At 70.3% G+C, this 115,343-nt stretch carries 102 protein-coding genes, 3 tRNA genes and 1 riboswitch (1 of these 106 running past the window's edge); of the genes, 63 read left to right on the top strand and 42 right to left on the bottom strand.

Annotated features, from left to right (window positions below; all coding sequences use genetic code 11):
- Both cydB and ACH499_RS24160 read right to left on the bottom strand, forming a co-directional pair.
- On the bottom strand, positions 1-985 hold the 5' portion of the coding sequence (gene cydB, locus ACH499_RS24165; RefSeq protein ID WP_399018267.1) for a cytochrome d ubiquinol oxidase subunit II. It extends 20 nt beyond the left edge of the window; only the first 985 of its 1,005 coding nucleotides appear in the window; it begins with the start codon at positions 983-985; its stop codon lies off the left edge, out of view.
- Positions 986-1,005: 20 nt separating this feature from the next.
- Positions 1,006-2,511 carry a cytochrome ubiquinol oxidase subunit I gene (locus ACH499_RS24160; protein ID WP_356199018.1) on the bottom strand — a complete coding sequence of 502 codons (1,506 nt, stop codon included), beginning with the start codon at positions 2,509-2,511 and terminating at the stop codon, positions 1,006-1,008.
- A 196-nt stretch (positions 2,512-2,707) separates the two neighbouring features.
- On the opposite strand from ACH499_RS24160, the gene ACH499_RS24155 reads away from it, so the two are divergent.
- Positions 2,708-3,127, top strand: a complete 420-nt coding sequence (locus ACH499_RS24155) for a cyclophilin-like fold protein (protein WP_356199016.1) — start codon at positions 2,708-2,710, stop codon at positions 3,125-3,127.
- A gap of 14 nt (positions 3,128-3,141) precedes the next feature.
- Here the strand turns inward: ACH499_RS24155 and hisC are convergent, their stop codons facing one another.
- The gene (hisC, locus tag ACH499_RS24150; protein WP_356199015.1) at positions 3,142-4,221 is read right to left on the bottom strand and encodes a histidinol-phosphate transaminase; all 1,080 of its coding nucleotides are present in this window, start codon (positions 4,219-4,221) and stop codon (positions 3,142-3,144) included.
- 401 nt (positions 4,222-4,622) lie between these two features.
- On the opposite strand from hisC, the gene ACH499_RS24145 reads away from it, so the two are divergent.
- From ACH499_RS24145 to ACH499_RS24135, 3 genes are all read left to right on the top strand, one after another.
- Positions 4,623-5,735: a LacI family DNA-binding transcriptional regulator gene (locus ACH499_RS24145; protein WP_356199014.1), complete on the top strand. Its 1,113-nt coding sequence runs from the start codon at positions 4,623-4,625 to the stop codon at positions 5,733-5,735.
- A gap of 223 nt (positions 5,736-5,958) precedes the next feature.
- Positions 5,959-7,065, top strand: a complete 1,107-nt coding sequence (gene sppA / locus ACH499_RS24140) for a Ser/Thr/Tyr protein phosphatase SppA (RefSeq protein ID WP_356199012.1) — start codon at positions 5,959-5,961, stop codon at positions 7,063-7,065.
- Positions 7,066-7,246: 181 nt separating this feature from the next.
- The gene (locus tag ACH499_RS24135) at positions 7,247-8,116 is read left to right on the top strand and encodes a hypothetical protein (protein WP_356199010.1); all 870 of its coding nucleotides are present in this window, start codon (positions 7,247-7,249) and stop codon (positions 8,114-8,116) included.
- Positions 8,117-8,137: 21 nt separating this feature from the next.
- On the opposite strand, the gene ACH499_RS24130 is transcribed toward ACH499_RS24135, so the two are convergent.
- Positions 8,138-9,568, bottom strand: a complete 1,431-nt coding sequence (locus tag ACH499_RS24130) for a VWA domain-containing protein (RefSeq protein WP_399018262.1) — start codon at positions 9,566-9,568, stop codon at positions 8,138-8,140.
- Complete coding sequence (locus ACH499_RS24125; protein WP_356199007.1) at positions 9,565-10,068, bottom strand: helix-turn-helix domain-containing protein; 504 nt, start codon at positions 10,066-10,068, stop codon at positions 9,565-9,567. Before ACH499_RS24125 ends, ACH499_RS24130 begins: the two co-directional genes overlap by 4 nt.
- Here ACH499_RS24125 and ACH499_RS24120 point away from each other — a divergent pair.
- Positions 10,060-10,482 (top strand): nuclear transport factor 2 family protein, encoded by a 423-nt coding sequence (locus ACH499_RS24120; RefSeq protein WP_356199005.1) that lies wholly within the window; start codon positions 10,060-10,062, stop codon positions 10,480-10,482. The genes ACH499_RS24125 and ACH499_RS24120 overlap by 9 nt on opposite strands.
- A 43-nt stretch (positions 10,483-10,525) precedes the next feature.
- Here ACH499_RS24120 and thiC read toward each other — a convergent pair whose 3' ends face one another.
- Positions 10,526-12,337, bottom strand: coding sequence for a phosphomethylpyrimidine synthase ThiC (thiC, locus tag ACH499_RS24115; RefSeq protein ID WP_399018260.1), 1,812 nt, complete (start codon positions 12,335-12,337; stop codon positions 10,526-10,528).
- A riboswitch (TPP riboswitch) is annotated at positions 12,330-12,519 on the bottom strand. (Overlaps the previous gene by 8 nt.)
- 71 nt (positions 12,520-12,590) lie before the next feature.
- Here thiC and ACH499_RS24110 point away from each other — a divergent pair.
- Complete coding sequence (locus ACH499_RS24110) at positions 12,591-14,132, top strand: YibE/F family protein (protein ID WP_399018258.1); 1,542 nt, start codon at positions 12,591-12,593, stop codon at positions 14,130-14,132.
- A gap of 116 nt (positions 14,133-14,248) precedes the next feature.
- Here ACH499_RS24110 and ACH499_RS24105 read toward each other — a convergent pair whose 3' ends face one another.
- The 4 genes from ACH499_RS24105 to ACH499_RS24090 form a co-directional block, all read right to left on the bottom strand.
- On the bottom strand, positions 14,249-14,686 hold the full coding sequence (locus ACH499_RS24105; RefSeq protein WP_356199000.1) for an SsgA family sporulation/cell division regulator: 438 nt from the start codon (positions 14,684-14,686) through the stop codon (positions 14,249-14,251).
- Positions 14,687-14,786: 100 nt separating this feature from the next.
- Positions 14,787-15,512 carry a helix-turn-helix domain-containing protein gene (locus ACH499_RS24100; protein ID WP_356199193.1) on the bottom strand — a complete coding sequence of 242 codons (726 nt, stop codon included), beginning with the start codon at positions 15,510-15,512 and terminating at the stop codon, positions 14,787-14,789.
- 328 nt (positions 15,513-15,840) lie between these two features.
- On the bottom strand, positions 15,841-16,053 hold the full coding sequence (locus ACH499_RS24095; RefSeq protein ID WP_356198999.1) for a DUF5326 family protein: 213 nt from the start codon (positions 16,051-16,053) through the stop codon (positions 15,841-15,843).
- 175 nt (positions 16,054-16,228) lie between these two features.
- Positions 16,229-16,546 carry a cupin domain-containing protein gene (locus ACH499_RS24090; protein ID WP_356198997.1) on the bottom strand — a complete coding sequence of 106 codons (318 nt, stop codon included), beginning with the start codon at positions 16,544-16,546 and terminating at the stop codon, positions 16,229-16,231.
- A 59-nt stretch (positions 16,547-16,605) separates the two neighbouring features.
- On the opposite strand from ACH499_RS24090, the gene ACH499_RS24085 reads away from it, so the two are divergent.
- The 8 genes from ACH499_RS24085 to ACH499_RS24050 all read left to right on the top strand — a co-directional run bounded on the left by ACH499_RS24085 (position 16,606) and on the right by ACH499_RS24050 (position 22,492).
- Complete coding sequence (locus ACH499_RS24085) at positions 16,606-16,983, top strand: phage holin family protein (protein ID WP_356198995.1); 378 nt, start codon at positions 16,606-16,608, stop codon at positions 16,981-16,983.
- Positions 16,984-16,988: 5 nt separating this feature from the next.
- Entirely contained in the window at positions 16,989-17,483 is a 495-nt protein-coding gene (locus tag ACH499_RS24080) for a low molecular weight protein-tyrosine-phosphatase (RefSeq protein WP_399018254.1), read from the top strand.
- Complete coding sequence (locus tag ACH499_RS24075; protein ID WP_356198993.1) at positions 17,480-18,658, top strand: cystathionine gamma-lyase; 1,179 nt, start codon at positions 17,480-17,482, stop codon at positions 18,656-18,658. Before ACH499_RS24080 ends, ACH499_RS24075 begins: the two co-directional genes overlap by 4 nt.
- A 221-nt stretch (positions 18,659-18,879) precedes the next feature.
- Positions 18,880-19,794 carry a LysR family transcriptional regulator gene (locus tag ACH499_RS24070; protein WP_399018252.1) on the top strand — a complete coding sequence of 305 codons (915 nt, stop codon included), beginning with the start codon at positions 18,880-18,882 and terminating at the stop codon, positions 19,792-19,794.
- A gap of 54 nt (positions 19,795-19,848) precedes the next feature.
- Positions 19,849-20,331 (top strand): NUDIX hydrolase, encoded by a 483-nt coding sequence (locus tag ACH499_RS24065; protein ID WP_356198990.1) that lies wholly within the window; start codon positions 19,849-19,851, stop codon positions 20,329-20,331.
- A gap of 141 nt (positions 20,332-20,472) precedes the next feature.
- The gene (locus ACH499_RS24060) at positions 20,473-21,339 is read left to right on the top strand and encodes a GNAT family N-acetyltransferase (RefSeq protein ID WP_399018249.1); all 867 of its coding nucleotides are present in this window, start codon (positions 20,473-20,475) and stop codon (positions 21,337-21,339) included.
- A gap of 181 nt (positions 21,340-21,520) precedes the next feature.
- Complete coding sequence (locus ACH499_RS24055; protein WP_399018247.1) at positions 21,521-21,985, top strand: MarR family winged helix-turn-helix transcriptional regulator; 465 nt, start codon at positions 21,521-21,523, stop codon at positions 21,983-21,985.
- Positions 21,986-22,039: 54 nt separating this feature from the next.
- Positions 22,040-22,492: a GNAT family N-acetyltransferase gene (locus ACH499_RS24050; RefSeq protein WP_356198987.1), complete on the top strand. Its 453-nt coding sequence runs from the start codon at positions 22,040-22,042 to the stop codon at positions 22,490-22,492.
- Positions 22,493-22,560: 68 nt separating this feature from the next.
- On the opposite strand, the gene ACH499_RS24045 is transcribed toward ACH499_RS24050, so the two are convergent.
- Entirely contained in the window at positions 22,561-23,946 is a 1,386-nt protein-coding gene (locus ACH499_RS24045) for a serine hydrolase domain-containing protein (RefSeq protein WP_399018245.1), read from the bottom strand.
- A 61-nt stretch (positions 23,947-24,007) separates the two neighbouring features.
- Positions 24,008-25,489, bottom strand: a complete 1,482-nt coding sequence (gene dnaB, locus ACH499_RS24040; RefSeq protein WP_365601924.1) for a replicative DNA helicase — start codon at positions 25,487-25,489, stop codon at positions 24,008-24,010.
- A gap of 459 nt (positions 25,490-25,948) precedes the next feature.
- On the opposite strand from dnaB, the gene ACH499_RS24035 reads away from it, so the two are divergent.
- A complete protein-coding gene (locus tag ACH499_RS24035; protein ID WP_399018243.1) occupies positions 25,949-27,286 on the top strand; it encodes an MATE family efflux transporter in 1,338 nt (445 codons plus the stop codon).
- Between the two features lie 149 nt (positions 27,287-27,435).
- Here ACH499_RS24035 and rplI read toward each other — a convergent pair whose 3' ends face one another.
- From rplI to rpsF, 4 genes are all read right to left on the bottom strand, one after another.
- On the bottom strand, positions 27,436-27,882 hold the full coding sequence (gene rplI, locus ACH499_RS24030; protein ID WP_356198979.1) for a 50S ribosomal protein L9: 447 nt from the start codon (positions 27,880-27,882) through the stop codon (positions 27,436-27,438).
- An 18-nt stretch (positions 27,883-27,900) separates the two neighbouring features.
- Positions 27,901-28,137, bottom strand: coding sequence for a 30S ribosomal protein S18 (gene rpsR, locus ACH499_RS24025; protein ID WP_003949403.1), 237 nt, complete (start codon positions 28,135-28,137; stop codon positions 27,901-27,903).
- Positions 28,138-28,220: 83 nt separating this feature from the next.
- The gene (locus ACH499_RS24020; protein WP_356198977.1) at positions 28,221-28,796 is read right to left on the bottom strand and encodes a single-stranded DNA-binding protein; all 576 of its coding nucleotides are present in this window, start codon (positions 28,794-28,796) and stop codon (positions 28,221-28,223) included.
- 75 nt (positions 28,797-28,871) lie between these two features.
- Positions 28,872-29,162 (bottom strand): 30S ribosomal protein S6, encoded by a 291-nt coding sequence (rpsF, locus tag ACH499_RS24015; RefSeq protein WP_077798159.1) that lies wholly within the window; start codon positions 29,160-29,162, stop codon positions 28,872-28,874.
- A 276-nt stretch (positions 29,163-29,438) separates the two neighbouring features.
- Here rpsF and ACH499_RS24010 point away from each other — a divergent pair, with 276 nt between their 5' ends.
- From ACH499_RS24010 to ACH499_RS24000, 3 genes are all read left to right on the top strand, one after another.
- The gene (locus ACH499_RS24010; RefSeq protein ID WP_356198976.1) at positions 29,439-29,768 is read left to right on the top strand and encodes a hypothetical protein; all 330 of its coding nucleotides are present in this window, start codon (positions 29,439-29,441) and stop codon (positions 29,766-29,768) included.
- Between the two features lie 138 nt (positions 29,769-29,906).
- A complete protein-coding gene (femX, locus tag ACH499_RS24005; RefSeq protein WP_356198974.1) occupies positions 29,907-31,028 on the top strand; it encodes a peptidoglycan bridge formation glycyltransferase FemX in 1,122 nt (373 codons plus the stop codon).
- Positions 31,029-31,129: 101 nt separating this feature from the next.
- Positions 31,130-32,161 (top strand): alanine racemase, encoded by a 1,032-nt coding sequence (locus tag ACH499_RS24000; RefSeq protein ID WP_356198973.1) that lies wholly within the window; start codon positions 31,130-31,132, stop codon positions 32,159-32,161.
- Between the two features lie 128 nt (positions 32,162-32,289).
- On the opposite strand, the gene ACH499_RS23995 is transcribed toward ACH499_RS24000, so the two are convergent.
- Both ACH499_RS23995 and ACH499_RS23990 read right to left on the bottom strand, forming a co-directional pair.
- Positions 32,290-33,798, bottom strand: coding sequence for a glycosyltransferase family 87 protein (locus ACH499_RS23995; protein ID WP_399018239.1), 1,509 nt, complete (start codon positions 33,796-33,798; stop codon positions 32,290-32,292).
- 121 nt (positions 33,799-33,919) lie between these two features.
- The gene (locus ACH499_RS23990) at positions 33,920-36,610 is read right to left on the bottom strand and encodes a transglycosylase domain-containing protein (protein WP_399018237.1); all 2,691 of its coding nucleotides are present in this window, start codon (positions 36,608-36,610) and stop codon (positions 33,920-33,922) included.
- A 352-nt stretch (positions 36,611-36,962) separates the two neighbouring features.
- On the opposite strand from ACH499_RS23990, the gene ACH499_RS23985 reads away from it, so the two are divergent.
- The 4 genes from ACH499_RS23985 to ACH499_RS23970 all read left to right on the top strand — a co-directional run bounded on the left by ACH499_RS23985 (position 36,963) and on the right by ACH499_RS23970 (position 40,753).
- Positions 36,963-37,640 (top strand): helix-turn-helix transcriptional regulator, encoded by a 678-nt coding sequence (locus ACH499_RS23985; RefSeq protein ID WP_356198970.1) that lies wholly within the window; start codon positions 36,963-36,965, stop codon positions 37,638-37,640.
- Positions 37,641-37,684: 44 nt separating this feature from the next.
- Entirely contained in the window at positions 37,685-38,767 is a 1,083-nt protein-coding gene (locus tag ACH499_RS23980) for an inositol-3-phosphate synthase (protein WP_356198968.1), read from the top strand.
- 77 nt (positions 38,768-38,844) lie between these two features.
- Positions 38,845-40,107 (top strand): MFS transporter, encoded by a 1,263-nt coding sequence (locus ACH499_RS23975; RefSeq protein ID WP_399018234.1) that lies wholly within the window; start codon positions 38,845-38,847, stop codon positions 40,105-40,107.
- Positions 40,108-40,228: 121 nt separating this feature from the next.
- Positions 40,229-40,753 carry a hypothetical protein gene (locus tag ACH499_RS23970; RefSeq protein WP_356198965.1) on the top strand — a complete coding sequence of 175 codons (525 nt, stop codon included), beginning with the start codon at positions 40,229-40,231 and terminating at the stop codon, positions 40,751-40,753.
- A gap of 106 nt (positions 40,754-40,859) precedes the next feature.
- Here ACH499_RS23970 and ACH499_RS23965 read toward each other — a convergent pair whose 3' ends face one another.
- Positions 40,860-42,305, bottom strand: a complete 1,446-nt coding sequence (locus ACH499_RS23965) for a CCA tRNA nucleotidyltransferase (RefSeq protein ID WP_399018232.1) — start codon at positions 42,303-42,305, stop codon at positions 40,860-40,862.
- A 239-nt stretch (positions 42,306-42,544) separates the two neighbouring features.
- On the opposite strand from ACH499_RS23965, the gene ACH499_RS23960 reads away from it, so the two are divergent.
- From ACH499_RS23960 to trxA, 7 genes are all read left to right on the top strand, one after another.
- The gene (locus ACH499_RS23960; RefSeq protein WP_356198962.1) at positions 42,545-44,935 is read left to right on the top strand and encodes a DUF6049 family protein; all 2,391 of its coding nucleotides are present in this window, start codon (positions 42,545-42,547) and stop codon (positions 44,933-44,935) included.
- Positions 44,936-44,979: 44 nt separating this feature from the next.
- Positions 44,980-47,361, top strand: coding sequence for a murein biosynthesis integral membrane protein MurJ (gene murJ, locus ACH499_RS23955; protein ID WP_399018229.1), 2,382 nt, complete (start codon positions 44,980-44,982; stop codon positions 47,359-47,361).
- A gap of 140 nt (positions 47,362-47,501) precedes the next feature.
- Positions 47,502-49,217: a protein kinase family protein gene (locus ACH499_RS23950; protein ID WP_399018227.1), complete on the top strand. Its 1,716-nt coding sequence runs from the start codon at positions 47,502-47,504 to the stop codon at positions 49,215-49,217.
- Between the two features lie 25 nt (positions 49,218-49,242).
- A complete protein-coding gene (gene sigM, locus ACH499_RS23945; RefSeq protein WP_399018224.1) occupies positions 49,243-49,959 on the top strand; it encodes an RNA polymerase sigma factor SigM in 717 nt (238 codons plus the stop codon).
- On the top strand, positions 49,956-50,849 hold the full coding sequence (locus ACH499_RS23940; RefSeq protein WP_399018223.1) for a hypothetical protein: 894 nt from the start codon (positions 49,956-49,958) through the stop codon (positions 50,847-50,849). Before sigM ends, ACH499_RS23940 begins: the two co-directional genes overlap by 4 nt.
- 138 nt (positions 50,850-50,987) lie before the next feature.
- Positions 50,988-51,956 (top strand): thioredoxin-disulfide reductase, encoded by a 969-nt coding sequence (gene trxB, locus ACH499_RS23935; protein ID WP_399018221.1) that lies wholly within the window; start codon positions 50,988-50,990, stop codon positions 51,954-51,956.
- Positions 51,957-51,997: 41 nt separating this feature from the next.
- Positions 51,998-52,330, top strand: coding sequence for a thioredoxin (gene trxA, locus ACH499_RS23930; protein WP_356198954.1), 333 nt, complete (start codon positions 51,998-52,000; stop codon positions 52,328-52,330).
- A 75-nt stretch (positions 52,331-52,405) separates the two neighbouring features.
- On the opposite strand, the gene ACH499_RS23925 is transcribed toward trxA, so the two are convergent.
- From ACH499_RS23925 to rpmH, 9 genes are all read right to left on the bottom strand, one after another.
- The gene (locus ACH499_RS23925) at positions 52,406-53,023 is read right to left on the bottom strand and encodes a GNAT family N-acetyltransferase (RefSeq protein WP_356198952.1); all 618 of its coding nucleotides are present in this window, start codon (positions 53,021-53,023) and stop codon (positions 52,406-52,408) included.
- A gap of 325 nt (positions 53,024-53,348) precedes the next feature.
- Positions 53,349-54,437 (bottom strand): ParB/RepB/Spo0J family partition protein, encoded by a 1,089-nt coding sequence (locus ACH499_RS23920; protein WP_399018218.1) that lies wholly within the window; start codon positions 54,435-54,437, stop codon positions 53,349-53,351.
- Positions 54,434-55,507, bottom strand: a complete 1,074-nt coding sequence (locus tag ACH499_RS23915) for a ParA family protein (RefSeq protein WP_399018217.1) — start codon at positions 55,505-55,507, stop codon at positions 54,434-54,436. The genes ACH499_RS23920 and ACH499_RS23915 overlap by 4 nt, the downstream gene beginning before the upstream one ends.
- Positions 55,508-55,824: 317 nt before the next feature.
- Positions 55,825-56,544 carry a 16S rRNA (guanine(527)-N(7))-methyltransferase RsmG gene (gene rsmG, locus ACH499_RS23910; protein WP_356198947.1) on the bottom strand — a complete coding sequence of 240 codons (720 nt, stop codon included), beginning with the start codon at positions 56,542-56,544 and terminating at the stop codon, positions 55,825-55,827.
- A 125-nt stretch (positions 56,545-56,669) separates the two neighbouring features.
- Positions 56,670-57,182 (bottom strand): R3H domain-containing nucleic acid-binding protein, encoded by a 513-nt coding sequence (locus ACH499_RS23905; RefSeq protein WP_356198945.1) that lies wholly within the window; start codon positions 57,180-57,182, stop codon positions 56,670-56,672.
- A 15-nt stretch (positions 57,183-57,197) separates the two neighbouring features.
- Positions 57,198-58,478 carry a membrane protein insertase YidC gene (gene yidC / locus ACH499_RS23900; RefSeq protein WP_399018214.1) on the bottom strand — a complete coding sequence of 427 codons (1,281 nt, stop codon included), beginning with the start codon at positions 58,476-58,478 and terminating at the stop codon, positions 57,198-57,200.
- Between the two features lie 3 nt (positions 58,479-58,481).
- Positions 58,482-58,856, bottom strand: a complete 375-nt coding sequence (gene yidD / locus ACH499_RS23895) for a membrane protein insertion efficiency factor YidD (RefSeq protein ID WP_356198942.1) — start codon at positions 58,854-58,856, stop codon at positions 58,482-58,484.
- Entirely contained in the window at positions 58,853-59,224 is a 372-nt protein-coding gene (gene rnpA, locus ACH499_RS23890; RefSeq protein WP_356198940.1) for a ribonuclease P protein component, read from the bottom strand. Before rnpA ends, yidD begins: the two co-directional genes overlap by 4 nt.
- 21 nt (positions 59,225-59,245) lie before the next feature.
- Entirely contained in the window at positions 59,246-59,383 is a 138-nt protein-coding gene (gene rpmH, locus ACH499_RS23885; RefSeq protein ID WP_003956500.1) for a 50S ribosomal protein L34, read from the bottom strand.
- 376 nt (positions 59,384-59,759) lie between these two features.
- On the opposite strand from rpmH, the gene dnaA reads away from it, so the two are divergent.
- The 9 genes from dnaA to ACH499_RS23840 all read left to right on the top strand — a co-directional run bounded on the left by dnaA (position 59,760) and on the right by ACH499_RS23840 (position 72,667).
- Positions 59,760-61,697, top strand: a complete 1,938-nt coding sequence (gene dnaA / locus ACH499_RS23880) for a chromosomal replication initiator protein DnaA (RefSeq protein ID WP_399018211.1) — start codon at positions 59,760-59,762, stop codon at positions 61,695-61,697.
- A 1,007-nt stretch (positions 61,698-62,704) separates the two neighbouring features.
- A complete protein-coding gene (gene dnaN / locus ACH499_RS23875) occupies positions 62,705-63,835 on the top strand; it encodes a DNA polymerase III subunit beta (RefSeq protein ID WP_356198936.1) in 1,131 nt (376 codons plus the stop codon).
- Between the two features lie 188 nt (positions 63,836-64,023).
- Positions 64,024-64,899 carry a phosphogluconate dehydrogenase (NAD(+)-dependent, decarboxylating) gene (gene gnd / locus ACH499_RS23870; protein ID WP_399018210.1) on the top strand — a complete coding sequence of 292 codons (876 nt, stop codon included), beginning with the start codon at positions 64,024-64,026 and terminating at the stop codon, positions 64,897-64,899.
- A 36-nt stretch (positions 64,900-64,935) separates the two neighbouring features.
- Entirely contained in the window at positions 64,936-66,057 is a 1,122-nt protein-coding gene (gene recF / locus ACH499_RS23865) for a DNA replication/repair protein RecF (RefSeq protein ID WP_399018209.1), read from the top strand.
- On the top strand, positions 66,054-66,623 hold the full coding sequence (locus tag ACH499_RS23860) for a DUF721 domain-containing protein (protein ID WP_356198930.1): 570 nt from the start codon (positions 66,054-66,056) through the stop codon (positions 66,621-66,623). Before recF ends, ACH499_RS23860 begins: the two co-directional genes overlap by 4 nt.
- A 438-nt stretch (positions 66,624-67,061) precedes the next feature.
- Complete coding sequence (gyrB, locus tag ACH499_RS23855; RefSeq protein WP_356199192.1) at positions 67,062-69,122, top strand: DNA topoisomerase (ATP-hydrolyzing) subunit B; 2,061 nt, start codon at positions 67,062-67,064, stop codon at positions 69,120-69,122.
- Between the two features lie 42 nt (positions 69,123-69,164).
- Positions 69,165-71,756 (top strand): DNA gyrase subunit A, encoded by a 2,592-nt coding sequence (gyrA, locus tag ACH499_RS23850; RefSeq protein WP_399018207.1) that lies wholly within the window; start codon positions 69,165-69,167, stop codon positions 71,754-71,756.
- A gap of 18 nt (positions 71,757-71,774) precedes the next feature.
- The gene (locus ACH499_RS23845; protein ID WP_399018205.1) at positions 71,775-72,491 is read left to right on the top strand and encodes a DUF3566 domain-containing protein; all 717 of its coding nucleotides are present in this window, start codon (positions 71,775-71,777) and stop codon (positions 72,489-72,491) included.
- A 99-nt stretch (positions 72,492-72,590) separates the two neighbouring features.
- Positions 72,591-72,667, top strand: a tRNA-Ile gene (locus ACH499_RS23840).
- A 488-nt stretch (positions 72,668-73,155) separates the two neighbouring features.
- On the opposite strand, the gene ACH499_RS23835 is transcribed toward ACH499_RS23840, so the two are convergent.
- Positions 73,156-73,530, bottom strand: coding sequence for a DUF6344 domain-containing protein (locus tag ACH499_RS23835; protein WP_399018203.1), 375 nt, complete (start codon positions 73,528-73,530; stop codon positions 73,156-73,158).
- Between the two features lie 338 nt (positions 73,531-73,868).
- On the opposite strand from ACH499_RS23835, the gene ACH499_RS23830 reads away from it, so the two are divergent.
- Positions 73,869-73,997, top strand: coding sequence for a DLW-39 family protein (locus tag ACH499_RS23830; RefSeq protein WP_003999697.1), 129 nt, complete (start codon positions 73,869-73,871; stop codon positions 73,995-73,997).
- 145 nt (positions 73,998-74,142) lie between these two features.
- Positions 74,143-75,468: a hypothetical protein gene (locus ACH499_RS23825; RefSeq protein ID WP_399018397.1), complete on the top strand. Its 1,326-nt coding sequence runs from the start codon at positions 74,143-74,145 to the stop codon at positions 75,466-75,468.
- Positions 75,469-75,492: 24 nt separating this feature from the next.
- Here ACH499_RS23825 and ACH499_RS23820 read toward each other — a convergent pair whose 3' ends face one another.
- Entirely contained in the window at positions 75,493-77,112 is a 1,620-nt protein-coding gene (locus tag ACH499_RS23820) for a protein kinase (protein WP_399018201.1), read from the bottom strand.
- A 79-nt stretch (positions 77,113-77,191) separates the two neighbouring features.
- Positions 77,192-77,740: a DNA-binding protein gene (locus ACH499_RS23815; protein WP_356198923.1), complete on the bottom strand. Its 549-nt coding sequence runs from the start codon at positions 77,738-77,740 to the stop codon at positions 77,192-77,194.
- A gap of 179 nt (positions 77,741-77,919) precedes the next feature.
- Between ACH499_RS23815 and ACH499_RS23810 the strand changes: the two genes are divergently transcribed.
- Positions 77,920-77,992 (top strand) — tRNA-Ala (locus ACH499_RS23810).
- A 405-nt stretch (positions 77,993-78,397) separates the two neighbouring features.
- The gene (locus ACH499_RS23805; RefSeq protein ID WP_356198921.1) at positions 78,398-79,174 is read left to right on the top strand and encodes an isoprenyl transferase; all 777 of its coding nucleotides are present in this window, start codon (positions 78,398-78,400) and stop codon (positions 79,172-79,174) included.
- 82 nt (positions 79,175-79,256) lie between these two features.
- On the opposite strand, the gene ACH499_RS23800 is transcribed toward ACH499_RS23805, so the two are convergent.
- On the bottom strand, positions 79,257-79,961 hold the full coding sequence (locus ACH499_RS23800) for a DUF5324 family protein (protein WP_356198920.1): 705 nt from the start codon (positions 79,959-79,961) through the stop codon (positions 79,257-79,259).
- A 366-nt stretch (positions 79,962-80,327) separates the two neighbouring features.
- Here ACH499_RS23800 and ACH499_RS23795 point away from each other — a divergent pair, with 366 nt between their 5' ends.
- Positions 80,328-80,861, top strand: coding sequence for a peptidylprolyl isomerase (locus ACH499_RS23795; RefSeq protein WP_365602008.1), 534 nt, complete (start codon positions 80,328-80,330; stop codon positions 80,859-80,861).
- Between the two features lie 105 nt (positions 80,862-80,966).
- On the top strand, positions 80,967-81,875 hold the full coding sequence (locus ACH499_RS23790) for a rhomboid family intramembrane serine protease (protein WP_399018198.1): 909 nt from the start codon (positions 80,967-80,969) through the stop codon (positions 81,873-81,875).
- A 239-nt stretch (positions 81,876-82,114) separates the two neighbouring features.
- Here ACH499_RS23790 and crgA read toward each other — a convergent pair whose 3' ends face one another.
- Entirely contained in the window at positions 82,115-82,369 is a 255-nt protein-coding gene (crgA, locus tag ACH499_RS23785) for a cell division protein CrgA (protein ID WP_356198915.1), read from the bottom strand.
- 141 nt (positions 82,370-82,510) lie between these two features.
- Here crgA and ACH499_RS23780 point away from each other — a divergent pair, with 141 nt between their 5' ends.
- Genes ACH499_RS23780 through ACH499_RS23760 form a run of 5 tightly spaced genes read left to right on the top strand, consistent with a single transcriptional unit; the run spans position 82,511 to position 86,058 of the window.
- A complete protein-coding gene (locus ACH499_RS23780) occupies positions 82,511-83,290 on the top strand; it encodes a DUF881 domain-containing protein (RefSeq protein WP_399018196.1) in 780 nt (259 codons plus the stop codon).
- Between the two features lie 45 nt (positions 83,291-83,335).
- Positions 83,336-83,533: a hypothetical protein gene (locus ACH499_RS23775; RefSeq protein WP_356199201.1), complete on the top strand. Its 198-nt coding sequence runs from the start codon at positions 83,336-83,338 to the stop codon at positions 83,531-83,533.
- On the top strand, positions 83,530-84,168 hold the full coding sequence (locus ACH499_RS23770; protein WP_399018193.1) for an aminodeoxychorismate/anthranilate synthase component II: 639 nt from the start codon (positions 83,530-83,532) through the stop codon (positions 84,166-84,168). Before ACH499_RS23775 ends, ACH499_RS23770 begins: the two co-directional genes overlap by 4 nt.
- A complete protein-coding gene (locus ACH499_RS23765) occupies positions 84,165-85,274 on the top strand; it encodes a class E sortase (RefSeq protein ID WP_399018191.1) in 1,110 nt (369 codons plus the stop codon). The genes ACH499_RS23770 and ACH499_RS23765 overlap by 4 nt, the downstream gene beginning before the upstream one ends.
- Positions 85,275-85,287: 13 nt before the next feature.
- Entirely contained in the window at positions 85,288-86,058 is a 771-nt protein-coding gene (locus ACH499_RS23760; protein WP_356198908.1) for a class E sortase, read from the top strand.
- Positions 86,059-86,139: 81 nt separating this feature from the next.
- On the opposite strand, the gene pknB is transcribed toward ACH499_RS23760, so the two are convergent.
- The 6 genes from pknB to ACH499_RS23730 form a co-directional block, all read right to left on the bottom strand.
- Positions 86,140-88,149: a Stk1 family PASTA domain-containing Ser/Thr kinase gene (gene pknB, locus ACH499_RS23755; protein ID WP_399018189.1), complete on the bottom strand. Its 2,010-nt coding sequence runs from the start codon at positions 88,147-88,149 to the stop codon at positions 86,140-86,142.
- Between the two features lie 191 nt (positions 88,150-88,340).
- Entirely contained in the window at positions 88,341-89,813 is a 1,473-nt protein-coding gene (locus tag ACH499_RS23750) for a penicillin-binding protein 2 (RefSeq protein WP_356198904.1), read from the bottom strand.
- A complete protein-coding gene (locus tag ACH499_RS23745; RefSeq protein ID WP_356198902.1) occupies positions 89,810-91,246 on the bottom strand; it encodes an FtsW/RodA/SpoVE family cell cycle protein in 1,437 nt (478 codons plus the stop codon). The genes ACH499_RS23750 and ACH499_RS23745 overlap by 4 nt, the downstream gene beginning before the upstream one ends.
- A 27-nt stretch (positions 91,247-91,273) precedes the next feature.
- Positions 91,274-92,806 (bottom strand): Stp1/IreP family PP2C-type Ser/Thr phosphatase, encoded by a 1,533-nt coding sequence (locus ACH499_RS23740; protein WP_356198900.1) that lies wholly within the window; start codon positions 92,804-92,806, stop codon positions 91,274-91,276.
- 141 nt (positions 92,807-92,947) lie between these two features.
- Positions 92,948-93,463, bottom strand: a complete 516-nt coding sequence (fhaB, locus tag ACH499_RS23735) for an antibiotic biosynthesis regulator FhaB (RefSeq protein WP_356198898.1) — start codon at positions 93,461-93,463, stop codon at positions 92,948-92,950.
- 10 nt (positions 93,464-93,473) lie between these two features.
- Entirely contained in the window at positions 93,474-94,337 is an 864-nt protein-coding gene (locus ACH499_RS23730) for a DUF3662 and FHA domain-containing protein (RefSeq protein WP_356198896.1), read from the bottom strand.
- Between the two features lie 508 nt (positions 94,338-94,845).
- Between ACH499_RS23730 and ACH499_RS23725 the strand changes: the two genes are divergently transcribed.
- From ACH499_RS23725 to ACH499_RS23700, 6 genes are all read left to right on the top strand, one after another.
- Positions 94,846-94,932, top strand: a tRNA-Leu gene (locus tag ACH499_RS23725).
- Positions 94,933-95,422: 490 nt separating this feature from the next.
- Complete coding sequence (locus tag ACH499_RS23720; protein WP_399018186.1) at positions 95,423-97,132, top strand: hypothetical protein; 1,710 nt, start codon at positions 95,423-95,425, stop codon at positions 97,130-97,132.
- 140 nt (positions 97,133-97,272) lie between these two features.
- Positions 97,273-100,263 carry an AfsR/SARP family transcriptional regulator gene (locus tag ACH499_RS23715; protein WP_399018184.1) on the top strand — a complete coding sequence of 997 codons (2,991 nt, stop codon included), beginning with the start codon at positions 97,273-97,275 and terminating at the stop codon, positions 100,261-100,263.
- Between the two features lie 315 nt (positions 100,264-100,578).
- Positions 100,579-101,172 (top strand): LmbU family transcriptional regulator, encoded by a 594-nt coding sequence (locus ACH499_RS23710; RefSeq protein ID WP_356198891.1) that lies wholly within the window; start codon positions 100,579-100,581, stop codon positions 101,170-101,172.
- Between the two features lie 64 nt (positions 101,173-101,236).
- Positions 101,237-102,286, top strand: a complete 1,050-nt coding sequence (locus ACH499_RS23705; protein WP_356198890.1) for a class I SAM-dependent methyltransferase — start codon at positions 101,237-101,239, stop codon at positions 102,284-102,286.
- Positions 102,283-103,185 carry an LLM class flavin-dependent oxidoreductase gene (locus ACH499_RS23700; protein ID WP_356199189.1) on the top strand — a complete coding sequence of 301 codons (903 nt, stop codon included), beginning with the start codon at positions 102,283-102,285 and terminating at the stop codon, positions 103,183-103,185. Before ACH499_RS23705 ends, ACH499_RS23700 begins: the two co-directional genes overlap by 4 nt.
- Positions 103,186-103,262: 77 nt before the next feature.
- On the opposite strand, the gene ACH499_RS23695 is transcribed toward ACH499_RS23700, so the two are convergent.
- Genes ACH499_RS23695 through ACH499_RS23685 form a run of 3 tightly spaced genes read right to left on the bottom strand, consistent with a single transcriptional unit; the run spans position 103,263 to position 106,548 of the window.
- Entirely contained in the window at positions 103,263-104,249 is a 987-nt protein-coding gene (locus tag ACH499_RS23695; protein ID WP_399018181.1) for an L-tyrosine 3-hydroxylase, read from the bottom strand.
- Positions 104,227-104,781 (bottom strand): VOC family protein, encoded by a 555-nt coding sequence (locus tag ACH499_RS23690; protein ID WP_356198887.1) that lies wholly within the window; start codon positions 104,779-104,781, stop codon positions 104,227-104,229. The genes ACH499_RS23695 and ACH499_RS23690 overlap by 23 nt, the downstream gene beginning before the upstream one ends.
- Positions 104,782-104,826: 45 nt before the next feature.
- Positions 104,827-106,548, bottom strand: a complete 1,722-nt coding sequence (locus ACH499_RS23685; RefSeq protein WP_399018179.1) for a gamma-glutamyltransferase family protein — start codon at positions 106,546-106,548, stop codon at positions 104,827-104,829.
- 348 nt (positions 106,549-106,896) lie between these two features.
- Here ACH499_RS23685 and ACH499_RS23680 point away from each other — a divergent pair, with 348 nt between their 5' ends.
- The 8 genes from ACH499_RS23680 to ACH499_RS23645 all read left to right on the top strand — a co-directional run.
- A complete protein-coding gene (locus ACH499_RS23680) occupies positions 106,897-107,295 on the top strand; it encodes a RidA family protein (protein ID WP_356198883.1) in 399 nt (132 codons plus the stop codon).
- A 47-nt stretch (positions 107,296-107,342) separates the two neighbouring features.
- Positions 107,343-108,395: an iron-containing redox enzyme family protein gene (locus ACH499_RS23675; protein ID WP_399018176.1), complete on the top strand. Its 1,053-nt coding sequence runs from the start codon at positions 107,343-107,345 to the stop codon at positions 108,393-108,395.
- A 14-nt stretch (positions 108,396-108,409) separates the two neighbouring features.
- On the top strand, positions 108,410-109,093 hold the full coding sequence (locus ACH499_RS23670; RefSeq protein ID WP_399018173.1) for a 2OG-Fe dioxygenase family protein: 684 nt from the start codon (positions 108,410-108,412) through the stop codon (positions 109,091-109,093).
- A 12-nt stretch (positions 109,094-109,105) separates the two neighbouring features.
- Positions 109,106-110,692 carry an amino acid adenylation domain-containing protein gene (locus ACH499_RS23665; RefSeq protein ID WP_399018171.1) on the top strand — a complete coding sequence of 529 codons (1,587 nt, stop codon included), beginning with the start codon at positions 109,106-109,108 and terminating at the stop codon, positions 110,690-110,692.
- On the top strand, positions 110,689-110,964 hold the full coding sequence (locus ACH499_RS23660) for an acyl carrier protein (RefSeq protein ID WP_356198878.1): 276 nt from the start codon (positions 110,689-110,691) through the stop codon (positions 110,962-110,964). The genes ACH499_RS23665 and ACH499_RS23660 overlap by 4 nt, the downstream gene beginning before the upstream one ends.
- A gap of 37 nt (positions 110,965-111,001) precedes the next feature.
- Positions 111,002-112,168, top strand: a complete 1,167-nt coding sequence (locus tag ACH499_RS23655; RefSeq protein ID WP_399018169.1) for an acyl-CoA dehydrogenase family protein — start codon at positions 111,002-111,004, stop codon at positions 112,166-112,168.
- Between the two features lie 24 nt (positions 112,169-112,192).
- Positions 112,193-113,362: an acyl-CoA dehydrogenase family protein gene (locus ACH499_RS23650; RefSeq protein WP_356198875.1), complete on the top strand. Its 1,170-nt coding sequence runs from the start codon at positions 112,193-112,195 to the stop codon at positions 113,360-113,362.
- 104 nt (positions 113,363-113,466) lie between these two features.
- Positions 113,467-115,343 (top strand): condensation domain-containing protein (locus tag ACH499_RS23645; RefSeq protein WP_399018167.1); only part of this gene is annotated, 1,877 nt, incomplete at its 3' end.

The following is a 115,343-nucleotide window of genomic DNA, read 5'->3' as shown; positions in this document are numbered from 1 at the left end:
TGTGCTGCGTGCCGATCCGCTTGCGGAACACCCAGTACGTCCATCCCTGGTAGAGCAGGACCAGCGGCGTGGCGACCGCGGCAAGCCAGGTCATGATCTTCAGGGTGTACGGGCTGGACGAGGCGTTGGTGACGGTGAGGCTCCAGTCCGCGTCCAGCGTGGACGGCATGACGTTCGGGAACAGCGTCAGGAAGAGCATCGCCACGGCGGCCACGATGGTGACCCCGGAGAACGTGAACGCCCATCCCTCTCGTCCCGCCTGGTTGGCCACCAGGGCGGCGACCAGGGCGGCGACCGCCGCCACCAGGGCGACCAGGCTGGTGCCGTCCCCTCTGTCGGCCTGCGTCCACAGCAGGAAGACCAGGGCGAGCGCCGCGGTGACGACTCCGACGCGCCGGGCCAGCCTCCGCGACCGTTCGCGGATCTCGCCCACCGTCTTGAGCGCGGTGAACACCGCTCCGTGGAAGGTGAACAGCGTCAGCGTGACCAGGCCGCCGAGGAGGGCGTACGGGTTGAGCAGGTCCCAGACGCTGCCGACGTACTCCAGATCCTGGTCGATCTTGACGCCGCGGACGATGTTGCCGAAGGCGACGCCCCACAGGAACGCCGGGATCAGCGAGGTCCAGAAGATCGCCGTCTCCCAGTTCCGCTGCCAGGACTCCTCCGGCCGCTTCGCCCGGTACTCGAAGGCGACGCCGCGGATGATCAGGCAGATCAGGATGACCAGCAAGGGAAGGTAGAAGCCGGAGAAGAGCGTGGCGTACCACTCGGGGAAGGCGGCGAAGGTCGCTCCGCCGGCCGTCAGCAGCCACACCTCGTTGCCGTCCCACACCGGGCCGATGGTGTTGATCAGCACCCGCTTCTCGGCCCGGTCCCGGGCGAGCAGCTTGGTGAGGACGCCGACCCCGAAGTCGAAGCCCTCCAGGAAGAAGTAGCCGATCCACAGGACGGCGATCAGGACGAACCAGACGTCGTGCAGTTCCATGACTGTGCAGCTCCCTCGGCCTAGTAGGAGAAGGCCATCGGCTTGTCGGCGTCACGGGAGTCGCCGCCGATCTTCGTGGGCGGGTTGAGGTCGGCCTCGGTGAGCTCGGGCGGGCCCGCCTTGACGTACTTGGCGAGCAGCTTGACCTCGATGACGGCCAGGACGGCGTACAGCGCGGTGAAGACGGACATCGAGATGATGACCTCGGCCTGGGACACGCCGGGGGAGACGGCGTCGCGGGTCTGCATCACGCCGTAGACGACCCAGGGCTGCCGGCCCATCTCGGTGAAGATCCAGCCCCAGGAGTTGGCGATCAGCGGGAAGCCCATCGTCCACAGGGCGAGCAGCCAGTACAGCCGGCTGAGCCTCGACCCGAGGGGCTTCTTCAGCAGCACCAGGTGCGGCACCTCGTCCTCCCCGGTCCGCAGGGCCGACGGCAGCAGGAACCTCTTGCGCGTCAGCCACAGGCCCAGCAGGCCGAGGGAGAAGGACGCCATGCCGAAGCCGATCATCCAGCGGAAGCCCCAGTAGGCGACGGGGACGATGGGCTTGTAGTCACCGGGGCCGAACTGCTCCTGGAGGGCCTTGTTGGTGTCGTTGATGCCGGGCACGTACGAGTCGAAGTCGCTGTGCGCGAGGAAGGACAGCAGTCCGGGAATCTCCAGGGCGACCTCGTTGTGCCCCTTGTCGACGTCCCCGTAGGCGAAGACGGAGAAGGGCGCCGGTTCCTCGCCGTCCCACAGCGCCTCGGCGGCGGCCATCTTCATCGGCTGCTGCTCGTACATGACCTTGCCGAGGGTGTCGCCGCTGACCGCGGTGAGCAGGCCGCCGACCGCGAGGGTGACGAGGCCGAGCCGCAGCGAGGTCCGCATGACGGGGATGTGCTTCTTGCGCATCAGGTGGAAGGCGGCGATGCCGACCATGAAGGCGCCGCCCGTCAGGAAGGCCGCGGAGAAGCTGTGGAAGACCTGGTTGAGGGTGGTGTTCTGGGTCAGGACCTGCCAGAAGTCGGTGAGCTCGGCGCGGCCCTTCTCCTCGTTGATGCGGTAGCCGACCGGGTGCTGCATCCAGGAGTTCGCGGCGAGGATGAAGTACGCCGACAGCAGGGTGCCGATCGAGACCATCCAGATGCAGGCCAGGTGGATCTTCTTGGGCAGCTTGTCCCAGCCGAAGATCCACAGGCCGATGAAGGTCGACTCGAAGAAGAACGCGATCAGTGCCTCGAAGGCGAGGGGCGCCCCGAAGATGTCACCGACGAAACGGGAGTAGTCGGACCAGTTCATACCGAACTGGAACTCCTGCACGATGCCGGTGACGACACCCATGGCGATGTTGATCAGGAACAGCTTGCCCCAGAACTTGGTCGCCCTGAGGTACTTCTCCTTCTCGGTGCGCACCCAGGCGGTCTGCAGTCCGGCCGTCAGGGCGGCCAGTGAGATCGTCAGCGGCACGAAGAGGAAGTGGTAGACGGTCGTGATGCCGAACTGCCATCGCGCCAGTGTCTCGGGCGCCAAAGCCATGTCCACGTCGTCGGCCTCCTTGCATCGCCGCGGTTCCGGCTGTTCGTGCGTGTGCGCGTCACCTGTCTGCGGACCGAACAGAGCTTGTGAACGCGTTCACATTCACAAGCAATTATGACTTACCGCTTTTCGACACCGGAAGGGGGGTCCCTGTGACGTCAATCCCTTGGCAAGAACTTCAACATCTTGTTGAATCCGCGCCATGGACATCGCGAACACACAGGAGCAGCAGCACACACGGATACGCATCTCATGGCCCGCGGGTCACCTCACCGCGACCCTTGAGGACAGCCCCACCACACAGGCACTGCTCAAGGTGCTGCCGCTCACCGCCTCCGCCAGCACATGGGGCGAGGAGGTGTACTTCGACACAGGTGTGTCGGTTTCACGTGAAACGGACGCCCGGCAGGTCGTCGAGCCGGGCACCGTCGCCTTCTGGCCCGACGGCGACGCCCTGGCCCTCCCGTACGGGCCCACACCGATCTCGCGAGGCGACGAGTGCCGCCTCGCGAGCCCGTGCAACGTTCTCGGCCGCCTCGACGGAGACCCCCGCCTGCTGGCGACGGTGCGCGACGGCGACCCGGTACGCGTGGACAAGGTGGACGCCGGCCGACCCGCCTGACGCCCACCGCCCGATCAGATCTCCTTGCGGAACGCTTCCGACACCTTCAGGAAGATGTCGTTCGCCTCGCTCTCCCCGACCGTGACCCGCACACCCTCGCCCGGGAACGGTCGGACCACCACGCCGGCCCGCTCACACGCGTCCGCGAATGCGGCCGTGCGCTCCCCCAGCCGCAGCCACACGAAGTTGGCCTGGGTCTCCGGCACCGTCCAGCCCTGTGCGCGCAGGCCGTCGACCACACGGATGCGCTCACAGACCAGCGAGCCGACACGTCCGATCAGCTCGTCCTCCGCCCGCAGCGAGGCGATCGCCGCCTCCTGCGCGATGTGGCTCACGCCGAAGGGCACCGCCGTCTTGCGCAGCGCGGCCGCCACCGGCTCATGGGCGATCGCGAAGCCGACCCGCAGACCGGCAAGACCGTACGCCTTGGAGAAGGTCCGCAGGACACAGACGTTGGGCCGGTTCCGGTAGATCTCGACACCGTCGGGGACCTCGGGGTCGCGGATGAACTCGCGGTAGGCCTCGTCGAGGACCACGAGCACGTCGCTCGGGACCCGGTCGAGGAAACGCTCCAGCTCGGCCCGCCGCACCACCGTGCCCGTCGGGTTGTTGGGGTTGCAGACGAAGATCAGCCGGGTGCGGTCGGTGATCGCGGCGGCCATGGCGTCCAGGTCGTGCACCTCGCCCGGCGTCAGCGGCACCTTCACGGACGTCGCACCGCTGATCTGCGTGATGATCGGGTACGCCTCGAAGGAGCGCCAGGCGTAGATCACCTCGTCACCGGGTCCGGACGTCGCCTGGAGCAGTTGCTGGGCGACGCCCACCGACCCGGTGCCGGTGGCCAGGTGGGAGAGCGGAACACCGAATCGTTCCGACAACTCGCTCATCAGCGCCGTACAGGCCATGTCCGGGTAGCGGTTGAACGACGACGCCGCGGCCGCCACCGTCTCCATCACACCCGGCAGCGGCGGGTACGGGTTCTCGTTGGAGGACAGCTTGTAGGCCACCGGCCCGTCGGCCGACGCGGGCTTGCCCGGCTTGTAGGTGGGAATACCCTCCAGCTCGGCGCGCAGCTTGGGGCTCGTCTCGCTCACCGCAGTCCTCCTCATGACCACCACCGGCATCGAATACTTCTCACCTTATGAGGATTCGGCGCCGCTGCGTATAGGTGCGGACAGACCTCCTCCGTCACACAGGCATCAGGGGCATCAGCGCACCAAGACGCATGATTCGGGGGGCGCGCCGCACATATATCTACGCGCCGGTGGCTCACGCCGTGGCGCGCATCCCTCGTGCAGGTGAGTTGAGACCTCTTCGCAACATCGGCCAGTTAACAGGCCTCTGCTCGCCAGCACGTCAGTTAACAGGCCAACGGCGCTCAAGTTCCTTGCTTTGCAAGGTGCTTAGCGCCTCGTGATCATGCAGAAACGTGCCTGTCAACGCGTGCATATGCGTCCGCCCTACCCCACCGCATGAGCCCTACTATCGGCTCGCCATGACAGCAGCAGGGAAGCACCAGGTGAGCCGCGCGGAAACCTCACGTCGAGGCAACCGGCCGGGTCGGGCGGGCATCAGGGACGTGGCCGCCGCCGCCGGAGTATCCATCACGACCGTCTCCGACGCCCTCAACGGCAAGGGCCGACTCCCGGATGCCACCCGGCGCCATGTCCGCGAGGTCGCCGACCGGCTGGGATACCGGCCGTCGGCCGCCGCACGTACGCTGCGCACCGGCAAGTCGGGACTCATCGGCCTGACCGTGACGACGTACGGGGATGAACCTTTCACCTTCACCGAGTTCGCGTACTTCGCCGAGATGGCGCGCGCCGCCACCTCCGCCGCGCTGGCCCGCGGCTACGCCCTCGTCATCCTCCCGGCGACCTCCCGCCACGACGTCTGGTCCAACGTCGCGCTGGACGGAACGGTCGTCATCGACCCCTCCGACCAGGACCCGGTCGTCAGCGAACTGGTCCGCCAGGGCTTACCGGTCGTCTCCGACGGCCGCCCGGTCGGCGCGCTCCCCGTGACCGCCTGGGTCGACAACGACCACGAGGCCGCCGTGCTCGGCATCCTCGATCACCTGGCCGCCGCCGGCGCACGCCGGATCGGGCTGCTGACCGGCACCACGACCGACACGTACACCCACCTGTCGACCACCGCCTACCTGCGCTGGTGCGAGCGCGTCGGCCAGGACCCCGTCTACGAGGCCTACCCGGCGCACGATCCGTGCGCGGGCGCGGTGGCCGCCGACCGGCTGCTCGCCCGGCCCGACCGGCCCGACGCCGTCTACGGACTGTTCGACCCGAACGGCACCGACCTGCTCGCCGCCGCCCGCCGCTACGGGCTGCGTGTCCCGGAGGACCTGCTGCTGGTCTGCTGCAGCGAGTCCACGGTGTACGCGAGCACCGAGCCGCCCATCACCACCCTGTCGCTGAAACCGCGCCGCATCGGCACCGCGGTGATCCAGTTGCTCATCGACGCCATCGAGGGACTCGACACGGAGCAGACCGTCGAGCAGGTGATACCCACGGAGCTGATCGTGCGGACGTCCTCGCAGCGCCGTCCGCCCCGCACGACGGTCAGCCCGCCGCGGTCACCGGAGGGCGACTAGCGCCTCCGGGCGCCACGGATCGCGGACCCGCGGGAGGAGATCACGCCACCGTCACGGCAGGGCGAAGCCCGGCCCAATCGGGGCGAAAGCCGCGGTGAACCGGAGTCCCGCTCTGATTCACCACCCCTGGGTCATCACACAGCGCGATCCGCATTCCTATGATGGGCCCACACACCGCGGGCCGCTGCGACCAGGCAGTCCGAAGCGGTGCAGATGCGGCGCGATGGTGGAGGGGTCGATGACTCAGGGGGCCGGTCAGGGACCCGAAGTGGAGCGGACGGCGACGGTGCGCGACTTCCGGGTGCCCGCGTACGTCCACGAGACCGCTCCGTACGCCACCTCCGGCACGCACCCGGGCGAGTCCGCCCCGCCCTCCCAGGAAGGCTACGAAGAGGCCTATCCGGAGGGGTACACACCCACTCAGCGCGATCTGCCCGTCATCCGTCGGGGTGACACGGTCCAGGTCACCGTGAACCCCGAACCGGCCCCGCCGGCGCAGCCCGCCACCGGCCAGGGACCGCTGTTCGTCGTCGGCGACGTGCACGGCTACCTCGACGAGCTCGTGGCCGCCCTCCAGGAGAAGGGCCTCGTGGACGCCGCCGGGCAGTGGTGCGCGGGCACCTCCCGCCTGTGGTTCCTCGGCGACTTCACCGACCGCGGCCCCGACGGCATCGGCGTCATCGATCTCGTGATGCGGCTGTCCGCCGAGGCGGCCGCGGCCGGCGGCTACTGCAAGGCGCTGATGGGCAACCACGAGCTGCTGCTGCTCGGCGCCAAGCGGTTCGGCGACACGCCCGTCAACTCCGGCGCGGGCACCGCCACCTTCCAGGCGGCCTGGCTGCTGAACGGCGGCCAGAAGACCGACATGGACCGCCTCCAGGACCACCACCTGCAGTGGATGGCGCGCCTCGACGCCCTCGAAGAGGTGGACGGGCACCTCCTCGTCCACTCCGACACCACGACCTACCTCGACTACGGCCGCTCCATCGAGGAGGTCAACGACACCGTCCGCGAGACGCTCACGCGCAACGACGCGGAAGAGGTGTGGGACCTGTTCCGCAAGTTCACCAAGCGCTTCTCCTTCCGCGACGAGGGCGGCGCCGACGCCGTGCGCTCCCTGCTGGACACGTACGGCGGCACCCGGATCGTGCACGGCCACAGCCCCATCCCGTACCTGCTGGGCGAGGTCGGCTCCGAGGACGGCGAGGACGACACCCGTACGGTGGTCGAGGGACCCCACGTCTACGCCGACGGACTGGCCATCGCCATGGACGGTGGCGTGACCATGGCCGGAAAGCTGCTGGTCCAGCAACTGCCGCTCGACGCCTGACACTTCCCCCGGCGGGTCCGCGCCGCCCAGGTCCCCGCGGCACGGCACCCAATTTCCGGAAACCCCCTGTCACCGTACGCCGTCACCGCTCTACCATCGGCTTATCCGTAGCAGGCTCCCCTCCGTTTCTGCCCGACGGCTCGTTGGCATGCGAGCCCCAAGCCCTACGGAGCATCGGGGGATGCACATGAACAGCGTTCCGCAGCACTTGTCGCACGAGGACCACCAGGAGTACGAGCGGCTCCTCGACGAGGCGCTGCGCTCCGCACCACACCGACCGGAACTGGCGGCGGTCGGACAGCGGCTCAACGCCGAACAACTGCGCACCATGGCACTCAGCGCCACCGCTCTGATCACGGCGGCGGCCACCACGGAGTACCAGCACTACGTCAAGGTGCGCGAGGAACTGCGTCACCCGGGGCAGGCCCCCTCGTCGTCGTCGGCACGCGCGTCCGGCACCGGTGAGCCGGCCACAGGCGGGGCGGGGCTGACGGCCACCGTGGGAGAGGCCGCCGAGGCGGTCGGCGCGGGCGCGGGCGCCGTCGTCGCCGTCCTGGCACCCGTGCTGGCCGGCACCGCCGCGGCGATCTTCCTGCTCGTCGGCTACCTCCTGAAGGCGATCGACCCGGGGCAGGCCTTCGCGCAGACCATGCTCACCACGGGATGGGTGTTCGGCGGTCTGACCGCGGTGGCCATCCTCGTCGCCGCGGTGGGGCTGCTGGTCACCGCGCTGGGCAACAGCCCCTCCGCCGAGTCCGGCCGCTACGGCGAACTCGACGGGGAGGTGGCCCGGGCCAGGGAGGCCTGGCACGAGGCCCTGCTCGAGCGCGGCATCCTGCCGTTCCTTCGGGACGCGCTGGCCGACCCGGACGCGGTGGTCGCACTGCACCGCACGGGACCGTCGGCGCCGGCCGGCCGGATGCCCCACCTGGGATACGGCCGCCCGGGGTTCAGCAGCCCCGGGGACGGCCGGGAGGGCCCGCGTCCCAGCTACTCCAGCCCGGACTACAGCAGCCCGGACTTCGGGGGCCCGGAACACCGGCCCGAGTAGCCTCCGGCCCGGGCGGGCACGTCAGAGAATGCCCGCCCGGCCGGCGGCGGTGATCCAGGACGGGAACTCGGACAGCAGGCGGTCGTACAGCTCCGGGTCGGGGACGGTGGCGATGTCGTCCACGGCGAAGAAGCCGACGTTGTCGACGCGGCGGCCGGGCAGGGTGTCGAACCGCTCCAGCACTCCGTAGTTGGACCGGCCGAGCCCCACGAACTGCCAGAAGACCGGTTCCTCCACGGCGGCCCGCAGCTCCCGCTCGATCTCGTTGTTGCGGTAGACACCGCCGTCGGAGAAGAACAGCACCAGGGTGGGCACCGGAGCGGGGTTGTCCCGGACGAAGGCGCGGACCTCGGCGATCACCTTCTGTTCCTCGTTCTGGATGCCGACGTCCCGCATGTCGACCTGCTCCGGCTGGAGCCCCTTCTTCCTGCCCCGGCGGAAGAGCCCCACCTCCCCCACCCGCACGTGCAGCCGCAGCCACTCGGGCAGCTCGCCCAGTCGCAGGTCGGGCAGCCGGGCGGGGTTCGAGGCGAAGGTCCAGGCCTGCATCTCGCCGTCGTCGTCCAGTTGCGCGGCGACGGCCGCCATGCGCTCCACCACGTCGGTGACCACGCCCCTGGAGTAGAGGAAGGACATGGAACCGGAGGCGTCGAGGACCAGGACGACACGCGCGGTGACACCGGCCGCGCCGTGCTTGCGCAGGCTGACCGCGACCTGCTCCTTGCGCAGGGACAGCCGCTTGCGCATGTCCACCGGCAGGCGCTCCTCGCCCTTGGTGAGCCGGGGGCCGGTGGCCGCCGTCGTCGGGGGCACCGCCGCGGACGGGACCGAAGGACCCGGCGCCGGCGGGGGAGCCTGCGGCGGGGGCGGTGCCTGCGGCGCGGGAGGCGTCGCCGCCGAGGGGGCCGCGGCGGGCGGGGCGTCGTCGACCGTGATGCCGAAGTCGGTGGCCAGCCCCGCGAGTCCGCTCGCGTAACCCTGTCCGACCGCCCGGAACTTCCACTTCCCCTGGCGCAGGTACAGCTCGCCGCCGACGAGCGCGGTCTCGGTGCCGGCCTCGATGTCGAAGCGGGCCAGCTCGGTGCCCGTCGCCGTGTCCAGCAGCCGCAGCGACAGCCCGGGCACCTGGCCGAACGTCCCGCCGTCGGCCGAGGCGCACAGGACGACGCGCTCGATGCCGGGCTCCAGCGAGCGCAGGTCCACCTCGACGGCGTCGGTCGTGGATCCGGAGCCGTTCTCCTTCCCCAGGTGCCGCACCGCTCCGGAGGTGTGGCGGGGCTGGTTGTAGAAGACGAAGTCGCCGTCGTCGCGCACGCGTCCGGCCGAGGTGAGCAACAGAGCCGAGGCGTCGACCTCGGGCACACCCGGTGCGGCGGTCCAGACGAGCGCGACGCGCACCGTGGGCGGGTCGACGGCGATGTTGGCGCCCTTGCTCAGGGATGTGGCTGTCATGCGCCCAGTCTGCCGAGGCGGGCCGCCGCGGGGGAGGGGGCGGGCCCCGCGCTCCGCGCCTCCTCCCCCTCCTGCCGGCCCCCGGGGCGGGTCAGACCCTGCAGCTCCGCACCGGTCGCGTACAGGGCGACGAGCAGCGGCCGCAGGGCCCGGCCTGCCTCCGTCAGGGCGTAGCGGCTGCGTACGGGGAAGCCCCGCAGGCGTTCGGCTGTCACCAGGCCCCTGTCCTGCAGCGTCCGGAGGCGTTCGGTGAGCACCTTCGCCGAGAGTTCCGGCAGCAGCTCCCGCAGTTCGGTGAAGCCCCGGGGGCCGCCCATCAGCTCGCGGAGCACCAGCGTGGTCCATCGGCCGGAGACGGCGGCCAGGGCGGTCTCCACGGGGCAGTCGGCTTCGGGACGTCGGGTGCGGCCCCGTTCGTCGGGCACCAACTCCCCGTCCCAGCGGTGGGTTTCCGTTTGGTTACCCGCGTCCGCGGGCTGTTCGCTTGCCACATGACGCATTCCCCCAGTGTGCCGCTGGCCACGCGCGCGGCCGAGCATCCGTACGTCTTCGCACGGGCCTTCAACACCTTCGACCCGCACGTCCTGGACCAGGTCTACGAACCTGGGGCCGGCTTCGTGCCCGAGCCGGGCCGGCTGGTGTCCGGGCCGGACCGGCTGCGCGCCAACGGGGACTTCCTGGCGCTGCGCGTGCCGATCCGAATCTCGCCCCGGCACACCTACGCGGTGGGTGATCTGGCCCTGCTGATCGTGGACTTCGTCATCGACGGCGTCGCCGCGCACGGGGACCACGTGCGTATCGAGGGCACCGCGACGGACGTGGCCCGTCGCGGGCCGGACGGCTTCTGGCGCTACGCGATCGACAACCCGTTCGGTGTGGCGGGCCCGCCCGCGACCACCCCGGTGACCGGCTGACGCCGGGCGGTCCCGGCGGTGCGGGACCGCCCCCTGTGCGGGCTCAGTCGGCCAGCGGGAGATACACCCGGTTCCCGCCGGCGGCGAACTCCTTCGACTTCTGGAGCATGCCCTCGGCGATCTCGTCCGCCGACGCCCCCTCGGAGACCGTGCCGCCGAACCGCTCGTTGATGCTCTGGCTGATCTTCATCGAGCAGAACTTCGGCCCGCACATCGAGCAGAAGTGAGCCGTCTTGGCGGGCTCGGCCGGCAGTGTCTCGTCGTGGAACTCCCGTGCCGTGTCCGGGTCGAGGGCCAGATTGAACTGGTCCTCCCACCGGAACTCGAACCGGGCGTCCGACAGCGCGTCGTCCCACTCCTGCGCACCCGGATGCCCCTTGGCGAGGTCGGCGGCATGGGCGGCGATCTTGTAGGTGATGACGCCGGTCTTGACGTCGTCACGGTTGGGCAGGCCCAGGTGCTCCTTGGGCGTGACGTAGCAGAGCATGGCCGTGCCCCACCAGGCGATCATCGCGGCACCGATGCCGGAGGTGATGTGGTCGTACGCCGGCGCGACGTCCGTCGTCAGCGGGCCGAGCGTATAGAACGGAGCTTCATCGCAGATCTCCTGCTGAAGGTCGATGTTCTCCTTGATCTTGTGCATCGGGACGTGGCCCGGGCCCTCGATCATGGTCTGTACATCGAAACGCCTGGCGATCCGGTTGAGTTCCCCGAGCGTACGCAGCTCCGCGAACTGCGCCTCGTCGTTGGCGTCAGCGATCGACCCGGGCCGCAGACCGTCCCCGAGGGAGTACGTGACGTCGTAGGCCGCGAGGATCTCGCAGAGCTCCTCGAAGTTCTCGTACAGGAACGACTCCTTGTGGTGCGCCAGGCACCAGGCCGCCATGATCGAGCCGCCGCGCGAGACGATGCCGGTCTTCCGGTTCGCGGTGAGCGGTACGTAGGACAGGCGCACGCCCGCGTGGACGGTCATGTAGTCCACGCCCTGCTCGGCCTGCTCGATGACCGTGTCCTTGTAGATCTCCCAGGTCAGCTCCTCCGCCCTGCCGTCGACCTTCTCCAGTGCCTGGTAGAGCGGCACGGTGCCGATGGGGACGGGCGAGTTGCGCAGCACCCATTCGCGGGTGGTGTGGATGTTGCGGCCGGTGGAGAGGTCCATGACCGTGTCGGCGCCCCAGCGGGTCGCCCAGGTCATCTTCTCGACCTCCTCCTCGATGGAGGACGTCACCGCGGAGTTGCCGATGTTGGCGTTCACCTTCACCAGGAACCGCTTGCCGATGATCATCGGCTCGATCTCCGGGTGGTTGACATTGGCCGGCAGCACGGCCCGTCCGGCGGCGATCTCCTCGCGGACCACCTCCGGCGAGACGTTCTCCCGGAGGGCCACGTACTCCATCTCGGGCGTGATCTGGCCCCGGCGCGCGTACGCGAGCTGCGTCACCGCCGCGCCGTCCCGGCCCCGGCGCGGCTGGCGCGGACGACCGGGGAACACCGCGTCGAGATTGCGCAGTCCGCCGCGTGGCGAGGTGTGCTTGATGCCGTCGTCCTCGGGGCGGACGGGACGACCGGCGTACTCCTCCGTGTCGCCGCGGGCGATCACCCAGTTCTCCCGCAGCGGCGGCAGTCCCCTGCGGACGTCGGTGTCGACGAGGGGGTCGGTGTACGGCCCCGATGTGTCGTAGAGGGTGACCGACTTCCCATTGGTGAGGTGCACCTGACGGACCGGCACCCGCAGGTCGGGGCGCGAGCCCTCGACGTACGCCTTGTGCCAGCCGATGGACTTCCCGGCCTCCGCTGACGTCTCCTCGGCGGAGTTCTGCGTGGAGGCAGGCGTGCGTGCGTCCTTGATGGTCATGAGACCTACTCCCTACGCCGGCATTACCCGGTAACAGGTTCGGCGGTCGGCGCAGCCGTTTCCGTCTCCCGACGCTTCGTGGGGAACATCACTCGGCTTCGGTGACGTTTCCCGTGAAACATCGCAGGGACGGAGGTCAGCGCCCTCTCAGCCCGGTGCTCCGAGCTCCCGCGTGTACAAAGGTGCCCCCACGCTAGCGTCAATTCGGGCGCGGTGAACAGAGGGCCCCCCTCGTTCTTGCGATGATCGGTCGGTGACCACGACCCAGCACCCTCCCTACCCGCCGCACGAACCCCGGCGCGGCCCCGGCGCCGCGCCGGGTGACGGTCGTACGCACGGCCACTCCGCCGACGACGCGTACGGTGCGGGTGCGAGACAGGAGACGGTTCACGCGTACCCCGCTCCCGGCGGCCACGGTCCGGGCGGCCCCGAGCCGCACGGCGCCGGTGACGGGCAGGGGGGCGGGCACGGGCACTCGCACGGGCACAGTCACAGCCACGGGCCCGCGGCGCCCGTCTCCCGCCATCTGCGGAAGGTCATCGCGGCGGTCCTCATCCCGTTCGCCGCCGTGGTGGTGGTCGGCCTCGCCGTGCTCTGGCCGGGCGGTGCCCCGCCGCACGAGCGCACCGGCGTCGGCTTCGACCGGCAGACGCAGCAGGCCACGGTCACCGAGGTGGAGAGGCTGAGCTGCAAGTCCGTCAACGCGTCGGGCGGCGTCCCGACCGGGGACACCTCCACCGCTGAGGGTTCCTCGGCGGTCCAGCAGGCGAACGGCGACTGCAAGCGGGCGACGATCCGCGTCGACACCGGCGAGGACAAGGGCCGTACGTTCCAGGAGATCGTGCAGCCTGACCAGACGCGGCAGTTGCACGAGGGCCAGCAGGTGGTGGTCGCCTACGAGCCCTCCGCGCCGAAGGATCTGCAGTACTCGGTGACCGACATCAACCGCCGGTTCCCGATGGCCCTGCTCGCCGGCATCTTCGCGCTGGCCGTCGTGGCCGTCGGGCGGCTGCGGGGGCTCATGGCGCTGGTCTCGCTGGCCATCAGCTTCCTGCTGCTGAACTTCTTCATCCTGCCCGCCATCCTCCAGGGATCGAACCCCCTGCTGGTGGCGGTGATCGGGGCCAGCGCCATCATGCTGATCGCGTTGTACATGTGCCACGGCCTGTCCGCGAGAACGTCCGTGGCGGTGCTCGGCACCCTGGTCTCGCTCTTGCTGATCGGTGTCCTCGGTTCACTGTTCATCGGCTGGGCCGCGCTCACCGGCAACACCGACGACAACACGGGCCTGATCCACGGCCTGTACCCGTCGATCGACATGAGCGGTCTGCTGCTCGCCGGGGTCATCATCGGCTCGCTCGGTGTCCTCGACGACGTCACGGTCACCCAGACGTCGGCGGTCTGGGAACTGCACGAAGCCAATCCGACGATGGGCTGGCGCGGTCTGTACCGCGCGGGCATCCGCATCGGCCGCGATCACATCGCCTCGGTCGTCAACACGCTCGTCCTCGCCTACGCGGGCGCCGCGCTGCCGCTGCTGCTGCTGTTCTCGATCGCGCAGAGCAGCGTGGGCGCGGTCGCCAACAGCGAGCTGGTCGCCGAGGAGATCGTGCGCACGCTGGTGGGCTCGATCGGACTGGTGGCGTCCGTCCCGGTCACCACCGCCCTCGCGGCCCTGGTCGTCTCGGCCGACCGCCGCCCGTCCGAACGGCGCCCGGCGCAGGATGCCGGGACGACGGCGGTGTCCGGGCCCGCTGCCGCGCGCGGTGGCCGGGGACGTCGGCGCAAGCGCTGACCGCCCCGGCCGGGGCCCTGGCGTCGCCGCGGGGTGCCCGGCCACCTGAAGAAGCGTTCCTGCACGGCGGGCAGACCGCCGAAACATCACGCCACCGTCCAGGGGCGCCGTAACGTTCAGCCCGCGCTCTGTTCCTCGGCCAGGATGCGGTCCAGCGCCTCGTCGAGGTGCGCGTCGAAGTCGGCGAGGGCACCCTCCTGTCCCAGCGGCACCAGCTTGTCGGTGCGGTCCAGGAACGCCACCAGTGGCGCCGCGGAGGAGCGGAACAGCGCCTGGTCGCTGCCGACCTGGAGACGGATCAGCACCTCGGCCAGCGGCTCGGGATCGACGGGCGCGATGCGCACATCACCGTCACCGCACGGCATGGCCACCCCGTCGACCAGCAGCTCCCGGCCGAAGGCCCAGGTCACCGGGGCATCGCCAGGCAGATGAAAGGTCAGCCGCACCGCATAGGGATCACACGTCTGATAACGCAGCTCCACCGGAATGCGGAAAGAGAGCTCCTCGGAAACGAGGAAGCTCATCATGACCTCTGCCTGTACGGACTCGCCCATCGCCTACCCCGTCATTCGCCGTCGACTGTCCGGGAATCAAACCTCTAATCACTGGTGGCATCTTGCTCAACGTACACACCAGATCACAAGGAGTGAGTTTTCAGATACTGATAGAGAGCGCGAGGGACCCCAGAAGCCGGCCCATCTCGTCCTGCAGCCGCCGGGCCGCGCACGGCAGCCGGTCGGCCTGACGGGCGGGAAGGGAGATGGCCACCGTGGCGGCCGTCGTGCCGAGGGTGACGGGGATCGCCGCGCACACCGTCCCCAGGGCGTACTCCTGTCGCTCCGTCACCGGGGACATGGGCCGCATCCGTTCCAGCCGCTGCGTCAGGCAGCTCGCGTCCCGCACCGTGTACGGCGTCACCGGCCGCACCGGATAGCGGTCGAGGTGGTCGCGCCGCCCGTCCTCGTCCAACTGGGACAGCAGGCACTGCCCGACGGCGTGCGCGTGCCCGGTCTCCCGGAAGTCCGCCCACTCCTCCACCGCGGGATTGCCCGGGGTGTCGGAGACGCACACGACCTCGATCTCCCCGTCGCGGTACATGGCGTAGTAGACGGGTGCGCCGATCGCGTCCCGCCAGCGCGCCAGGATGTCCACGACCGTGCTGCGACGTTTCTGCGCGGCTCCGCTGCCGCCCAGCCGCTCAGCCGCCTCCCCGAGGAAGAAGAGGCCCTTCTCGCGGCGCAGATATCCCTCGTGCACGAGGGTGCGCAACAGGTGGTAGGCCGTGGGCAGCGCCAGTCTCGTCTCCCGGGCCAGTTGCTTGGCGGGTGCTCCGTACTCGTGCTCCGCGACGCATTCCAGCAGACGCATCGCGCGCTGCACCGAGCCGATGAGGGTCGCTGCGGGCGGATCCGCGCGCGGCGGTGCGGCGGGCGCCGTGGGCGCGGCCGAGGCCGGGTGAGGCTGCGCGGGCAGTGCGCGCGGCGGAACGAAGGCGGTGTCAGCCGTGGCCAAGAATCACTCCCGGAGCGCGAGGGGGGCGGCCCGTGCGGGGAGACACGGGTGGGGTGTACGCCGCTCGCGGGGTCGCCCCCGCGTGGAGTTCCGGACTCTAACCGCCGGTCACCGCACGCCGACGGCCCGTCCGGAAAACTTCCCTCGCGCGAGGGAACCGGTGGTTCCTGTTACCGCCACCGGTGCCCCGACGCTCTCACCAGTCGCCGCGCGATGACGAACTCGCCATGAACTTGCGTACGACGTAGATCAGTCCGCCCACGAGCGCCACGAAGAGCAGCACCTTGAAGAGCACGGCCACCACGAAGGTGAGCACACTGGCGATCAGCCCGCCGAACACGACCAGGGCGATGACCGGCACCGCGATCCACTTCACCCACCACGGCAGTCCCGTGAAGATCTCTCGCATCGCCCTCGCCCTTGCCTTTCCACCCGTTCGAGTGCCGGGGCCCTCGGTGGCCCGGAATCCCACAGGGAGTCTCTGATGTCCTGCACCCGATGCTAGAGCGGCGAGGGGTCCGGCAGGGGCGTCGTACCCCTTGTCTCCCCCTGAGCGATCCCCTAGGGAACCCCGGGGAGCCGGCTCAGCTCTCCGGCGGAGAGAACACCACCAGCACCCTGAGGTCCTCGCTGATGTGGTGGAACTTGTGGGCGACCCCGGCCGGCACGTAGACCACGCTGCCGCGGGCGACCTCGGTGGTCTCCATGCCCACGGTGATCGAGGCACGGCCGCTCACCACGAAGTACACCTCGTCCTGCTCGTGCGGCTTCTGCGGGTCCGCGGTGCCCGCGTCCAGCGCGTACAGACCGACCGACATGTTCCGCTCGCGCAGGAACTGCAGGTAGGCACCGTCGTTGGCGGCGCGCTCCGCCTCCAGTTCGTCCAGCCGGAATGCCTTCATCGCCTTGTCCGCCCCTGCCTCTCCGTTCGATTCCGATCGTGTCTGCCACGATCAGACACATGAAGAATTTCCTAGTCAAGACGATCGCCAACGCGGGTGCCCTGGCCGTCGCCGTATGGCTCCTGGACAAGATCACCCTGACCGGCGGCAGCACCGGTGAGAAGGCCGTCGCACTGATCGTGGTCGCCCTGGTGTTCGGCCTGGTGAACATGCTGGTGAAGCCGATCGTGCAGGTGCTGACGTTCCCGCTGTTCATACTCACCCTGGGCCTGTTCACACTGGTGGTCAACGCGCTGATGCTGTTGCTCACCTCGTGGCTGGCCGACAAGCTCGATCTGAGCTTCCATGTCGAGGGCTTCTGGACGGCTGTGCTGGGCGGCCTGATCGTCTCGGTCGTCTCCTGGGCGCTCAACGCGTTCCTGCCCGACAAGGACTGACACCCATGACCTACCGCGTCTGTTTCGTGTGCACGGGCAACATCTGCCGCTCCCCGATGGCCGAAGCCGTCTTCCACGCGCGCGTGGCCGAGGCCGGCCTGGAGGGCGTGGTGGAGACGGACAGCGCCGGCACCGGCGGCTGGCACGAGGGCGAGGGCGCCGACCCGCGCACCGTGGCCGTCCTGGAGGAGCACGGTTACGGCCTCGACCACACCGCCCGCCAGTTCCAGCCGTCCTGGTTCGCCGACCTCGACCTCGTCGTCGCACTCGACGCGGGGCACCTGAGGGCCCTGCGGCGTCTCGCGCCCACGGAGCAGGACGCGGCGAAGGTACGGCTGCTGCGCTCGTTCGATCCCGCCGCCGACAGCGGTGACCTCGACGTGCCGGATCCCTACTACGGGGGCCTGGACGGCTTCGGGGAATGCCTTGGCATGGTGGAGGCGGCGAGCACCGGACTGCTCGCCGCCGTACGGGAGCAGATGAAGGGACGGGTGGCATGAGTGATTTCGCTGTCGGTGAGGGCGACGGCCGGGACGCGCACGCGTCCCCCGCGGACGCGGGTGACGGCACGCGGGCCGTGCGCGCCGGACTGCCCGAACCGGTCAAGCACGAGCCGACCCTGCCCGGCCCCGTGTTCGCCGCGCACTTCCACCTCCCCGGCGACCCCACCGGCCCCTATACGTACGGCCGCGACGAGAACCCGACCTGGACCCACCTGGAGCGCGCCATCGGCGAGCTGGAGGCTCCCGGGCGGGACGACGCGGAGACGCTCGTCTTCGCCTCGGGCATGGCCGCGATCTCCTCGGTGCTCTTGTCGCAGTTGCGGACCGGGGACGTGGCCGTCCTGCCCGACGACGGCTACCAGGCGCTGCCACTGGTCCGCGCCCAGCTCGAGACGTACGGCATCGAGGTGCGCACCGCGCCGACCGCGGGGGACGCCCAGCTCGACGTCCTGGCCGGGGCGAAGCTGCTGTGGATCGAGACGCCGTCGAATCCGGGTCTCGACGTGTGCGACGTCCGGCGGCTCGTCGCGGCGGCGCACGCGCAGGGCACCCTGGTCGCCGTCGACAACACGCTTGCCACCCCGCTCGGTCAGCGTCCCCTGGAGCTCGGCGCCGACTTCTCCGTGGCCAGCGGAACCAAGCAGCTCACCGGTCACGGCGACATCCTGCTGGGGTACGTCGCCGGCCGCGACGCCGGGACCATGGCGGCCGTACGTCGCTGGCGCAAGATCGTCGGCGCCGTCCCCGGCCCCATGGAGGCCTGGCTCGCGCACCGCTCGATCGCGACCCTCCAGATGCGGGTCGACCGGCAGAACGCCACCGCGCTGAGGGTCGCCGAGGTGCTGCTGAAGCGGCCCGAGGTGAGCGGGCTGCGGTATCCGGGGCTGCCCGGCGACCCCTCGCACCCCATCGCCTCGCGGCAGATGCGGCGCTACGGGTGTGTCGTCTCCTTCACGCTGCCCACGCGCGCGCGTGCCGACCGCTTCCTCGACGCCCTGCGGCTCGTGGACGACGCGACGAGCTTCGGCGGGGTGCGGTCCACGGCGGAGCGGCGCGGGCGCTGGGGCGGCGACGCGGTCCCGGAGGGCTTCATCCGCCTCTCGGTCGGCGCGGAGGACCCCGATGACCTCGTGGCCGACCTCCTGCGCGCGCTGGAGCAGTCGGCGGACTGAACCGCACGCCCGGCGCCCACCCAAAGGCGACGGACGGTCCGAGCCTCCCCCCTCGTGGCTCGGACCGCCCCTTCGGTTCCACGCGTGAAGAACCGTGCGAGCAAGGCTAGTTGACTCTGTGTCAGTGTCCAATCACGGTAGCGACAGCGACCTATCGACAAATTTATCGTTGTGCGCGCGGCCGGGGGCATGGGGCAAAGCGGAGAAGGAGGAGGTCTTCCGTGGATCTGGCCTTGCTGCGCACCTTCGTCACCGTGCACCGGGCCGGTTCCTTCACCCGCGCCGCCGCCCTGCTCGGCCTCTCCCAGCCCGCCGTGACCTCGCAGATCCGGACGCTGGAACGGCAACTCGGGCGTCCCCTTTTCCTGCGGCAGGCTCGCGGGGTGACGCCGACGGCCATCGGCGACGAGCTCGCCCACAAGGCCGCCCCGCACCTCGACGCCCTGGTGGAGATCGCCGAGACCGGCATCGACGAGGACTCCTCGGTACGCACCCTGCACCTGGCCGGACCTCCCGAGTTCACCGCCGAGCGGGCGCTGCCGGCGCTCTCGGCGCTCACCGGCGGGGACGGGCAGGGCCTCGCCCTTCGCGCCACCTTCGGGAACGCCGAGGAGACCCTGGAAGGTCTGGCCGCCGGGCACCATGATCTGGCCATCGGAACCGCCCGTCCGCGCGGCGCTCTGCTCACGGCGACTCCGCTCTGCGACGAGGAGCACGTCCTGGTGGCCGCACCCCGCTGGGCCGGAGGAAGCGGCGAGGGGACACTCCGCGGAAGGCCGGGCGCCTCGGCGCCGGACCTGGCGCACGTGCCCGTGGTCGAGGTGCACGAGTCCCTGCCCTTCGTCGCCCGGTACTGGGCCTCCGTCTTCGGCGCGGTCCCGGCCGCCCCGGCCACCGTGGTGGTCCCCGATCTGCGCGCGGTGCTCGCCTGCGTGATCGCGGGCGCCGGGCTCGCCGTGCTGCCCCACTATCTGTGCGCCGATGCCCTGCGACGCGGCCACCTGGTCACCCTGCACGATCCGGCGGTGCCGCCGCTGCGGACCTACTTCCTGGTGGTGCGCACCGGCACGCTGGCGATGCCGCACATCGCACGGGCCCACGAGTGGCTGCTGCGCGCGGCGAGGGACTGGAGCTGAAACGGGCACGCACTGCGATGTTTCACGTGGAACCAGCCGGGCCACATTTCTCCCATGACCGTCCGACCCGTGGTCAAGCGCACCGCCCGCGCCGTCCTCCTCGACGGCGACGACCTGATCCTGATCAAGCGCACCAAACCCGGTGTCGATCCTTACTGGGTCACTCCCGGAGGCGGGGTCGAGCCGGGCGACACGACAGTCGTCGACGCCCTGCACCGTGAGGTGTACGAGGAGCTGGGCGCCAAGATCACCGACGTCGTTCCCTGCTTCGTGGACACCGTGGAGCACATCGGCGACGACGGTGGCGCGACCGGCGTGAAGGTGCAGCACTTCTTCGTCTGCCGTCTGGAATCCATGGACCCGGCGCTGCGGCACGGTCCCGAGGTCGACGAACCCGCCGGACAGTACGAGATCGTGCGGGTGCCGTTCACCCGTGTCGGCATCGCCTCCGTCCACCTCGTTCCGCTGTCGTTGCGGCACTATCTGGACGGCAACATCGAGGGCGTCCGCGCGATGCACGCCCCCGATCTCGGCTGACGTCCACGCCTCTTTCGTCCGGGCGGGAGAGGCCGTCCGGACACCGACGGCCGCACGCACTGCCCCGGCATGGCCAAAAGATCACACGTCCCGCCGCAAAGAGGTGGACGCGGGAGGCCCCTGTCGGCCAGCCTGACCTGCGTGGCGACTCCTTCCCTCTCCTCTCTCCCGATCCGCCGTCTGACGCTCCGCGATCTCCACGCCTGCGCCGACCTGTCCGAGGACCGGGGGTGGCCACGCGAGGAACACAAGTGGGGGTTCCTCCTCACCGCCGGAACGGGCTACGGCATCGATGACCCCGACGGCGGTCTCGTCGGTGCCTGCACCGTCACCGAGTACGGCCCCTTCGGACAGCCGTCCCTCGCGGCCATCGGCATGGTGCTGGTCGCCGAGCGCCACGCCCGCCAGGGCGTCGGACGCCGGCTGATGCGCCACGTCCTCTCGGACCGGGGCACCATCCCCCTGACCCTGCACGCCACCCCCAGCGGCCGGCCGCTCTACGAAGAGCTCGGCTTCAAGGTCACGGGGCGGGCGGAGATGGTCCGCGGGCGGTTCACCCCTGGCGGACCCGGGCCCCGGGTCGGGACGCGGGCGGCCACCGCCGAGGACCTTCCCGCGATCCTCCGGTACGACGAGGAGGTGTTCGGCGCCGACCGCACCCCCATCATCACGCGGCTGCCTGCCTTCGCGGACCAGTTGCGCGTGGCCGAGGAGGACGGGCGGCTCATCGGGTACGCCGCCGCATGGCCGAACATGGACACCCACGTCGTGGGCCCGTTGATCGCCCGCGACACCGAGACGGCCAAGGCCCTCCTCGCCTCGCTCGCCGCCCACACCGACCGGCCGCTGCGCACCGACATCGACGTCCGGCACGAAGAACTGCTGACGTGGGTGAAGGAACGCGGCCTCGCCCCGATCGCCGACAACGCGGTCATGACGTGCGGGATCACGGAGCTTCCGGGGGACTGGACGCGGCGGTTCGCTCCGCTGACCGTGGCGGCGGGCTGACCCGGGGCGGTCGGGCGACGTCGCCTCTTAACGGCTTCTTCTCCGAGGAAACAGCGCCGCGGTCGACGGGCGGGACCGCCTCAGCGGTAGTAATGCCTGCATACGTGGCATATCGACCCACACGGGCAAACGTGACGCTGATCTACCCTGACTTCAGCCGCTCCGGGACGAAGGAACCACCATGACAGCGACGGACCCCGCGCTCACCGCCCTCGCCCAGGGCTGGTGCGCTCTCTCCCTGCTGCACGGGAGGATCGAGGCGCACATCGAACGCGCCCTCCAGTCCGGGCACGACCTGAGCGTGCGCGAATACTCCCTGCTCGACGTGCTCAGCCGGCAGCACGACGGCGACGGTGGGCATCTCCAGATGAAGCAGGTCGCCGACGCCGTCGTCCTCAGCCAGAGCGCCACCACCCGCCTGGTCACGCGTCTCGAGGACCGCGGGCTCCTCGAGCGCTACCTGTGCCCCACCGACCGGCGCGGCATCTACACCAACGTCACGGCAGCGGGCCTGGAGCTGCTGGGGGAAGCGCGCCCCACCAACGCCGCAGCCCTGCGCGAGGCCCTCGACGAGGCGGCCGAGAATCCCGAACTGGCCCCGCTGGTCCGGGCCGTGGAGACGCTCAAGGCGCCGCTTCCCGCATGACCGAGGCCGGCGCGGAGGATGTCCGCGCCGGTCCTGTCTGCATAGGGTGCGGCCATGGGAGATCTTGATATACGCGCCGCCGCCGAGGACGACATCCCCGCGATCGTCGCCATGCTGGCCGACGATCCGCTGGGCGCCCAGCGCGAGTCCCCGGACGACATGAGCCCCTACCTGGTCGCCTACGAACGGCTCCGGGACGACCCGAACCAGCATCTGGTCGTCGCCGTCCGCGAAGGACGTGTCGTCGGCACGCTCCAGTTGACGATCATCCCGGGACTCTCCCGGCGCGGTGCGACGCGCTCGATCGTCGAAGGGGTGCGCATCCACGCCGACGAGCGCGGCAGCGGACTGGGCACCCGGCTCATCGAGTGGGCCGTCGCCGAATCACGCCGCCAGGGATGCCACCTGGTGCAGCTCACCTCCGACAAGACCCGTACCGACGCCCACCGCTTCTACGAGCGGCTCGGCTTCTCGGCCTCGCACACCGGCTTCAAGCTCCAGCTCTGACCTGGGTGCCCCAGGCGTGCGCCGTCGTTTCACGTGAAACAGCGGCGCACCCCGGCCGTCCGTGACACCTAGCCGATGCCCCGCCAGCCCTCCGGGTCCACCCCTCCCGGCACCGGGGCGTTCTCGTCGTAGGGCTGCCGGGTGAAGACGAACGAACCGAGGTCGAGATGGCTCACGGTCCCGTCCGGGCGCCGTACGGCCTGCAGCCGTTCACCGGCGTAATAGCCCTCCAGGCCCGTCCAGGTACCGTCGCCGTTCGCCCGGAAGCGCGAGCGACGGCCACGGCCCGACAGCGGCTCCAGCGAGACTCCCCCGGCGGGCGTCAGCCGCAGAACAAAGGCCTGTGTGCCCCAGTACCACTGTCCCGACAGCTCCAGGACAGAGGAATCGACGTCCGGGAGCGGCCGCCACGGCTCGGGAATCCGCGGTTCGGCCTCGGCGACGATCCGTACGAGGTCGGCGCCCACCCCGGCCAGCAGCGGCCCGGACGTGCAGTTGGCCAGCCCGACCGCTGCCACGTCGTCCTCGACGCTGATGGTGAGGTTGGCCAGGAACCCCGGCAGGGATCCGGAGTGGCCCACGAGCAGTCGCCCGTCCCGGTACTGGATCTGCAGGCCGAGCCCGTACGTCACGCCGTCCGCGACATCCGCGGCCTCGGCCGGCGCCGCGGGGGCCCGCATCTCCCGCGCGGTCTCGGCGGCCAGTACCTTGTCGTCCCCGTTCACCAGGAAGGCGGCGAACCGGGCCAAGTCCCCTGTGGTGGACCAGAGCTGTCCGGCCGGGGCCATCCGTCCGAGGTCCTCGGCGGGTTCGGCCAGCAGCACGTCGGCCCATGGGTGCACCGCCCAGCCGCCGGCATGGGGCGCCGTCGGCCGCACGGTCGTACGGTCCAGGCCCAGCGGCTCCAGCACCTCGCGTCGCAGCACGTCCTCCCACGGGGCGCCACGAAGCTGCTCCACGAGCGCCCCGAGCAGGGTGTACCCGGGGTTGGAATAGTGGTGCCGCCGGCCCATCGGGTGCAGTAGCGGCCGCTCGCCCAGCACATCGGCCAGTTCGGGGCGGAGGGAGCCGGGGGTCCGTTCCCACCAGGGCGCGGGGGACTCCGCCGCCAGGCCTCCCGTGTGCGCGAGCAGTTCGGCGATCGTGGCGTCCCCCGCCCCCGTGCCCGGCAGGTGCTTCTCCAGCCGGTCCCCCAGGTCGATCAGGCCCTCGTCACGCAGCCGCAGGACGAGAACCGCGGTGAAGGTCTTGGTGATGGAGCCGATCCGGTACTGCACGTTCTCGTCGGGTCCGTGGCCGTCCACCGACGTCCGCGCACCGTGCCACACGGTCCGTCCGTCCCGGACCACCGCCGCGACGAGCGACGGCGCGCGGCCCTCGCTCTGGGCGACGGCGATCCGGTGCAGCAGCGCTCGGCGCGTGGCGGGGAGCAGCTCTTCCTGAGATGTCGTCATGCCCCCAGTCCACCGGCCCGCGCACCCCGCGTCGAGCCGATTTCACCGGCTGCCGAGCGGGTCAGGTCTGTGCCATGTCCACGAAGCGCGAGTAGTGGCCCTGGAAGGCCACGGTGATCGTCGCCGTCGGGCCGTTTCGGTGCTTGGCGACGATCAGGTCCGCCTCGCCCGCGCGCGGCGACTCCTTCTCGTAGGCGTCCTCGCGGTGCAGCAGGATCACCATGTCGGCGTCCTGCTCGATCGAACCCGACTCACGCAGGTCGGAGACCATCGGCTTCTTGTCGGTGCGCTGCTCGGGACCACGGTTGAGCTGGGAGAGCGCGATGACCGGGATCTCCAGTTCCTTGGCCAGGAGCTTGAGGTTCCGGGACATGTCCGAGACCTCCTGCTGGCGGCTCTCGGCACGCTTGGAGCCGCCGGACTGCATGAGCTGGAGGTAGTCGATGACGACGAGCTTGAGGTCGTTGCGCTGCTTGAGGCGGCGGCACTTGGCGCGGATCTCCATCATCGACAGGTTCGGCGAGTCGTCGATGTAGAGGGGGGCGGCCGACACATCCGGCATACGGCGGGCCAGACGCGTCCAGTCGTCGTCCGTCATCGTGCCCGAGCGCATGTGGTGCAGCGCGACACGGGCCTCGGCGGACAGCAGACGCATGGCGATCTCGTTGCGTCCCATTTCGAGCGAGAAGATGACGCTCGGCAGATTGTTCTTGATCGAAGCCGCGCGCGCGAAGTCCAGGGCAAGCGTCGACTTTCCCATGGCGGGACGCGCGGCGATGACGATCATCTGGCCCGGGTGCAGACCGTTGGTGAGCGAGTCGAAGTCGGTGAATCCCGTGGGGACACCGGTCATCTCACCGCTGCGCGAGCCGATCGCCTCGATCTCGTCGAGCGCGCCCTCCATGATGTCGCCGAGCGGCAGGTAGTCCTCGCTCGTGCGCTGCTCGGTGACGGCGTAGATCTCCGCCTGGGCACGGTTGACGATCTCGTCGACGTCGTCGTCGGCCGCGTATCCCATCTGCGTGATCCGGGTGCCGGCCTCGACCAGGCGGCGCAGGACCGCACGCTCGTGCACGATTTCCGCGTAGTAGGCCGCGTTCGCGGCCGTCGGCACGGTCTGGACGAGGGTGTGCAGATACGAGGCGCCGCCGACCTTGTTGATCTCGCCGCGCTTCGTGAGCTCGGCGGCGATCGTGATGGGGTCGGCCGGCTCGCCCTTGGCGTAGACGTCGAGGATCGCCTGGTAGATCGTCTCGTGGGCCGGCTTGTAGAAGTCGTGGCCCTTGAGGATCTCGACGACGTCGGCGATGGCGTCCTTGGACAGGAGCATGCCGCCGAGAACGGACTGCTCGGCGTCCAGGTCCTGCGGCGGCACCCGCTCGAAGGCTGACGGGCCCGGCCCGTCCCAGGCTCCGTTCTCCCGGCCGCGCTCGTGCTGGTCGTCACGTACCCGGACGCTGTCGCCGCGACGGCGGGAAGCGGGGAGACGATCACTGGGACCGCTGTCGGCCCACGGGTCGTCCAAGGGCTCGGAAATGCTCACCGAGCCACCTCCTCCCGTCCGCCGCGCGGACCTCGCCGTGCTCCTCATTTCTACGGCACGGCACTGACAAATAAGACGCCCAACTCCGGTTCTGACGCGTCGGATTTGTGAGGATTCACAAGGCAGCGGACGGAGCAGGCGCCGGACCACCGTAGGCCCGCGGACAGCGTCAGCCAATCTGGTTATCCACAGGCCATGTGGACGACCGGTCAGATGCTGTGGACAACTCCTCGAAAGCTGTGCACGACCCGGTGGACAGCCCTGTGAACAAGGACTCGCCACCCTCCACGGAAACCCTCTGACCTGGTGGTTCACCATCCACGGGCTGTGCAGAAGAAAAACTTTCCCGCTCTGACCAAGATCACTTCAAACCGCACACAAGAGCGCACTCGACGAGACGGCATGTAAGGGACACTATTGCTTTGCATCTCTTACCTGTGGACGATTAGATTGGTGCTCATGACACAGGCACCCGCGCGCTCCCGCGCCGCCCGGAGCCGGCACGACCGAGAGATCGTCGCGCTGGCCGTCCCGGCCTTCGGCGCGCTCGTCGCCGAGCCCCTCTTCGTCATGGCCGACAGCGCGATCGTCGGCCATCTCGGCACCGCACAACTCGCCGGGCTCGGCATCGCCTCGGCCTTGCTGACCACCGCGGTCAGCGTGTTCGTCTTCCTCGCCTACGCCACCACCGCGGCCGTCGCCCGGCGCGTCGGCGCAGGCGATCCGGCCTCCGCCATCCGGCAGGGCATGGACGGCATCTGGCTGGCACTGCTCCTCGGTGCCGCTGTCATCGCCGTCGTCCTGCCCACGGCCCCGTCCCTGGTGGACCTCTTCGGCGCCTCCGACACCGCGGCCCCGTACGCCGTCACGTATCTGAGGATCTCCTCGCTCGGCATCCCGGCCATGCTCGTCGTGCTCGCCTCGACCGGCGTTCTGCGGGGCCTGCAGGACACCCGGACCCCGCTCTACGTGGCGGTCGCGGGCTTCGTCGCCAACGCCCTGCTCAATGTCGCACTCGTCTACGGCGCCGGGCTCGGCATCGCGGGCTCCGCCTGGGGCACGGTCATCGCCCAGTTCGGCATGGCCGCGGTGTACCTCGGGGTGGTCGTCCGCGGGGCACGCAGACACGGTGCGTCCCTGCGCCCCGACGCGGCCGGCATCCGGGCCTCGGCACAGGCCGGGGTGCCGCTGCTGGTCCGTACCCTCTCGTTGCGGGCGATCCTCATGATCGCCACGGCCGTGGCGGCCCGCCTCGGGGACGCCGACATCGCGGCGCATCAGATCATCCTGTCCTTGTGGAGTCTGCTCGCCTTCGCCCTGGATGCCATCGCCATCGCCGGGCAGGCCATCATCGGGCGCTACCTCGGGGCCGGTGACAGCCAGGGGGCACGGGAAGCCTGCCGAAGGATGGTCGAGTGGGGCACAGCGGTGGGAGTGGTGCTGGGCCTGCTCGTGGTGCTGACCCGGCCGGCGTTCCTGCCCCTGTTCACCGGTGACTCCTCCGTCAAGGACGCCGCTCTGCCCGCTCTGGTGATCGTGGCTGTCTCCCAGCCGATCTGCGGCGTGGTCTTCGTCCTCGACGGCGTTCTGATGGGTGCGGGCGACGGCCCCTACCTTGCCTGGGCGATGCTCCTCACCCTGGCGGTCTTCACTCCGGCCGCGCTGCTCGTCCCGGCGGTCGGCGGTGGGCTCACCGCCCTGTGGGCAGCCATGACGCTGATGATGACGATGCGCATGGTGACGCTGTGGTGGCGCACTCGCTCGGGCCGCTGGCTCGTCACCGGCGCGACGCGCTGACCGTTTCACGTGAAACGGCCGGTGCCCTGGAGCGTGGCGGGCACGTGGAACGTCCGCCCGTCAGCCGCATAACCCATCGGCCATGACAATGGGGCCGCACTCCCGACCGGGAGTGCGGCCCCATCTCATCGCTTCAGCGAGAGCAAGGCTCAGGCGGAAACAACCTCGATGTTGACCTTGGCGGCAACCTCGGGGTGCAGACGCACGGACGTCTCGTGGGCGCCCAGGGTCTTGATCGGCGCGCCCAGCTCGATGCGGCGCTTGTCGACCTCGGGGCCACCGGCAGCCTTGATCGCCGAGGCGACGTCGGCCGGGGTGACGGAACCGAAGAGACGACCGGCGTCGCCGGAGCGGACGGCCAGACGGACCTTCACACCCTCGAGCTGGGCCTTCACCTGGTTGGCCTGCTCGATGGTCTGGATCTCGTGGATCTTGCGAGCACGACGGATCTGCTCGACGTCCTTCTCGCCACCCTTGGTCCAGCGGATAGCGAACTTCCGCGGGATCAGGTAGTTGCGAGCGTAACCGTCCTTGACGTCCACGACGTCGCCCGCGGCACCGAGGCCGGAGACCTCGTGGGTGAGGATGATCTTCATGAGTCGGTCACCCTTCCCTTATCGCGCGGTGGAGGTGTAGGGCAGCAGCGCCATCTCACGGCTGTTCTTGACGGCCGTGGCGACGTCACGCTGGTGCTGCGTGCAGTTGCCGGTCACGCGGCGGGCACGGATCTTGCCGCGGTCGGAAATGAACTTCCGCAGCATGTTCGTGTCCTTGTAGTCCACGTACGTGACCTTGTCCTTGCAGAAAGCGCAGACCTTCTTCTTCGGCTTGCGCACAGGCGGCTTCGCCATGGTGATTCTCCTGTGTGATCAAGAAGTGTGGGGTACGACCCCGCCCCTCGGCCCGGCCGGGCCTCACGGCCCGGCCCACGGCACTAGAAGGGGGGCTCGTCCGAGTAGCCGCCGCCGCTGCCGGAGCCGCCGCCCCAGCCACCGCCGCCGCCCTGCTGGCCACCGGCGGGAGCGCCCGAGGCCCAGGGGTCGTCGGCGGGAGCGCCGCCGCCCTGCTGACCGCCGCCGGGGCCGCCGCCCCAGCCGCCGCCACCCTGGCCGCCACCGCCGCCGTAACCGCCCTGGCCACCGCGGCCCGAGGTCTTGGTGACCTTGGCCGTGGCGTTGCGCAGGCTGGCGCCGACCTCGTCGACGTCCAGTTCGTAGACCGTGCGCTTGACGCCCTCACGGTCCTCGTAGGACCGCTGCTTCAGCCGGCCCTGCACGATGACGCGCATGCCTCGCTGGAGCGACTCGGCGACGTTCTCCGCCGCCTGGCGCCAGACCGAGCAGGTCAGGAAGAGGCTCTCGCCGTCCTTCCACTCGTTCGTCTGGCGGTCGAAGGTGCGGGGGGTCGACGCGACACGGAACTTCGCGACGGCCGCACCGGACGGGGTGAAGCGCAGCTCGGGGTCGTCGACAAGATTGCCGACGACCGTGATGACGGTCTCGCCTGCCATGGGGGAACCTCTCGGCGGGTTTGCTGCTGGCTGCTTGTGCTGCTACTCGAATCCCGGATGGAGCTGAGCGGAAGCTCAGTGCATCTCGGGACGGAGGACCTTGGTCCGGAGGACCGACTCGTTCAGGTTCATCTGGCGGTCGAGCTCCTTGACGACCGCAGGCTCGGCCTGCAGGTCGATGACCGAGTAGATGCCCTCGGGCTTCTTCTTGATCTCGTACGAGAGACGACGACGGCCCCAGGTGTCGACCTTCTCGACCTTTCCGCCGCCGTCACGGACGACAGAGAGGAAGTTCTCGATCAGCGGGGAGACAGCGCGCTCCTCGAGATCGGGGTCGAGGATGACCATCACCTCGTAGTGACGCATGTGGAACCCACCTCCTTTGGACTCAGCGGCCACGGTCGTTCCGTGGCAGGAGGGTTGCGATGCGTGGCACCGACATCTGCGAGTCAACCAGGACCCACTGACAATGGGCCCCCTCCGAAGAGGCGGCCCGCAGTGGGACGGCAGCAGACACCAGTGCAGAAGGTACAGAGTACCCGGCCACCGCCTTGCGGTTGAAATCCGGCCGCCAGGGGACGCAATCTGTACAGAACGGACGTGCAGGGCGAAGACAGAAACGCCTTCGGCTGGAGGTTCCCCATGGCACAGATCACGCGACCCGCCAAACCCAGGACGGGCCTGCTGGCCACCGACGGCAAGCCGCACCCTCTCCAGGACACGCTGATGGCCGTGGCCCTGGTGCTCGGAGTGCTGTCGCTGGTGACCGCGGGCTTCCCGGGCCTGCATCTGCTGACCTCCTGGGCCGGGCTCGCCGGCGTGCTGACCGGCGGATACGGGCAGTTCGTCTCCGTGACGACGCGTGAGCGCTTCGGTCTGGTGCTGGGTATCGGAGCCTCCGCGATCGGCCTCTACTTCGGCATGGCCCACGGCGGGCTGTTCGGCTCCTTCGGCGGGTTCGTCGGCGGCTGATCACAGGACCGCGCCGGCCCACGGGGCGGCGCGGTCCCGCCGTACGCCGAACGGGGCGCTCACAGGGCGCAGTAGGCTTCGCGCGAGAGCCGGAGCCCCTGAACCCATGGGGACACACCAGCCCGAGGAGCGCCCCGAATGAGCCTGACCCTGAGGACCATCAGCCGCGAGCAGCATCTGGCCTACATCCAGAGTCTGCCGGCGGCGAGTCACATGCAGGTCCCGGCCTGGGCAGACGTGAAGGCGGAATGGCGCTCGGAGAACCTCGGCTGGTTCGACGACCGGACCGGCGAGCTGGTCGGCGTGGGCCTCGTGCTCTATCGGCAGCTTCCCAAGATCAAGCGCTACCTCGCGTACCTGCCCGAGGGCCCGGTCATCAACTGGTTCGCGCCGAATCTCCAGGACTGGCTGGAGCCCATGCTGGCCCACCTCAAGCAGCAGGGCGCCTTCTCGGTGAAGATGGGCCCGCCCGTGATCATCCGGCGCTGGGACGCCGCGTCGATCAAGAAGGGCATCCAGGACCCCGACGTCAAGCGACTGCGTGACATAGAGGCCGACCACATCGAGCCGCGTGCCTTCGAGGTGTCCGACAAGCTGCGCCGCATGGGCTGGCAGCAGGGCGAGGACGGCGGCGCCGGCTTCGGTGACGTGCAGCCCCGCTACGTCTTCCAGGTGCCGCTGGCCAACCGCTCCCTGGAAGAGGTCCACAAGAACTTCAACCAGCTCTGGCGCCGCAACATCAAGAAGGCCGAGAAGGCCGGCGTCGAGGTCGTCCAGGGCGGCTACCACGACCTCGAGGAGTGGCAGCGCCTGTACGAGATCACGGCCGTGCGCGACCGTTTCCGGCCGCGTCCGCTGTCGTACTTCCAGCGCATGTGGGCAGCCCTCAACAACGAGGACCCCAACCGCATGCGCCTGTACTTCGCCCGCCACAACGGCGTGAACCTGTCGGCGGCGACGATGCTCGTCGTCGGCGGGCACGTCTGGTACTCCTACGGCGCCTCCGACAACATCGGCCGCGAGGTCCGGCCCTCCAACGCCATGCAGTGGGCGATGCTGCGCGACGCCTACGCCCTCGGAGCCACCGTCTACGACCTGCGCGGCATCTCCGACTCCCTGGACGAGAGCGACCACCTCTTCGGTCTGATCCAGTTCAAGGTCGGCACGGGCGGGCAGGCGGCCGAGTACCTCGGCGAATGGGACTTCCCCCTGAACAAGCTGCTCCACAAGGCGCTCGACATCTACATGTCGCGCCGCTGAGCCCCTCGCGGCTCAAGTAGCGTCGGCAGCGGCATCCCCGCCCCGACGAGCTTCCCACCTCTGACACAACCGCAGCCACGAGAAAGGTTCCAGGTCCGGCCATGGCGCTCACGCTCTACGTCGACACCGCGCGCTGGCGGGCGCACCACAAGCACGTGCAGGAGCAGTTCCCCGGGCTGGTCCCGGTCTGCAAGGGCAACGGCTACGGCTTCGGGCACGAGCGGCTGGCGGAGGAGGCCACGCGGCTGGGCTCCGATGTCCTCGCCGTGGGCACGACGTACGAGGCAGCCCGGATCAAGGACTTCTTCGGCGGCGACCTGCTGGTGCTGACGCCCTACCGGCGCGGCGAGGAGCCGGTGCCGCTGCCGGACCGGGTCGTGCGCTCCGTGTCCTCCATCGACGGCGTGTACGGCCTGGTGGGCGCGCGGGTGGTCATCGAGGTGATGTCCTCGATGAAGCGGCACGGCATCAGCGAGCAGGACCTGCCGCAGTTGCACGCCGCCATAGAGAACGTCCGGCTGGAGGGCTTCGCCATCCACCTGCCGCTGGACCGCACCGACGGCTCGGACGCCGTCGAGGAGGTCATCGGCTGGATGGACCGGCTGCGCGCGGCCCGGCTGCCGCTGCACACGATGTTCGTCAGCCATCTGAAGGCCGACGAGCTCGCGCGGCTCCAGCAGCAGTTCCCGCAGACCCGTTTCCGCGCCCGCATCGGTACGCGGCTGTGGCTGGGGGACCACGAGGCCACCGAGTACCGCGGCGCCGTCCTGGACGTCACGCGGGTCGCCAAGGGCGACCGATTCGGCTATCGGCAGCAGAAGGCGGCCTCCGACGGCTTCCTGGTGGTCGTGGCGGGCGGTACGTCCCACGGAGTCGGCTTGGAGGCGCCGAAGGCGCTGCACGGCGTCATGCCGCGTGCGAAGGGCGTCGCCCGGGCGGGTCTGGCCACGGTGAACCGGAACCTGTCACCGTTCGTCTGGGGCGGCAAGCAGCGCTGGTTCGCGGAGCCTCCGCACATGCAGGTGTCGATCCTGTTCGTGCCGTCGGACGCTCCGGAGCCGAAGGTCGGCGACGAGCTGGTGGCCCATCTGCGGCACACCACCACGCAGTTCGACCGGCTCGTCGACCGCTGACGAGCACGCGGGAAGCACCCCGCTACGAGCACAGCGACAAGGGCCGTACACGGCGATCGTGTACGGCCCTTGTCATGGTCCGGTGGCCGCGGGACCCGGGATCCGCCGGCCCGCGGCCACCGGTTCACTCAGAGCGAACCACCCGGCTGCCGTCCGGCGCCCCACTTCACCCGGGGGCCTTCGAACATCGCCGTGTGCTGGGCGGGACGCGTCGCGGGACCGAGGACGAAGACGTCCGGGGCGCCGTCGAGCACACCGCCCGAGGGGTCGTCGTCGCCGGTCCGCCGCACCGGGTCCCGGTCGGGCATCAGGATGTCGCGGACGACCATGACGCACAGGTACAGCGTCCCCAGCAGGTGGAGCCCGATGGCCCAGTGATAGCCGTCGGTCGGCAGGCCCTTGTGGGCGTCTCCGCTGGTGGTGTAGGCGAGGTACATCCAGATGCCCAGGAAGTAGACCACCTCGCACGCCTGCCAGATGAGGAAGTCCCGCCACTTCGGCCGGGCCAGCGCGGCCAGCGGCACCAGCCACAGCACGTACTGGGGCGAGTACACCTTGTTGGTGAGGATGAACGCCGCCACGATGAGGAAGGCGAGCTGGATGAACCGCGGACGCCGCGGGGCGGCCAGCGTGAGCGCCGCGACGCCGCCGCAGCACAGCAGCATCAGGAGCAGGGCGAGCGTGTTGACGGTCTCGGTGCTGGGCGGGTTGTCCGAGTTCTGGACGATGATCAGCCAGAAGGACCCGAAGTCGACGCCGCGTTCCTGGCTGAACGTGTAGAACTTCGACCAGCCGTCGAAGGCGAAGAGCATGACCGGAAGATTCACCACGAGCCAGGCTCCGGCCGCGCCTCCCACAGCCTTCCCGAACGCCCGCCAGGTCCCCGCGCGCCAGCACAGCACCAGCAGCGGGCCGAGGATCAGGAAGGGGTACAGCTTGGCGGCCGTGGCGAGCCCGAGCAGCACGCCGAAGGCCAGCGCACGTCCCCGTGACCACATCAGGATCGCCACGCTGGTCAGGGCGACCGCCAGCAGGTCCCAGTTGACGGTCGCGGTCAGCGCGAGGGCCGGGGCCAGGGCGACCAGCAGACCGTCCCAGGGACGCCGGGGGTGCAGACGGGTGACGCAGACGGCGATGACGGCCGCGCACACCATGAGCATCCCGGCATTGACCATCCAGTACCACTGCTCCTGGTCCTGGACCGTGCCGCTGCCCGGGGTGAGCCAGGCCGCCACTTCCATGAATAGGCCGGTCAGCACCGGGTACTCGAGGTACTCCATGTCGCCGGGGAGCTTGTCGAAATAGGGCACGAGCCCGTCGACGAACCCGCGGCCCTGGTAGAGGTGCGGGATGTCCGAGTAGCAGGCGTGGGTGTACTGGGAGCTGGCACCGAAGAACCACGCACCGTTGTAGCAGGGCGCCTTCTGGACCAGGCCGAGGGCGAACATGCCGATCGCCACGAGCACGATCACCCGTACCGGTGTCCACCAGGAGCTTCCGAGCAGGGCACGCCGGCCCAGGGGCCCGCCGATCAGCTCGCTGCCGGCCTCGGCGACGGCGTCCTCGCCGGCCGGTCGCACCGGATCCGGCTCGTGGACGTCTGCTGGCGTCGATTCTGCACTGGGCATGGGGCACATCCTGCCGCACGTGCCCGGGAAAGCGGCGGGGCCGCCGCACCCTGGTGGGTGCGGCGGCCCCTGTTTCACGTGAAACTTGCGGGTGTTCCACGTGAAACACGCACGCCGGGCATACCGATACTTATCCGCTCGAGCCCCAGATCGTGTTGCCTCCTGGGCCGTTCCCGTTACCCGGCCCGCTGGTGTCACCCTCCGTGGCCGTGTCCGTAGGCGTCGGCGACTGATCACCGCCCCCAGCGCCGCCGTCGGCGCCGCCGTTCTGGTTGCCGCTGCTGTCCCCGTTGCCGCACCCCAAGTCAAAGACACCGCAGGTCTCGGTCGGCGTGGGCGAGGCATCGGTCGGGGTGTCGCTGGGCGTCGGGGTCGGCGACGGGCTCGACTCCTTGGTCTTGGTGGGAGTCGGGGTCGGGCTCGGCGGCGGGTCGTCGTTGATGATCTCGCCGATGGGCTCGGGAGCCGGGAACTTCTTCGCCGGCTCGCCCTTCAGGGCCTTCTCCATGTAGTCGTGCCAGATCTCGGACGGGAAGGACGCACCGTGGATCGTCTCCTGGTCACCCGTTCCGTACATCTCCAGGAAGGTGCGGTTCTTGATGGTCTCGTCGTCGGGGTAGCGGAACATGCTGATCGCGGTCGACAGCTGCGGGGTGTACCCGACGAACCAAGCGGACTTGTTGCCGTCGGTGGTACCGGTCTTGCCCGCCACCTCACGGCCCTCGAGCTGGGCGTTGGTGCCCGTACCCTTCTCGACCACGGTCTTCAGGACGTCCGTGACGTTGTCCGCGACCTTCGCGGTGAAGGCCTGCTTGGTCTCCACCTTGTACGTGAAGATCGTCTTGCCCTCGCGCTCCACCTTCGTGACCGAGTAGGGCGCACGCTGCTTCCCACTGGCCGCGAAGGTGGCATAGGAGCCCGCCATGCGGATCGCGCTGGGGTCCGAGACGCCGATGGAGAAGGACGGGTAGTTCATGCCCGCCAGGCTGTCCTCCAGGAGACCCGAGTCGACGGCGGCCTCCTTGACCTTGTCCAGGCCGACGTCCATACCGAGCTGCACGAAGGCGGAGTTCACCGACTCCCGCATGGCCTCGCGCAGATCGATCTTGTAGTCCGGCGGATCACCGAGCGACTGCTTGCCGTCATTCTCCTGCCGCCACTGCTCGCCCTTCTCGTTCATCCAGATCGACCCGTCGTAATTCTTGATCTTGAGGTCGTTCTGGCCGCTGTAGAGGCTCTTCGGGGAGACGAGGGTCCGCTCGCTGAGCGGCTGGTCCTCAGCGCCCTCGGGATCGCGCACACCCCACTTCATCGCCGCCGCGAGCACGAACGGCTTGAACGTCGAACCGACCTGGGCACCGGTCACATCGGCGTTGTTGGTGAAGTGCTTCGTCGCGTCGGCGCCGCCGTAGATGGCCTCGATGGCACCCGACTCGGGATTCACGGACGCCCCGCCGAACTGGACGTGGGTGTCGGTGTCGGGGCGCTTCTTGGGATCGATGTTGGCCTTGTAGACCTTCGTGACCGCCGTTTCCAGCGCCTCGACCTTCTCCTTGTCGAAGGTCGTGTGGATCGCGTATCCGCCTTGGTCGAGCTGGTCCCGCGTCGCGATGCCGTTCTTGATCAGGGACGCCTTGGCGAGGTCGACGAGGTAGCCGGTCTGACCGCCGAGCTGGGTGTTCGACCGCGGGTTCTCCACCTTGGGGAGCCCGGGGTACTTGTCCCGCTCCGCCTTGTCCAGACGTCCGTACTCGACCATCTTGTCGAGGGTGTCCTGCATCTGCCTGAGCGCGCGCCTCTTGTTGGCCTCCTCGGTGGCGGCCGGGTCGATGGACGTGGCACCCGCGGGGTCGTAGTAGGTGGCGCCCTTGAGCACGGCCGAGAGGAGCGCGCACTCGCCCGGGTTGAGATCGACGGCGTCCTTGTTGAAGTACGCCCGCGCGGCGGCCTGGATCCCGTAGGCGCCGCGGCCGTAGTAGGCGGAGTTCAGATAGCCCTCGAGGATCTCGTCCTTGTCGACCTCGGCGCCGACCTTGACCGAGACGAGGATCTCCTTGAACTTCCGGGAGAGCGTCTGCGACTGGTCCTCCAGCATCGCGTTCTTGACGTACTGCTGGGTGATGGTCGAACCACCCTGCGTCTCGCCGCCGCGGGCCATGTTGAACACGGCGCGGGCGATGCCCTTGGGGTCGATGCCGCTGTCGGAGTAGAAGGTCTTGTTCTCCTGGGAGATGACGGCGTTCTGCATCGCCTTCGGGATCTTCGCCAGGTCGATCAGCTGGCGGTTGCGCTCGCCGCCGGTCGCGACCATGACATCGCCGTTGGCCCAGTAGTAGACGTTGTTCTGGGCGGTGGCCGTCTTGGCGACATCCGGGATGCCGACCATGGCGTACGCGATGCCGGCGACGGCCACCAGGCCGCCGAAGAAGGCGACGCAGAGACCCGAGACGAGCTTCCAGGACGGCATCCAGCGCCGCCACCCGTCCCGGTCACAGCGCGGATAGTCGATCAGCCGCTTCTTTCCCGACGCGGCGGCACGTCCCCGCCCGGGGCCGCTCGCTCCGCCGGCCCGCCGGCCGGCGCGGCCCGGTTCGGCCGCTCTGCGGCGGCCTCCTCCTCCGCCCCGCTGGGCCGCACGCCGTGCCTCGGCGCGGCCCCCATAGGGACGTTCCTCGTCCCCCGGGCCGTACGAGCCGGACGGAGACCCTGTGGCGCCTCGCGGTGCCGCACGGCGGCCGGAGGACGAGCCGGACTGGCCGCGTCGGGCCGCGGCACGTCCGCCTCCCTGCGGCTGCGGCGGTTTGCGACGGTGCTCGCTCATCGAACGACTACTCCTCGGGCAGGCGCACCTTTGCGCGCCTGGAAAAGGCGGCTGGTTTCCGGTCCCCCCGAAGTACGGATGCGGCCCCACCCGCATTCACCCGTACTGCACCAGGGACGGGGACGCTCCCACGCGTCACTCGGTTCCCGGCAGTCTGCATGGCGCACAGACTACGCACCGCCAAAACCCCTGAGCCCCGAAGTTCACCTCAAATCAGGCAACTTGCTCACGAGGAAACCTCGATGTGATCCCGTTCACCAGTGCGCCCCTTGTCGCACGCCGGAGGTCGTTCTATCGTCGTGATGTATCGAGCCGATACATCAACGCGGCATAAGGACGAGAGGAGGCGACGATGAGCCGGCGTTCCGGCATCCTCGAGTTCGCCGTACTCGGCCTGCTCCGCGAATCCCCGATGCACGGCTATGAGCTGCGCAAGCGGCTCAACACGTCACTGGGTGTGTTCCGGGCGTTCAGCTACGGGACTCTGTACCCCTGCCTCAAGACGCTGGTCGCCAACGGCTGGTTGATCGAGGAACCGGGGAACGTCGGCGAGGCCGCCGCCTCCCTCACCGGGCGCCGCGCCAAGATCGTCTACCGGCTGACGGCCGAAGGTAAGGATCACTTCGAGCAGCTCCTGGCGCAGACCGGCCCCGACGCGTACGAGGACGAGACCTTCGCCGCTCGTTTCGCGTTCTTCGGGCAGACGTCGCGCGACGTGCGCATGCGCGTGCTCGAAGGGCGGCGCAGCCGGCTGGAGGAGCGCCTGGAGAAGATGCGCGCCTCCCTGGCACGCACCCGGGAGCGCCTCGACGACTACACGCTCGAGCTCCAGCGCCACGGAATGGAGTCCGTGGAGCGCGAAGTGCGCTGGCTGAACGAGCTCATCGAGAGCGAGCGGGCGGGGCGGGACCTGCAAGGTTCCGCCTCCGAGGGGACCGCTCGACAGGACACGACATCTGGAGCGACGGGCGGCCTGCCCCGGCCCGGGGACGACCCCCGGCCGGATACGCCCGGCGACACCGCCACGTGAGCGCCCAGTCAGGGCCTCACTCGTACACACAGGGAGCAACCGGAATGGGTTCGGTTCGCGTAGCCATCGTCGGCGTGGGCAACTGCGCCGCATCGCTGGTGCAGGGCGTCGAGTACTACAAGGACGCCGACCCGGCGTCCAAGGTCCCGGGCCTGATGCACGTCCAGTTCGGCGACTACCACGTCCGTGACGTCGAGTTCGTCGCCGCCTTCGACGTGGACGCCAAGAAGGTCGGTCTCGACCTCGCGGACGCCATCGGCGCCTCCGAGAACAACACCATCAAGATCTGCGACGTGCCGAACACCGGTGTCCAGGTCCAGCGCGGCCACACCCTCGACGGTCTCGGCAAGTACTACCGCGAGACCATCGAGGAGTCCGCCGAGGCCCCGGTCGACGTCGTCCAGGTCCTCAAGGACAAGCAGGTCGACGTCCTCGTCTGCTACCTGCCCGTCGGCTCCGAGGACGCGGCGAAGTTCTACGCCCAGTGCGCCATCGACGCCAAGGTCGCCTTCGTCAACGCCCTCCCGGTCTTCATCGCCGGCACCAAGGAGTGGGCGGACAAGTTCACCGAGGCCGGTGTCCCGATCGTCGGTGACGACATCAAGTCGCAGGTCGGCGCCACCATCACGCACCGCGTCATGGCGAAGCTGTTCGAGGACCGGGGTGTCATCCTGGACCGCACGATGCAGCTCAACGTCGGCGGCAACATGGACTTCAAGAACATGCTCGAGCGCGACCGCCTCGAGTCCAAGAAGATCTCCAAGACGCAGGCCGTCACCTCCCAGATCCCCGACCGGGACCTCGGTGAGAAGAACGTCCACATCGGCCCGTCCGACTACGTCGCCTGGCTGGACGACCGCAAGTGGGCCTATGTCCGCCTGGAGGGCCGCGCGTTCGGTGACGTCCCGCTGAACCTGGAGTACAAGCTCGAGGTCTGGGACTCCCCGAACTCCGCCGGCGTCATCATCGACGCCCTGCGCGCCGCGAAGATCGCCAAGGACCGCGGCATCGGCGGCCCGATCCTGTCGGCGTCGAGCTACTTCATGAAGTCCCCGCCGGTCCAGTACTTCGACGACGAGGCCCGCGAGAACGTCGAGAAGTTCATCAAGGGCGAGGTCGAGCGCTGAGCGCCTCGGACTGAAGTCCGCTGAAGGTCCCTGGGTCGTCCGACCCGGGGGCCTTTCCGTATGTGAGGCTGTGCCCCATGGCCGTCGTCCGTGACCTGCGCGTCCTGCTGCGCCTGAAGGGGTTCCGGCGCCTGCTCGCCGTCCGGCTGCTCTCCCAGGGCGCCGACGGCGTGTACCAGGTCGCGCTCGCCACCTACGTCGTCTTCTCCCCGGAGAAGCAGACTTCCGCCGCCGCGATCGCCTCCGCCATGGCGGTCCTGCTGCTCCCGTACTCGCTGGTGGGCCCCTTCGCCGGGGTCCTGCTGGACCGATGGCGCCGTCGCCAGGTCTTTCTCTACGGCAATCTGCTGCGCGCCCTGCTCGCCTCGGTCACCGCGGTACTGATGATCGCCGCCGTCCCGGACTGGCTCTTCTACGTCTCCGCCCTGTGCGTCACCGCCGTCAACCGCTTCGTCCTGGCCGGCCTGTCCGCCGCGCTGCCACGCGTGGTCGACGAGGAGCGTCTGGTGATCGCCAACTCCCTCTCCCCGACGGCGGGCACCCTGGCGGCGACGGCCGGCGGCGGCCTCGCGTTCGTCGTACGCCTCGTGATCGCGGACTCCGACGCCGCCGTGGTGCTGCTCGGGGCCGCTCTGTATCTGTGCGGTGCGCTCGCCTCGCTGAGCATGGCGGTGGAACTGCTGGGGCCCGACCGGGCGATGGTGCGTCCCCGGCTCGCCTCGGCGCTCGCCGGCACCGCCCGCGACCTGGGGGCGGGCGTGCGCCACCTCCTCGCGCCCGCGCGCCGGCGAGCGGCCTGGGCACTCGTCGCCATGACGCTGATGCGCTTCTGCTACGGCGCCCTGCTCGTCCTCCTGCTGATGCTGTGCCGGTACTACCTGACGTCGGACACGGATGGGGGGCTCGCCCTGCTGGGACTGGCCCTGGGCGTCTCCGGCGCCGGTTTCTTCGCGGCCGCGGTGATCACCCCCTGGGCGGCAGGGAGGCTCGGCCCCGGCGGCTGGATGGCCGTGTGCGCGGGAGCCGCCGCGGTGCTGGTTCCGGCTCTCGGTCTGCCGTTCGCCACCGCGCCCCTGCTCACCGCCGCGTTCGTCCTGGGGCTGACGACCCAGGGTTCGAAGATCTCGACCGACACCATCGTGCAGTCCTCGGTCGACGACTCCTTCCGTGGCCGGATCTTCTCCGTTTACGACGTGCTGTTCAACGTTGCCTTCGTCGGTGCTGCCGCGGTGGCGGCCCTCATGCTGCCGCCGGACGGCCGGTCGGTGCCACTGGTCGTCATGGTCGCCGCTGTCTACGGAGCGATTGCGGTCGCTATGGCCCGATTTAGCCGCCAGTAAGTGTCACATCAATGCCACAGAGTCCCACTGAGCTACAGAGATGTCAGTGGGCCCCGGTAGCTTACGTGCGTCTTACTCGCGCCATGTTCGCGTCATGCACCCATGTTTAGGGGGACCCCCAGTGACCACTCCGCCTCCCCAGGGCAACCCGTTCGCCCAGGGCCAGCCGCAGGCCCCGCAGCAGCCCCAGGGACAGAACCCCTTCGCGCAGGGGCAGCCGGGCTTCCCGCAGCAGCCCGGTCAGCCCGGTTTCCCCCAGCAGGGTGCTCCGTACGCCCCGGTCCCCCCGCAGCCGGCCCAGCGCAAGGTCAGCTTCAAGCTGATCAAGAACATCGTGATCGCCGTGATCGTCGTCAGCGTGGCCGTCGGCGGTTACATAGCCAGCCGCGACGACGCCAACACGGCAGCGGTCGGCGACTGCATGCACCGCGGCAGCACCAACGACAACGACCCGGACCTCGAGGTCGTCGACTGCTCGGACGCGAAGGCCCAGTACGAGGTGCTGGCCAAGATCGAGGGCTCGTTCCTCACCGACACGATGGCGCAGAGCAAGTGCGAGGCCGAGGCCAAGGACTTCCAGTACGTCTACACCGAGAGCGGTGACGGCAAGGACTTCCTGCTCTGCCTGAAGGACTACAAGAAGTAGGGCAGACGCGTCATATGCGCCGAGGGGCGGTGTTTCACGTGAAACACCGCCCCTTCGTCTGTCATCGGGTCAATGTTTCACGTGAAACACGACCCGGCCTCCCGGCTCAGGCCTCCTGCTCGGCCCACCACTTCTTGAGCGCGTCCACCGCGGCGTCATGCTCCATGGGGCCGTTCTCCAGGCGCAGCTCCAGCAGGTACTTGTACGCCTGGCCGACGACCGGTCCCGGCTTCACGCCCAGGATCTCCATGACCTGGTTACCGTCCAGGTCCGGGCGAATCGCGTCCAGCTCCTCCTGCTCCTGGAGCTTCGCGATCCGCTCCTCCAGCCCGTCATAGGCGCGCGACAGGGCAGTGGCCTTGCGCTTGTTGCGGGTCGTGCAGTCCGAACGCGTCAGCTTGTGGAGGCGGTCGAGCAACGGACCGGCGTCCCGGACATACCGGCGGACCGCGGAGTCCGTCCACTCGCCCGTGCCGTAGCCGTGGAAGCGCAGATGTAGCTCCACCAGCCGGGAGACGTCCTTCACCAGGTCGTTGGAGTACTTGAGCGCGGTCATGCGCTTCTTCGTCATCTTGGCCCCGACCACCTCGTGGTGGTGGAACGAGACCCGGCCGTCCTTCTCGAACCGCCGCGTGCGCGGCTTGCCGATGTCGTGCAGCAGGGCGGCGAGACGGAGCACCAGGTCCGGCCCCTCGGTCTCCAGGGCCATCGCCTGTTCGAGAACGATGAGCGTGTGGTCGTAGACGTCCTTGTGCCGGTGGTGCTCGTCCCGCTCCAGGCGCAGGGCGGGCAGCTCGGGCAGGACGTGGGCGGCCAGGCCGGTGTCCACGAGCAGGGTCAGGCCCTTGCGCGGGTGCGCGGAGAGGATCAGCTTGTTCAGCTCGTCACGGACCCGCTCGGCGGAGACGATGCCGATACGGTCCGCCATGTCCTTCATGGCCGTGACGACCTCGGGGGCCACGTCGAAGTCGAGCTGCGCGGCGAAACGGGCGGCCCGCATCATCCGCAGCGGGTCGTCCGAGAACGACTCCTCGGGAGTGCCCGGAGTACGCAGCACACGCGCCGCGAGATCGTCGAGGCCGTGGTACGGGTCGATGAACTCCCTCTCCGGCAGCGCGACGGCCATGGCGTTCACGGTGAAATCCCGCCGGACGAGGTCCTCCTCGATGGAGTCGCCGTAGGACACCTCCGGCTTGCGCGACGTGCGGTCGTACGCCTCGGAGCGGTAGGTGGTCACCTCGATCTGGTAGCCGTCCTTCTGCGCACCGACCGTGCCGAAGGCGATCCCGACCTCCCAGACGGCGTCCGCCCACGGCCGGACGATCTTCAGAACGTCCTGCGGGCGGGCGTCGGTCGTGAAGTCCAGGTCATTGCCGAGCCGCCCGAGCAACGCGTCCCGGACCGAGCCGCCGACCAGGGCGAGAGAGAACCCGGCCTCCTGGAAGCGACGGGCGAGGTCGTCGGCGACAGGCGCGACCCGCAGCGGTTCGCTCACCGCGCTGGGCTGCGCCTGACTCATGGCACTGGGGGTGACTTCGTTGGCGTTCGGCACAACAGAACAGGGTACGTGGCCGGGGCGGACCCGGTCGCCCCCATTGTCCGCGCACCGGACGCACCCCGGGACGGCTCCCCTCTCATCGGCTCACTCCTCTTTATAGGGGCATACGGGGCAGCCCGTGTCGCGGCGGGTCCTGTGGCGTACGCCGCGGCACTTCCCCTCGGCGCACATCGTTACCATGCGTGGACGCACATTCCGACGACCACTGACGACGACGAGGGACGGGCGAGCGCGTGGCCGAGGCGGCAGACTTCCAGGGGACCAGTCCCTCACCTGCCCGCCGGTGGCGAAGGAGCGCCGCGGCACTGATCGCGGGTACGCCCCTGCTGGCCGGCTTGCTTCTGCCCGCCGGATCCGCGCACGCCGCCGAGAAGACGGCCGCGGAAGCAGACTCCGGCTCCGGCCCGGTGGCCGTCGCCGTCGACTCGCTCACCCCGTCCGCCCCCTCCGAGGGGGACACGGTGACCGTGTCCGGCACCGTGACCAACAACGGCAAGCGGGCGGTCACCAACGCCCACGTCGGGCTGCGCCTGGGCTCCGAGGTGGACACCCGCTCGTCCGTCGACGCGATCGCCAAGGACGGGGACGATCTGGAGGGATCCATCCCTCCGGAGATCGACGACAAGTACACGGCGAAGTTCTCCAAGCTCACCCCCGGTGTGTCCGAGCACTTCAACATCTCCGTCCCTGTCGACGAGCTGAACCTCGGCGGGGACGGCGTCTACGAGTTCGCCGTCTCGCTCTCCGGGGAGACCTCCGCGCAGCCGTGGGAGCAGGTCCTCGGCATACAGCGGACCTTCCTGCCGTGGAAGCCCGACGCGGACGGCACCAAGACCAGGGCGACGTTCCTCTGGCCGCTCGTCTCGACCACCCACATGGCCGCCGAGACGGGACCGAACGAGGAGCAGACGCCGGTCTTCCTCAATGACGACCTGGCCAAGGAGATCTCTCCCGGAGGCCGTCTGAACCAGATGGTGACGCTGGGCAAGGACCTCGACGTCACCTGGGTGGTCGACCCCGACCTGCTGGCCTCCGTCGACGCGATGACCGGCAGCTACCGCGTCCGGGACGGGGCCGACACCGTTCCCGGCACCCAGCAGGCGGCCGCCAAGCAATGGCTCGCCGACCTCCAGGACGCGGTGGCCGACAAGGAGGTCGTCGCGCTGCCCTTCGCCGACCCCGACCTGGCCTCCCTCGCCCACAACGGCAGGGACACCGCCGGCTCGCTGAGCCAGCTCAAGGAAGCCACGGACGTCGTCGACAACACGGTCCCGGCCATCCTCCACGTGCGGCCCAACACCGACTTCGCCTGGCCCGTGGAGGGCGCGGTCGACCGGTCGATCGTCAAGGTCGCCACCTCGGCGGGCGCCGACAAGGTGATCGCCCGCAGCGACAGCCTCGAGGAGACCAGCGGCCTGTCGTACACCCCCTCCGCCGCCCGCCCCATCGGCGGCGGCACCACCGCCGTCGTCGCCGACGCGCGGCTGTCCAGGGCGTTCGAGGGCGACCTGACGAAGGCCTCCGCGTCCACGCTCGCGGTGCAGCGGTTCCTCGCCCAGAGCCTGGCGCTGGGCCTCCAGACCGACAAGCAGCGCAGCATCGTCGTCGCCCCGCAGCGCATGCCCTCGGGGGCCCAGGCCCGCGCGATGGCCGAGGCGCTGAGGACCCTCCAGGGCAGCACCTGGTCGGAGTCCCAGAAGCTCGCGGACGCAGCCGCGGCCAAGCCCGACCCCGAGGCCACCACCAAGGTGCCCGGGAAGTCCTCGTACCCGTCGGCGCTGCGCAAGAAGGAACTGCCCCGGTCGGCGTTCACGCAGATCGCGCAGACGCAGGACAGGCTCGACAACTTCAAGGGCGTCCTGTCCGACCCGTCCCGCGTGGTGACGCCCTTCGGCCGCGCCCTGAACCGGGAGATGTCCGCGTCCTGGAGGGGCCGGGCCGGCGAGGCAGGCTCGTTCCGCGCCGGCGTGCAGTCCTACCTCGAAGGGCTGACCGGCCGGGTCAGGCTGATCGACAAGTCGGAGACGAAGCTGTCCGGCCGCAGCGCCACGATCCCCGTGACGGTGCAGAACAACCTGGTGCAGGACGTCGGCCCGCTGGTGCTGCGGCTCACCTCGACCAGTCCCACGCGCCTCGAGATCGGCGGCGCGGCCTATCAGGAGCAGCCAGTCTCGGTCTCCGGTGGCCACAGCCAGTCGGTGAAGTTCACCACGTCCGCCAACGCCAACGGCCGGGCAACGGTGATCGCCCAGCTCTACACGATGGACGGCCGGCCGTACGGAGAGGCCGTCACGTTCGACGTGAAGGTCACCGAGATCACGGCCACGGTGATGCTGGTCATCGGCGGCGGTGTCCTGCTCCTCGTCCTCGCCGGCTTCCGGATGTACACCCAGCGCAAGCGGGCCGCCGCCCGCGAGGGGGACAAGGGCGGGTCCGGCGAGGATCGGGAGGCCGAGAACGACGATGACGGTCCCGAGAACCCCGACGGCCCCCGCGGGCGTCTCCAGGAGGAGTCGGGGGCGACCTCCCGGTCAGGCGACCCCGAGCAGCCGAGTGACCCGACACCGGACACCGCAGCGGAAAACGCCGACCCGTCCGGCACGGGTGAGAGAGTGGACCGTTGAGGATGTCGTGGCCGGTCGGCCCGGGACGATGAGGTGGGGTAACCATGAACGCGCCGTACGACGGTGACCGCGGTCAGGCCGTGGACGGCTCGGGCCACCCCGAGGGTCCGCCGCCCGACGACGGCCGGACACCGCCGCAGCCGCCCGCGGACATGTACCTCCAGGACGCCTACGACCAGGACCCCTACCGGGCGCAGGACCTCTCCGCCCAGGACCCGGTCTCCGAGGCGCTCTACGACCGCGCCTCGCACCCCCCGCCGCCCCCGGGCACGTACCCGCAGCAGCCGATGTACGCCCAGCCGTCCCAGTCGCCGTACGCCCCCGACCCACGCGTGTGGGCCCAGACCCCGGCGCCCGAGCCGGAGGGCCCCACCCAGTACCTGCCGCACGGCGACGACCCGCGCACGACCCAGTTCGTCGGCGTGGACGACCTGGTCACCCAGGCCGGTGAGCAGCGCCACGAGCCCGACGCCTTCGCCCACCTCTTCCGCGACCAGCAGCAGGGCGGTGGCCACCCGTCCTACGACGGCTCCGCCTCGGTTCCCTCCCCCGCCCCGGCACCGGGGCCCTACGGCGGGACGCCGGGACCGGACCAGTACCGCGGCGCACAGGGACCCGGCCCCTACGGGGACGCCTCCGCCTACGGGCAGTACGGCGGCCCCGCTCCGGCACCCGGGCACTACGCGCCCCCCGCGCCGGGACAGTACGCGCCGGCTCCCACGCCGGAAGCCGCGGAGGCCCCCGTCCAGGAGGCCGAGCCACCCGCCCCGCCCGCCGCCACCGCCCCCAGGAAGGGCGGCCGCGCGGGAGGGCTGCTCAAGTCCAGCGCCGTGATGGCGGCGGGCACGATGGTCTCCCGGCTGACCGGGTTCATCCGCTCGGCACTGATCGTCTCGGCGCTCGGCGTCGGCCTGCTCGGCGACACCTTCCAGGTCGCCTACCAGCTCCCGACCATGATCTACATCCTCACCGTCGGCGGCGGCCTCAACTCGGTCTTCGTACCCCAGCTCGTGCGTGCCATGAAGGACGACGACGACGGCGGCGAGGCCTACGCCAACAGGCTGCTGACCCTGGTCATGGTGGCCCTCGGTGTGCTCACCGCGATCACCGTCCTCGCCGCGCCCCTGCTGATCCGGGTCCTGTCCAACCCCGTCGCCAGCAACCCGGCCGCGAACGAGGTCGGCATCACCTTCGTCCGCTACTTCCTGCCGTCCATCTTCTTCATGGGCCTGCACGTGGTGATGGGGCAGATCCTCAACGCCCGCGGCAGGTTCGGCGCGATGATGTGGACCCCGGTCCTGAACAACATCGTCATCATCGTCACGCTCGGGATGTTCATCTGGGTCTACGGCACCGCGGAGACCTCCGGCATGAAGGTCACCAGCATCCCGCCGGAGGGCGAGCGGCTGCTCGGCATCGGCGTGCTGCTGGGCCTCGTCGTACAGGCCCTGGCGGTGATCCCTTACCTGCGCGAGACGGGCTTCCGGCTGCGGCTGCGCTTCGACTGGAGGGGCCACGGCCTCGGCAAGGCCGTCACGCTCGCCAAGTGGACGGTCCTGTTCGTCCTCGCCAACCAGGCGGGCGCCATGATCGTCATCCAGCTCTCCACGGCCGCGGGCACCGCGTCGCCCGTCGACGGCACCGGCTTCGCCGCCTACGCCAACGCCCAGCTCATCTGGGGCCTGCCCCAGGCGATCATCACCGTCTCCCTGATGGCCGCCCTGCTGCCCCGCATCTCCCGCTCGGCGTCGGAGGACGACAGCGGCGCTGTCCGCGACGACATCTCCCAGGGCCTGCGCACCACGGCGGTCGCCATCGTGCCCGTCGCCTTCGGGTTCGTCTCGCTCGGCATCCCGATGTGCACGCTCATGTTCGGCTCCTCGGGCACCAGTGAAGCCACCAACATGGGTTACATGCTGATGGCCTTCGGCCTCGGCCTCATCCCGTATTCCGTGCAGTACGTCGTCCTGCGCGCCTTCTACGCCTACGAGGACACCCGGACGCCCTTCTACAACACGGTCATCGTGGCCTCGGTCAACGCCGTGGCGTCCGCCCTGTGTTACTTCCTGCTGCCGGCCCGCTGGGCCGTGGTCGGCATGGCCGCCGCCTACGGCCTGGCCTACGCGACCGGTGTCGGCGTCGCGTGGCGCCGGCTGCGCAAGCGGCTCGGCGGGGACCTGGACGGTGCACGGGTGCTGCGGACGTACGCCCGGCTGTGCATCGCCTCCGTCCCGGCCGCCCTGCTCAGCGGCGCCGCCTGCTACGGGATCGGCCACACGCTCGGCCAGGGTGTCGTCGGGTCGCTCGCCGCCCTGGTGGCCGGCGGTGCGGTCCTGTTCGGCGTCTTCTTCGTCGCCGCCCGCAGGATGCGCATCGAGGAGGTCAACTCACTGGTCGGCATGGTGCGCGGACGCCTGGGACGCTGAGAGCAGGGGTAGGCGCACAACCATCGTCCGCCGCCGTGTGTCGTGCATAGCGGCGGACTGTGGGCACAATTGGTTTCGGCGTCGGGCTGCGCGCATCGGGTGACGGTCGGCGTGCATCGAATGGGGAGGCAGGAACGACGGTGGCGGAACGGAGCACAGCTGCCGTCGACGTGGCAGACAACAGCGGTGAGAAGCCGCTGACCGCACAGGCGGACCAGTCCACGGCCGACGGGGTGGCCAACAACCGGGAGCGGGACACGGACAGCGACCAGGCACAGGGGAGCCCCACGAGCGAGGATTCCGGCAAGGCATCGCCTCCCGAACTGCACAGCGGGCACAAGCTCGCCAGGCGCTACCGCCTCGAGGAGTGCGTCACCCGTCTGGACGGCTTCAGCAGTTGGCGGGCCGTCGACGAGAAGCTTCGCCGCGCCGTGGGGGTCCACGTCCTGCCGGCGGACCACTCGCGGGCCCGCTCGGTGCTGGCCGCGGCTCGCTCCGCCGCGCTGCTCGGCGATCCGCGGTTCGTCCAGGTGCTGGACGCCGTCGAGGACAACGACCTCGTCTACGTCGTGCACGAATGGCTCCCCGACGCCACCGATCTGACCGCGCTCCTCGCCGCGGGCCCGATGGACGCGTACGACGCCTACCAGATGGTCAGTCAGGTCGCGTCCGCGATGGCCGCCGCCCACCGCGAGGGCCTCGCCCATCTGCGCCTGAACCCCAACGCCGTGCTGCGTACCTCGACGGGTCAGTGGAGGATCCGCGGACTCGCCGTCAGCGCCGCCCTGCGCGGGATCAGTTCCGACACCCCGCAGCGGACCGACACCGAGGCCATCGGTGCCCTCCTGTACGCCACCCTCACCCAGCGCTGGCCGTACGAGAGCGACGCCCACGGCATGGCGGGCCTGCCCAAGGACATCGGCCTGATCCCGCCGGACCAGGTGCGCGCCGGTGTCCACCGCGGACTGTCCGAGCTCGCCATGCGGGCGCTCGCCAACGACGGCGCCACCGCCTCGCGTCACGAGTCTCCGTGCACCACACCGGAGGAACTGGTCAAGGCGATCGGCGAGATGCCCCGCATCCGTCCGCCGGAGCCGGCGTACACCGCGCCGCCCGAGTACCAGCGCACGTCGTACCAGAAGGGCACGTACGGCCGCCCGGCACCGCGTCCCGGCATCACCCAGCCCGTGCCCAGCCCGCCGCCGCCCCTGCAGAGCCGCACCGGCAAGGCGCTGAAGTGGGGCGTGTCCGCCCTGCTGATCGCCGCCCTCGGCCTGGGCAGCTGGCAGCTCGCGGACGCCCTCATGGAGCGGGGCGGCAAGGCCGACGACCAGAACCAGACCCAGACGACGGACGGCGACGACAAGAACGACGCCATCCCGAAGCCGACCAAGCCGATCGCGGTGCAGGACGCCCGGGAGTTCGTCACCAAGGGCGACGCGCAGCACCCCGCCGACGTCGGCAAGACGTACGACGGCGACAACAGCACGCTCTGGCGGACGGCCAGCTTCTTCGACGGCCCGGTCATCGGTCCGTACAAGCCGGGCGTCGGCATCGTCTACGACCTCGGTTCCGAGCAGGAGGTCTCGACCGCCGAGGTGGGGCTGCACTACGCCGGCGACCACACGACGGCTGAGCTGTACGCCGCCGACTCGCTGCAGCCGTCGTCCCTGGACGCGATGAAGAAGCTCGGCACGGTCACCACCTCAGGGACGACCGCGACGATCAAGGCCGCCAAGCCGGCGAAGACGCGGTACGTGCTCGTGTGGCTCACCGCGCTTCCCTACGCCTCCGGCGACAGCTACAGCAACGCCGGCTACAAGCAGGCCATCACCGACGTGACGTTCAAGGGCTGAGCCCGGCGACAGGGGAGGGGGTCCGATGGCAGATGGCACCGCCTATGGCGACATCGACGATCAGGACCTCCTCGCCCGTCACGTGGACGGTGATCCCGACGCCTTCGGCGAGCTCGTGCGCCGCCACCGCGACCGTCTCTGGGCGGTGGCCCTGCGGACGCTCGGGGACCGTGAGGAGGCCGCTGACGCCGTCCAGGACGCCCTGGTCTCCGCCTACCGCGCCGCCCACACCTTCCGCGGCCAGGCGGCCGTCACGACCTGGCTGCACCGGATCACGGTGAACGCCTGCCTGGACCGTGTCCGCAAGGCGGCTTCCCGCAAGACCTCCCCCATCGACGACGCCGAGCGGCTGGAGCAGCTACTGGAGCCGCACGAGTCGGCCTCCGCCCCCGCCGAGCGCAATGACCTGAACCGACAGCTTCTGGCTGCCCTGGGCACCCTGCCGGCCGATCAGCGAGCGGCCCTCGTCCTCGTCGACATGCAGGGCTACCCCGTCGCGGAGGCCGCGCGGATCCTCGATGTGCCGACGGGCACGATCAAGAGCCGCTGCGCCCGTGGCAGAGCCAAGCTCCTGCCGCTGCTCGCCCATCTGCGTCCGGACGCCGGCGTCGGTGCGGACGGGAAGCGGAACCGGACGCACGGGACATCCGTCCCACCCGCGGCGGGACCGCACCGGGCGGACCCCATGGAAGCGGGTCAGAGCGATTCAGCCGCAGTGAAGGGCGGAGGTGGACGAGCGTGACGTCGTCGACGACGGACAGGGCCGGGCACCCGGACGTCGCGGAGATCTCCGAACTCGCCGAAGGCCTGCTCCCGGCCTCGCGGACCGCCGACCTCCGGCGGCACCTGGAGACCTGCGAGCTCTGCTCGGACGTCTACACCTCGCTGGAGGAGATCCAGGGACTGCTCGGCACGCTCCCGCAGCCCGAGCGGATGCCGGACGACGTGGCCGACCGCGTCAACGCCGCCCTCGCCGCCGAGGCCCTGCTGAACACGGCAGCACCGGCTGCCGACGGGGGCCGGAACGACGACGGCGCACATGTTTCACGTGAAACATCGGTGCCCACGGACCGTCCTTCCGGACATGCCCGCGCCTCCACCACCGGCCCCGGCCGCAAGGACCGCCGACGCAACGGACGGCGCAGGATCGCTGTCCTGAGTGCCGTGGCGGCGGCGGCCGCCCTCGGGATCGGCTCCGTCATCGTCTCGTCCGTCACCGGGGGCGGCGCACCGGACGAGACGGCCCACGGGCAGCCGTCCGCACCCGTGGACACCTTCTCCGAGGGGCGGCTCAAGGACCAGGTCGCGGCGCTCGTCGCCGAGGGGCAAGGCTCACAGAGCGGCTCGCGCACACCACGCAGTTTCGGCGTGGAGTCCGAGAACGCGACCGAGAACCACGTCTTCACCTCTCCGGCGGTGCCGGAGTGCGTCCAGAAGGCCATCGGCCGTGCCGACGCCGCGCTCGCCACGGAGGAGGGCGTCTACAAGGGCAAGGAGGCTCTGCTCGTCGTGCTGCCCGACACCCTCAACGACAGCCGCGTCACCGCCTACATCGTCGACTCGGCCTGTGCGGCTCAGCCCCCCGTCGCCGAGGCCAAGGTCCTTCTGAAGCGCTCCTACGCACGTCCCTGACCACGCTTCCTCCTCGCCCGCCGTGTGCCCGGACACAGCGGGAATGCGCGCCCCTTAGGATCCGTTGGGTGGGGTGAGAGCTCAGACAGAAGCTCCACCCGGCCCTGAAGACGCAGTCCAGAGACGAGGAATGAAGCCGTGAGCGACGTCCGAAACGTGATCATCATCGGCTCCGGGCCCGCCGGCTACACGGCGGCGCTCTACACCGCGCGCGCGTCGCTGAAGCCGCTGGTGTTCGAGGGCGCCGTCACCGCGGGCGGTGCGCTGATGAACACCACCGAGGTGGAGAACTTCCCGGGCTTCCAGGACGGCATCATGGGCCCCGAGCTCATGGACAACATGCGCGCCCAGGCCGAGCGCTTCGGTGCCGAGCTCGTCCCGGACGATGTCGTCGCCGTCGACCTGGCCGGCGAGATCAAGACCGTCACCGACACCGCGGGCACGGTCCACCGGGCGAAGGCCGTCATCGTCACCACCGGTTCCCAGCACCGCAAGCTCGGCCTGCCGAACGAGGACGCTTTTTCCGGGCGTGGCGTCTCCTGGTGCGCGACCTGCGACGGCTTCTTCTTCAAGGACCAGGACATCGCCGTGATCGGCGGCGGTGACACCGCGATGGAGGAGGCCACGTTCCTCTCCCGCTTCGCCAAGTCCGTGACGATCGTCCACCGCCGCGACACCCTGCGCGCCTCCAAGGCGATGCAGGAGCGTGCCTTCGCCGACTCGAAGATCTCGTTCGTCTGGGACAGTGAGGTCGCCGAGATCCACGGCGACCAGAAGCTGTCGGGCCTGAAGCTGCGCAACGTCAAGACCGGCGAGCTCTCGGACCTCGCCGTGACCGGTCTGTTCATCGCCATCGGTCACGACCCGCGCACCGAGCTCTTCAAGGGCCAGCTCGACCTGGACCCGGAGGGTTACCTGAAGGTCGACGCCCCCTCGACCCGCACCAACCTGACCGGTGTCTTCGGCGCCGGTGACGTGGTCGACCACACCTACCGGCAGGCGATCACCGCCGCCGGCACCGGCTGCTCCGCCGCTCTCGACGCCGAGCGCTTCCTCGCCGCGCTCTCCGACGAGGACAAGGCCGAGCCCGAGAAGACCGCTGTCTGACCCCCATCCGCCCCACGCACCAACCAGTTAAGGAGCCCGCCGTGGCCGGCACCCTGAAGCAAGTGACCGACGACTCCTTCGAGCAGGACGTCCTCAAGAGCGACAAGCCCGTCCTGGTGGACTTCTGGGCCGCCTGGTGCGGACCGTGCCGCCAGATCGCGCCGTCCCTCGAGGCGATCGCCGCCGAGTACGGCGACAAGATCGAGGTCGTCAAGCTGAACATCGACGAGAACCCGGGTACGGCCGCCAAGTACGGCGTCATGTCCATCCCGACGCTCAACGTCTACCAGCGTGGCGAGGTCGCCAAGACCATTGTCGGTGCCAAGCCCAAGGCCGCGATCGTCCGCGACCTCGAGGACTTCATCGCAGACTGACGTTTCACGTGAAACACGAAGGGCCGGCCCATTCGGGCCGGCCCTTCGTGCTGCGCTCGCGTGGGACGCCTGGCCTCACAGCGGCCGCAGCGCCGGTTCCTTCTGGACCGCCCCGAGCAGCCGGTCCAGGGCCATCTCCACGTCTTCCTTCCACGACAGCGTGGACCGCAACTCCAGCCTCAGCCGCGGGTGGGTGGGGTGGTGCCGGACCGTCTTGAAGCCCACGGCCAGCAGATGGTCCGCCGGCAACACACAGGCCGGCTCCTTCCAGCGGGCATCCCCGAAGGCCTCGATCGCCTTGAAGCCCCGCCGCAGCAGATCCTTGGCGACCGTCTGCACCATGACCCGCCCGAGTCCCTGACCCTGGTAGCCCGGCATCACGAACGCCGTCATCAACTGCACCGCATCGGAGGAGACGGGGCTGGTGGGAAACATCGCCGACCTCGGGACGTACGCGGGAGGGGCGTAGAGCACGAAGCCCACCGGTACGTCATCGACGTAGACCACGCGACCGCAGGATCCCCAGTCCAGCAGGACCGCGGAGATCCAGGCTTCCTTCTCCGTCTCGGCCGTCCCGGTGGTTACCGCGGCTTCGCCGCTGACAGGGTCCAGCTCCCAGAAGACACACGAGCGACAGCGCTGGGGAAGGTCCTGAAGGTTGTCCAGCGTGAGCGGTACGAGCCGACGCCCCATGAAGGCTGTTCCTCGCTTCCTTCGCCCGTCACGTCACGGGCGGCCGTCAAAGCACTCCGTTCCCTGAGCAGGCTGCCGATGAACCCGCCGACCGCGCCCAGCCCCAGTCCCGCGCTCACCAGCCCGATTCGGCTCATCGTTCGCATGGCCCCTGCCTGCCTCTCAGAGGTACTGCCGGGTGATCGCGCCGTATCAAACGCATCGTATCCACGATGGGATCGAGCTGACACCGACGCAAAGCAAAGGGCGGACCGTGTTCCGGAGAATTCCGGACACGGCCCGCCCATCGGCGACCAGAGTTCCTACGGGGCTCCGGCCGCTGAGATCAGGAGTCGGATTCGTCGGCCTCCCCGGCTACCAGGCCCTTCTGCAGCACCGGCCCCTCACCGGGAGCGAGGCTGCCGAGGATCCGCTCGAGGTCCTCCATGGAGGCGAACTCCACGGTGATCTTGCCCTTCTTCTGCCCCAGGTCGACCTTCACCCGAGTCTCGAAGCGGTCCGAGAGGCGGGTCGCCAGCTCGGACAGGGCCGGCGAGACCAGAGCACCGGCCCGCGGACCCTTGGCGCGCTGCGGCTTCTGCGGCCGCGATCCCATCAGGGTCACGATCTCCTCGACCGCCCGCACCGAGAGTCCCTCGGCCACGATCCGGTGAGCCAGCCGCTCCTGCTCCTCCGAGTCCTCCACCGAGAGCAGCGCTCGGGCATGTCCGGCGGAGAGCACCCCGGCGGCCACGCGGTTCTGCACCTTCGGGGAGAGCTTCAGCAGACGCAGCGTGTTGGACACCTGCGGGCGGGAACGACCGATGCGGTCCGCGAGCTGGTCGTGCGTGCAGTTGAAGTCCTTCAGAAGCTGGTCGTAGGCGAAGGCCTCTTCCAGCGGGTTCAACTGCGCCCGGTGCAGGTTCTCCAGCAGAGCGTCCAGGAGGAGCTGCTCGTCCTCCGTGGCCCGCACGATAGCCGGAATCGCCTCCAGCCCGGCCTCACGGCTGGCCCGCAGACGACGCTCGCCCATGATGAGCTCGTAGCGCCCGGGTCCCGTCTGCCGGACGACGACCGGCTGGAGAAGACCCACCTCCTTGATCGAGGTCACCAGCTCGGCGAGGGCGTCCTCGTCGAAGACCTTGCGAGGCTGCCGCGGGTTCGGCGTGATGGCGTCCAGGGGCACTTCCGCGAAGTGGGCCCCCAGCGGAGGGGCGGGCACGCCCGCAGCCGAGGCCTCGGTTTCACGTGAAACAGAGGACAGCGTGGCCACCTTCGCCGCTGCCACCCCCCGCTCGTTCGGCAGCCCGGCCACCGTCGAGGGGGATGCGGAGGCCGCATTCCCCAGGGCTGCCGAGGCCACCGACTTCTCGGTCGGGGCTGCGGGAATCAGTGCGCCGAGACCACGGCCCAACCCCCTTCGTCGCTCGCTCACTGGATCCCCTCCACCATGTTCGGATCATTCTGTGCGCCGGCGTGTGCCTGGGTCGGGTCGTAGTTGACCCCCACGCCCCTCAGCGCGATCTCGCGTGCCGCCTCCAGGTAGGAGAGCGCTCCGCTCGATCCTGGATCGTAGGTCAGCACCGTCTGCCCGTAGCTGGGGGCCTCCGAGATACGGACCGAGCGCGGGATGCTCGTCCGCAGGACCTCGTCACCGAAGTGGCTGCGCACTTCGTCCGCGACCTGCGACGCAAGCCGCGTCCGGCCGTCGTACATGGTGAGCAGGATCGTCGAGACATGGAGGGTGGGGTTGAGGTGCCCACGCACCAGATCCACGTTCCGAAGGAGCTGTCCCAGTCCCTCCAGGGCGTAGTACTCGCACTGGATCGGGATGAGCACCTCCTGGCCCGCGACGAGCGCGTTGACCGTCAGCAGACCGAGGGAGGGCGGGCAGTCGATGAGGATGTAGTCCAGTGGCTGCTCGTAGGCCTGGATCGCTCGCTCCAGCCGACTCTCCCGTGCCACCAGGGAGACCAGCTCGATCTCCGCACCGGCGAGATCGATGGTGGCCGGGGCGCAGAAGAGACCTTCGACGTCGGGCACCGGCTGGACGACCTCCGAGAGCGGCCGGCTCTCGACCAGGACGTCGTAGATGGAGGGGACCTCGGCGTGGTGGTCGATCCCCAGCGCGGTGGACGCGTTGCCCTGCGGGTCGAGGTCGACGACCAGGACGCGGGCCCCGTGCAGTGCCAGCGAGGCGGCGAGGTTGACGGTGGTCGTCGTCTTGCCGACCCCGCCCTTCTGGTTGGCGACCACGATCACGCGGGTCTGCTCGGGGCGTGGCAGCCCCTCTCCGGCGCGGCCCAGTGCCTCCACCGCCAGTTGGGCCGCTCGACCGATCGGAGTGTCGTCCATCGGAGGCGGTGTTTCACGTGAAACATCCGTCCCCATCGACTCGGTGCGGGGACCGGGGACCGGATCGGTCATCGGTCCCGCGATGTTGGTGTCGGACCGCAAGGATTCACTCTCCTCGACTTCAGGCTCGCAATGAACAGAGCCTCCCATGCCCCCGGGGTCGTGAACCAGTGAGGCCTGACCTTCTGTGGAGAAATCCACCTCTGTGGACAACTCCGCCCCTCGCAAGGGGGGCGAAGCACCGGGAGAGTCGGGTTCCTCCTCGAGGGAACCGAGCGGCCTCCGGTCGCGGGGTTCCGCCGCGGCGCGACCGCGACTGATGATGCCGTGCAACAGTGAGCGACGTTTCACGTGAAACACGATGCACAGCAGCCGAGGCCGGACCGCCGCGACACTCCGGCACTCGCGGAGGGGGAGGCTGGTGTGGAGTACGCCCGCCGTCAGGACGGGTCAGCTCTCCCGCACCTTCATCCGCGCCGCCTGCGCGCCCGCCCCGTCCGGGCCGCCTTGGCCCGCTTGGCCGCGAAACGCACACCGCCGGGGCTCTCCCCGACCTCCACCCGCACCACGGTGGACAGGGGATCCACGACGCCGTCCCCCACATGCAGGATCGACGTCTCCACCGCCCCCAGCTTGCTGAGCGCCGTAGCCGCCGCCTTCAGCTCCTCCTCGGCCGCGTCACCCTTGAGGGCGAGCATCTCGCCGTAGGGACGCAGCAGCGGGATGCCCCAGGTGGCCAGGCGGTCCAGCGGTGCCACGGCACGGGCCGTCACCACGTGCACGGGCGGAATCTTGCCCATGACCTCCTCGGCCCGGCCGCGCACCACCGTCACATGGTCCAGCCCCAGCAGCTCCACGACCTCGGTCAGGAAATTGGTGCGCCGCAGCAGCGGCTCCAGGAGCGTGATCTTCAGGTCCTCACGGACGAGCGCCAGCGGGATTCCGGGCAGGCCGGCCCCCGACCCCACGTCGCACACCGTCACCCCCTCGGGCACGACCTCCGAGAGCACCGCGCAGTTCAGCAGGTGCCGCTCCCACAGACGCGGGACCTCCCGGGGGCCGATCAGGCCACGCTGCACTCCCGCCTCGGCGAGCAGCTCGGCATAGCGGACCGCGTCCGCGTAGCGATCACCGAACACCTCACGTGCCTGCTCGGGCACAGGGGGAAGCTCCGCTGCCTCCGTCACGGGGGACCGTCCTTCCGTACCGCACCGGCGCAGCGGGCGCCGGTGCCAGAACCACCAGAACTATCAGGCTGACAAAAACTCGGCCCCGCCTGCGCAACAGACGGGGCCGGAGACGTGGGGACCGATCAGGCGGGAAGCACGACGACGAAGCGCTGCGGCTCCTCGCCCTCGGACTCACTGCGCAGTCCCGCGGCCTTGACCGCGTCGTGCACGACCTTGCGCTCGAAGGGAGTCATCGGGTCCAGCCGCACGGCCTCGCCGCTGCTCTTGGCCTCCGCCGCGGCCTTCGCCCCCAGTTCGGAGAGCTCGGCGCGCTTCCTGGCCCGGTAACCCGCGATGTCGAGCATCAGCCGGCTGCGGTCCCCGGTCTCCCGGTGCACGGCGAGGCGCGTGAGCTCCTGCAGAGCCTCCAGCACCTCACCGTCCCGGCCGACCAGCTTCTGCAGATCACGGCTGTTCGTGTCGCTGATGATCGAGACAGAGGCACGGTCGGCCTCGACGTCCATGTCGATGTCGCCGTCGAGGTCGGCGATGTCGAGCAGACCCTCCAGGTAGTCCGCCGCGATCTCGCCCTCCTGCTCCAGGCGAGTCAGGGTGTCTGCACCCTCGGCAGCGGCGGAGGTGGTGCCTTCCGTCACGGGATGGACTCCTTCTTACTTCTTCGACGGGGACTTGGGACGCTGCGGGCCCTTGCGCTGCCCGGACTGGGCCTTGCTGCGGCCACCGGCGCCGGGCTTCTGAGCCGGCTTCTTGGCAGCGGCGGACTGACCGCCCCGCTGGGCGTCCTCCGGCTCGTCGGACTTGGTCAGCGAGGTCTTCGGCTCCGACTCGCCGGCCGCCTTCGCGGAGTGCCGCTGGGACTTGCTCTGCCGCTTGGGCTGCTGCCGCTTCGGCGTGGTCGTGGCGACGGTCGCGCCGTCCTCGGCCTGCGCGGCGGCAGCGGCGTCGCTCTTGATCACGGTGCCGTCGGCCTGCGCCGCCAGACCCGCCTTGGACAGACCGTTGATGAACTTGCGCTCGAACTCGTTGCGGTCCCGGCCCTTGGCGACGATCGCCTTGACGATGGACTTCTCACCGCGGCCACGGGTCTTGCCGTGCAGGGTGACGCGCTTGTGCAGGCGCTCGAGGTACGCGGCCTGGGCCTTGGAACCCGGAGTCGGGTTGTTGTGGATGACGTACATCTGCTGGCCCATGGTCCACACGTTGGTGGTCAGCCAGTAGACGAGGACACCCACGGGGAAGTTCACACCGAAGACGGCGAACATGACGGGGAAGACGTACATCAGCATCTTCTGCTGCTGCATGAACGGCGTCTTCACCGTGGTGTCGACGTTCTTCGTCATGAGCTGGCGCTGCGTGAAGAACTGCGACGCCGACATCAGCACGATCATGATCGCGGTGACGATCCGGACGTCGGTCAGCGAGGCGTTGAGCGCGGCGACGTCGCTCTCGCTGCTGAAGAACTTCGACGCCAGCGGGGCCCCGAAGATGTGCGCCTTCTGCGCGCTCTCCAGCAGGCTCTGGTTGATCACGCCGATGGTGTCGCCCGAGGCGATGCCGTTGAGCACGTGGTACAGGGCGAAGAAGAACGGCGACTGCGCCAGGATGGGAAGGCACGAGGAGAGCGGGTTGGTGCCCGTCTCCTTGTACAGCTTCATCATCTCTTCGGACTGGCGCTGCTTGTCGTTCTTGTAGCGCTCCTGGATCTTCTTCATCTCCGGCTGGAGCGTCTGCATCGCACGCGTCGCCTTGATCTGCTTCACGAAGAGCGGGATCAGGCAGATGCGGATCAGAATCACCAGGGACACGATGGACAGGCCCCAGGCCCATCCGGTGTCAGGGCCGAAGATGGCGCCGTACACGCTGTGGAACTGGACGATGACCCAGGAGACAGGTGTCGTGATGAAGCTGAAGAGGCTGGCAATCGTGTCCACTAATCATGCTCCTTGGGCATGGGACTGGGTCTCTGCGGCCGGGCTCGAAGGACTGGACGGACTCGTGGGAGAAGTCCGTCCCTCGGTGGCCGGTTCGGCGGCGGAGGGCCCGCCCCTGCGTGCACGCCAGGCGTCACGCAGCATTTCGTGCCACCGCGGACGCTTGCGCGGCGGAACATGGTCCACCCCGCCCAGCGACCACGGGTTGCACCGCAGGATGCGCCAGGCGGTGAGTGCCGTGCCCTTGATGGCACCGTGCCGGTCGATGGCCGTGTAGCCGTAGTGGGAACACGACGGGTAGTACTTGCAGACCGGCCCGAGCAGCGGACTGATCGTCCACTGGTACAGCTTGATCAGAGCCAGCAGCGGGTACTTCATCGCGCGCCCCCTCCCAGTAGCCGCTTCAGGGCGGCGTCCAGGTCTTGGGCCAGCTGTGCATGGTCGGCGTCGCCCGCACCGGGCAGCGCTCGTACGACTACCAGGCTACCGGGGGGAAACAGGTCGATCCGGTCCCGCATCAGATGGCGAAGCCTGCGCTTCACCTTGTTGCGGACCACCGCACCGCCCACGGCCTTGCTCACGACGAAACCCGCACGTGTCGGGGGAGCGCTCTCCCCAGGCGCGTGCGGGTCCGTGGCACCGCTTCGAAGGTGGACGACGAGAGCCGGGCGGCCGGCCCGGCGGCCCCGTCGTACCGCGGTCGCGAATTCCTCGGGCCGCCTCAGCCGGTTCTCGGTGGGCAGCACGATGTCATGACCTGACCGGGATCAGGCGGACAGACGGGCGCGACCCTTGCTACGGCGGGACGCGAGGATCGCGCGGCCGGCACGGGTGCGCATACGCAGCCGGAAGCCGTGGGTCTTCGCGCGACGACGGTTGTTCGGCTGGAAGGTGCGCTTGCTCACTCGGGGGCTCCAGAAAGATTCGGGGTTGGCGGGGTGCCGTCCTGGCTGTCACCGTGCGCCCACGAGTAGCTCTCGTCACGCCCGAGTGCACCGCTTTTCGATCACCTTGGACGTGACCTGTGCCCATCGGAGGCAGGCGGCAGCAGCCATCGACAACTCGACCTGGTTACGGTACGTGGGACTGCGCCATTCGGTCAAACCAGAGGTCACCGAGGCACACTTGTCCACAGGCTGGGGACAACGACTTGAACCCTACCGGTCGCGCTGACTACCGTGACTGAACTCCGATTCGTTCCCTTATCCCTGTCCCGCCCGAGTTTCATCCCGACCCGTCCCCGAATCACACCTTCGAGGGACTCGTGAGAGAGCGTGCCCTGTGGCTGACGTACCTGCCGATCTTGCCGCAGTGTGGCCGCGAGTACTGGAACAGCTCCTCGGAGAGGGCCGCGGGCAGGGGGTCGAGTCCAAGGACGAGCACTGGATCCGCCGCTGCCAGCCCCTGGCCCTGGTCGCCGACACCGCCCTGCTCGCCGTACCGAACGAATTCGCGAAGGGCGTTCTGGAAGGCCGCCTCGCCCCCGTCGTCAGCGAGACGCTGAGCCGGGAGTGCGGGCGCCCGATCCGGATCGCGATCACCGTCGACGACACCGCGGGCGAACCCCCCGCTCCGGCGGCACCGCCCGCCCGGCCGCAGCCGCGCTACGAGGAGCCCGAGCTTCCGTCTCCCGGCCAGGGCGCGGGCCCGGGCGGCCAGGGGGCCCAGGGCCGCGACGACTACGACGGCTACGGCCGCCGCCGTTCCGACCAGCTCCCCACCGCCCGCCCCGCCTACCCGCAGGAGTACCAGCGCCCCGAGCCGGGCTCCTGGCCACGGCCGGCCCAGCAGGACGACTACGGCTGGCAGCAGCAGCGGCTCGGCTTCCCCGAGCGCGACCCGTACGCGTCCGCGCAGCAGGACTCCTACGGCCCGCCGTCGCAGGACGGCTACTCCCAGGACCCCTACCCCAAGGACTCCTACGCCCAGGAGCCGTACCCCCAGGACGCCTACCCGCAGGACCGCCGCACGCAGCCGCCGGAGCGCCCGTCGTACGACGCCCAGCGCGGCGAGTACGACCAGCCCCGCGGCGACTACGACCAGCGCGGTGCCCGGCGGGACCTGCCCGAGCCGCCCTCCGGCTCCGGCCACGTCCACCGCGGCGGCCCCGTGGGTCCCGGCCCCGCCACCGGCGCGCCCGGCCCGCTGGCCGCGCAGCCCGCGCCGGCGACCGGCCCCGGCGAGCCCACCGCACGGCTGAACCCGAAGTACCTCTTCGACACCTTCGTCATCGGCGCCTCCAACCGCTTCGCCCACGCGGCGGCCGTCGCCGTCGCCGAGGCACCCGCGAAGGCGTACAACCCCCTGTTCATCTACGGGGAGTCGGGACTCGGCAAGACCCATCTGCTGCACGCGATCGGGCACTACGCCCGCAGCCTCTACCCCGGCACGCGCGTGCGGTACGTGAGCTCGGAGGAGTTCACCAACGAGTTCATCAACTCCATCCGCGACGGCAAGGGCGACAGCTTCCGCAAGCGCTACCGCGAGATGGACATCCTGCTCGTCGACGACATCCAGTTCCTGGCGGACAAGGAGTCGACGCAGGAGGAGTTCTTCCACACCTTCAACACTCTCCACAACGCCAACAAGCAGATCGTGCTCTCCTCCGACCGGCCGCCCAAGCAACTGGTCACCCTGGAGGACCGGCTGCGGAACCGGTTCGAGTGGGGCCTGATCACCGACGTCCAGCCGCCCGAGCTGGAGACGCGCATCGCGATCCTGCGCAAGAAGGCGGTGCAGGAGCAGCTCAACGCCCCGCCGGAGGTGCTGGAGTTCATCGCCTCCCGCATCTCGCGCAACATCCGCGAGCTGGAGGGCGCGCTGATCCGCGTGACCGCGTTCGCCTCGCTCAACCGGCAGCCGGTCGACCTGGGCCTGACGGAGATCGTCCTCAAGGACCTGATCCCCGGCGGCGAGGACTCGGCACCGGAGATCACGTCCACGGCCATCATGGGCGCGACCGCGGACTACTTCGGCCTCACGGTCGAGGACCTGTGCGGCACCTCGCGCGGGCGCGCGCTGGTGACGGCCCGCCAGATCGCCATGTACCTCTGCCGCGAGCTGACGGACCTCTCCCTGCCGAAGATCGGCGCGCTGTTCGGCGGCCGCGACCACACCACGGTCATGCACGCCGACCGCAAGATCCGCAACCTGATGGCCGAGCGACGCTCCATCTACAACCAGGTGACCGAGCTGACCAACCGCATCAAGAACGGCTGACCGGCCGCCGGCACGGGCCGCGACGCGCTCTGGAGGCGCCCCTGGAGGGATCCGGGGGCGCTTTTCCGTGCCCTCGGGCCGGTGCGGTGACTCCGCCGTGCCCGGACGCTCACCGGATCCCTGCCTGTGCGCTCCCGGATCCCCGCCCGCGCAGCCCCGGATCCCCGCCCGAGCGCCCCCGATCCTCCCCGGCGGTCCCCCGGCCCGCTTCCGTCCCGGCCGTCGCTGTTCGAATACCGGCCGGGTTACGGCTGCCCTCCACAGATTCGGTGACTTTCTGCCCTCCACAGCTTGGGGACCGCGAAGTTGTCCCGATCTTGTCCACAGGCTGGGATGGTGAGGAATGATCAGGGCAGGTCAGCCCCTTGGGGATTCGTGGACAAAAGATTTCCACAGGCTGTGGACGGAACCTGGGTCCACAGCCTGTGCATCACGTTGTCCACGGGCAACCCACAGGCTGAGGCGTCTTGTCCCCAGCGATCACCGGCTTCTCCACACCCCTGTCCACTGTTCGGCAACCCGACGCGACCCCTCACCGCGTCGAGTGAAAGGCGTCACACCGAGGTGCCGGGTTGGGCTGTGGGAAACGTGGGTAAAGCTGGGGACGGCGTTGGGGAGAAGTCGCCCCTGCCTGTGCACGGCGTGTGCAGAACTTTCCGTTCTCCACAGAGACGCCCGGTTGTCCACCGGCCGCGCCCACAGGCCCCGTGGACAAAATTTCCGCTCTGACCTGCGCAAACGCGGTTATCCACGGTATCCACAGGCCCTACTACTACTCCCGACCAGAGAGAGTGCGGAATTCGTTTCGAAGCGGGTCCTGTGCACAACTCGGTCTCTCGAGCCCGACCGCCCCTCGTCGGGACTTGACCCCGAACGGCACCTACTGTCAGTGCGGTGCGTCAGACTGGTCCCCGGTGTTCTGCCCCTCATCGGGGACGACGACACCGGGTCAGACGACGAAGGCGAAGCAGGGCGAGAAGCGCCGGCAACAGCAGGAGGCGGCAACAGTGAAGATCCGGGTGGAACGCGACGTACTCGCGGAGGCAGTGGCCTGGGCGGCACGCAGCCTCCCGGCCCGTCCGCCGGCGCCGGTCCTCGCGGGCCTGCTGCTGAAGGCCGAGGAGGGGCAGCTCAGCCTGTCCAGCTTCGACTACGAGGTCTCCGCGCGGGTGTCGGTGGAGGCCGAGGTCGAGGAGGAGGGCACGGTCCTCGTCTCGGGCCGGCTGCTCGCCGACATCTCCCGCGCCCTCCCCAACCGGCCGGTGGAGATCTCCACAGACGGTGTACGGGCGACGGTGGTCTGCGGCACCTCGCGGTTCACCCTCCACACCCTGCCTGTGGAGGAGTACCCGGCGCTGCCGCAGATGCCGGAGGCCACGGGCACCGTCCCCGGCGAGGTCTTCGCCGCCGCCGTGCAGCAGGTGGCGATCGCCGCGGGCCGTGACGACACGCTGCCCGTGCTCACCGGTGTGCGCATCGAGATCGAGGGCGACTCGGTCACCCTGGCCTCCACCGACCGCTACCGCTTCGCGGTCCGCGAGTTCCTGTGGAAGCCGGAGAACCCGGAGGTCTCCGCGGTCGCCCTGGTGCCCGCCAAGACGCTCCAGGACACCGCCAAGGCGCTGACCAGCGGCGACCAGGTGATCCTGGCGCTGTCCGGCTCCGGTGCCGGCGAGGGCCTGATCGGTTTCGAGGGCGCGGGCCGCCGCACCACGACCCGGCTGCTGGAGGGCGACCTCCCGAAGTACAAGACGCTCTTCCCGACGGAGTTCAACAGCGTCGCCGTGATCGAGACCGCCCCCTTCGTGGAGGCCGTCAAGCGTGTGGCCCTGGTCGCCGAGCGCAACACCCCGGTGCGGCTCAGCTTCGAGCAGGGCGTGCTCATCCTGGAGGCCGGCTCCAGCGACGACGCACAGGCTGTGGAAAGGGTCGACGCCCAGCTCGAGGGCGACGACATCTCGATCGCCTTCAACCCGACCTTCCTGCTGGACGGCCTGAGCGCGATCGACTCGCCGGTGGCCCAGCTCTCCTTCACGACGTCCACGAAGCCGGCGCTGCTCAGCGGCAAGCCCGCGCTGGACGCCGAGGCGGACGAGGCGTACAAGTACCTGATCATGCCGGTGCGGCTGAGCGGCTGAGGCCGTCCGGTCGTCCACAGGGTGAGGACGAAGACCCAGGTGGGGGCGTACGCCTGAGCGCGTATGCCCACAGCTGTGCACGAGGGGCCGGGTTTAGGGTCGTACGCGGGTACGAAAGTGCCGCGGCACGCATCCGCCGGGTGCGGGCGTGCCGCCACGACACCTCGCAGACCTAAGGAACGCAACTGATGGAGCTCGGTCTCGTCGGCCTCGGCAAGATGGGCGGCAACATGCGCGAGCGCATCCGCCGCGCAGGCCACACCGTCATCGGATACGACCGCAACCCGGACCTCGCCGATGTCCACAGCCTGGAAGAGCTTGTGGGCAAGCTGAAGGGCCCGCGCGTGGTCTGGGTGATGGTCCCGGCGGGTGCGGCGACCCAGTCGACCATCGACGAGCTGTCCACCCTGCTGGAGCCCGGCGACGTCGTCGTGGACGGCGGCAACTCCCGCTGGACGGACGACGAGAAGCACGCCGAGGAGCTGGCCGCCAAGGGCATCGGCTTCGTCGACTGCGGCGTCTCCGGCGGTGTGTGGGGCCTGGAGAACGGCTACGCGCTGATGTACGGCGGCGACGCGGAGAACGTCGCCAGGGTGCAGCCGGTCTTCGACGCGCTCAAGCCGGAGGGCGACTTCGGCGCCGTGCACGCCGGCAAGGTGGGCGCGGGCCACTTCGCGAAGATGGTCCACAACGGCATCGAGTACGCCATGATGCAGGCCTACGCCGAGGGCTGGGAGCTGCTGGAGAAGGTCGACTCGGTGGAGAACGTCCGCGAGGTCTTCCGCTCCTGGCAGGAGGGCACGGTCATCCGCTCCTGGCTGCTGGACCTGGCGGTCAACGCCCTCGACGAGGACGAGCACCTGGACGGGCTCCGGGGTTACGCACAGGACTCCGGTGAGGGACGCTGGACGGTGGAGGCCGCGATCGACAACGCGGTGCCGCTGCCCGCGATCACCGCGTCGCTGTTCGCCCGGTTCGCGTCCCGGCAGGACGACTCGCCGCAGATGAAGATGATCGCCGCGCTGCGCAACCAGTTCGGCGGGCACGCGGTCGAGAAGAAGTAAGCAACACCCGAAGGTTGGGGAGGTCGGCGAACGACCATGCACGTCACGCATCTGTCGCTGGCCGACTTCCGTTCGTACGCCCGGGCCGAGGTGCCCCTGGACCCGGGCGTCACCGCCTTCGTCGGCCCGAACGGCCAGGGCAAGACCAATCTGGTCGAGGCGGTCGGCTATCTCGCCACCCTCGGCAGCCACCGCGTCTCCTCCGACGCCCCCCTGGTGCGCATGGGCGCCGAGCGCGCGGTGATCCGGGCGCAGGTGCGGCAGGGCGAGCGGCAGCAGCTCATCGAGCTGGAACTGAACCCGGGCCGGGCCAACCGCGCCCGCATCAACAGGTCCTCGCAGGTCAGACCGCGTGACGTGCTCGGCATCGTGCGCTCGGTGCTGTTCGCCCCGGAGGACCTGGCGCTGGTCAAGGGCGACCCCGGTGAGCGGCGCCGTTTCCTGGACGAGCTGATCACGGCCCGGTCCCCGCGCATGGCGGGGGTGCGCTCCGACTACGACCGGGTCCTCAAGCAGCGCAACACCCTGCTGAAGTCGGCGGCGCTCGCCCGCCGGCACGGCGGCCGCACGATGGACCTGTCCACGCTCGACGTGTGGGACCAGCACCTCGCGCGCGCGGGCGCCGAGCTGCTGGCGCAGCGCCTGGACCTGATCGCCGCGGTGCAGCCGCTGGCCGACAAGGCGTACGAGCAGCTCGCCCCCGGCGGCGGTCCCCTCGCCCTGGAGTACAAGCCGTCGGCGCCGGGCGAGGCGCACACGCGCGAGGACCTGTACGAGCAGCTCATGACCGCGCTGGGCGAGGCGCGCAAGCAGGAGATCGAGCGGGGCGTCACGCTGGTGGGTCCCCACCGGGACGATCTGCTGCTCAAGCTCGGTCAGTTGCCCGCCAAGGGGTACGCGTCCCACGGCGAGTCCTGGTCCTACGCGCTGGCGTTGCGTCTGGCGTCGTTCGACCTGCTGCGGGCGGAGGGCAACGAACCGGTGCTGGTGCTCGACGACGTCTTCGCGGAGCTGGACGCGCGGCGCCGGGAGCGGCTGGCCGAGCTGGTGGCGCCCGGCGAGCAGGTGCTGGTGACCGCCGCGGTGGACGACGACGTGCCGCACGTCCTGGCGGGCGCGCGGTACGTGGTGGCGGACGGGACGGTGGAACGCGTATGACCGCGGACGGGCCGGTGTCGGGAAGCTCCCCGGAGCAGGGCGGAAGCGGCAGGACCCCCGAGCCGTCCGGCGTCGATCTCGCGCGGGTGGCGCTGCGGGCGGCGCGGGAGGCGGCACGCGCGCGTGGGGACGCCGCGCAGCAGAAGAAGCAGGCGCGGCGCGGCGGTCTGCGCTCCGGTGCGCGGGCCGACGGCCGCGACCCGATGGCGCTGGGCCCGGCGATCAACCGGCTGATCACCGAGCGCGGCTGGGAGACGCCGGCCGCGGTGGGCGGGGTGATGGGCCGCTGGCCGCAGATCGTGGGCGAGGACGTGGCCAAGCATTGCGTTCCGGAGCGGTACGACGAGGACGAGCGGGTGCTGGTGGTCCGCTGCGACTCCACGGCGTGGGCGACGAACCTGCGGCTGCTCGCGCCGACGCTGGTGGCCCGGCTCAACGAGGATCTCGGGCACGGCGCGGTGCGGCTGATCAAGGTGCACGGTCCCGGCGGCGCGGGCGGGGCCGGACGGCGCTACGGACCCCTGCGAGCGCCCGGCAGCAAGGGGCCCGGGGACACCTACGGGTGACCCTCGCGGCCGCGCTGCGGGTTGGTGAGGTACATCACACGGCCCGGCGGCGACGGGGTGCGCGGGCCCGTGGATCTTGCCCGGTCACGACCCCGCACAGGGTGGCGAATCCCGTCCTGACTCCCAAGTAGCCAAGGGTTGACGCGCGGAAGCGCTGAGTGCCGTTGTGAGCCCCCTGAGGCCCCCCTCCGTATATCGGGAGTAGGACGAGCCTCGTTGAGGGCGGCACATGCGAACTCAGGCACCGGCAAACCCCCATCAGTGTCAGTGCTACCGGTAGAATGGAAGCCAATCCCGCCCCGAACGTGGGGACGTCCGGGACAAGCTGAGCAACGCTGATCAAGGCTTACCAACGCAACATGCCGCAGCCGCTCCGGCAACCTCCCCCAGAGGGGACCCCCAGGAGCCCGGCTCGTGCTGTGCCAGAAAGGGCGCTTCGTGGCCGATTCCGGCAACCCCAACGAGAACAACCCGTCCACCGACACCGGCGTGAACGACGCGGTGAGCACCTCGCACGGCGAGGCTTCCGCCTCGTACGACGCCAGTGCCATCACCGTCCTCGAGGGTCTGGACGCGGTCCGCAAGCGACCCGGTATGTACATCGGCTCGACCGGTGAGCGCGGCCTGCACCACCTGGTGCAGGAGGTCGTGGACAACTCCGTCGACGAGGCGCTGGCCGGTCACGCGGACACCATCGACGTGACGATCCTCGCCGACGGCGGTGTCCGGGTCGTCGACAACGGCCGCGGCATCCCGGTGGGCATCGTCCCGTCCGAGGGCAAGCCCGCCGTCGAGGTCGTGCTGACCGTGCTGCACGCGGGCGGCAAGTTCGGCGGCGGCGGTTACGCGGTCTCCGGTGGTCTGCACGGCGTGGGTGTCTCCGTCGTCAACGCCCTCTCCACGAAGGTCGCCGTCGAGGTCAAGACCGACGGGTACCGCTGGACGCAGGACTACAAGCTGGGTGTCCCCACGGCACCGCTCGCCCGGCACGAGGCCACCGAGGAGACCGGCACGTCGGTCACCTTCTGGGCCGACGGCGACATCTTCGAGACCACGGACTACTCCTTCGAGACGCTTTCCCGGCGCTTCCAGGAGATGGCCTTCCTCAACAAGGGCCTGAAGATCAACCTCACCGACGAGCGCGAGTCGGCGAAGGCCACCGCCGGCGCGGACGAGGCGGGCGAGGACGAGAAGCACGAGGTCAAGAGCGTCTCGTACCACTACGAGGGCGGCATCGTCGACTTCGTGAAGTACCTCAACTCCCGCAAGGGAGAGCTGGTGCACCCCACCGTGATCGACCTGGAGGCGGAGGACAAGGACAAGAACCTGTCCCTCGAGGTCGCGATGCAGTGGAACGGCGGCTACACGGAGGGCGTGTACTCCTTCGCCAACATCATCCACACGCACGAGGGCGGTACCCACGAGGAGGGCTTCCGCGCGGCGCTCACCTCGCTGATCAACAAGTACGCGCGCGACAAGAAGCTGCTGCGGGACAAGGACGACAACCTCACGGGTGACGACATCCGCGAGGGTCTGACCGCGATCATCTCGGTGAAGCTGAGCGAGCCGCAGTTCGAGGGCCAGACCAAGACCAAGCTGGGCAACACCGAGGTCAAGACCTTCGTGCAGAAGGTCGTCTACGAGCACCTGACCGACTGGCTCGACCGCAATCCGAACGAGGCCGCGGACATCATCCGCAAGGGCATCCAGGCGGCCACCGCGCGCGTGGCGGCCCGCAAGGCCCGTGACCTGACCCGCCGCAAGGGCCTGCTGGAGACGGCGTCCCTGCCGGGCAAGCTGTCGGACTGCCAGTCCAACGACCCGACCAAGTGCGAGATCTTCATCGTCGAGGGCGACTCCGCCGGCGGCTCGGCCAAGTCCGGCCGCAACCCGCAGTACCAGGCGATCCTCCCGATCCGCGGCAAGATCCTCAACGTCGAGAAGGCGCGCATCGACCGGATCCTGCAGAACCAGGAGATCCAGGCGATGATCTCCGCGTTCGGCACGGGCGTGCACGAGGACTTCGACATCGAGAAGCTCCGCTATCACAAGATCATCCTGATGGCGGACGCCGACGTCGACGGCCAGCACATCAACACCCTGCTGCTGACCTTCCTGTTCCGCTTCATGCGGCCGCTGGTCGAGGCCGGCCACGTGTACCTGTCCCGCCCGCCGCTCTACAAGATCAAGTGGGGCCGGGACGACTTCGAGTACGCGTACTCCGACCGCGAGCGCGACGCGCTGATCGAGATGGGCCGCCAGGCCGGCAAGCGCATCCGCGAGGACTCCGTGCAGCGCTTCAAGGGTCTCGGCGAGATGAACGCCGAGGAGCTGCGCGTCACGACCATGGACCAGGAGCACCGCGTGCTCGGCCAGGTCACGCTCGACGACGCCGCCCAGGCCGACGACCTGTTCTCGGTGCTGATGGGCGAGGACGTCGAGGCCCGGCGCCAGTTCATCCAGCGCAACGCCAAGGACGTCCGCTTCCTCGACATCTGAGTCGGTCTCAGCTGACCGCACCAGGAAGGACCTTCACCAGCAATGACCGACGAGAACACTCCTGTGACGACGCCCGAGGGTGACGCCCTGGCGATGCGCGTCGAGCCCGTCGGGCTCGAGACGGAGATGCAGCGCTCGTACCTCGACTACGCGATGTCCGTCATCGTCTCGCGTGCGCTGCCCGACGTCCGCGACGGCCTCAAGCCCGTGCACCGGCGCGTGCTGTACGCCATGTACGACGGCGGCTACCGGCCCGAGCGCGGCTTCTACAAGTGCGCCCGCGTCGTCGGCGACGTCATGGGCAACTACCACCCGCACGGCGACTCCTCCATCTACGACGCCCTGGTGCGCCTCGCCCAGCCCTGGTCGATGCGCATGCCGCTCGTCGACTCCAACGGCAACTTCGGCTCCCCGGGCAACGACCCGGCGGCGGCCATGCGGTACACCGAGTGCAAGATGGCGCCGCTGTCGATGGAGATGGTCCGCGACATCGACGAGGAGACCGTCGACTTCACGGACAACTACGACGGCCGCTCGCAGGAGCCGACCGTCCTGCCCGCCCGGTTCCCGAACCTGCTGATCAACGGCTCGGCCGGCATCGCCGTCGGCATGGCGACCAACATCCCGCCGCACAACCTGCGCGAGGTCGCCGCCGGCGCCCAGTGGTACCTGGAGAACTACGAGGCCTCGCACGAGGAGCTGCTCGACGCGCTCATCGAGCGGATCAAGGGCCCCGACTTCCCGACCGGCGCCCTGGTGGTGGGCCGCAAGGGCATCGAGGAGGCCTACCGCACCGGGCGCGGCTCGATCACCATGCGCGCGGTCGTCGAGGTCGAGGAGATCCAGAACCGCCAGTGCCTGGTGGTCACGGAGCTGCCCTACCAGGTCAACCCGGACAACCTCGCGCAGAAGATCGCCGACCTGGTGAAGGACGGCAAGATCGGCGGCATCGCCGACGTCCGCGACGAGACGTCCTCGCGCACCGGCCAGCGCCTGGTCATCGTGCTGAAGCGGGACGCGGTCGCCAAGGTCGTCCTGAACAACCTCTACAAGCACACCGACCTGCAGACCAACTTCGGCGCCAACATGCTGGCCCTGGTCGACGGCGTGCCGCGCACCCTCTCCCTGGACGCGTTCATCCGCCACTGGGTGAACCACCAGATCGAGGTCATCGTCCGGCGCACGAAGTTCCGTCTGCGCAAGGCGGAGGAGCGCGCCCACATCCTGCGCGGTCTGCTCAAGGCCCTGGACGCCATCGACGAGGTCATCGCCCTGATCCGGCGCAGCGAGACCGTCGAGATCGCCCGCGGCGGTCTGATGGACCTCCTGGAGATCGACGAGATCCAGGCCAACGCCATCCTCGAGATGCAGCTCCGCCGACTGGCGGCCCTGGAGCGGCAGAAGATCGTCCAGGAGCACGACGAGCTCCAGGCGAAGATCACCGAATACAACGAGATCCTCTCCTCGCCGGTGCGCCAGCGCGGGATCGTCAGCGCGGAGCTCGCGGCGCTCGTCGAGAAGTACGGCGACGACCGCAAGACCAAGCTGATCCCGTACGAGGGCGACATGTCCATCGAGGACCTGATCGCCGAAGAGGACATCGTCGTCACGGTCACCCGCGGCGGCTACATCAAGCGCACCAAGACGGACGACTACCGCGCCCAGAAGCGCGGCGGCAAGGGCGTGCGCGGCACGAAGCTCAAGGAAGACGACATCGTCAACCACTTCTTCGTGTCCACCACCCACCACTGGCTGCTGTTCTTCACCAACAAGGGCCGTGTCTACCGCGCGAAGGCCTACGAGCTGCCCGACGCCGGCCGGGACGCCCGCGGCCAGCACGTGGCGAACCTGCTGGCCTTCCAGCCGGACGAGTCCATCGCCGAGATCCTCGCGATCCGCGACTACGAGGCGGCGCCCTACCTGGTCCTGGCCACCAAGGCGGGCCTGGTGAAGAAGACGTCTCTGAAGGATTACGACTCTCCGCGCTCGGGCGGCGTCATCGCCATCAACCTGCGTGAGCAGGAGGACGGTTCCGACGACGAACTGATCGGTGCCGAACTCGTCTCCGCCGACGACGATCTGCTGCTGATCAGCAAGAAGGCTCAGTCGATCAGGTTCACCGCCTCGGACGACACACTGCGTCCGATGGGCCGCGCAACCTCCGGCGTCAAGGGCATGAGCTTCCGCGAGGGCGACGAACTGCTCTCGATGAATGTTGTTCGAGCCGGTACGTTCGTGTTCACTGCCACTGACGGCGGGTACGCGAAGCGCACCTCCGTCGACGAGTACCGCGTCCAGGGCCGCGGCGGCCTCGGTATCAAGGCCGCCAAGATCGTCGAGGACCGCGGGACACTCGTGGGCGCGCTGGTGGTCGAGGAGAACGACGAGATCCTCGCCATCACACTCTCGGGCGGTGTGATTCGCACGCGAGTCAACGGAGTCAGGGAGACCGGCCGTGACACCATGGGCGTCCAACTGATCAATCTGGGCAAGCGGGATGCCGTCGTGGGCATCGCGCGCAACGCCGAGGCGGGACGCGAGGCGGAGGAAGTCGACGGCGACGTCGTCGACGAGACCGCCGAGGGTGCCGCGACCACCGGCACGGACGAGGGTGAGGCGCCCTCGGCCGAGTAGCACGAGGAGAGAGTCATCGTGAGCGGAGCCACGGGCGCCGGATCGGCCGGTACCTCCAGGGGTACGGAGACGGACGGCGGCGGCCGTGGCTCCGCCGCGCGTGCGACGGATTCGCATACGACTCAACTGCGCAAGATCGACGACGGCGGGAGTGGCTCGCGTACGTCGGAGACTCATGGATCCCAGGGGGGAACTGTGACGGACACCCGAGGCCCGCAGACCCGGCAGTCGGCCTCGCCGCTGCCCGGAGAACGGCAGCCCCAGCAGCCCGGCGGGCCGTACCACCCGCCGCAGGCCTACCAGACCCAGGGCGGCAACGCGTCCGCCGCCCGGCGTCCGCGCACCGGCGCGCGCACCACCCCCCGCGTCCGCAAGGCGCGCCTGCGGGTGTCCAAGGCCGACCCGTGGTCGGTGATGAAGGTCAGCTTCCTGCTGTCCATCGCGCTCGGCATCTGCACGATCGTCGCCTCCGCCGTGCTGTGGATGGTCATGGACGCCATGGGCGTCTTCTCGACGGTCGGCGGCACGATCTCCGAGGCCACCGGCTCGAACGAGTCCAACGGCTTCGACCTGCAGTCGTTCCTGTCGCTGCCCAACGTGCTGATGTTCACGACGATCATCGCGGTCATCGACGTCGTCCTGGCGACGGCCCTGGCGACCCTGGGCGCGTTCATCTACAACCTCTCCGCCGGCTTCGTCGGCGGCGTCGAGCTGACGCTCGCCGAGGACGAGTGACCTGCGCGGGCGGTCCCACGACAACCGATTTTGGGACTGCCCGCCTCGTGCGCTAATCTTCAGGAGTCAGCGCGCGGGACACACACCGCAAAGCGCGGCGGGGCTATAGCTCAGTTGGTTAGAGCGCATCCCTGATAAGGATGAGGCCACAGGTTCAAATCCTGTTAGCCCCACCAGCGAGAAGACCCCCAGTCCACACGGACTGGGGGTCTTCTGCGTGTGCGGACCCGGGTGGGCTCTGGTACAGGGCAGTGGCTGAGGCATGGGGAGGGGAACGGCCGGCGCGCCGGACTGGACGTGGTCTGTGGAGGGGGCGGGTCGGCCGGGAGCGCTGGGCGGAGCGCTGCGACGGGGCTTCGCCGCCGGGAGGGCCTGTGGAGGGATACGGCCGTCGGTGCGTGGTGGGCTGAGGTGCCACGCGGTGCGCACGAGGGCCTGGCGTGGGCGAGCCGGTGTGTCGGGTGGGTGCGCACCCCGCTTGGGCGAGCCGGTGGTCCCGGGAGCGGACGTGGAGGCGGTGCGGGGCCTCGGTGCTGTGTGGGGGTGGGCGCACGGCGACGGCCCGGTGCTCTGTCGAGCGGCCGGGCCGTTTCTCGCGTGCGGTGCTGTACGCAATACGCCGTTACGTCTGGGTCGGGCGGGAGGGCGCGGTGCGCCGGGGCGCTCAGCGCTGGAGCGGGACGCTGTGCTGCTCGGCCGGCGACTCGGCGGTGTCGCACAGGGAGGCGGGGGTCGGGAGGGTCGAGGGGGCGGACGCGGCGTCCGTGCGCGGACGGTGGCGGCACGTGGGGGCCTTGCCGTGGGCCTCGGCCCGGATGCGCTGCTTCATCGTGGGGGGCAGTGATCCCGTACGGGACCAGGACCAGGGAGTCGCCGCCGCCGGTGCCGCCGACTTGGGCGCGGTCTCCGTGTTGCTGTGGGACTCGCTCTGCGGTACGGCGGCCGCGGCGGCCGTGGTGACGAGTCCGAGCGCCGTGAACAGCGCGAGGAAGGCGGTGACGATGGCGGTCCACAGCGTCATGACCTTGTTCCTGGCCATGGCCCCTCACTTTCGGGTTGGGCGATTTGCGTACTTTCCTCATGATGTGTATGAGCGCCGCGAAGTGGTGGACCGACGCCCGTGGCGCGGCGATGTTCAGATCAACACCACTCGGATGGCCGCAAGAGGGTGGAAAAGCTGCCAATCCGGGAGGAGGACGGGCAAAGGTCACCGTCCGTGGGGGTGTGATCACCCTCCGATCGGAAAGGTTTCGTTCATACCTACTGCGTTCCGCCGATGGGCAGTTGACGGCCGACTCAGGTCACCGATCGGTATCGACCGGTGTGTATAGTCGGGCGCCAGAGGTCCCCTACGTCAAGGAAAGACGAGGTCGCGCGGTGAAGAAGCTTCTCCTGGTCGCACTGGCCGCCATCGGCGGGCTCCTCGTGTACCGCCAGATCCAGGCGGATCGCGCCGAGCAGGATCTGTGGACGGAGGCGACTGACTCCGTGCCCACGGGTTCGTGAGTACGACCGACAACCGGTCCTGAGCAGACCCCGGCCGTCAGTACGGTCGGGGTTTTGTGTTGCCCGGACGGGGCGCGCAGAACGCCGCGGGCGCGGCAGGATGGGCCGCGGTCCGTGGGGCGGCGAGCGCGAGGGGTGGCGGCTGATGGCGCGGTGGTGTACGGCTCGACGGCGTCGTGCCGGGGCGGGGGACGGCCGTCCGTCCGTACCGGTGCGGCTGGCCGCGGTGAGCGCGGTGCTGGGCGTCACCGCCGCCCTGCCGGGCGGGGCGGCCCTGGCGGCCGGTACGCAGGGCGGCTACACCTTCGCCGAGGACGCCCGGCGGATCGACGGCGCGAGCGGCACCGCGGGCGCGGCACTCCTGGAACCCGGCACGGCGTACCGCGGCACCCTGCCGCGGAACGGCACGGTGCACTACCGCCTCGAACTCGACGCGGCCTCGGACGCGTACGTCTCCGTCACCGCCGTCCCCCGCGCCGGCGACGAGGTCACCGCGGCCGACGGGATCCGGATGTCCGTACGGGACGCCGACGGCGCCTCCTGCTCCCTGGACAGCGCGACCTTCGGCGCCGCCCGCAGCCCCCGCCCGGTCACGGCGTGGGGCGTGCGGGAGATCTCCTCCGGCGGGACACGGTGCCAGGAGGCGGGGACCTACTACGTCACCGTGGAGAGGTCCCGGCCGCAGGACTCCCCGCCGGGCGCCTGGGACCTGGAGCTCACCGCCGCCACCGAGCCCCCGCCGGCCCGGACCGGCGCCACGAGGGCCCCGGAGACGTGGGACTCCGCATCGCCCGAGCCCCTCGTGGGCGAGCCCGAACGCCGCGCGGGCGGCAGCGGCTTCGCCCGGGCCGTCCCCGTCGGGCAGGGAGCCTGGCGCGACGACATCCGGCCCGGCCAGACCCTCTTCTACAAGGTGCCCGTCGACTGGGGCCGGCAGGTGCACGCGACCGCCGAACTCGACGGCACCGACGGCGGTTCCGGCTACGCGACCGCCGCCCTGCGCCTGGCCCTGCACAACCCCGTGCGCGGCGAGGTCGTCGACGCGGCCAGGGGCTACACCGGCCGCCCGGCCACGGCGAGCCTCGCTCCCGTGCCTCCCGTGGCGTACGCCAACCGGTACGCCACGGGCGACCAGGTCGCCGGGATGAGGTTCGCCGGCGACTACTACCTCGTCGTGCATCTCGCGGAGCAGGTGGCCGAGGACTTCGGGCAGGGGCCCTTCGCGCTGACGCTGCGTGTGCGGCTGGAGGGAACGGCGGAGGGCGGCCCCGAGTACCGGGGGGAGCCCGTACCCGACGGCGTCTTCGCGGTGTCGGCCACGGACCGGTGGGCCGCGCCGCAGGGCGATGCGGACGGGAGGGGCGGCGACTCGGCCATGACGGCGCTGGCGGTGGGCGGGATCGGCACCGGCACCGCGCTGCTGGCGGGGCTCGGCGTGTGGACGGCGGTGGCACGGCGGCGGGCCGTGTGACGCGCCGTTGCCGTGCTCCCGGCCTCAGATGCGGGTCAGCGCCCAGAAACCCACGGCGTAGCAGGCCAGCGCGAGGAGCAGCACCGGGATCGTCACCCCGGCGGGCGGGCCCGGACGACGGCGTCGGTGCTGGGGGTGCGCCGGGACGGGCGGGGGAGCCGGCGCGGCCTGGGCGGTGTACGCGGCGGTGGCCACGTCGGCGGGCCGCGACGGCCGCGGGGCCCGGTCGGGGAAGGGTGCCGCACGTGGGGGGCGGTGCCCGGGGGCCGGGAACTCGGGGGTCCGCGGGTGAGCCGGTGCGTGGACGTACGGCTGGGGGCTCGCGGGCGTGGGGGCGAAGGCCGCGGAGGGCCGCGGGGGCGGCAGGGGGAAGCTTCCGGTGTCCGACATGCCGGAGGGCCGCGGCGGTTCGGGCACCGGCCCCTCCGGACGGTCCTCGGGGTGTCGGGGCGAAGCGTCCGGGTGCGGAGCACCCACCATGGGCGGGGCCGAGCCGTCCGGGGCGGGCGGAGCACCCACCGGCGGCGGGGGTGAGGCGTCCGGATGCGGCGGCGCGGCCACCGCGGCCGGGGACGAACCGTCCGGGGTCCGCGGAGCACCTACCTGGGCCGGAGCGTCCGGGATCGGCGGAGCGCCCGCCGGGGCCGGGGGCGAACCGGTCGGGTCCGACGGCGGGCCGACCGGGGCCGGTGGTGTTCCTGGGCGTGTCGGTCCGGACGGCCGCCGTGGGTCCGTGGTGGCGTCGCTCACTCCCGACGCCCGTTTCAGCGGCCCGTCCGGTCCGAACCCCGAAGGCAGCGGCCCCACTTGGTCGAAGATCTCGATGATCTCGTCGTCGGGCCCCGGCTCCGGCAGCAGCTCCACCGCCGCGGCCAGCGCCTTGCGCGCCCCCGTGGCCGTACGGAACCTCGCCGCGGGATCCGGCTGGAGCAGCGTCGCGAGAACCTGCCACAACGGCTCGGGGATCCCTCGCGGAGCGGGCGGCGTCCCGTGCTCGGCGAAGTACCGCACGAGCGCCTTGGCATCGGGTCTGGCCCCTTCCAGCAGATACAGGGCGACCAGTCCCACGGCGAACAGGTCGGCGGGGAAGTCCGGTTCCGCGCCCATCATCTGCTCGGGCGCGAGGTAACCGGGCGTCCCCACGACCAGGTTGGTCTCCGTCAGCCGGGGCTCGCCCAGCCGCATGGCGATGCCGAAGTCGGACAGCCGCAGCCGGGGCCGTCCCGTGCCGGTGGCCTCGAGCAGCACGTTGGCCGGCTTCACGTCGCGGTGGACGACGTCCTCCGCGTGCACGGCCGCCAGTCCCGCGAGGAGCTGGTCCAGCAGGACGCAGACGAATCCGGGCGGCAGGGGACCGTAGTCCCCGACCAGGTGGACGAGGGAGCCGCCCGTGACCAGGTCCATCGTGAACAGGACCTGGTCGTCGTCGGCGGCCCAGCTCGCCGGCGCGAGCACATGCGGATGGTCGATCCGCAGCGCCTGTTCACGTACGAAACGCAGCAGGGAGTGGGCGTCCCTCTGCTGGAGCACCTTGGCGGCCACGTAGCGCCGGCGGCGGTGGTCCCAGGCACGCCAGACGGCACCCACCCCTCCACGGCCGATCGGATCGACCAGCTCGTACCGGCCGGCGAAGACCTCACCCATGGCTGTGTGCCGCTCCTCCCCCTCGCGCCACTCCCCGTGGTCCGGCCGTCGAGCCCGTTCGGCGGCCGGACCGCGCGGGTCAGTTCTGGTGGGACTGGTAGTGCGCGACCGCGTCGGAGGTGCGGCCCGCGCCGTACACCCGCAGGAACTCCGCCAGCTCCGGGTGGGACGGGGAGAGGGAGTCGGCGGCCTCGATTATGTCGCCGGCGGCCGCCACCGAGCGCAGCAGCGACTGGATCTCGCGGACCACCCGCTTGACCGTCGGCGCCCCCGAAGTGCTCGTCGTCTGCGTGGTGTTGCTGAGCACCGAGCCCCCCTGCGACCTCTTGATCTCGTCCATGCGCTCGGTCGCCTCGGCCGCGCTCACACTGCCGTCCGCCACCTGCCCCGCCAGCTCCTGCAGCAACTGCACCCGCTGCACCACCGCCGGGTTGCCGATCTTCGCCCGCTGGCCGCTCATGAGCTGCGACAGCATCGGCGCGGACAGTCCCAGCACCCCCGCGAGACGAGCCTGGTTGAGGCCAAGATCGTCGATGAGCCTACGGAAGAGCGCCCCCAGCGGCTCCCCGTACCAGTTCCGCTGCAGTTCCCGCGCTCTCGCGGTGGCTTCCTGCTGTGCGGCGTCCATTGCGTCTCCCCATCGCTTCCCCAAAAACCGCAGTTCGCTCCAGCGAACCACGCCGAGCATCTTACGGAGCGTGGTCGTCGCCCGGGACCCCCAATCATTTGTGAGATACGGGGGGCGACCCGGTACTCTTGTCTGCGGCGCCCGCCGGTATGAGGTTTCTCCGGTCGGACGTCAGTTCCGGGGCCTTAGCTCAGTTGGTAGAGCGCTGTCTTTGCATGGCAGATGTCAGGGGTTCGACTCCCCTAGGCTCCACTCCGTCGAGAGCCCGTCCGAGCTGCGGAAACGCGAGTCCGGACGGGCTCTTCGCGTGGGCGGCCCCACCTCGCGCCGCGGTACGGGGGCCGCCACCTAGCCGAGGTGGCCCCGGACGCTCGCGGGGGCGGCGGCGTGAGCATCCCCACTCATCGGCCCTCGTACGGTGAGTGACCGCCAACGTATGGCGTGAAAAGGCCAGTTGACGGAGTGCCAGACGGATGCGGCCGGCACCGCCGGGTGGGAACGGGTGTACGTGCGGCGGCCGCTCAGCGCCCGAGTGAGGCTGTCTGCTCTTGATATCGTCACCCCAGAGGGCACCAGCGCCACACCCCTGCGGGGCGGTGCCAAGCGGCGCACCGCCGCCGGAGCCGTCCGGTCGCTGCGAGGTGAAAGGGGTAGAGCATGCGGGCCAAGGTACGAGCCGCTCTCGATGCGCTGTACATGAAGCGGCTGGTCAGGGAGCTGGAAGGACGCCCACGCCCCCAGCACATCGGCATCATGCTGGACGGCAACCGCCGATGGGCCAAGGAATCCGGCATCGAGGACCCGCGCGAGGGCTACCGGGCCGGCGGCGCCAAGGTGCTGGACTTCCTGCGCTGGTGCGACTCCGCGCAGATCGAGCACGTGACCCTCTTCATGCTGTCCGACGACAACCTGCACCGGCCCGAGGACCAGCTCAACCCTCTGATCGACATCATCGCCGAGGTCGTCGAGCGCCTGGCCGCTCCGGGCAACCCCTGGCCCGTCGAGGTCGTCGGCGCCCTGGACCTGCTGCCCGCCGAGTCCGCGAGCCGCCTCAAGACCGCCACGGCGGCCACCCACGGCCGCCAGGGCGGGACCAAGGTCGACGTCGCCGTGGGGTACGGCGGACGCCGGGAGATCGTCGACGCCGTGCGGTCGGCCCTCACGGAGCACGCCTCCCAGGGCGGGGACATCGACGAGTTCATCGAGACCTTCACCATGGAGCACATCTCGAAGCACCTCTACTCGAAGGCGCGCTCCGAGTCCGACCTCATCATCCGCACCTCCGGCGAGCAGCGGCTGTCCGGCTTCCTCCTCTGGCAGTCCGCCTATGCCGAGGTGTACTTCTGCGAGACCTACTGGCCCGATTTCCGGGAGATCGACTTCCTGCGCGCCTTGCGCTCCTACTCCGTGCGGGAACGGCGCTACGGCCGCTGACGCATGTTCCACGTGAAACAACGCCGCGGGGCGGGAGACTTCCGGGTCTCCCGCCCCGCGGCGTTGTACTGAGCGTCACGGGTCAGCGCGGCTCGTCGCCGTCGTCGGAGACCTCGTCCTCGGCCTGCTTTGCCTGGACCTCGGGGTCCAGGGCGGTCCCGCCGGTGCCGTCCACCGACGTCAGCCGTGCGCTCTCGGAAACTTCCGTCGCCTCCGGCGGCTCCACCAGCCAGTCCGGGTTGGCCTGCTTGTCCCACCACTTCCACGCGGCGAAGGCGCCGCCCGCGACGACGCCCACCACCGCGAGAGCCTTGGCGATACGCCCGGCCTTGGCCCGCCGCTCATGCCTGCGGGCCAGCTTCCGGATCTCCTGGGCCGAGACCTGGCCGCGCAGCGCGGCCAGCGCGGCGGCACCCCGCGCGGCGGCCTCGCCCCGGACGGGCCCGGCCGCGGCCACGGCCTGCTCGATCACCGGTCGGGAGTACTCGGCCGCCTGCCGGGCAGCCAGCCGAGTACGGAGCGCGGCCTCGTGAGCCGCCTGGTCCATCTTCGGCGGCACATGCGTACGGGCCTGTTCCAGCCGAGGCGCGACATGCGCTCCGTACTGGAGCCTGGCCTGGCACGCGGCCTGCGACACCTTGGGCGCCAGCCGTACGCGCGCCTCCTGTGCGTAGTGAGCGGCCCTGTCCTTGGCCGTGTCGGCGTAGGGCGCCACCACTTCCGCGGCGTGCAGCACGCTGTCCTTCGCCGAACCGGTCGCGGCGCGCACGCTGTCGATGCGGGTCACGGGTTCCTCCTCCTCGGTGGCGTACGGTAATTCGACTTTCCACCCTTTTACGGATCATGCCTGCGGACGCGGAGCCAGGCATGTGAGGGCGGGCATCCGGGTCATGGGCGGTGCCCGCGGGCCGTCAGGGGCAAGTGGTGCAGAAGGCGTGTCACGTGTTGACCAACCGCAACAACGGATGAATACGGCGTAACGGGATCCTGACGACGACAATGCCACGGATCGCCGCCCCGCGCTCGTGCCCCGGGCGTACGCGCCCGGGTTTCCGTGGGCGCCCGGCCCGCGACGGGCACCGGCCGCCGGGCGACGGGTACCACGGGCCCGTGCGAGGATCGGGGAGCACAAGAAGACGACGGAAGGCACATCGTGGCCGAGCAGCTCTACGCCACCCTGAAGACCAGCCACGGCGACATCGAGATCCGGCTCCTGCCGAACCACGCCCCCAAGACGGTCAGGAACTTCGTCGAGCTCGCCCGGGGCGAGCGTGAGTGGACCAACCCCGAGACCGGGGAGAAGACCACGGACAGGCTCTACGACGGCACGGTCTTCCACCGGGTGATCAGCGGCTTCATGATCCAGGGCGGTGACCCGCTGGGCAACGGCACCGGCGGCCCCGGCTACCAGTTCGAGGACGAGTTCCACCCCGATCTCCGCTTCGACAAGCCCTACCTCCTGGCCATGGCCAACGCCGGCCCGGGCACCAACGGCTCGCAGTTCTTCATCACCGTCTCCCCGACCACGTGGCTGACGCGCAAGCACACCATCTTCGGCGAGGTCACCGGCTCCGCCAGCCAGAAGGTGGTCGACGCCATCGCCGCGACGCAGACCAACCCCCGCACCGACCGACCGCTCAACGACGTGGTCATCGAGTCGGTCGTCGTGGAGACCCGCCAGGGCTGAAGCCCCGCGCCGTCGCGCCCGAAGGGAACCAATTGCCCCGCTCGTCCGTAAGGATGGGCGGGGCTGCGTACCTTTCGGACTCGGACGGACAAGCGAGGGGATCCCATGCACCAGGCACCAGGCGGTCCACAGGGCCCGGAGGGCCAGGGACCCCCGCCCGCCCCGGGCACACCGCACTGCTACCGGCACCCGGACCGGGAGACCGGCATCCGCTGCACCCGCTGCGAACGCCCGATCTGTCCCGAGTGCATGGTCAACGCCTCCGTCGGCTTCCACTGCCCCGACTGCGCCCGTGGCGGCACCGGCACCGGCCGCGCCCCCGACGCCTCCCGGCCGCGCACGCTCGCCGGCGGAGCCGTCGCCGCCGACCCGCACCTGGTCACCAAGATCCTCATCGGCATCAACGTGGCGGTGTTCATCGCCGTCCACGCCAGTTCCCCGCTCCTCGGCGACCTGGTCCTGATCGGACGCCGGCCCCCCGCGCCGTTCACGGCCACCGAGGGTGTCGCGGACGGCGAGTGGTACCGCATGGTGACCTCGATGTTCACCCACTGGGAGATCTGGCACATCGGCTTCAACATGCTCGCCCTGTGGTGGCTCGGCGGCCCCCTGGAAGCCGCCCTCGGCCGCGCCCGCTACCTCACGCTCTACCTCGTCTCGGGCCTCGCCGGCAGTGCCCTCACGTACCTGCTCGCCTCGCCGGCCCAGTCCACGCTGGGTGCCTCCGGCGCCGTCTTCGGCCTCTTCGGCGCGACCGGCGCGCTCGTGCGCCGGCTCAACGCGGACATGCGGCCGGTGATCGGCCTGCTGGTGGTCAACCTCGTCTTCACCTTCTGGGCGCGCGACATCGCCTGGCAGGCCCACATCGGCGGTCTGGTCGCCGGAGCCGTCATCGGCTACGCCATGCTCCACGCCCCGCGCGAGCGGCGGTCGCTCGTCCAGTACGGCACCTGTGCGCTGGTCCTGGTGGCGGTCGCCGCTCTGACCCTGTTGAGAACCGCACAGCTCACCTGAGCGTTGTCCACAGCGGGTGCCCGATCTTGTGCACAGCGTGCGGGAACACGTGTGCCCCCTGTCACTGACCCGTGTTTTCGCAGGTCAGGCAGGGGGCGAACGTGTTTTCGGTTGCTGGTACTTCCGTCACACCGGCGTCAACGTCCGACGGGTTATCCACAGATCGTCGTTTCTTTTCCCCACCGTGTGGACAGGGCCTGTGGATAACTCCGTGGATAGTCCTGGGGAGAGTTACTCGGCTACTTCCACTGCGTGGAAACACCGAATCCCGCGGCGATGAAACCGAAGCCCACCACGATGTTCCAGTTGCCGAAGTCCTCGATCGGAAGGGAACCGTCGGTGACGTAGAAGACGACGATCCAGGCGAGGCCCACGATGAACAGGGCCAGCATGACGGGGGCGACCCAGCTGCGGCTGGTCAGCTTGACGGCCGTCGCCTGCTTCGCGGGCGGCGGCGTGTAGTCGGCCTTCTTGCGGATACGTGACTTCGGCACGAGGGTCTCTCCTGTCGATGCGCTGCGTGGCCGCGCAGGGTACGGATCGGGCTCGGGGGCGGCGTACAAGGGGACTCTGAGTGCTCCCCCGGGCGTCCGTTAGCGTAGTGCTTCCGTGGCGCCGAAGGAGATAAGGGTACGTTGAGCAATTCTGCCGACTCCCCCGGGACGGGATCCAGCCCTGCCCGCCCGCGCCGTTTCCGGCCCGTGCGGGTGCTCACGGCGGCCGTCTTCGCGCTCGCCGGGCTCATTTTCTTCATGAGTTTCGATACCGCCAAGGGCACCAATATCCGGACCGACGCCTCTTTGCTGAAGTTGTCCGATCTCATCCATGAGCGGAGCCGCAAGAACGGCGAGCTGGACGAGTCCAACGCGGCCCTGCGCGCGGACATCGAGTCCCTCGCCGAACGCGACGACAAGAGCACCAAGGAAGAGGACGACAAGCTCGCGGCCCTGGAGGAGAGGACGGGCACGCAGGAGCTGAAGGGCGAGGCGATATCGGTCACCCTCGACGACGCCCCGCCGGACGCGACCGCCAAGCTCCCGGGCTACCCCGAGCCGCAGCCCGACTACCTCGTGATCCACCAGCAGGACCTGCAGGCGGTGGTGAACGCGCTGTGGCAGGGCGGCGCCGAGGGCATCAAGGTGATGGACCAGCGGCTGATCTCCACCAGCGCCGTGCGCTGCGTGGGCAACACCCTGATCCTCCAGGGTCGCGTCTACTCACCGCCGTACAAGATCCAGGCCGTGGGCGAGCCGGCGCGGCTGAAGCGGGCGCTCGCCCAGGCGCCGGCGATCCAGAACTACATGGTCTACGTCAACGTCTACGGGCTCGGCTGGAACGTCGAGGACGAGGGGACGGTGACGCTGCCGGGTTACTCGGGCGCCGTCGACCTGCACTACGCCCGGCCTGTGGAGTGACGCCCTTCCCGGGGGCCTCTCGCCGTTAGTCTGGTGCCGTACGGCGTGAGTCTGGTGCCGTGGTGCGACGGAAGGGACGGCATGTACGGCTGGATCTGGCGGCATCTGCCGGGGAACGCGTGGGTGAAGGCGTTGCTCTCACTGCTGCTCGTGGTGGCCGTGGTCTACGTGCTGTTCCAGTACGTCTTCCCGTGGGCCGAACCGCTGCTTCCCTTCAACGATGTGACGGTGGACAACCAGTGAGCGCGCGCATCCTCGTCGTCGACAACTACGACAGCTTCGTCTTCAACCTGGTCCAGTACCTGTACCAGCTCGGTGCCGAGTGCGAGGTGCTGCGCAACGACGAGGTGACCACGGACCACGCCCAGGACGGTTTCGACGGCGTCCTGCTGTCGCCGGGGCCGGGCACGCCGGAGCAGGCGGGCGTGTGCGTCGAGATGGTGCGGCACTGCGCGGCGACCGGGGTGCCGGTCTTCGGCGTCTGTCTCGGCATGCAGTCGATGCAGGTGGCGTACGGCGGTGTGGTGGGCCGGGCGCCGGAGCTGCTGCACGGGAAGACCTCGCCGGTCGAGCACGGGGGCAGGGGCGTCTTCGCGGGGCTGCCGTCGCCGTTCACGGCGACGCGGTACCACTCGCTGGCCGCCGAGCCCGGCACGGTGCCGGCCGAGCTGGAGGTGACGGCCCGTACGCCCGACGGGATCGTGATGGGGCTGCGGCACCGGGAACTCCCGGTCGAGGGCGTCCAGTTTCACCCGGAGTCGGTGCTGACCGAGCACGGGCACCGGATGCTGGCCAACTGGCTGGTGGAGTGCGGTGACCAGGGCGCGGTGGCGAGGTCGGCGGGGCTCGCCCCGGTGGTGGGCAGGGCCACGGCGTGACCGCGCTGCGCCCCGAGCGTGACTCCGGCGCGGCCGGTGACCAGGGTTCCCCGTACGGGCGACCGTACGGGGAACCCGGTGCGCTAGGGGACGTCTCGTTCGCGGACGGCTCCCACGGGGACGGCCGGCACGAGGGCCGGTTCCCGGCCGAGGAGGCGTACGCGCAGGCGTACTCGCCGGTTCCCGACGACGAGACCGTGGCGCTGCGGGTTCCGGCACAGTCGGTCGGGCGCGCGCGGGACGCCTCCTCCTCCGTGCCGGTCCCGCCGCCGGGCGGTGGCCGCGCGGCCCGCAGGAAGGCGGCCAGACGGCGCCACGGGCGTCGTGGAGGCGCTCGACGGCCCTCCACGGCATCTACGGCACAGGAGGCGGCCGAGGCGCCCACGGCGCCGCTGTCGCGCGTGGAGGCCCGTCGTCGGGCCCGGGCGCGCAAGCCGGGCGCCGCGGTGATCGCCAGCCGTGCGATCGGCGAGCTCTTCATCACGACCGGCGTGCTGATGCTGCTGTTCGTCACCTACCAGTTGTGGTGGACGAACGTGCGCGCGCACGCGCAGGCCGACCAGGCGGCGAACAGCCTCCAGGACGACTGGGCGAACGGCAAGCGGAACCCGGGGGCCTTCGAGCCGGGGCAGGGCTTCGCCATCCTGCACATCCCCAAGCTGGACGTGGTGGTGCCGATCGCCGAGGGCATCAGCAGCAAGAAGGTGCTGGACCGCGGGATGGTGGGGCACTACGCCGAGGGCGCGCTGAAGACGGCGATGCCGGACGCGAAGACCGGCAACTTCGGGCTGGCCGGGCACCGCAACACGCACGGCGAGCCGTTCCGGTACATCAACAAGCTGAAGCCGGGCGATCCGATCGTCGTGGAGACGCAGGACGAGTACTTCGTCTACAAGATGGCGTCCATCCTGCCGGTGACGTCGCCGAGCAACATCAGCGTCCTGGATCCGGTGCCCCGGCAGTCGGGGTTCACGAAGCCCGGGCGCTACATCACGCTGACCACGTGCACCCCGGAGTTCACCAGCAAGTACCGGATGATCGTCTGGGGCAAGATGGTCGAGGAACGGCCGCGCAGCAAGGGCAAGCCGGATGCGCTCGTCAGTTAAGGGCAGATGACCAGTGGCAGCGACCACCGACACGGATCACGAAGAGCACACCGACGCGTCCGGCGGGCCGCCGTCCGCGGCACGCCGCCGCCGCGGCCCGCGGCGGACGGTGGCGCTGGTCGTCAGTGTCTTCGGCGAACTCCTGATCACCGCGGGCCTGGTGCTGGGCCTGTTCGTCGTCTACTCGCTGTGGTGGACGAACGTCGTCGCCGAGCGCGCGGCGGACAAGCAGGCCGACAAGGTGCGGGACAACTGGGCCCAGGACCGGGTCGGCCCGGACGGGCCGGGGGCGCTGGACACCAAGGCGGGCATCGGCTTCCTGCACGTGCCGTCGATGAGCGAGGGCGACATCCTCGTGGAGAAGGGCACGTCGATGAAGGTCCTCAACGACGGCGTGGCCGGCTACTACACCGACCCGGTCGAGTCGGCGCTGCCGATGTCGGGCAAGGAGGGCAACTTCTCGCTGGCCGCCCACCGGGACGGGCACGGGGCCAAGTTCCACAACATCGACAAGATCGAGAAGGGTGACCCGATCGTCTTCGAGACGAAGGACACCTGGTACGTCTACAAGGTCTACGGCATCCTCCCCGAGACCTCGAAGTACAACGTGAAGGTCCTCGCCCCGGTCCCCGAGGAGTCGGGCAGGAAGAAGGCCGGCCACTACATCACGCTGACGACGTGCACGCCGGTCTACACGAGCCGCTACCGGTACGTGGTGTGGGGCGAGCTGGTGCGCACGGAGAAGGTGGACGGCGAGCGCACACCGCCCGAGGAACTGCGCTGAGCCCCTGCGAACAGCCGGACACAACGGAGCCCCGGTCCTCTGCGGAGGGCCGGGGCTCCGTTCGTCGGGGAAGGCGGGGCGTCAGTCGTCGCGGGGGTTCAGGCCGCCGATGAAGCCGCCACCGTTGCCGCCACCGCCGTTGTTGCCGCCACCGCCCATGGTGGTGAGGGTGATCGGCGTGGCGGCCGGGTCGTCCACCTCGGTGCCCGGCTGCGGGTCCATGACGACGACCGTCGCGTTGTCGTCACCGGGTGCGCCCTCGGCGACCTGGACGTTGGTGAAGCCGTGCTGCTGCAGGGTCTGCCGGGCCTGCGCGAGGGTTCCCCCGCGCACCTCCGGCACCTTCGTCTTCTTCACGGCCTTGCCGACGACGATCGTCACCGACGAGCCCTTGTCGACCGCCTGGCCCGCCGACGGCGTGGTGGAGACGACCTTGCCGTCCTGGTTCGCGTCGGTGGTCGGCTGCTCGGAGCAGGTGGCGACGAGGTTGCTGGCCTGCATCTGGGCCTTCGCCTCCTCGCAGGTGCGGCCGAGGACGTCGGGCACGGTCTCCTTCTCGACCGGCTTGGCGACCTCGAGGGTGATCGTGGAGCCCTTCTCCCGCTCGGTGCCCGGGTCGGGGTCCTGGTTGAGGACCGTGCCCTCTTCCTGGGAGGACTCGGTCTGCTTGGTCTCGACCTTGAAGCCCTTGTCCTCGAGGGTCTGCGTGGCCTCGTCGACGTTCTTGTCGATGACGTTGGGCACCGCGACCTTGGGCGCCCCGGTGGAGACGACCAGGTCGACGGTGGAGTTCTTCTTGACCTCGGTGTCCGGCTCCGGGTTCTGGGAGCAGATGTTGCCCTTGGCCTGGTTCTCGCAGGGCTTCTGCGTGAACTCCAGTACCAGGTCGGAGTTGGTGGCCTGGTCCGTGGCCTCCTGCTGGCTGAGGCCGACGAAGTTCGGGACCTCGACGTTGTCGTTGCCCACGCCTCCGCCGCCGATGGCGTACTTGCCGATCAGGATGGCGCCGACGAGGACGAGGACGCCCGCGAGGACCAGGAAGACCGTGGAGGTGTGGGACTTCTTCTGCTGGCGGCGCCGGCCGGGCCGGTCGTCGTAGCCGTAGCCGCCGTCGTCCGGGTTCATGGGCGGCAGCATGGTGGTGGCGCCCGCGCCGGCGTCGGAGCGCATGGCGGTGGTCGGCTGGTCGTCGGGGTAGCCGCCGTAGCCCCCCGCGGCCATCACGCCCATCGCGGCGGTGGCGGCGACCGGCTGGCCGTCGAGGCAGGCCTCGATGTCGGCGCGCATCTCGTCGGCCGACTGGTACCGGTAGTCCGGGTCCTTGACGAGCGCCTTCAGCACGATCGCGTCCATCTCGGGCGTGATCTCGGGGTCGAAGACGCTGGGGGCCTGCGGTTCCTCGCGGACGTGCTGGTAGGCGACCGCGACCGGCGAGTCGCCGACGAACGGAGGCCGCACCGTGAGGAGTTCGTAGAGCAGGCAGCCGGTGGAGTACAGGTCGGAACGGGCGTCGACCTGCTCGCCCTTGGCCTGCTCCGGGGAGAGGTACTGGGCGGTGCCGATGACGGCGGAGGTCTGGGTCATCGTCATGCCGGAGTCGCCCATGGCGCGGGCGATGCCGAAGTCCATGACCTTGACCTGGCCGTTGCGGGTGAGCATGACGTTGGCCGGCTTGATGTCGCGGTGGACGATGCCGGCGCGGTGCGAGTACTCCAGGGCCTGGAGGATCCCGATGGTCATCTCCATGGACCGCTCGGGCAGCAGCTTGCGGCCGGAGTGGAGGAGTTCACGGAGCGTGGAGCCGTCGACGTACTCCATGACGATGTACGGGATCGACACGTTGTCGATGTAGTCCTCGCCCGTGTCGTAGACCGCCACGATCGCGGGATGGTTGAGCGAGGCGGCCGACTGGGCCTCCCGGCGGAACCGGGCCTGGAAGGACGGATCACGCGCGAGGTCCGCGCGGAGCGTCTTCACCGCCACGGTGCGGCCGAGCCGGGTGTCGTGCGCGAGGTAGACCTCCGCCATGCCACCACGGCCGAGCACCTGGCCCAGCTCGTACCGGCCGCCGAGGCGACGCGGCTCTTCCATGGTTACCTACCAGCCCTCTCCGTCGGTCCCGACCGGCATGCTTGTACGGTCGGAGGCTGCCGTCCGGCCTACCGTACCCGGCTCGCTCCGTGTGACCTGGCCAAGCCCGGTACCCGATACAGGACCGGTATCGCAACGTGCCTCGATGTGAACGGGACGTGAGCCAAGTCACGTCCCGTTCGGCGCCCGGGTCACTTCTTGCTGTTGATGACGGCCTCCATCACGCTCTTCGCGATGGGTGCCGCGAGGCCGCCGCCGGAGATGTCGTCCCGGTTGGCGTTCTCGTCCTCGACCACCACGGCCACGGCGACGGGCGCGCTGCCGTCCTTGGCCTTGGCGTACGAGATGAACCACGCGTACGGGTTCTCGCTGTTGTCGACACCGTGCTGCGCGGTACCGGTCTTGCCACCTACCGTGACGCCGGGGATCTGCGCGTTGGTTCCCGTGCCGTCCTTGACGACGGTCTCCATCATCGACTGCAGGATCTGGGCGTTCTCGGCGCTGAGCGGCTTGCTCATCTCCTGCGGGTCCGTCTTCTCGATCGTGTCGACGTTCGGCGCCTGCAACTCGTCCACCATGTACGGCTTCATCAGCGTGCCGTTGTTGGCGATGGCCGAGGTGACCATGGCCATCTGGAGCGGGGTGGCGGCGGTGTTGAACTGGCCGATGGAGGAGAGGGCGACCTGCGAGTCGTTCATGTCGTCCGAGAAGACCGAGGCGCTGGAGCGCACGGGGGTGAACTGCTCCTCGGTGAAGCCGAACTTCTTGGCCGTCTCCAGCATCTTCTCGTTGCCGAGGTCGGCGCCGATCTTGCCGAAGACGGTGTTGCAGGAGACGCGCAGCGCCTCGCGCAGGGTGGCGTTCTCGCAGGGCAGGTCGCCCTCGTTCTTCAGCGGGGTGGAGGTGCCGGGCATGATCCACGGCAGCGGGGTCTCGGTCTTCTCGTCGGCCGAGGTGTACTTCTCGTGTTCCAGCGCCGCCGCCGCGGTGACCACCTTGAAGGTCGAACCGGGCGGGTAGACCTCGCGCAGGGCGCGGTTGAGCATCGGCTTGTCGGGGTTGTTCTTCTCGATGATCTTGTTCCAGGCCTCGCCGTCCGCCTTGCTGCCGCCGGCGATGGTGGAGGGGTCGTACGAGGGGAACGAGGCCAGCGCGAGGATCTTGCCGGTGGAGGGCTCGATGGCGGCGACGGCGCCCTTGCCGCCCTGCTTCTTGAGGCCCTGGTAGGCGGCCTTCTGCGCGGCGCTGTTGAGGGTGGTGACGACGTTGCCGCCCTCGCGCTTCTTGCCGGTGAGCATGTCGAGGGTGTTGCGGAAGAACAGCCGGTCGTCGTTGCCGGTGAGGATGCCGTCGTTGATGTTCTCGAGCTGCGTGGCGCCGTAGGCCTGGGAGACGTAGCCGGTGACGGGCGCCCACATGGCGCCGTCCTTGTAGGTGCGCTTGTACTTGAAGTCGCCGTCGGTGGTGGCGTGTCCGGTGATGGCCTTGCCGTCGACGATGATGTCGCCGCGCGGGCTGGCGTACCGCTCGATGGCGACGCGGCGGTTGTCCTCGTCGGTCTTGAGCTCGTCGGCCTTGACGTACTGGAGCCAGTTGTCGCGGATCAGCAGGGTGAGCACCAGGAGGCCGCAGAAGATCGCGATACGGCGCAGGGGCTTGTTCACGGTCGGACCACCTGGGTCATCTCGGCGTCGGGGTTGGCGGCGGGCGCGGGGGCGGGCCTGCGGGCGGTGTCGCTGATGCGCAGCAGGATGCCGATCAGGGCCCAGTTCGCGATGACGGAGGAGCCTCCGTAGGCCAGGAACGGCATGGTCATGCCGGTGAGCGGGATGAGGCCCATCACGCCGCCGGCGACGACGAAGACCTGGAGGGCGAAGGCGCCGGACAGGCCGATGGCGAGCAGCTTGCCGAAGGGGTCGCGGGCGGCGAGGGCGGTGCGCACGCCGCGCTCCACGATCAACGCGTAGAGCAGGAGCAGCGCCATGAGACCGGCGAGGCCCAGTTCCTCGCCGAAGGTGGCGAGGATGAAGTCGGAGTTGGCGGCGAAGCGGATCAGCTCGGAGTGGCCCTGGCCCCAGCCGGTGCCGAGGGTGCCGCCGGAGCCGAAGGCCCACAGGGCCTGCATGGCCTGCTCGGAGTGGCCGCCCTGGCCGGCGCGGGAGAGCGTGTACTCCCGCATCGGGTCGAGCCAGGCGTCGACGCGCTGCTGGATGTGGGGTTCGAAGGTGGCCACGCCGACGGCGCCGACCGCGGACATCAGCAGACCGAAGACGATCCAGCTCGTCCGCTCGGTGGCGACGTACAGCATGATCACGAACATGCCGAAGAACAGCAGGGACGTGCCGAGGTCGGTCTCGAAGACGAGGATGAGGATCGAGACCATCCAGACCACGAGGATGGGGCCCAGGTCGCGGCCGCGGGGCAGGTAGAGGCCCATGAAGCGGCGGCTGGCGAGGGCGAGGGCGTCGCGCTTCACCATCAGGTAGCCGGCGAAGAAGATCGCCAGGACGATCTTGGCGAACTCTCCGGGCTGGATGGAGAAGGAGCCGACCTGGATCCAGATCTTGGCGCCGTAGATGTTCTTGCCGAGGCCCGGCACGAGCGGGAGCAGGAGCAGGAACAGGGCGCCGACCATGGAGATGTAGGTGTAGCGCTGGAGGACGCGGTGGTCCTTCAGGAAGATCATCACGGCGACGAACAGGGCGATGCCCATCGCGGTGTACATCAGCTGCCGGGGTGCCGCGGTGCCGGCCTGCTTGATGCTCTGGAGCAGTTCGGACTGGTCCAGGCGCCAGATGGCGACGAGCCCGAGGCCGTTGAGCAGGGTGGCCAGCGGCAGCAGCAGGGGGTCCGCGTACGGCGCGAACTTGCGCACGACCAGGTGGCCGACGCCGGCCAGCAGGCCGAGGCCCAGGCCGTAGCTCAGCAGACCTGCGGGGACCTCGTCGTTGATGGCCAGGCCCACGTTGGCGTAGGCGAAGACCGGGATGACGACGGCGAACACCAGCAGGGCCAGCTCGGTGTTGCGGCGGCTGGGCGCGCCGATGGAACCGATCGTGGACGTGTGGTGCGTCGGCGAGTTGGATGTACTGCTCATCGTGTGACGGGGCCTCTCACGGCTTGCCTACTGCTTACCGCACAGCGAGACGACCTTCTGCTCCTCCTCCGAGAGGCTGGGGCCGGGGCTGGAAGTGGGTGCGGTCGGGGACGGGGACGTGGACGATCCGGGCGCCGGCGGCTCCGACGCGGTCGGCGTCGGTGTGGCCTTGGCGAAGGAGGCGGGGGTGGTTCCCGTGGTGCCTCCGGCCTCGCCCTCGCCCGTCTTCGCGTTCTCGCTGGCCGCGGCACGCCGCTCGGCCTGCTTCTTGCAGGCGGAGGCCTGCACCGACAGCTCTTCGATCTTCGCCCGGGCGTCGTTCAGGTCACCCTCGGCGATGGTCGCCTCGACCAGCTTCTGCTGATAGGGAGGCAAGTACTTGAGTTCGATCTCGGGGTGGTCCTTCTGGACCTTCGACAGCGAGACCCAGGCCAGGTCCTGGCTGATGCCCCGGTACAGCGCCACGTGGTCGTTGTTGGTGCCCACGTAGTACTGGGTCTGCGTCCAGCGCCAGCCGCCGTACAGGCCGCCGCCGATGACGGCGAGGGCGAGCGCGCCGTACAGGGACCGCTTGAGCCAGGGACGGCTCCTGCGGGCCTTGACGAAGTCGTCGTCGCCGTAGTCGCCGTAGCCGTCGGGGGCGTAGCCGGCGGTGTCGCCGCTGCCGGGCGGGCCGAACTCGCCGCCGCCGTGCTGTCCGCCCTGCCGTCCGAGACCGGCGGCGCGGCCGGCCGGGGTCTGCATGATCCCGTTGTCGCCGAACTGCGCCTGGTTCTCGGCGACGGCGCCGACGACGACGGGCGTGTCGGAGAGCTGGCCGGCGAGGGTGTCACCGGTGTCGAGGTCGAGGACGTCGGCGACGATGACGGTGATGTTGTCGGGGCCGCCGCCGCGCAGGGCGAGCTGGATCAGCTCCTGCACGGTCTCCTGCGGACCCTGGTAGCTGGCGAGGGTGTCCTCGAGCGTCTGGTGCGAGACGACGCCGGAGAGCCCGTCGGAGCAGATGAGGTAGCGGTCGCCGGCGCGGACCTCGCGGATGGACAGGTCGGGTTCGACGTGGTCACCGCTGCCGAGGGCGCGCATCAGCAGGGAGCGCTGCGGGTGGGTGCCCGCTTCCTCCTCGGTGATGCGTCCCTCGTCGACGAGGCGCTGCACCCAGGTGTGGTCCTGCGTGATCTGGGTGAGGACGCCGTCGCGCAGGAGGTAGGCGCGGGAGTCGCCGACGTGCACGAGGCCGAGGCGCTGGCCGGTCCACAGCAGGGCGGTGAGGGTGGTGCCCATGCCTTCGAGGGCGGGGTCCTCCTCGACCATCTGCCGCAACTGGTCGTTGGCGCGCTGCACGGCGGTGCCGAGGGAGGTGAGGATGTCGGAGCCGGGCACGTCGTCGTCGAGGGCGACGATGGTGGAGATCACCTCGGAGGAGGCGACCTCACCGGCGGCCTGGCCGCCCATGCCGTCGGCGATGGCGAGCAGGCGGGGACCGGCGTAACCGGAGTCCTCGTTGCCCTCCCGGATCATGCCCTTGTGCGATCCGGCGGCGAAGCGCAGTGACAGACTCATGCGCACCTCGCCCGTCGGCTCCGCCTGCAGCCGGTCGTGTCGAGCCACACTGCCCACCCTCCGGTCGGGAGCGCGCCGGGGCCCGGGTCGCCGGCCGCCGCTGCGTGCTCGCTCCGCTCGCGCTCATTCATTGGTGTAGCACTACTTCCGCAGCTCGATGACGGTCTTGCCGATGCGGATCGGCGTACCCAGCCCGATGGGAGTGGGGGTCGTCAGCCGGGACCGGTCCAGGTAGGTGCCGTTGGTGGACCCCAGGTCCTCGACGATCCACTGGCCGTTCTGGTCGGGGTAGATCCTGGCATGGCGGCTGGAGGCGTAGTCGTCGTCCAGCACGATGGTGCTGTCGTGCGCCCGGCCGAGCGTGATGGTCTGGCCCTGGAGGGCGACGGTGGTGCCGGTGAGGGTGCCCTCCGTCACGACCAGTTTGGTGGGAGCGTTGCGACGGCCCCGGCCGCCGCTCGGCTGCTGGCGCTGCGGCGGAGGCGCCTGGCCCTGGCGCGCGGCCTGCTGCGGTCGTGCGGCGTCGCGCCGTGCTCCGCGCTGGGTGACCCGCGTACCGAACAGGTCGCTGCGGATGACCTGCACGGCCACGATCACGAACAGCCACAGTACGGCCAGGAAACCCAGCCGCATGACCGTGAGGGTCAGCTCTGACATTGCCCCCGGATCACCCTTCGGCTTGCCTATAGATAACGGTGGTGCTGCCCACGACGATCCGCGAGCCGTCGCGGAGCGTAGCGCGGGTGGTGTGCTGCCCGTCCACCACGATGCCGTTGGTGGACCCGAGATCCTGGATCGTCGAGGGCGTTCCGGTCCGGATCTCGCAGTGCCGGCGGGAGACGCCGGGGTCGTCGATCCGCACGTCGGCCTCGGTGCTGCGCCCGAGGACGAGGGTGGCGCGGGAGATCTGGTGGCGGGTGCCGTTGATCTCGATCCAGTGGCGGGTGCGTCCGCCGGGGGCGGGCGTGGCCGGGGGCTGCGGGGCGCCGGCGGGCGGGTAGCCGTAGCCGCCGGGGCGGGAGCCTGGCGGGGGCGCGGCCGGCATGGGCGGGGCGCCCGCGGGGGTGGCGGGGGGCGGGTAGCCGTAGCCGCCGCCCGGTGCGCCGGGCCGCCCGGAGGGGGCGGGGGGAGCCGCGGGGCCGGCCTGCTGGTCGCTGGAGGAGGCGAGCGTACGGCTGCGGACCCGGTACAGGCCGGTGTCGAGGTCGTCCGCCTTCTCGAGGTGGACCTTGATGGGGCCCATGAAGGTGTAGCGCTGCTGCTTGGCGTAGTCGCGCACCATGCCGGCGAGCTCGTCGCCGAGCTGGCCGGAGTAGGGGCTGAGGCGTTCGAAGTCGGGTGTGCTCAGCTCGACGATGAAGTCATTCGGTACGACGGTGCGGTCGCGGTTCCAGATGGTCGCGTTGTTGTCGCATTCACGCTGAAGCGCTCCCGCGATCTCCACGGGCTGCACCTCGGACTTGAACACCTTCGCGAAGGTGCCGTTGACCAGACCTTCGAGACGCTGCTCGAACTTCTTCAGGACTCCCATGGGGCACCTCCTCCGTCGCTGCCGTCCTGTCCGCTGCCTTGCGTACTGCTGCCTTGCGTACTGCTCGCCGTGTCGCGTGTCCGCGCACTGCCCACCTGGTACTGCTTACTGATCGTATCCACGCGCCGGTCGATCGGCTGGTTCCCCCTGTCGGCCCCGTCGACGGGTGTCGACGCCTCTCGGAGTTCCCGCTGGAGGTCCGCCTCGAACTCCCCGGGCCGTTCGCGTCGTGCTCCCGCACGACACTCACGCCCAGGATCGTAGAGGCGGCCGCAGACCAGTGTCCCGCACCTGACCGCGGACCCCTACCGGCTCCTGGACAGACGGCCGGTACCGGTACGAGGTTGATACGTGAACGGGCACGGGCCGGGACGAGTGCCCGGCCGGCCCGCGGAGGGCCCGCCTGCCCACGGAATAGGGATGTGAACCCACCCGGTCCAGCGTGCTAATGTTCTGGGTGTCGGAAGGCGCCGGGCCGAAAGGAACGGAGCCCGAGGACACACCCAATGCGCGGGTGGCGGAATAGGCAGACGCGCTGGATTCAGGTTCCAGTGCCCGCAAGGGCGTGGGGGTTCAACTCCCCCCTCGCGCACCATCGGACACCGATGAGGTGTCTGGTAGCACTGCGGAAACGGGCTCATCGTCAAGACGATGGGCCCGTTTCGCTTTTCCCGGCAGGCCCGCGGGGAGACCGGGCGTGAGTGTGATGCCGCTTACACGCGGGCCGGGCGCCGGTCTTCGGTCTCCGGCCGGCCCGCCGGGTGTGGGCTGAATCACGTCGGGTCGCTCCGTCCGGAGGGCCGTCCCCGAGGCCGCACGTGCCCCGCCGCCCCCTCCCGCGACCGTGCGACGGTACGCGGCTCCCGGGCGCCGCGGGTTCGCCATACTGCCGCAGAACGGCCACCTCGGAATGTAGAGCCGGTGGCGTAACGAACGTTGATCGGCTGCCTATCGCGTCCCCCTTACATGTACGCAGGGAGCTCGCGGCAGCCTGTGGGGTCGCGAGCGCGGCGGACAGGAGCCAGGACGTGCATCCGTGGGCAAGTGATGATCTCTCGCGGGACGAGGGCACGTCATCCGGACTCGTGAACGGCGACGTGTACGTCTGGCCGGCGCCCTCGGAGGCGGAGGAGCCGGACGGGCGCCTCACGCCGGACGAACTGCGCGAGTACGCGCCCGAGATCCGGGCCCTCGGGTCCGCAGGTCTCGCCGAGCAGCGTTTCCGGCGCTACCGGGAGGCACGGCTGACGCTCGTCGGGACCGGTCCCGTGCTGGCGGCCCTGCTGCGCCGGGCCCTGCGGACCGGCTGCCGGGACATCCACGTCCGGCACACCCGCCCGGCCGACGCCGACGGCCTGGCCGAGCTCGTCGAGGGCTCCCGGCGGGACAGCGGGCAGCGGGTGTGCGTCCAGCCCGACCACGGCGTGCTCACCCTCACCGACACCGTCCTCCAGGTGTCGGGCTCGGTCGCGGAACTGATCGCGATGGCCGACGGATGCGCCCGCGCCGGGGCGTCGCTCGGACAGGTGCTGTTCAGCGGCGACGAGATGTGGACCGGCCCGGTCGGGCCCGCCGACCGTACCGCCGCCGCCTCGGCCTGGCGCCGGCTGCGCGGCGGTCCCGCGGCCGGAGCGGCACCGGCCGCCGCGCTCGCCGGGCCGCTGCCGGACATCGGCGCGTACCAGCTCTTCCGTGCCTGGTACCGGTGCGCCACCGGGGTCGCGGGGCCGTACGGCAGCCCGTACCTGGTGCGCACCGATCTGCGGACCTGGACGGCCGGCCGGCACCGCTTCCTGTCGCTCTCCCTCACCCGCGCCGCGCGGCCCGTCGCCCAGGTGGAGGCACGGGCGGCCTTCCTCGGGAGACTGGGCGGAGCCGGGGTCGAGGCCGACCGTCTGCTGGAGCGGGCGTCCGCGGTCGAGGACGCGCGGACCGGTCTGGTGGGGCCGGTGGACGAGAAGACGGTCGAGGTGGGGCCGTTCTCCCGGTGGGAGTGCGAGATGGCCGTGGCCGATCCGTTCGGTGCCCGGCCCGCCGGGGCGCCCGACGTCACCGTGACCGGGCACGGCGGGGACCGCAGGACGGCGTACCTGACGGCGCTGCTCGCCGCTCTCGCCGCCTACGGAGCCCTCGCCGCCCGGCCGCGCGGACCCGGCGCCCCGGACGTGTGGGGCCTGGACCTCGTCACCGGAGGGCTGCGCCGGATACCCGCGCGGAACGCCTACCCCGGCTGGGACCCCGCGTCCCCCGCGCGGCCGCCCGTCGGTGCCGCGGCCGGGCTGACCTGGGCGCACGCCGTGGAGGACGGGCTGGCCCAGCACTGCGACCTGCTGCTGGCGCGACGGCTCGCCGAGCCCGGTACGCGCGTTCCCCGGCTCGCCCTGCCGACGCACGAGACCGTCGGCCTCGCCGACGTCCTGTGCCTGCTGTACATGCTGGGCGACCCGGTCGTCCACGACCTGTCGGCGCTGCTGTCCGTACCGGCCTGCGCGATCCGGCTGGGCGCGAAGACGGTTGTCGCCACCGGTGCCACCCGGTCCGCGGCGGTGCGCACCGCCGCGGAGCGCGCCCTGCTCACCCAGCGGTCGGACACCTGGACGGTGCCCGCGATCACGTCGGAGCAGGAGGAGCCGGCGGGGCCGTTCCCCGGCGGGCGCGGGACCCTCGGCCGGGCGCGGCTGGCCGAGGTGCTGCGCACCCGGGGGCGGACCCCCGTCGGGGTCCTGCTGGACCACGATCCGCAGGCCGTCGCCGTCCTTCCGTACGCGGTCCAGGTGGTCCTGGTCGACGAGTGACGGATCGTCAGAACACCAGGCGTTATAGCGCTTTGACATACTCTCGTGACATGTTCGTGACTGTGCTCGCCGCATAGGCCGGACCTGGGCCGGTAACGGTGCGGTGGGGGCGTGTCCAGTGCGTACGGAGGGCCAGGGGCATGGGGGGAGCCATGGAGGTCTGCGTGCTCGGACCCGTGTCGGTACGCCGGGACGGGGCCGCGTTGGCTGTCGGATCCCCTCAGCAACAGGCGCTGCTCGTGGCGCTGCTGCTGCGGTCCGGGCGGGTGACGTCCACCCAGGAGCTCATCACGTCCATCTGGGGGGAGGAGCCTCCCGGTTCGGCCCTCGCCAGCCTGCGCACCTACGTCTGGCGGCTGCGGCAGGTCCTGGAGGAGGACGCCGCCGCACCGGGTCTCCTGGTCTCCCAGCGCGACGGGTACCGGCTGACGATTCCCCGGCTCTCGGTGGACGTCCACCGAGCGGAGCGGCTGACGGCGGGCGCCGCGCAGGCGCGGGGCGTGGGGGACGACGACGAGTGCGGGCGCCTGCTGGCCAGGGCGCTGAAGCTGTGGCAGGGCGCGCCGCTGGCCGGTGTGCCGGGGCCGTTCGCCGAGCAGCAGCGGGCCCGGTTCACGGAGCTGCGGCTCGGGCTGCTGGAGGAGCGCTTCGAGTGCGACCTGCGGATGGGCCGGCACGCCTCCGTCATACCGGACCTGACCGCCTTCACCCAGGAACACCCGCTCCAGGAGCGCCCGTACGGATTTCTGATGCGCGCGCTGTACGCCTCCGGGCGCCAGGCCGACGCGCTCGCCGTGTTCGCCCGCGCCCGGCACATCCTGGGCGAGGAACTGGGTGTCGACCCCGGCCCGGAGCTGACGGCGCTGCACGAGCGGGTCCTCGTCGGCGACCCCCTGTTGCAGGCGCCGAGGCGTGAGGAGGTCAAGGCGTCGGCGCGGGAGTGCGGGCAGTGGGAGGGCGGTCGGCCCGCCGCGGCGGACTTATGGGACCCGGTGCCCTCGCGCCCGGCTCAGCTGCCCGCCGACACCTCCGACTTCAGCGGGCGGGCGGAGCAGGTGGAGAGCCTGTGCCGGGCGCTCACCGAGCCCGGGAGGTCGTCCTTACCGGTCGCCCTGGTGAGCGGCATGGGCGGCCTCGGCAAGACCACGCTCGCGCTGCGGGTCGCCCACCGGATCAAGCACGACTTCCCCGACGGGCAGCTCTACGTCGACCTGCGCGGCAGTGGCCTCGAGCCCGTCGATCCCGCGGTCGTCCTCGGCAGTCTGCTGTGCGCGCTCGGCGTCCGGGCCGCCGCCCTGCCCGCCGTGACGGAGGACCGGGCCCGTCTGTTCCGGACACTGCTCGACGGCCGGCGGGTCCTGCTGCTGCTGGACAACGCCCGGGACACGGCGCAGGTGCTGCCGCTGCTGCCCGGCTCCGCCGAGTGCGCCGTGATCGTCACCAGTCGCACCAGGCTCGTCGGCATCCCGGCCGTCGCGTCCGTCGCCCTCGGCGTCTTCGGCACCCCGGAGGCGATCGGGTTGCTGGCCGCGATCGTGGGCGCCGAGCGGGTCGCCGCGGAGCCGGGCGCCGCCGTCGGCCTGGTGACGGCCTGCGGTCACCTTCCGCTGGCGGTGCGCATCGTGGCCGCCCGGCTCGCGGCCCGGCCGCGCTGGCAACTGGAGACCATGACCCGCCGGCTGGCCGACGAGCGGCACCGGATCGGCGAGCTGCGCGCCGGGGACCTGGCGGTCGTCGCGGCCTTCGAGCTCGGCTACCGGCAACTGCCGAAGGAGCAGGCGTGCGCCTTCCGGCTGCTCGCGCCCGTGGCCCGGCCGAGCATCGGGGTGGAGGCGGCCGCGGCGGCCCTCGGTCTCGACCCGCACGACGCCGAGGAGCTGCTGGAGCTGCTGGTCGACGCCGCCATGCTGGAGGCCGCGCAGCCCGGCCGGTACCGCTACCACGACCTGGTCAGGTCCTACGCGCTCCAGCTCGCCGATCCCGCGGATCCCGGCCGCGGCGAGAGCGGCCCGCCGGTGCTGGCCCCGTTGCTGGAGCATCTGCTGAGCCGCGCGGGAGCGGCCTTCAGGTGCATGGTGCCGGGTGATCCCGCCGACGTCTTCCTCACGGCCGATTCCCTGAGGGGTGCCGACTTCGCCGGTCTGGCGGACGCGCGAGCATGGGTGACCGCCGAGTTCGAGTGCCTCGCCCACGCCGTGACGCTGGCCTCGCAGGCCCCGGCCGGCGCCGGCACCCGGATCCTGCGGATGGCGGCGGACCTGCTCGTCGCCCTCAGCCCGTTCGGCAAGGACATCCCGTACGGGGATCTCGCCGACGCCGCCCGCGGACTGGCCGGGACCGCGGCGCGGCGCGGGGACGACCGGGCCGCGGGCCGGGCCTGGTTCGTGTGCGGCAACGCGGCCCTGCAGAACGCCCGGCTCGCCGAGGCGGAGTGGATGACCCGGCTCGCGGCCGAGTCCTGCGAGCGGGCCGGTGATCTCGTCATCCTGCGGCAGACGCTGAACGACCGCGGGCTGATCGCGCAGTTCCAGCACCGTTACGAGGAGGCGGTGCGCTGCTACGAGCAGGCGATCTGCCTCGCCCACGAACTCGGGCACCGCTCGGGCGAGCTGGTGACCAGGCTGAACGCGGCGCAGGCCGATCTGCGGTGCGGCCGGGCCGCGGAGGCGCTGCTGGCCAGTGACGAGGCGCTGGCCGCGCTGCGCGAGGTCGAGGACCACCACGGTGTGGCGTACGCGCTGCACGTGCGGGGGATGGCCCTGCACGAGCTGGGGCGGTACGCCGACGCCGTCCGCAGTCACCGGCAGTGCCTGGACCTGTGCGCGGTCTGGGACATCCGGGGGCAGGAGTCGCAGACACGCTTCCGGCTCGCGGAGACCCTGCGCCTGATGGGGCGGGCGAAGGAGGCGCTGGGGGAGGCCGCGCAGGCGCTGACGCTCTGCGAGCAGCGCGGTGCCGAGCGCGACCGGGGGCTCGCCCTCCTCGTGCTCGGGCGCACCCTGGCCGACCTCGGCGACCGTGACGCGGCCCTGCTCAGGGCGAGGCACGCCTACACCGTCCTCACCCGGCTGGGCCTGCCCGACGCCGACCGCGCGGTGATCCTCATGGAGCGCCTCGGCGCCTCGGCGTGACCGGTCCCCGGGGTGCCCGCGCCGCCGGCCCGTCCGCGCCCGGGGCCGCGTATATCAATCGTCTACCCCGTTTAGATCGATGGTTGAAAGAGTTCCACCCGACGGCAAGAGAACGCGACCGAAAGGCTCGACGTGACGATGCGATTCATCAAGTCTCCTGCCCGGCTCTCAGCTTGTGCGGCCGTTTCCACCGCAACGCGCCGGCCTGCGCCGGATGTCCTGAAGGAGTGGAACAGCAAGGGCTGACGCGCACTGCGGTCAGTGTCCGAAATGACCTTGCTGCACAGGGTATTCACATCCTTGGAGAAGGCCGTGATGCGCAACACACTGATGGTGGAAAACGGTTCCCGTGTCCTGTCGGACGCCGGCGGGCCGGATGTCGGCGTGGACGCGGAAAGGACCTCGCTGAGACTTCCGCGCGATCTGACGATCGCCGAGTGGCAGCGCCTCGGTGAGCGTATCGCCGGGCTTTCGGATTCATCGGCGTGGTGGATCGGCGACTGGCTGGTCTTCGGCCAGGAGCGGTTTCCGGACCGTTACAAGCGGGCCATGGCGGACACCTCGCTCGATTACCAGACACTCCGGAACTACGCGTGGGTGGCGCGCAGGTTCGTCCCGTCCCGCCGCCGGGACGCCCTGACGTTCCAGCACCACATGGAGGTCGCGGCGCTGCCCGAGACCGAGCAGGACCACTGGCTCGACTTCGCGGCCAGACTGCGCTGGTCACGCAACGAACTGCGCAAGCAGGTCCGGGCGAGCCGCGAGGGCGCCGAGGAGCCGGACGAGGCCGAGGTACGGCTGAGCGTACGCATCGCCCAGGACCGCCTGGAGCGCTGGGAGGCGGCGGCCCGCAAGAGCAGCACCAGCCTGACGGAATGGATGGGCGCCGTTCTCGACGGAGCGGCCTGAGCCGCCGTCGTCAAATCATCGAAGAGGCTGCGAGGCCGTGGCGAACCAGGGGAGCGCGGGTCACATGGGATCTGGTGTCGAACTGCTGGAACTGCACGACCGGAACGGCGTGGTGACCTGGGAGGAATTCCAGGTCTCGACCATGCCCGAGATCATCGGCTCCATCCACCTGGGTCAGGTTCTCCTGGCCATGTCCGAGTCGGGGCTGCTGGAGCGGATCCGAACCGGACGCAACACGGTGAAGGCGGGGCTGCTCGAAGGCCTGAACGCGCGTATTGGCGAGAATCTGCTGCGTTATCTCGAGGTGCGGGGGGTGCTTTCGCAGTGGGAGGGCGCATACTCCCTGACCCGTAAGGGCGAGCTGCTCACCGGGGAGATACCCATGGCGCGTCTCGGCTTCTATCTGGAAGCCTACGGGCCGGTGACCGGAAGGATCGGTGATCTGCTCACCGGGCGGGCCACGTACGGCGTGGACGTGAAACGCGCCGGGGGCCCGCTGAGCAAGCACTGCGCGACGGTCTTCGCGCGGTACTACACACCGATCGTCCTGGAGGCGATGCGCGGCCGGGGCGCCACGCGGGCCCTGGACCTCGGCTGCGGCGGCGGCCAGCTCCTCGTGGACGCCTGCCTGAACGATCCCGGCTTCAGCGGTGTGGGCATCGACCTCGCTCCCGAGGCGGTGGCGGCCGCCCAGGACCTGGCCCGCCGCAACGGCGTCGACGACCGGCTCAGCTTCTTCGTCGCCGACGCCTTCGCCCCGCAGACCTGGCCGGACGCCTGCCACGAGGCCGAGACCCTGTTCGCCATCGGCATGCTCCACGAGCACTTCCGGGACGGGGAGCAGGCGGTCGTCGACGTCCTGAACACCTACGCCGACGTCCCCGGCCGCAAGATGCTCCTCATCGGCGAGCCGGAACCGCACTACGACGACCGGGAGAACGACTCCGACTTCTTCCTCGTGCACGTCCTGACCGACCAGGGCATCCCGCAGGACCGCCACGCCTGGACGCGGGTGTTCGAGCAGACCCGGCTGGAGTGCCGGCGCATCCTCACCCCGGCGGTGGCGGGGCCGCGCATGTGCTTCTACGACCTCGTACCGGCCGCGGAGGACTGAGCGTGCGGGTCGGCATCGTGATCCTGCCGGAGCGGCGGTGGCGCCACGGCGGTGATCTCTGGCGCAGGGCGGAGGAGCTGGGATTCGACTCGGCCTGGACGTACGACCACCTGTGGTGGCGCGGTCTGAGCGACGGGGAGTGGTTCGCCACCGTGCCGGTGCTGACCGCCGCCGCCTGCGCGACCAGCCGGATCCGTATCGGCACGCTGGTCACCTCGCCGAACTTCCGCCACCCGGTCGTCACCGCGAGCGAGGCGATGACGCTCGACGACATCTCGGACGGCCGGTTCACGCTGGGCATCGGGGCCGGGTCCCAGGGAGCCGGGGACTCCGACGTCGTCGACGACACCGTGCTCACCCCGGCCGAACGCGCCGACCGGTTCGCCGAGTTCGTCGAACTGACGGACCGGCTGCTGCGGGAGCCCGTGACGTCGTACGAGGGGCGGTTCTACCGGGCCCGTGAGGCACGGGTGATCGCCTCGTGCGTGCAGCGGCCGCGGGTGCCCTTCGCGCTCGCCGCGACCGGGCCGCGGGGGCTCGCCCTCGTCGCCCGTCACGGGCAGGGCTGGGTCACCCTGGGACCGCCGGCGTTCGCGCAGGGGGTCACGCCCGCGTCCTGTCTGGCGGCGGTGCGGGACCAGACGGACAAGCTGCGCGCCGCGTGCGAGGCCGTGGGTCGCGACGCCGACGAGATCGACCGGATCTTCGTCGCCACGCCGGCGGCCGGAGACCCGCTCGCCTCCCCGGAGAGCTTCGAGGAGATGGCGGCGGACTACGCCAAGGCGGGCATCACCCATCTGGTGATCCACTGGCCGCGTGCGGAAGGCGTGTACGCGGGCGACCCGGCGATGCTGGAGCGCGTCGCCGGCGAGGTGCTGCCGAGGGTGCGCGCCTTCTGACCCGGCCGGGGCCGGGCGACCGGACGGCGAAGGCCGCGGACGGGCACTGCCCGTCCGCGGCGCCGTCCGCTTCTCACCTATTCACTGACCGGTACGTGCGTGCCGGTCAGTACCGCCGAGGAGCCGCGCGAGGCGTGCATCGCCTGCCGCAGGACCGCGGGGACCGACCACTCGACGTCCACGACCGCGGGGTCGCGCAGCCGGGCCGCCGTCCTCGGCTCGCAGCCGTCGATCGCGGGGCGCAGCGTGTTGACGGTGACATCGGCGCAGATCGCCTTCAGCCGCCACTCGAGCTGGGCCAGCAGGGACTCGTACGAGGTGTGCGCGTCGCGCAGGGTGAGGAAGTACAGGTCGTAGAGGGTCACCAGGGTGCTGCGGGACTCCAGCAGCGGTCCCCCCTGCGTCACGCTCGTGTGGAACAGCGACGCCCCGGACGGGACGAGCGTCTCGGCGACGCCCTCGTGGACCAGGGTGTTGAGTGCGATCTCGCGGCGCAGCCCGGCGGCGCACTCGTCCTTGAGCAGCGGGTCCCGGCCGGAGTACAGCGAGCGTACGGACCCGTAGTCGGAGGCCCAGCTACCGCTCATGGCCGGATGGTGGCGGACCATGCTGGGCCGGATCACCCGGTGGTAGAGGTCCGCCGGGCAGGAACTCGTGTAGAGCAGCAGCGCGGAGTAGCCGCGCACGAACGACACCGCCCGCTCCACGGCGGCCCGGCGCTGCTTCCCGGACGCCCCGGACGCCTCGGCGAGGGCGGCGGCGGTGAGCTGCCACAGGACGAAGCTGGCCTGGTGGCCGGTGATCCACCTGAACCAGAAGAGCCGCTCGGCGTGGTCCGGGTCGGAGAGGTCGAGCGTGCCGGCGTACGCCGCCTCCTCGGCGGCCGTGTCCAGCGGGGCCCCGGCCGGCGGCCGGTCCGCCGGGCCGTCCGGGAACGGCAGGGGGCGCGGGGGGAGGACGAGTGGTTCGAGCCCGTACGCGCGTGGTCCCGGTGCGGCGGCCGGGCCCGTGGACCGCGGCGTGCCGGCGCCGCCCGTCGGCTCACCCGGCCGGCTCATCGCCACCGCCGGGCTGGTAGGTGAACTCGAACTCCACGCCGTTGACGTCGTACGCGTAGAAGCTGCGCGTTCCGTCCGGGTCGACGACGATGCCGGTGGCCGGCTCCGGCCGCGCGAAGCGGTACCGGCCGCCGGAGTACAGGCGCGACCAGCGGTCGTGCCAGTCCTCGAGCGCCTCGGGCGAGGGTACGCCGAGGCACACGTGCTGGAACTGCGCGGTGTCGGCGGGCGGCGGGGCGGAGTGCTCGGGGCCGCGGGTGAACAGGTGGAAGCGCAGGCCCCCGACGGTCAGTTCGGCGAGCCGTGTGATGCCGGGCAGCCGCCGCCGGGTGAGCTCCGAGAACGTGTCCAGGGTCCAGGCCGTGCGGGCGTCGAAGAACTCCTCGTACCAGGAGATGCTGGCGTCGAGGTCCGCGGTCTGCACGGCGATGTGGTGCCATGCCGGGGGCGCCGGACTGCCGGGCCGTCCGGCCGGCCCGGGCGACGCCGCCGCGGCCGGGACGCCGCCGGTGTCTGGGCTCGCGAGGTTGTCGGGCATGACGTATGACCCCCATCGGGAAACTGGGCGGGAGGGATGATCGGTTCAGCGGCCGACCGCGTAGGCGAGCGAGCCACGGGGGCTCGCCGCCGCCCGCAGGAAGCCGTGCTCCGGATCCACGCCGACCGCGCAGACCTTGCCCAGCGAGAACGCCGGGGCGAGTTCCACCTCGTGGCCCCGGCGCCGCAGCTCGGCGACGGTCGAGGGGTCGCAGTTCTCCTCGACGACGAGCACCCCTGGCCGGGACTCGTGCGGGGTGAAGGACGACGGGAAGTGGTCGGTGTGGAAGGCGAGCGTCTCGACGGCCGACTGGAGGTCCAGGCCGAACTCGGTGACGGCCAGGTGGAAGCCGAGGGTCCACTGGTCCTGCCGGTCGCCGCCGGGCGTGCCGAAGGCCAGGTACGGCCGGTCGTCGCGCAGCACCAGGGTGGGGCTCAGCGTGGTACGGGGACGGCGGCCGGGCGCCACGGAGTTGGGGTGCCCCTCGGTGAGGGTCATGGTCTGGCCGCGGGTGCCCAGGGAGAAGCCGAGCCCGGGAATCACCGGGGAGCTCTTCAGCCAGCCGCCGCTGGGTACCGCGACGACGAGGTTGCCGTACCGGTCGGCGACGGCGACGGTGCAGGTGTCGCCGCGCGCGGCGGTGGCCTGCACGATGGTCGGCAGCCCGTTGTGCATCTGCGCCATCCACTCGCTGTCGGCGGGCGGGAGTTCGTCCGGCCGCTGCTCCGGGATCCAGGGCCGCCGGCCGTCCGGTGATCCGGGCCGCAGCTCGGTGGCCGCCTTGTCCTCGACCAGCCCGCGGCGGGCCTCGGTGTAGGCGGGGCCGAGCAGCGTGTCCAGCGGCACGTCACTGTGCGCGGGGTCGCCGTACCAGGCCTCCCGGTCCGCGAAGGCGAGCTTGGCGCACTCGGCGACGGTGTGGATGTACTCGGCGCTGCCCAGCCCCATGGCGCGCAGGTCGAAGCCGCCGAGCAGCGCGAGCTGCTGGAGGAACACGGGGCCCTGCGACCAGGGGCCCGGCTTGTGGACCGCGAGGTCCCCTTGGACGAGGAGTGCGGGGGCGTCGACGGTGGCACGCCAGGCGGCCATGTCCTGCCCGGTCAGCAGGCCGTGGTGCTTGCGTCCGGTGGCGTCGAGGACCGCCGCGCCCGAGGTGAAGGCGTCCACGGCCTCCGCCACGAAGCCCTGGTAGAAGGCGTTCTCGGCGGCGGCGATCTGCGCCTCCCGGTCGCCGGAGGCCGCCTCGGCCTCCTTGAGCAGGCGCTGGTAGGTGCCGGCCAGCGCGGCGTTGCGGAAGCGTGCCCCGGCGCGCGGCGCCTCCCCGGCCTGGAGATAAGTACGTCCCGATTCGGCCCATTCGGTACGGAACAGCGGGGCCAGCACCTGGATGGCGCGTGCGGTGTCGGGAAGCAGCGGGAAGCCGCCGGCGGCGTATCCGAGGGCGGCGTCGAGGACTTCGCGCAGCGGGAGGCTGCCATACTCCCCGAGGAGCCGCATCCAGGCGCTCATGGCGCCGGGGACGACGGCGGGCAGCAGTCCGGAACCCGGTATCTGGCGCAGGCCCAGTGCGTGGAAGTGCTCCGGGGTGGCGGCCCGCGGCATCGGCCCCTGCCCGCACACGGCCGTGACGCGTCGTTCCGCGGCTTTGTAGGCGAGAATGGAAACATCCCCGCCCAGGCCGTTGTAATGCGGTTCGACGACCTGGAGGACGAATCCGGCCGCGGTGACCGCGTCAAAGGCGTTGCCGCCTTTTTCCAGTATCGCCATCGCGGTACCGGAAGCCAGCCAGTGCGTCGACGAAACGGCGCCCACCGTGCCCTTCAGTTCCGGCCTTCCAGCGTTCACTCAGCTTCACCATCCAGAATTGTCCGGGATGCACGGGACGGCCGTGCGAGAGGCAGCGGCTGCTCAAGTATGCATGGCGAGGCGGTACTTGCCCGGAGCCGTCGGTGAAAGCGATCCGGGGCGTTCTCGTCGCCGCCGGGTCTGTCCCGCCGGCGGGACAGGACGCCGCTCGCCGCCCGAATGTCCCGCACGTGGAGCCGTTTTTCTGTGACACGCGAACGTAGTATCGCCATGCGCTGCGACGCCAAAGACACTCGTGGGGAGGACGTGGTGACCACTTCTTCGGAACGGAAGCTCATATCGGGCGGAAGCCGGTTCGAGTCGGTCTTCGGATATTCCAGAGCGGTCCGTGCCGGACAGTTCGTGTCCGTCGCGGGAAGTACCGCGATGACCGCGGAAGGGCCCGTCGGCGGAACCGACGTCCTTGCCCAGACACATGAGGCGATCCGCCGGATCGAAGCGGCACTCGTGGACGCCGGTGCTTCCCTCCGGGATGTGGTGCGGACCCGCGTTTTCGTCACCGACATCCGTGACTGGGAGAAGGTGGGGCAGGTGCACAGCGAATACTTCGGTGATATCCGCCCGGCCTCGACGATCGTCGAAGTCTCCGCACTCGTCGATCCGTCCCTCCTGGTCGAGATCGAAGCCGATGCGCTGGTGAACGAGTGATGCCGGATCCGTTGCAGGAGAAATCTCCTGAGAATCTTGGACGCGTGATGATTCCTGAGTCATTCAAGATCGACTGCTCTGTCGTCGAGGAATTCCTGGCCCTGGATCCGGATGCCTGGGAGCGGCTGAACGCCGACTACACCGCCCGCCGGCGGATCGGCGAGGCGTGCCGGTCGCTGGCCCGCCACGCCTTCGCGGAGGGGGACCCGTCGGCGCTCGAGGAGCTGCACGACGTACTGGCCCTCATCTACCAGCGGGATTTCTCCGGTACGCCGGTGGAACTGCTGGGCTGCGAGACCCAGCCGGTGCTGCGGGACATCGCGGCGATCCTGGAGAACGCCGTTCTCGCCGCGGAAATGGAGTCCATATCCGAGGAGCAGGTCTCCGCGTATCCGCAGACCGGCAAGGAGTACGTGCACTGGCTCAAGCGCGTCATCGGTGAACACCCGGCGGCCGGCCACCCCTTCTACCGGGAATTCGTGCCGAACCGGGCCACCGAGGGAGACTTCCGCTTCTACCTCGCGCAGGAGACCAATCTCGACCCCAAGTTCGACGACATCCTGGCGTTCATGCAGATCGGCGCCGCCCCCGACGAGAAGATGGAAATCGCCGGGAACTACTGGGACGAGATGGGCAACGGCAAGCCGGCCGAGGTCCACACCACCATGTTCGCCCACGCCCTCGACGCCCTGGACGTGAACGGCGACTACATCCGCCGCAATCTCCTCCCGGAAGCCAAGGCCTCCGGCAACCTGGCCTCCTGCCTGGCGGTCTCCCGACGTCACTACTACAAGTCCGTCGGATTCTTCGGGGTCACCGAGTACCTGGTCCCGCGGCGCTTCAAGCTCGTCGTCGACCGCTGGACGGACATCGGGCTCTCGCGTGCGGGCATCGCCTACCACGACGCGCACATCAGCATCGACGCGGTGCACGCGTCCGGTTGGTTCAAGAACGTGATCGCCCCGGCGGTCGACCGGGACCCCCGTGTCGGCCGTGAGATCGCCGTCGGCGCGCTGATCCGGCTGAATTCGTCGCAGCGCTACCTCGACTCGCTGCTCATGCACCTGCATCCCGAAACCGCCGCCGCCCACACGTCCTGACCGGAGGTCTCCGCATGCCGCTCAACGAACGTGGTTACGCCGTCATCGACCTTCCGGAGGCCACTCCCGAGGTCCTTGAGAGTTTCAACGACCTCAAGTTCGACGAGTACATGGGTGACAACCGGTACCGTCGCTTCGCCCAGTTCCGCATGCGCTGGTCCGGTCAGTCGTGGGACCTGGAGCGGCTGGAGCACCGGCCCTACGTGACGTTCTCCAAGTTCAATCCCGTGGCCGGCGGGATCCGGCGCCACTACGAGCCGATCGTCGCCGACTTCTCCCCGCAGATCCGCGCCGGCGCCGAGGGCGTACCGCTGGACACCGGCCGTAACTGGCAGGTCAACGTCCACCAGTTCCGCATCGTCGCCAAGCGCCAGGAGACCTCCGGTGTGATCGTCCCGGAGGGCCCGCACTCCGACGGCCGGGACTTCGTGCTGATCGCCGTCTTCTCCCGGCACCAGATCACCGGCGCGGAGATGACCCTCATGCCGCACGGAGGCGAGGGAGAGCCCTTCTTCCGCACGACCGTCCAGCCGGGCCAGGGCGCTCTCCTCGCGGACCGGGAGATGTTCCACCACGTCACCGAGATCGAGCCGGTCGGCGACTACGGCCACCGGGACACGCTGATCGTCACCTGGGTGCCCTGGGAGGACAAGTGGCACGGGGACGAGTTCGAGCAGCGTGCCCTGGCCGAGGGCTGAGGAGCGGCCGTCATGAGCGACACCCCCGCGACCGGGGGCGCCGGCGCCGGCCGACTGGACGGACTGCTGGCCGACGCCGCCCGCCGCCACCCCGCCCGCACCGCGGTGGTGGACGGTGACACGGTCCTCGGCTACGCGCGGCTCGACGCGCTGGTGACCGAGACGGCCGACGCCCTGCGGCGGCACGGCGTGACGGACGGTACCCGCGTGGGGGTCCGCCTCCACCGCGGCCACCAGGCCATCGTGGCGATCTACGGCGCCCTGCGCGCCGGAGCCGTGGTGGCACCGCTCGACGCCGAGGAACCCCCGGCCCGCACCGCGCGCATCCTGCGCGGCGGCGGACTGACCCGTCTGCTGGCCGCGCCCGACACGCTCGCCCGGGCCAGGGAGTCCGTGCCGGACGGGTGGCAGGAGGCGGAGCTGCCCCACGGCCTGGTCTGCCTGTCGTCACCGCACCCGGCGGACGGTCCGCAGCCGCCGTCCGCCGCGGCGCGGCCCGCCGGCGGATACGTGCTGTTCACCTCGGGCAGCACCGGCTGGCCCAAGGGTGTCCTGCTCAGCCACGAGAACGTGCTGCACTTCGCCCGCTGGGCCGCCCGCGAGTTCGCCCTCGGCCCCGACGACCGCATCGGCGCCCAGGCCGCGTTCACCTTCGACCTCAGCACCTTCGACCTCTTCAGCACGGCCGCCGCCGGCGCCAGCGTCCACCTGCTGCCCACCGCGGTACGGGCCTTCCCGCGCAGTGTCGTCGACTGGCTCGACAGCGAACGGATCACGGCGCTGTACGCCGTCCCGACGCTCTACCAGATGCTGATGCACCGCGGGAACCTCGCCGCCGCGCCCCCGCGCGCGCTGCGCGTCGCCGCGTACGCGGGCGAACCGTTTCCGCCGGCCGTGCTGGAGAAGTACCTCACGGTCCTGCCCGACACCGCCTTCTACAACCTGTACGGCCCCACGGAGACCAACGTCTGCACCTACGAGCGCGTCCCGCCCGGGTGGCGTGCGTCGGACCCGCAGACCATCGGTGCCGCCATCGACGGCGTGACGGTCGACCTCTTCGACGACGACGGGCGGCGCAGCGGCTCCGAGGGCGAGATCTGTGTCGCCGGGCCCACCGTCCTGGGCGGATACCTCGTGGACGGCCGTCTCCACGACCCGGCCACCGAGCTGCGCTTCGCGGACGGGCCCCGCCGCGCCTACCGGACCGGCGACCTGGCCCGGCGGACCCCCGACGGCAGGCTGAGGCTGCTGGGGCGACGCGACCACCAGATCAAACGCGACGGTCACCGCATCGACCTGCTCGACGTCGAGAGCACCCTCGCGGAGCTGCCCGGCGTCGAGACCTGCTGCGTCGTCGCCGACACCGGCCCGCAAGGCGCACAGGACGGGGCACCGGACGGCGTCAGGCTGACCGCCCACGTGACCGGCGACGCCGGCCTGGACGCGGACACGCTCGTCGCGGCCCTCTCCGAGCGGCTGCCCCGCTTCATGCTCCCGGACGAGGTCGTCCTCGCCGACAGTCTCCCGACGACCCGGCACGGAAAGGTCGACCGCAAGAAACTCCTCGTCACCACCCACACGCCCGAGGTAACCCGATGAACTCCGTAGAAGACCTCTGCTCGCTCATCACCCGCGCGGTGACACCGACCAGCTCCCGCCGCGCCGGACGCGCGCCGTCGGTACCGATCGAACCCGACACCCGCCTGCTCGACCTCGGCATCCTCGACTCCCTGGCCGTCCTCGGCGTCGTCTCCGAGATCGAGCAGACCCTCGACATCGAGTTCCCCGAGACGGAGATCGTGGCCGCCAACTTCCGCACCCCGAACAGCCTCTGGGAGTTCGTCTCCACCCTGAAGACGCAGGTCGCCTGAGACGCAGGACGGAAGGGACGAACGGAAAGACTGGCCGATGGACACCCTTCACCGGGAAGAGCGACTGGACGCGACAGCCGCCCACCACCGATCACTCGCCACCGAACACCTCACCGGCGCGCCCGAAGGCGACTTCCGCGCCCGCTGGCAACGGCTCGCCTCCTCGGGACTGCTGCGCACCGCACGGCAGTGGCAGCACCGGGACCGCGAACTCGACCCGGGCGAAGGCTCCGTCAGCCACGCCGTCGCCGCGATCGAGGGCATCGGACTGGCCGGCACGGAACCCGGCCTGTGCTACGCCTTCGCCTCGCAGCTCTTCGGCATCCAGCTCCCCCTGTCCCACCTGCTGTCCGAGGCGCAGCACACCATGCTGTCCGGCGTCGAGGACGGCACCGCCCTGCTGTGCCACGCCTCCACCGAGACCGGCGGCGGCAGTGACCCGCTGTCCGGCGGCGTACGCGCCGAACGGCGGCCCGACGGAAGCTACCGCCTGCACGGCACCAAGTCCTTCATCACCGCCGCGCCGGTCGCCGACGTGGGCCTCGTCTTCGCCCGCACCGGCGAGGGACGCTCCCCGTTCGCGCTGTCCGCCTTCCTCGTCGACCTCACCGACGGCACGGTCACCCGGGGCGAGCGCGTCACCAAGACCGCGCTCAAGGACGCCCCCATGGGCTCCCTCACCTTCACCGGGACGGTCGTACCCCCCGGGTCCCTGGTCGGGGCGGAGGGCGCCGGACTGTCCGTGCTCGGCACCACCACGACCTGGGAGCGGGCCCTGCTGCTCGCCTACGCGCTCGGCCCGATGCGGCTCCTGCTGGACCGGGTCGTCGAATGGGCGGGAGAACGGCACCACTTCGGCCGGCCGATGGGCAGCAGCCACCAGGTCGCCGCCCGGGTCAGCGACATGGCACTGCGCCTGGAGCGCTCCCGCACCATGGTGCGCGCCATGGCCGCCCGGCTGGACGCGGGCGTCCCCGTCCGGCGGCTGTCCTCGGCGGCGGCACTCACCAAGATCTCCGTGTCCGAGGACTACGTCGCCCTCACCCGGCACGCCACGGCACTGGCCGGTGTGCGCGCCTTCGTCGAGGACTCCGGCCTGACGGCATCCCTGGCGGACCCCATGGCCGCCCTCACCTATGCCGGCCCCAACGACCTGCTGAGCGTCGCGGTCGCCCGGGACCTGGGCCTGCCCGTCGAGAACTGACGCCGACACACCGAGGGGGAACGCATGGATCACCGGACGGCATCCGAGCGCGCGGCACGGCTCGGCGAGCAGGTCACCGCCCTCGCCGCCGGCATCGACGCCGGCGAGACGGACAGCGCGGCGGCCTACAAGCTCGTACGAGAGGCCGACCTGCTGCGCCTGCTGGTGCCCCGCGAAGCGGGCGGGGAGGGCCTGTCCTTCCTGGACTACACGCGGATCCTCGAAGTGATCGGCGCCGCGGACACACCGACCGCGCTCGGCCTGAACATGCACTACGTGGCGATCGGCTCGCTGTGCGAGACCGGCGACCGCCCCCTGACCGGTGCCGCGGGCGAGTTCCGCTCCTGGGTCTTCGACCAGGTCGTCCACCACGGCAGGATGTTCGCCTCCGCCACCTCGGAGACCGGCAGCGGCGCCAAGCTCCAGCGCCTGACGACGACCTACCGGCGCAGCGACGGCGGATACCTCCTGTCCGGACGCAAGTCCTTCGTCTCCCTGGCCGGCGTCGCCGACTACTTCATCGTGGCCGCCCGCAGCGCCGACGACGACGCGGAACGGGAGATCTCCCACTTCGTCGTCGCCGGCGACGATCCCGGCGTCCGCCTGGAGGGAGTCTGGCCCGGCAACGCCATGGCCGGCACCAGCACCGCGTCGATGGTCCTCGACGACGTCCCGGTCGAACGGACCCGCCTGATGATGAACGTCGAGGGCATGTCGCTGTTCAAGCTCGTCCAGGAACCCCACTGGATGACCTCCGGCTACACCGGCGCCTACCTGGGCCTCGCCACGGCCGTCAACGGCCTGATCATCGAGTCCGTCGCCCGCGACCCCCGCCGCGCCGCCGACCCCGTCGTCCGCCACGAACTCGGCCGGCTGAACGCCGAGGTGCGCGCGGTGCGCGCCCTCGTCCACGCCGCGGCCGGGGCCGTCGGGGAGCAGCGCGGCACCGTGGAGACCGCCGAAGCCGTGCACGCCGCCAAGTACAAGGTCGGCGAGCTGCTGGCCGACCTCGCCTCCGCCGCGGTCAGGATCTGCGGCACCGCCGGGCTCAGCCGGGGACGCCCGCTCGAGCGGCGGCTGCGTGAGGCCCCGTACTGCCGGGTGATGCCCGCCAAGCCCGACGAGTGCCTGGAGTACCTCGGCAAGGCCGCGATCGGGCTCGACATGCACGACGTGCGCAATTTCGACTGGTGACGGCCGGGCCCCGTCGCCCTCTCCTCGGCGCTCACCGCTCCCCCTGACCGTCCGACCACCGCCGCACCTCGCGGAACGCGATCTTCATCGGAGTTGGAACAACCATGCCGCAGCAGCCCGAGCGCGTCAGTCACCCCCTGTCCGCCGCCCAGTCGGGTATGTGGTTCGCCCAGCAGCTCGCTCCGGAGAGCGCCGCCTACAGCGGAGCCCAGTGCGTCGAGATCCACGGCCCCGTGGACGCCACCCGCTTCGAGACCGCGGTGCGCCGCACCGTCGCCGAGGCGGACACCCTGCACGCCAGGGTCACGGACGGCGCCGAGGGACCGCGGCAGACACTCGACCCGGACGCCGCCGGCCGGTGCGTCGTGACCTTCGTCGACCTCTCCGGCGCCGCGGACCCCGACGCCGCCGCCCGGGCCTGGATGAACGACGAGCTGAACCGCCCCTTCGCCCCCGCGGGCGCCCCCGGCCGGGACCCGCGCGATCCCCTCATGTGCGAGGCCCTGCTGCGCCTCGCACCCGACCGTCACTTCTGGTACCAGCGGATCCACCACGTCCTGGTGGACGGATACGGCTTCGCCCTCCTGACCAGGAGGGTCGCCGAGATCTACACCGCACTCGGCCGCGCCGGCGGCGAGGACGGGCAGAGCCCCTTCGGGACGCTCGCCGAGCTGCTCACCGCGGACCGCGACTACCGCGCCTCGGACGGGTTCGCCCGCGACCGCGCGTACTGGACGGAGCGCCTGGCGGACTGCCCGCGGCCGGTCCAGCTCTCCGGGGCCGACGCGCCCGTCTCCTCCGGCTTCCTGCGCGCCACGACCGTGCTGCCCCCCGAGTACATCGACCGGTTCGCCGACCTCGTCGCCGGTTACGGTCTGAGCTGGTCCGACGCGATCGTCGCCGCGGCCGCCGTCTACACCCAGAAGCTCACCGGAGCGGACGACCTCACGCTCGGCATCCCCGTGGCAGCCCGGGTCACGGCCGACGAACGCGACACGCCCGGCATGGTGTCCAACGTGCTGCCGCTGCGGGTGTCCCTCCGGCCGGGGACCACCCTGGGACAGCTCGTCGGCGAGGTCGCCCGGTCCATGCGCGGGCTCCTGCGGCACCAGCGCTACCGCGTCGAGGACATCCGCCGCGACCTCGGCCTCGTCGGCGGCCAGCAGGCCCTGTACGGGCCCGTCGTCAACATCATGCGCTTCGCCTACGACCTGCGCTTCGACGGCCACCGGGCGACGGTGCACAACGTCTCCAACGGGCCCGTCGAGAACCTCTCGTTCTCCGTGTACGCCCGCTCCGACGGCTCCGGCGTCCGCATCGACGTCGACACCAACCCCGCGCTGTACACGCAGGAGGAGACCACCGCCCACCGCGACCGGTTCGTCGCCCTGCTCCAGCGCCTGCTGGCCGACGGCCCGGCGCAGTCCGTCGGCCGGCTGGACGTCGTCACCGAGGCTGAGCGGGCTTTGGTGCTGGAGGGGTGGAACGAGTCGGCTTCGGTGGTGGAGGAGCTGACGTTTCCGGAGTTGTTCGAGGAGCGGGTGGCTCGGGCGCCGGAGTCGGTGGCTTTGGTGTGCGGCGGTGTGGAGTTGTCGTATGCGGAGTTGAATGCGCGGGCGAATCGGCTGGCGCGGGTTCTGGTGGGTCGTGGGGTGGGGCCGGAGTCGGTGGTGGCTCTGGTTTTGCCGCGGTCGGTGGAGTTCGTGGTCGGGATGTTGGGGGTGTTGAAGGCCGGTGGTGCGTATGTGCCGGTGGATCCGGAGTATCCGCGTGAGCGGGTGGGGTTCATGTTCGGTGACGCGCGGCCGGTGTGTGCGGTCACGACCGCGGAGTACGCGGATGTGGTGCCGGGTGGCGTGGATGTTCTGAGTCTGGACGCTTCGCAGACGGTGGCGGCGCTGGCTGGGTGTTCTGCCTCGAATGTTTCCGATGGTGAGCGGCTTGGTGGGCTGTCGTTGGGTTCTCCGGCGTATGTGATTTA

It is taken from the genome of Streptomyces sp. NPDC018947, from assembly GCF_044390505.1.
In the GTDB taxonomy this organism is placed as follows: Bacteria; Actinomycetota; Actinomycetes; order Streptomycetales; family Streptomycetaceae; genus Streptomyces.
Note: the sequence above shows the minus strand (reverse complement) of the source record. Positions and strands in the feature narration are given on the sequence as shown.

Coding starts and splice junctions, on each gene's coding strand:
- ACH499_RS24105 (WP_356199000.1), bottom strand. CDS start 14,686: ATGGGCGAGTCCGTACAGGCAGAGGTCATGATGAGCTTCCTCGTTTCC.
- ACH499_RS23825 (WP_399018397.1), top strand. CDS start 74,143: ATGGCGCGGTGGTGTACGGCTCGACGGCGTCGTGCCGGGGCGGGGGAC.
- ACH499_RS23675 (WP_399018176.1), top strand. CDS start 107,343: ATGATTCCTGAGTCATTCAAGATCGACTGCTCTGTCGTCGAGGAATTC.
- gyrA (WP_399018207.1), top strand. CDS start 69,165: ATGACCGACGAGAACACTCCTGTGACGACGCCCGAGGGTGACGCCCTG.
- gnd (WP_399018210.1), top strand. CDS start 64,024: ATGGAGCTCGGTCTCGTCGGCCTCGGCAAGATGGGCGGCAACATGCGC.
- ACH499_RS24075 (WP_356198993.1), top strand. CDS start 17,480: ATGAGTGATTTCGCTGTCGGTGAGGGCGACGGCCGGGACGCGCACGCG.
- ACH499_RS23805 (WP_356198921.1), top strand. CDS start 78,398: ATGCGGGCCAAGGTACGAGCCGCTCTCGATGCGCTGTACATGAAGCGG.
- ACH499_RS23650 (WP_356198875.1), top strand. CDS start 112,193: ATGGATCACCGGACGGCATCCGAGCGCGCGGCACGGCTCGGCGAGCAG.
- ACH499_RS23745 (WP_356198902.1), bottom strand. CDS start 91,246: ATGAGCAGTACATCCAACTCGCCGACGCACCACACGTCCACGATCGGT.
- ACH499_RS24050 (WP_356198987.1), top strand. CDS start 22,040: ATGGGAGATCTTGATATACGCGCCGCCGCCGAGGACGACATCCCCGCG.
- ACH499_RS24120 (WP_356199005.1), top strand. CDS start 10,060: ATGACGCATTCCCCCAGTGTGCCGCTGGCCACGCGCGCGGCCGAGCAT.
- ACH499_RS24095 (WP_356198999.1), bottom strand. CDS start 16,053: ATGCGAGAGATCTTCACGGGACTGCCGTGGTGGGTGAAGTGGATCGCG.
- ACH499_RS24130 (WP_399018262.1), bottom strand. CDS start 9,568: ATGACAGCCACATCCCTGAGCAAGGGCGCCAACATCGCCGTCGACCCG.
- ACH499_RS23980 (WP_356198968.1), top strand. CDS start 37,685: ATGGGTTCGGTTCGCGTAGCCATCGTCGGCGTGGGCAACTGCGCCGCA.
- ACH499_RS23815 (WP_356198923.1), bottom strand. CDS start 77,740: ATGGACGCCGCACAGCAGGAAGCCACCGCGAGAGCGCGGGAACTGCAG.
- ACH499_RS23655 (WP_399018169.1), top strand. CDS start 111,002: ATGGACACCCTTCACCGGGAAGAGCGACTGGACGCGACAGCCGCCCAC.
- recF (WP_399018209.1), top strand. CDS start 64,936: ATGCACGTCACGCATCTGTCGCTGGCCGACTTCCGTTCGTACGCCCGG.
- rplI (WP_356198979.1), bottom strand. CDS start 27,882: ATGAAGATCATCCTCACCCACGAGGTCTCCGGCCTCGGTGCCGCGGGC.
- ACH499_RS23685 (WP_399018179.1), bottom strand. CDS start 106,548: ATGGCGATACTGGAAAAAGGCGGCAACGCCTTTGACGCGGTCACCGCG.
- sppA (WP_356199012.1), top strand. CDS start 5,959: ATGGTGGAGGGGTCGATGACTCAGGGGGCCGGTCAGGGACCCGAAGTG.
- ACH499_RS23925 (WP_356198952.1), bottom strand. CDS start 53,023: ATGGGGCGTCGGCTCGTACCGCTCACGCTGGACAACCTTCAGGACCTT.
- ACH499_RS23710 (WP_356198891.1), top strand. CDS start 100,579: ATGCGCAACACACTGATGGTGGAAAACGGTTCCCGTGTCCTGTCGGAC.
- ACH499_RS24155 (WP_356199016.1), top strand. CDS start 2,708: ATGGACATCGCGAACACACAGGAGCAGCAGCACACACGGATACGCATC.
- ACH499_RS23790 (WP_399018198.1), top strand. CDS start 80,967: ATGCACCAGGCACCAGGCGGTCCACAGGGCCCGGAGGGCCAGGGACCC.
- ACH499_RS23665 (WP_399018171.1), top strand. CDS start 109,106: ATGAGCGACACCCCCGCGACCGGGGGCGCCGGCGCCGGCCGACTGGAC.
- yidD (WP_356198942.1), bottom strand. CDS start 58,856: ATGAAGTACCCGCTGCTGGCTCTGATCAAGCTGTACCAGTGGACGATC.
- pknB (WP_399018189.1), bottom strand. CDS start 88,149: ATGGAAGAGCCGCGTCGCCTCGGCGGCCGGTACGAGCTGGGCCAGGTG.
- thiC (WP_399018260.1), bottom strand. CDS start 12,337: ATGACCATCAAGGACGCACGCACGCCTGCCTCCACGCAGAACTCCGCC.
- ACH499_RS24085 (WP_356198995.1), top strand. CDS start 16,606: ATGAAGAATTTCCTAGTCAAGACGATCGCCAACGCGGGTGCCCTGGCC.
- ACH499_RS24000 (WP_356198973.1), top strand. CDS start 31,130: ATGGCGCTCACGCTCTACGTCGACACCGCGCGCTGGCGGGCGCACCAC.
- ACH499_RS23990 (WP_399018237.1), bottom strand. CDS start 36,610: ATGAGCGAGCACCGTCGCAAACCGCCGCAGCCGCAGGGAGGCGGACGT.
- ACH499_RS24020 (WP_356198977.1), bottom strand. CDS start 28,796: ATGGCAGGCGAGACCGTCATCACGGTCGTCGGCAATCTTGTCGACGAC.
- murJ (WP_399018229.1), top strand. CDS start 44,980: ATGAACGCGCCGTACGACGGTGACCGCGGTCAGGCCGTGGACGGCTCG.
- ACH499_RS24010 (WP_356198976.1), top strand. CDS start 29,439: ATGGCACAGATCACGCGACCCGCCAAACCCAGGACGGGCCTGCTGGCC.
- femX (WP_356198974.1), top strand. CDS start 29,907: ATGAGCCTGACCCTGAGGACCATCAGCCGCGAGCAGCATCTGGCCTAC.
- ACH499_RS23860 (WP_356198930.1), top strand. CDS start 66,054: ATGACCGCGGACGGGCCGGTGTCGGGAAGCTCCCCGGAGCAGGGCGGA.
- rpsR (WP_003949403.1), bottom strand. CDS start 28,137: ATGGCGAAGCCGCCTGTGCGCAAGCCGAAGAAGAAGGTCTGCGCTTTC.
- ACH499_RS23715 (WP_399018184.1), top strand. CDS start 97,273: ATGGGGGGAGCCATGGAGGTCTGCGTGCTCGGACCCGTGTCGGTACGC.
- ACH499_RS23660 (WP_356198878.1), top strand. CDS start 110,689: ATGAACTCCGTAGAAGACCTCTGCTCGCTCATCACCCGCGCGGTGACA.
- ACH499_RS23670 (WP_399018173.1), top strand. CDS start 108,410: ATGCCGCTCAACGAACGTGGTTACGCCGTCATCGACCTTCCGGAGGCC.
- rpsF (WP_077798159.1), bottom strand. CDS start 29,162: ATGCGTCACTACGAGGTGATGGTCATCCTCGACCCCGATCTCGAGGAG.
- ACH499_RS23690 (WP_356198887.1), bottom strand. CDS start 104,781: ATGCCCGACAACCTCGCGAGCCCAGACACCGGCGGCGTCCCGGCCGCG.
- ACH499_RS24145 (WP_356199014.1), top strand. CDS start 4,623: ATGACAGCAGCAGGGAAGCACCAGGTGAGCCGCGCGGAAACCTCACGT.
- ACH499_RS23995 (WP_399018239.1), bottom strand. CDS start 33,798: ATGTGCCCCATGCCCAGTGCAGAATCGACGCCAGCAGACGTCCACGAG.
- ACH499_RS24080 (WP_399018254.1), top strand. CDS start 16,989: ATGACCTACCGCGTCTGTTTCGTGTGCACGGGCAACATCTGCCGCTCC.
- ACH499_RS23835 (WP_399018203.1), bottom strand. CDS start 73,530: ATGGCCAGGAACAAGGTCATGACGCTGTGGACCGCCATCGTCACCGCC.
- fhaB (WP_356198898.1), bottom strand. CDS start 93,463: ATGTCAGAGCTGACCCTCACGGTCATGCGGCTGGGTTTCCTGGCCGTA.
- ACH499_RS23730 (WP_356198896.1), bottom strand. CDS start 94,337: ATGGGAGTCCTGAAGAAGTTCGAGCAGCGTCTCGAAGGTCTGGTCAAC.
- ACH499_RS24055 (WP_399018247.1), top strand. CDS start 21,521: ATGACAGCGACGGACCCCGCGCTCACCGCCCTCGCCCAGGGCTGGTGC.
- ACH499_RS23740 (WP_356198900.1), bottom strand. CDS start 92,806: ATGAGTCTGTCACTGCGCTTCGCCGCCGGATCGCACAAGGGCATGATC.
- ACH499_RS24135 (WP_356199010.1), top strand. CDS start 7,247: ATGCACATGAACAGCGTTCCGCAGCACTTGTCGCACGAGGACCACCAG.
- ACH499_RS23985 (WP_356198970.1), top strand. CDS start 36,963: ATGAGCCGGCGTTCCGGCATCCTCGAGTTCGCCGTACTCGGCCTGCTC.
- sigM (WP_399018224.1), top strand. CDS start 49,243: ATGGCAGATGGCACCGCCTATGGCGACATCGACGATCAGGACCTCCTC.
- ACH499_RS23915 (WP_399018217.1), bottom strand. CDS start 55,507: ATGGGAGGCTCTGTTCATTGCGAGCCTGAAGTCGAGGAGAGTGAATCC.
- ACH499_RS23820 (WP_399018201.1), bottom strand. CDS start 77,112: ATGGGTGAGGTCTTCGCCGGCCGGTACGAGCTGGTCGATCCGATCGGC.
- ACH499_RS23705 (WP_356198890.1), top strand. CDS start 101,237: ATGGGATCTGGTGTCGAACTGCTGGAACTGCACGACCGGAACGGCGTG.
- ACH499_RS24065 (WP_356198990.1), top strand. CDS start 19,849: ATGACCGTCCGACCCGTGGTCAAGCGCACCGCCCGCGCCGTCCTCCTC.
- ACH499_RS24090 (WP_356198997.1), bottom strand. CDS start 16,546: ATGAAGGCATTCCGGCTGGACGAACTGGAGGCGGAGCGCGCCGCCAAC.
- ACH499_RS23975 (WP_399018234.1), top strand. CDS start 38,845: ATGGCCGTCGTCCGTGACCTGCGCGTCCTGCTGCGCCTGAAGGGGTTC.
- ACH499_RS24045 (WP_399018245.1), bottom strand. CDS start 23,946: ATGACGACATCTCAGGAAGAGCTGCTCCCCGCCACGCGCCGAGCGCTG.
- ACH499_RS24035 (WP_399018243.1), top strand. CDS start 25,949: ATGACACAGGCACCCGCGCGCTCCCGCGCCGCCCGGAGCCGGCACGAC.
- ACH499_RS24125 (WP_356199007.1), bottom strand. CDS start 10,068: ATGCGTCATGTGGCAAGCGAACAGCCCGCGGACGCGGGTAACCAAACG.